At 71.5% G+C, this 112,804-nt stretch carries 102 protein-coding genes and 3 pseudogenes (1 of these 105 only partly in view); 69 read left to right on the forward strand and 36 right to left on the reverse strand.

What is annotated here, in order from left to right:
* Positions 1–137: 137 nt before the first annotated feature.
* Positions 138–1,217, reverse strand: coding sequence for a PAC2 family protein (locus ACFYY1_RS21270; protein ID WP_388587692.1), 1,080 nt, complete (start codon positions 1,215–1,217; stop codon positions 138–140).
* A gap of 256 nt (positions 1,218–1,473) precedes the next feature.
* Between ACFYY1_RS21270 and ACFYY1_RS21275 the strand changes: the two genes are divergently transcribed.
* The 5 genes from ACFYY1_RS21275 to ACFYY1_RS21295 all read left to right on the forward strand — a co-directional run bounded on the left by ACFYY1_RS21275 (position 1,474) and on the right by ACFYY1_RS21295 (position 7,345).
* The gene (locus tag ACFYY1_RS21275) at positions 1,474–2,829 is read left to right on the forward strand and encodes an enolase C-terminal domain-like protein (RefSeq protein WP_388587695.1); all 1,356 of its coding nucleotides are present in this window, start codon (positions 1,474–1,476) and stop codon (positions 2,827–2,829) included.
* Entirely contained in the window at positions 2,826–3,605 is a 780-nt protein-coding gene (locus tag ACFYY1_RS21280; RefSeq protein WP_388587697.1) for an SDR family NAD(P)-dependent oxidoreductase, read from the forward strand. Before ACFYY1_RS21275 ends, ACFYY1_RS21280 begins: the two co-directional genes overlap by 4 nt.
* A 127-nt stretch (positions 3,606–3,732) precedes the next feature.
* Positions 3,733–4,773: a sugar ABC transporter substrate-binding protein gene (locus ACFYY1_RS21285; RefSeq protein ID WP_388587700.1), complete on the forward strand. Its 1,041-nt coding sequence runs from the start codon at positions 3,733–3,735 to the stop codon at positions 4,771–4,773.
* A 2-nt stretch (positions 4,774–4,775) separates the two neighbouring features.
* Positions 4,776–6,296: a sugar ABC transporter ATP-binding protein gene (locus ACFYY1_RS21290; protein ID WP_388587701.1), complete on the forward strand. Its 1,521-nt coding sequence runs from the start codon at positions 4,776–4,778 to the stop codon at positions 6,294–6,296.
* Positions 6,293–7,345 carry an ABC transporter permease gene (locus ACFYY1_RS21295; protein ID WP_388587704.1) on the forward strand — a complete coding sequence of 351 codons (1,053 nt, stop codon included), beginning with the start codon at positions 6,293–6,295 and terminating at the stop codon, positions 7,343–7,345. The genes ACFYY1_RS21290 and ACFYY1_RS21295 overlap by 4 nt, the downstream gene beginning before the upstream one ends.
* Positions 7,346–7,447: 102 nt before the next feature.
* On the opposite strand, the gene ACFYY1_RS21300 is transcribed toward ACFYY1_RS21295, so the two are convergent.
* From ACFYY1_RS21300 to ACFYY1_RS21320, 5 genes are all read right to left on the reverse strand, one after another.
* On the reverse strand, positions 7,448–8,119 hold the full coding sequence (locus ACFYY1_RS21300) for a FadR/GntR family transcriptional regulator (RefSeq protein WP_388587706.1): 672 nt from the start codon (positions 8,117–8,119) through the stop codon (positions 7,448–7,450).
* A 242-nt stretch (positions 8,120–8,361) separates the two neighbouring features.
* A complete protein-coding gene (locus ACFYY1_RS21305; protein WP_388587709.1) occupies positions 8,362–9,972 on the reverse strand; it encodes an FAD-dependent oxidoreductase in 1,611 nt (536 codons plus the stop codon).
* 5 nt (positions 9,973–9,977) lie between these two features.
* A complete protein-coding gene (glpK, locus tag ACFYY1_RS21310) occupies positions 9,978–11,513 on the reverse strand; it encodes a glycerol kinase GlpK (protein ID WP_388587711.1) in 1,536 nt (511 codons plus the stop codon).
* A gap of 56 nt (positions 11,514–11,569) precedes the next feature.
* On the reverse strand, positions 11,570–12,361 hold the full coding sequence (locus ACFYY1_RS21315; protein ID WP_388587712.1) for an MIP/aquaporin family protein: 792 nt from the start codon (positions 12,359–12,361) through the stop codon (positions 11,570–11,572).
* A 235-nt stretch (positions 12,362–12,596) separates the two neighbouring features.
* Positions 12,597–13,361, reverse strand: coding sequence for an IclR family transcriptional regulator (locus tag ACFYY1_RS21320; protein ID WP_388587714.1), 765 nt, complete (start codon positions 13,359–13,361; stop codon positions 12,597–12,599).
* Between the two features lie 239 nt (positions 13,362–13,600).
* Here ACFYY1_RS21320 and metH point away from each other — a divergent pair, with 239 nt between their 5' ends.
* The 3 genes from metH (at position 13,601) to ACFYY1_RS21335 (ending at position 19,902) form a co-directional block, all read left to right on the forward strand.
* A complete protein-coding gene (gene metH / locus ACFYY1_RS21325) occupies positions 13,601–17,113 on the forward strand; it encodes a methionine synthase (RefSeq protein WP_388587717.1) in 3,513 nt (1,170 codons plus the stop codon).
* A gap of 120 nt (positions 17,114–17,233) precedes the next feature.
* Complete coding sequence (locus ACFYY1_RS21330; RefSeq protein WP_388587720.1) at positions 17,234–17,935, forward strand: HAD family hydrolase; 702 nt, start codon at positions 17,234–17,236, stop codon at positions 17,933–17,935.
* A gap of 365 nt (positions 17,936–18,300) precedes the next feature.
* Positions 18,301–19,902 carry an ABC transporter substrate-binding protein gene (locus ACFYY1_RS21335; RefSeq protein WP_388587721.1) on the forward strand — a complete coding sequence of 534 codons (1,602 nt, stop codon included), beginning with the start codon at positions 18,301–18,303 and terminating at the stop codon, positions 19,900–19,902.
* Positions 19,903–19,949: 47 nt separating this feature from the next.
* Here the strand turns inward: ACFYY1_RS21335 and ACFYY1_RS21340 are convergent, their stop codons facing one another.
* Together ACFYY1_RS21340 and ACFYY1_RS21345 are read right to left on the reverse strand one after the other, a co-directional pair.
* Entirely contained in the window at positions 19,950–20,621 is a 672-nt protein-coding gene (locus ACFYY1_RS21340) for a response regulator transcription factor (RefSeq protein WP_266736078.1), read from the reverse strand.
* Between the two features lie 10 nt (positions 20,622–20,631).
* Positions 20,632–21,477 (reverse strand): RecB family exonuclease, encoded by an 846-nt coding sequence (locus ACFYY1_RS21345; protein WP_388588103.1) that lies wholly within the window; start codon positions 21,475–21,477, stop codon positions 20,632–20,634.
* A 171-nt stretch (positions 21,478–21,648) separates the two neighbouring features.
* Here ACFYY1_RS21345 and ACFYY1_RS21350 point away from each other — a divergent pair, with 171 nt between their 5' ends.
* From ACFYY1_RS21350 to ACFYY1_RS21360, 3 genes are all read left to right on the forward strand, one after another.
* Entirely contained in the window at positions 21,649–22,899 is a 1,251-nt protein-coding gene (locus ACFYY1_RS21350; protein WP_388587724.1) for a site-2 protease family protein, read from the forward strand.
* A gap of 117 nt (positions 22,900–23,016) precedes the next feature.
* Positions 23,017–23,925, forward strand: coding sequence for a tRNA (adenine-N1)-methyltransferase (locus ACFYY1_RS21355; RefSeq protein WP_351252494.1), 909 nt, complete (start codon positions 23,017–23,019; stop codon positions 23,923–23,925).
* A 247-nt stretch (positions 23,926–24,172) separates the two neighbouring features.
* Positions 24,173–24,751 (forward strand): hypothetical protein, encoded by a 579-nt coding sequence (locus tag ACFYY1_RS21360; RefSeq protein WP_388587727.1) that lies wholly within the window; start codon positions 24,173–24,175, stop codon positions 24,749–24,751.
* Positions 24,752–24,825: 74 nt separating this feature from the next.
* Here ACFYY1_RS21360 and ACFYY1_RS21365 read toward each other — a convergent pair whose 3' ends face one another.
* Positions 24,826–25,137 carry a ferredoxin gene (locus ACFYY1_RS21365; RefSeq protein ID WP_266736069.1) on the reverse strand — a complete coding sequence of 104 codons (312 nt, stop codon included), beginning with the start codon at positions 25,135–25,137 and terminating at the stop codon, positions 24,826–24,828.
* A 241-nt stretch (positions 25,138–25,378) separates the two neighbouring features.
* On the opposite strand from ACFYY1_RS21365, the gene arc reads away from it, so the two are divergent.
* From arc to prcA, 6 genes and pseudogenes are all read left to right on the forward strand, one after another.
* Positions 25,379–27,145 (forward strand): proteasome ATPase, encoded by a 1,767-nt coding sequence (arc, locus tag ACFYY1_RS21370; protein WP_388587730.1) that lies wholly within the window; start codon positions 25,379–25,381, stop codon positions 27,143–27,145.
* Between the two features lie 234 nt (positions 27,146–27,379).
* Positions 27,380–28,891 carry a depupylase/deamidase Dop gene (dop, locus tag ACFYY1_RS21375; protein ID WP_388587733.1) on the forward strand — a complete coding sequence of 504 codons (1,512 nt, stop codon included), beginning with the start codon at positions 27,380–27,382 and terminating at the stop codon, positions 28,889–28,891.
* Positions 28,892–29,012: 121 nt separating this feature from the next.
* Entirely contained in the window at positions 29,013–29,231 is a 219-nt protein-coding gene (locus ACFYY1_RS21380; protein WP_124718707.1) for a ubiquitin-like protein Pup, read from the forward strand.
* Between the two features lie 101 nt (positions 29,232–29,332).
* Positions 29,333–29,523 (forward strand): annotated as a pseudogene (locus tag ACFYY1_RS21385) (endonuclease domain-containing protein); the annotation flags it as partial.
* The gene (gene prcB / locus ACFYY1_RS21390) at positions 29,475–30,320 is read left to right on the forward strand and encodes a proteasome subunit beta (RefSeq protein ID WP_388587735.1); all 846 of its coding nucleotides are present in this window, start codon (positions 29,475–29,477) and stop codon (positions 30,318–30,320) included. The pseudogene ACFYY1_RS21385 and the gene prcB, both read left to right, overlap by 49 nt.
* A 58-nt stretch (positions 30,321–30,378) precedes the next feature.
* Complete coding sequence (gene prcA, locus ACFYY1_RS21395; protein WP_388587737.1) at positions 30,379–31,191, forward strand: proteasome subunit alpha; 813 nt, start codon at positions 30,379–30,381, stop codon at positions 31,189–31,191.
* Positions 31,192–31,259: 68 nt separating this feature from the next.
* Here prcA and ACFYY1_RS21400 read toward each other — a convergent pair whose 3' ends face one another.
* Entirely contained in the window at positions 31,260–32,300 is a 1,041-nt protein-coding gene (locus ACFYY1_RS21400) for a LacI family DNA-binding transcriptional regulator (protein ID WP_388587740.1), read from the reverse strand.
* Positions 32,301–32,437: 137 nt separating this feature from the next.
* On the opposite strand from ACFYY1_RS21400, the gene ACFYY1_RS21405 reads away from it, so the two are divergent.
* The 12 genes from ACFYY1_RS21405 (at position 32,438) to ACFYY1_RS21460 (ending at position 44,583) form a co-directional block, all read left to right on the forward strand.
* Positions 32,438–33,697 carry an MFS transporter gene (locus ACFYY1_RS21405; RefSeq protein WP_388588106.1) on the forward strand — a complete coding sequence of 420 codons (1,260 nt, stop codon included), beginning with the start codon at positions 32,438–32,440 and terminating at the stop codon, positions 33,695–33,697.
* Between the two features lie 9 nt (positions 33,698–33,706).
* Positions 33,707–35,068, forward strand: coding sequence for a Pup--protein ligase (gene pafA / locus ACFYY1_RS21410; protein WP_388587743.1), 1,362 nt, complete (start codon positions 33,707–33,709; stop codon positions 35,066–35,068).
* A 126-nt stretch (positions 35,069–35,194) separates the two neighbouring features.
* Positions 35,195–36,148: an FKBP-type peptidyl-prolyl cis-trans isomerase gene (locus ACFYY1_RS21415; protein ID WP_388587746.1), complete on the forward strand. Its 954-nt coding sequence runs from the start codon at positions 35,195–35,197 to the stop codon at positions 36,146–36,148.
* A 46-nt stretch (positions 36,149–36,194) separates the two neighbouring features.
* Positions 36,195–36,569, forward strand: coding sequence for an FKBP-type peptidyl-prolyl cis-trans isomerase (locus tag ACFYY1_RS21420; RefSeq protein WP_124718714.1), 375 nt, complete (start codon positions 36,195–36,197; stop codon positions 36,567–36,569).
* Positions 36,570–36,682: 113 nt separating this feature from the next.
* Positions 36,683–37,636: a helix-turn-helix transcriptional regulator gene (locus tag ACFYY1_RS21425; protein WP_388587749.1), complete on the forward strand. Its 954-nt coding sequence runs from the start codon at positions 36,683–36,685 to the stop codon at positions 37,634–37,636.
* A 17-nt stretch (positions 37,637–37,653) separates the two neighbouring features.
* Entirely contained in the window at positions 37,654–38,610 is a 957-nt protein-coding gene (locus ACFYY1_RS21430; RefSeq protein ID WP_124718716.1) for a YafY family protein, read from the forward strand.
* A gap of 19 nt (positions 38,611–38,629) precedes the next feature.
* Entirely contained in the window at positions 38,630–38,944 is a 315-nt protein-coding gene (locus ACFYY1_RS21435; RefSeq protein ID WP_388587752.1) for a hypothetical protein, read from the forward strand.
* A gap of 19 nt (positions 38,945–38,963) precedes the next feature.
* Positions 38,964–39,161 carry a hypothetical protein gene (locus tag ACFYY1_RS21440; protein WP_388587754.1) on the forward strand — a complete coding sequence of 66 codons (198 nt, stop codon included), beginning with the start codon at positions 38,964–38,966 and terminating at the stop codon, positions 39,159–39,161.
* A 277-nt stretch (positions 39,162–39,438) separates the two neighbouring features.
* On the forward strand, positions 39,439–39,732 hold the full coding sequence (tatA, locus tag ACFYY1_RS21445; RefSeq protein WP_266736054.1) for a Sec-independent protein translocase subunit TatA: 294 nt from the start codon (positions 39,439–39,441) through the stop codon (positions 39,730–39,732).
* A 109-nt stretch (positions 39,733–39,841) separates the two neighbouring features.
* On the forward strand, positions 39,842–40,732 hold the full coding sequence (gene tatC / locus ACFYY1_RS21450; protein WP_388588109.1) for a twin-arginine translocase subunit TatC: 891 nt from the start codon (positions 39,842–39,844) through the stop codon (positions 40,730–40,732).
* 17 nt (positions 40,733–40,749) lie between these two features.
* Positions 40,750–41,646, forward strand: a complete 897-nt coding sequence (locus ACFYY1_RS21455; RefSeq protein WP_388587756.1) for a diacylglycerol kinase — start codon at positions 40,750–40,752, stop codon at positions 41,644–41,646.
* A gap of 102 nt (positions 41,647–41,748) precedes the next feature.
* On the forward strand, positions 41,749–44,583 hold the full coding sequence (locus tag ACFYY1_RS21460) for a DEAD/DEAH box helicase (RefSeq protein ID WP_388587759.1): 2,835 nt from the start codon (positions 41,749–41,751) through the stop codon (positions 44,581–44,583).
* A 403-nt stretch (positions 44,584–44,986) separates the two neighbouring features.
* Here ACFYY1_RS21460 and ACFYY1_RS21465 read toward each other — a convergent pair.
* Together ACFYY1_RS21465 and ACFYY1_RS21470 are read right to left on the reverse strand one after the other, a co-directional pair.
* Positions 44,987–46,252, reverse strand: a pseudogene (locus ACFYY1_RS21465) (allophanate hydrolase); the annotation flags it as partial.
* A gap of 30 nt (positions 46,253–46,282) precedes the next feature.
* Entirely contained in the window at positions 46,283–47,845 is a 1,563-nt protein-coding gene (locus ACFYY1_RS21470; RefSeq protein WP_388587761.1) for a PucR family transcriptional regulator, read from the reverse strand.
* A 100-nt stretch (positions 47,846–47,945) separates the two neighbouring features.
* On the opposite strand from ACFYY1_RS21470, the gene ACFYY1_RS21475 reads away from it, so the two are divergent.
* From ACFYY1_RS21475 to ACFYY1_RS21495, 5 genes are all read left to right on the forward strand, one after another.
* Positions 47,946–49,001, forward strand: a complete 1,056-nt coding sequence (locus ACFYY1_RS21475) for a DUF917 domain-containing protein (RefSeq protein WP_388587764.1) — start codon at positions 47,946–47,948, stop codon at positions 48,999–49,001.
* Positions 48,998–50,338, forward strand: a complete 1,341-nt coding sequence (locus tag ACFYY1_RS21480; protein WP_388587767.1) for a hydantoinase/oxoprolinase N-terminal domain-containing protein — start codon at positions 48,998–49,000, stop codon at positions 50,336–50,338. Before ACFYY1_RS21475 ends, ACFYY1_RS21480 begins: the two co-directional genes overlap by 4 nt.
* A gap of 93 nt (positions 50,339–50,431) precedes the next feature.
* Complete coding sequence (locus tag ACFYY1_RS21485) at positions 50,432–51,868, forward strand: purine-cytosine permease family protein (RefSeq protein ID WP_388587768.1); 1,437 nt, start codon at positions 50,432–50,434, stop codon at positions 51,866–51,868.
* Between the two features lie 50 nt (positions 51,869–51,918).
* The gene (locus tag ACFYY1_RS21490; protein ID WP_388587771.1) at positions 51,919–53,514 is read left to right on the forward strand and encodes a hydantoinase/oxoprolinase N-terminal domain-containing protein; all 1,596 of its coding nucleotides are present in this window, start codon (positions 51,919–51,921) and stop codon (positions 53,512–53,514) included.
* Complete coding sequence (locus tag ACFYY1_RS21495) at positions 53,507–54,580, forward strand: DUF917 domain-containing protein (protein ID WP_388587773.1); 1,074 nt, start codon at positions 53,507–53,509, stop codon at positions 54,578–54,580. The genes ACFYY1_RS21490 and ACFYY1_RS21495 overlap by 8 nt, the downstream gene beginning before the upstream one ends.
* Positions 54,581–54,685: 105 nt before the next feature.
* On the opposite strand, the gene ACFYY1_RS21500 is transcribed toward ACFYY1_RS21495, so the two are convergent.
* From ACFYY1_RS21500 to ACFYY1_RS21530, 7 genes are all read right to left on the reverse strand, one after another.
* Complete coding sequence (locus ACFYY1_RS21500; protein ID WP_388587775.1) at positions 54,686–55,129, reverse strand: SPW repeat protein; 444 nt, start codon at positions 55,127–55,129, stop codon at positions 54,686–54,688.
* A 120-nt stretch (positions 55,130–55,249) separates the two neighbouring features.
* Positions 55,250–56,230 (reverse strand): ADP-ribosylglycohydrolase family protein, encoded by a 981-nt coding sequence (locus ACFYY1_RS21505; RefSeq protein WP_388587776.1) that lies wholly within the window; start codon positions 56,228–56,230, stop codon positions 55,250–55,252.
* Between the two features lie 118 nt (positions 56,231–56,348).
* Positions 56,349–57,953, reverse strand: a complete 1,605-nt coding sequence (locus ACFYY1_RS21510) for a molybdopterin-dependent oxidoreductase (protein WP_388587778.1) — start codon at positions 57,951–57,953, stop codon at positions 56,349–56,351.
* Between the two features lie 95 nt (positions 57,954–58,048).
* Positions 58,049–59,410, reverse strand: coding sequence for a cryptochrome/photolyase family protein (locus ACFYY1_RS21515; protein WP_388587780.1), 1,362 nt, complete (start codon positions 59,408–59,410; stop codon positions 58,049–58,051).
* Between the two features lie 121 nt (positions 59,411–59,531).
* Positions 59,532–60,116 carry an ECF RNA polymerase sigma factor SigK gene (gene sigK / locus ACFYY1_RS21520; RefSeq protein WP_388587782.1) on the reverse strand — a complete coding sequence of 195 codons (585 nt, stop codon included), beginning with the start codon at positions 60,114–60,116 and terminating at the stop codon, positions 59,532–59,534.
* A 59-nt stretch (positions 60,117–60,175) separates the two neighbouring features.
* Positions 60,176–60,646, reverse strand: a complete 471-nt coding sequence (locus ACFYY1_RS21525) for an ABA4-like family protein (RefSeq protein WP_388587784.1) — start codon at positions 60,644–60,646, stop codon at positions 60,176–60,178.
* Positions 60,643–61,596, reverse strand: a complete 954-nt coding sequence (locus ACFYY1_RS21530; protein WP_388587786.1) for a hypothetical protein — start codon at positions 61,594–61,596, stop codon at positions 60,643–60,645. The genes ACFYY1_RS21525 and ACFYY1_RS21530 overlap by 4 nt, the downstream gene beginning before the upstream one ends.
* Before the next feature lie 171 nt (positions 61,597–61,767).
* Between ACFYY1_RS21530 and ACFYY1_RS21535 the strand changes: the two genes are divergently transcribed.
* Positions 61,768–62,559 carry a MerR family transcriptional regulator gene (locus ACFYY1_RS21535; protein WP_388587788.1) on the forward strand — a complete coding sequence of 264 codons (792 nt, stop codon included), beginning with the start codon at positions 61,768–61,770 and terminating at the stop codon, positions 62,557–62,559.
* A gap of 63 nt (positions 62,560–62,622) precedes the next feature.
* On the opposite strand, the gene ACFYY1_RS21540 is transcribed toward ACFYY1_RS21535, so the two are convergent.
* Positions 62,623–63,465 carry a siderophore-interacting protein gene (locus ACFYY1_RS21540; RefSeq protein ID WP_388587790.1) on the reverse strand — a complete coding sequence of 281 codons (843 nt, stop codon included), beginning with the start codon at positions 63,463–63,465 and terminating at the stop codon, positions 62,623–62,625.
* A gap of 46 nt (positions 63,466–63,511) precedes the next feature.
* Positions 63,512–64,420: a 5'-3' exonuclease H3TH domain-containing protein gene (locus ACFYY1_RS21545; protein WP_388588111.1), complete on the reverse strand. Its 909-nt coding sequence runs from the start codon at positions 64,418–64,420 to the stop codon at positions 63,512–63,514.
* Between the two features lie 408 nt (positions 64,421–64,828).
* On the opposite strand from ACFYY1_RS21545, the gene ACFYY1_RS21550 reads away from it, so the two are divergent.
* From ACFYY1_RS21550 to ACFYY1_RS21565, 4 genes are all read left to right on the forward strand, one after another.
* A complete protein-coding gene (locus ACFYY1_RS21550) occupies positions 64,829–65,902 on the forward strand; it encodes a glycine betaine/L-proline ABC transporter ATP-binding protein (RefSeq protein WP_388587792.1) in 1,074 nt (357 codons plus the stop codon).
* Positions 65,895–68,531: an ABC transporter permease/substrate binding protein gene (locus tag ACFYY1_RS21555; RefSeq protein ID WP_388587793.1), complete on the forward strand. Its 2,637-nt coding sequence runs from the start codon at positions 65,895–65,897 to the stop codon at positions 68,529–68,531. The genes ACFYY1_RS21550 and ACFYY1_RS21555 overlap by 8 nt, the downstream gene beginning before the upstream one ends.
* Before the next feature lie 170 nt (positions 68,532–68,701).
* The gene (locus ACFYY1_RS21560; RefSeq protein WP_388587795.1) at positions 68,702–69,247 is read left to right on the forward strand and encodes a helix-turn-helix domain-containing protein; all 546 of its coding nucleotides are present in this window, start codon (positions 68,702–68,704) and stop codon (positions 69,245–69,247) included.
* Between the two features lie 12 nt (positions 69,248–69,259).
* Complete coding sequence (locus ACFYY1_RS21565; RefSeq protein WP_388587797.1) at positions 69,260–69,967, forward strand: helical backbone metal receptor; 708 nt, start codon at positions 69,260–69,262, stop codon at positions 69,965–69,967.
* Here ACFYY1_RS21565 and ACFYY1_RS21570 read toward each other — a convergent pair.
* Positions 69,906–71,120: a TDT family transporter gene (locus ACFYY1_RS21570; RefSeq protein WP_388587800.1), complete on the reverse strand. Its 1,215-nt coding sequence runs from the start codon at positions 71,118–71,120 to the stop codon at positions 69,906–69,908. The genes ACFYY1_RS21565 and ACFYY1_RS21570 overlap by 62 nt on opposite strands.
* 70 nt (positions 71,121–71,190) lie before the next feature.
* Between ACFYY1_RS21570 and ACFYY1_RS21575 the strand changes: the two genes are divergently transcribed.
* The gene (locus ACFYY1_RS21575; protein ID WP_388587803.1) at positions 71,191–72,114 is read left to right on the forward strand and encodes a LysR family transcriptional regulator; all 924 of its coding nucleotides are present in this window, start codon (positions 71,191–71,193) and stop codon (positions 72,112–72,114) included.
* An 85-nt stretch (positions 72,115–72,199) separates the two neighbouring features.
* A pseudogene (locus ACFYY1_RS21580) lies at positions 72,200–73,155 on the forward strand (phosphotransferase).
* A 96-nt stretch (positions 73,156–73,251) separates the two neighbouring features.
* Here the strand turns inward: ACFYY1_RS21580 and ACFYY1_RS21585 are convergent.
* Entirely contained in the window at positions 73,252–73,947 is a 696-nt protein-coding gene (locus ACFYY1_RS21585) for a FadR/GntR family transcriptional regulator (protein WP_388588113.1), read from the reverse strand.
* Positions 73,948–74,123: 176 nt separating this feature from the next.
* Between ACFYY1_RS21585 and ACFYY1_RS21590 the strand changes: the two genes are divergently transcribed.
* Positions 74,124–75,098 (forward strand): DUF2510 domain-containing protein, encoded by a 975-nt coding sequence (locus tag ACFYY1_RS21590; RefSeq protein WP_388587805.1) that lies wholly within the window; start codon positions 74,124–74,126, stop codon positions 75,096–75,098.
* A 24-nt stretch (positions 75,099–75,122) separates the two neighbouring features.
* On the opposite strand, the gene ACFYY1_RS21595 is transcribed toward ACFYY1_RS21590, so the two are convergent.
* The gene (locus ACFYY1_RS21595; RefSeq protein ID WP_388587807.1) at positions 75,123–76,325 is read right to left on the reverse strand and encodes an amino acid deaminase/aldolase; all 1,203 of its coding nucleotides are present in this window, start codon (positions 76,323–76,325) and stop codon (positions 75,123–75,125) included.
* A gap of 508 nt (positions 76,326–76,833) precedes the next feature.
* On the opposite strand from ACFYY1_RS21595, the gene ACFYY1_RS21600 reads away from it, so the two are divergent.
* The 3 genes from ACFYY1_RS21600 (at position 76,834) to ACFYY1_RS21610 (ending at position 79,768) form a co-directional block, all read left to right on the forward strand.
* Positions 76,834–77,772: a hypothetical protein gene (locus ACFYY1_RS21600; protein ID WP_388587810.1), complete on the forward strand. Its 939-nt coding sequence runs from the start codon at positions 76,834–76,836 to the stop codon at positions 77,770–77,772.
* Positions 77,769–78,965 (forward strand): type VII secretion-associated serine protease mycosin, encoded by a 1,197-nt coding sequence (gene mycP / locus ACFYY1_RS21605; RefSeq protein WP_388587812.1) that lies wholly within the window; start codon positions 77,769–77,771, stop codon positions 78,963–78,965. Before ACFYY1_RS21600 ends, mycP begins: the two co-directional genes overlap by 4 nt.
* 74 nt (positions 78,966–79,039) lie before the next feature.
* Entirely contained in the window at positions 79,040–79,768 is a 729-nt protein-coding gene (locus ACFYY1_RS21610) for an SseB family protein (RefSeq protein WP_388587815.1), read from the forward strand.
* Between the two features lie 81 nt (positions 79,769–79,849).
* On the opposite strand, the gene ACFYY1_RS21615 is transcribed toward ACFYY1_RS21610, so the two are convergent.
* On the reverse strand, positions 79,850–80,212 hold the full coding sequence (locus ACFYY1_RS21615) for a DUF1844 domain-containing protein (RefSeq protein ID WP_388587818.1): 363 nt from the start codon (positions 80,210–80,212) through the stop codon (positions 79,850–79,852).
* Between the two features lie 346 nt (positions 80,213–80,558).
* Here ACFYY1_RS21615 and infC point away from each other — a divergent pair, with 346 nt between their 5' ends.
* From infC to ACFYY1_RS21660, 9 genes are all read left to right on the forward strand, one after another.
* Positions 80,559–81,257: a translation initiation factor IF-3 gene (gene infC, locus ACFYY1_RS21620; RefSeq protein ID WP_266736011.1), complete on the forward strand. Its 699-nt coding sequence runs from the start codon at positions 80,559–80,561 to the stop codon at positions 81,255–81,257.
* 120 nt (positions 81,258–81,377) lie between these two features.
* Positions 81,378–81,572, forward strand: coding sequence for a 50S ribosomal protein L35 (rpmI, locus tag ACFYY1_RS21625; protein ID WP_072484441.1), 195 nt, complete (start codon positions 81,378–81,380; stop codon positions 81,570–81,572).
* Positions 81,573–81,685: 113 nt separating this feature from the next.
* Complete coding sequence (rplT, locus tag ACFYY1_RS21630; protein WP_072484442.1) at positions 81,686–82,069, forward strand: 50S ribosomal protein L20; 384 nt, start codon at positions 81,686–81,688, stop codon at positions 82,067–82,069.
* A 121-nt stretch (positions 82,070–82,190) separates the two neighbouring features.
* Positions 82,191–83,021 carry an RNA methyltransferase gene (locus ACFYY1_RS21635; protein ID WP_266736009.1) on the forward strand — a complete coding sequence of 277 codons (831 nt, stop codon included), beginning with the start codon at positions 82,191–82,193 and terminating at the stop codon, positions 83,019–83,021.
* 89 nt (positions 83,022–83,110) lie between these two features.
* Positions 83,111–84,271, forward strand: coding sequence for an ATP-binding protein (locus ACFYY1_RS21640; RefSeq protein ID WP_388587821.1), 1,161 nt, complete (start codon positions 83,111–83,113; stop codon positions 84,269–84,271).
* Positions 84,272–84,417: 146 nt separating this feature from the next.
* The gene (gene pheS / locus ACFYY1_RS21645) at positions 84,418–85,545 is read left to right on the forward strand and encodes a phenylalanine--tRNA ligase subunit alpha (protein ID WP_388587824.1); all 1,128 of its coding nucleotides are present in this window, start codon (positions 84,418–84,420) and stop codon (positions 85,543–85,545) included.
* Positions 85,545–88,055: a phenylalanine--tRNA ligase subunit beta gene (gene pheT, locus ACFYY1_RS21650; protein WP_388587826.1), complete on the forward strand. Its 2,511-nt coding sequence runs from the start codon at positions 85,545–85,547 to the stop codon at positions 88,053–88,055. The genes pheS and pheT overlap by 1 nt, the downstream gene beginning before the upstream one ends.
* A gap of 424 nt (positions 88,056–88,479) precedes the next feature.
* On the forward strand, positions 88,480–89,829 hold the full coding sequence (locus tag ACFYY1_RS21655) for a transcriptional regulator (RefSeq protein ID WP_388587827.1): 1,350 nt from the start codon (positions 88,480–88,482) through the stop codon (positions 89,827–89,829).
* Positions 89,830–89,928: 99 nt separating this feature from the next.
* Complete coding sequence (locus tag ACFYY1_RS21660) at positions 89,929–90,459, forward strand: NUDIX domain-containing protein (protein WP_388587830.1); 531 nt, start codon at positions 89,929–89,931, stop codon at positions 90,457–90,459.
* Positions 90,460–90,571: 112 nt separating this feature from the next.
* Here ACFYY1_RS21660 and ACFYY1_RS21665 read toward each other — a convergent pair whose 3' ends face one another.
* Positions 90,572–91,432 carry a 3-hydroxybutyryl-CoA dehydrogenase gene (locus tag ACFYY1_RS21665; protein WP_072484448.1) on the reverse strand — a complete coding sequence of 287 codons (861 nt, stop codon included), beginning with the start codon at positions 91,430–91,432 and terminating at the stop codon, positions 90,572–90,574.
* 226 nt (positions 91,433–91,658) lie between these two features.
* On the opposite strand from ACFYY1_RS21665, the gene ACFYY1_RS21670 reads away from it, so the two are divergent.
* Positions 91,659–92,912 carry a glycoside hydrolase family 10 protein gene (locus tag ACFYY1_RS21670; RefSeq protein WP_388588116.1) on the forward strand — a complete coding sequence of 418 codons (1,254 nt, stop codon included), beginning with the start codon at positions 91,659–91,661 and terminating at the stop codon, positions 92,910–92,912.
* Between the two features lie 118 nt (positions 92,913–93,030).
* Here ACFYY1_RS21670 and ACFYY1_RS21675 read toward each other — a convergent pair whose 3' ends face one another.
* Together ACFYY1_RS21675 and ACFYY1_RS21680 are read right to left on the reverse strand one after the other, a co-directional pair.
* A complete protein-coding gene (locus ACFYY1_RS21675; RefSeq protein ID WP_388587833.1) occupies positions 93,031–93,231 on the reverse strand; it encodes a DUF1918 domain-containing protein in 201 nt (66 codons plus the stop codon).
* Positions 93,232–93,318: 87 nt separating this feature from the next.
* Positions 93,319–93,480: a hypothetical protein gene (locus tag ACFYY1_RS21680; protein ID WP_388587835.1), complete on the reverse strand. Its 162-nt coding sequence runs from the start codon at positions 93,478–93,480 to the stop codon at positions 93,319–93,321.
* Between the two features lie 123 nt (positions 93,481–93,603).
* Here ACFYY1_RS21680 and ACFYY1_RS21685 point away from each other — a divergent pair, with 123 nt between their 5' ends.
* A complete protein-coding gene (locus tag ACFYY1_RS21685) occupies positions 93,604–94,179 on the forward strand; it encodes a histidine phosphatase family protein (RefSeq protein ID WP_388587838.1) in 576 nt (191 codons plus the stop codon).
* Between the two features lie 231 nt (positions 94,180–94,410).
* Here ACFYY1_RS21685 and ACFYY1_RS21690 read toward each other — a convergent pair whose 3' ends face one another.
* The 3 genes from ACFYY1_RS21690 to ACFYY1_RS21700 all read right to left on the reverse strand — a co-directional run bounded on the left by ACFYY1_RS21690 (position 94,411) and on the right by ACFYY1_RS21700 (position 96,367).
* Positions 94,411–95,154: a Clp protease N-terminal domain-containing protein gene (locus ACFYY1_RS21690; protein WP_388587840.1), complete on the reverse strand. Its 744-nt coding sequence runs from the start codon at positions 95,152–95,154 to the stop codon at positions 94,411–94,413.
* A 32-nt stretch (positions 95,155–95,186) separates the two neighbouring features.
* The gene (locus tag ACFYY1_RS21695) at positions 95,187–95,759 is read right to left on the reverse strand and encodes a hypothetical protein (RefSeq protein ID WP_388587842.1); all 573 of its coding nucleotides are present in this window, start codon (positions 95,757–95,759) and stop codon (positions 95,187–95,189) included.
* 110 nt (positions 95,760–95,869) lie between these two features.
* A complete protein-coding gene (locus ACFYY1_RS21700; protein WP_388587844.1) occupies positions 95,870–96,367 on the reverse strand; it encodes a peptidylprolyl isomerase in 498 nt (165 codons plus the stop codon).
* A gap of 223 nt (positions 96,368–96,590) precedes the next feature.
* On the opposite strand from ACFYY1_RS21700, the gene argC reads away from it, so the two are divergent.
* From argC to ACFYY1_RS21725, 5 genes are read left to right on the forward strand one after another with little or no spacing between them, the layout of a single operon-like run.
* Positions 96,591–97,619 (forward strand): N-acetyl-gamma-glutamyl-phosphate reductase, encoded by a 1,029-nt coding sequence (gene argC, locus ACFYY1_RS21705; RefSeq protein WP_388587846.1) that lies wholly within the window; start codon positions 96,591–96,593, stop codon positions 97,617–97,619.
* Entirely contained in the window at positions 97,616–98,770 is a 1,155-nt protein-coding gene (gene argJ / locus ACFYY1_RS21710; RefSeq protein WP_388587849.1) for a bifunctional glutamate N-acetyltransferase/amino-acid acetyltransferase ArgJ, read from the forward strand. The genes argC and argJ overlap by 4 nt, the downstream gene beginning before the upstream one ends.
* Positions 98,767–99,669 carry an acetylglutamate kinase gene (argB, locus tag ACFYY1_RS21715; RefSeq protein WP_388587852.1) on the forward strand — a complete coding sequence of 301 codons (903 nt, stop codon included), beginning with the start codon at positions 98,767–98,769 and terminating at the stop codon, positions 99,667–99,669. The genes argJ and argB overlap by 4 nt, the downstream gene beginning before the upstream one ends.
* A complete protein-coding gene (locus ACFYY1_RS21720; protein WP_388587855.1) occupies positions 99,666–100,862 on the forward strand; it encodes an acetylornithine transaminase in 1,197 nt (398 codons plus the stop codon). The genes argB and ACFYY1_RS21720 overlap by 4 nt, the downstream gene beginning before the upstream one ends.
* Before the next feature lie 10 nt (positions 100,863–100,872).
* Positions 100,873–101,409, forward strand: coding sequence for an arginine repressor (locus ACFYY1_RS21725; protein WP_266735980.1), 537 nt, complete (start codon positions 100,873–100,875; stop codon positions 101,407–101,409).
* A 24-nt stretch (positions 101,410–101,433) separates the two neighbouring features.
* Here ACFYY1_RS21725 and ACFYY1_RS21730 read toward each other — a convergent pair whose 3' ends face one another.
* Both ACFYY1_RS21730 and ACFYY1_RS21735 read right to left on the reverse strand, forming a co-directional pair.
* Positions 101,434–102,135 carry a L,D-transpeptidase gene (locus ACFYY1_RS21730; protein WP_388587857.1) on the reverse strand — a complete coding sequence of 234 codons (702 nt, stop codon included), beginning with the start codon at positions 102,133–102,135 and terminating at the stop codon, positions 101,434–101,436.
* Between the two features lie 55 nt (positions 102,136–102,190).
* Positions 102,191–102,790 carry a pyridoxamine 5'-phosphate oxidase family protein gene (locus ACFYY1_RS21735; RefSeq protein WP_388587860.1) on the reverse strand — a complete coding sequence of 200 codons (600 nt, stop codon included), beginning with the start codon at positions 102,788–102,790 and terminating at the stop codon, positions 102,191–102,193.
* 264 nt (positions 102,791–103,054) lie between these two features.
* Between ACFYY1_RS21735 and argH the strand changes: the two genes are divergently transcribed.
* The 5 genes from argH (at position 103,055) to ACFYY1_RS21760 (ending at position 108,735) form a co-directional block, all read left to right on the forward strand.
* Positions 103,055–104,488 carry an argininosuccinate lyase gene (gene argH / locus ACFYY1_RS21740; protein ID WP_388587862.1) on the forward strand — a complete coding sequence of 478 codons (1,434 nt, stop codon included), beginning with the start codon at positions 103,055–103,057 and terminating at the stop codon, positions 104,486–104,488.
* 136 nt (positions 104,489–104,624) lie between these two features.
* Complete coding sequence (locus ACFYY1_RS21745) at positions 104,625–105,596, forward strand: aldo/keto reductase (RefSeq protein WP_388587864.1); 972 nt, start codon at positions 104,625–104,627, stop codon at positions 105,594–105,596.
* A 97-nt stretch (positions 105,597–105,693) separates the two neighbouring features.
* Positions 105,694–106,608 carry a sigma-70 family RNA polymerase sigma factor gene (locus tag ACFYY1_RS21750; protein WP_388587867.1) on the forward strand — a complete coding sequence of 305 codons (915 nt, stop codon included), beginning with the start codon at positions 105,694–105,696 and terminating at the stop codon, positions 106,606–106,608.
* A gap of 34 nt (positions 106,609–106,642) precedes the next feature.
* Positions 106,643–107,194, forward strand: coding sequence for a TetR/AcrR family transcriptional regulator (locus tag ACFYY1_RS21755; RefSeq protein ID WP_388587870.1), 552 nt, complete (start codon positions 106,643–106,645; stop codon positions 107,192–107,194).
* On the forward strand, positions 107,191–108,735 hold the full coding sequence (locus ACFYY1_RS21760; protein ID WP_388587873.1) for an MFS transporter: 1,545 nt from the start codon (positions 107,191–107,193) through the stop codon (positions 108,733–108,735). The genes ACFYY1_RS21755 and ACFYY1_RS21760 overlap by 4 nt, the downstream gene beginning before the upstream one ends.
* Before the next feature lie 102 nt (positions 108,736–108,837).
* Here ACFYY1_RS21760 and ACFYY1_RS21765 read toward each other — a convergent pair whose 3' ends face one another.
* Positions 108,838–109,509 (reverse strand): 1-acyl-sn-glycerol-3-phosphate acyltransferase, encoded by a 672-nt coding sequence (locus ACFYY1_RS21765; protein WP_124718788.1) that lies wholly within the window; start codon positions 109,507–109,509, stop codon positions 108,838–108,840.
* A gap of 235 nt (positions 109,510–109,744) precedes the next feature.
* Between ACFYY1_RS21765 and ACFYY1_RS21770 the strand changes: the two genes are divergently transcribed.
* The 3 genes from ACFYY1_RS21770 (at position 109,745) to ACFYY1_RS21780 (ending at position 112,124) form a co-directional block, all read left to right on the forward strand.
* Positions 109,745–110,923: a glycerophosphodiester phosphodiesterase gene (locus tag ACFYY1_RS21770; protein ID WP_388587876.1), complete on the forward strand. Its 1,179-nt coding sequence runs from the start codon at positions 109,745–109,747 to the stop codon at positions 110,921–110,923.
* Positions 110,924–111,017: 94 nt separating this feature from the next.
* Positions 111,018–111,584, forward strand: coding sequence for a sigma-70 family RNA polymerase sigma factor (locus ACFYY1_RS21775; protein WP_388587878.1), 567 nt, complete (start codon positions 111,018–111,020; stop codon positions 111,582–111,584).
* Between the two features lie 36 nt (positions 111,585–111,620).
* The gene (locus tag ACFYY1_RS21780) at positions 111,621–112,124 is read left to right on the forward strand and encodes a GNAT family N-acetyltransferase (protein WP_388587881.1); all 504 of its coding nucleotides are present in this window, start codon (positions 111,621–111,623) and stop codon (positions 112,122–112,124) included.
* A gap of 4 nt (positions 112,125–112,128) precedes the next feature.
* On the opposite strand, the gene ACFYY1_RS21785 is transcribed toward ACFYY1_RS21780, so the two are convergent.
* Together ACFYY1_RS21785 and ACFYY1_RS21790 are read right to left on the reverse strand one after the other, a co-directional pair.
* Positions 112,129–112,566, reverse strand: coding sequence for a hypothetical protein (locus ACFYY1_RS21785; protein ID WP_388587884.1), 438 nt, complete (start codon positions 112,564–112,566; stop codon positions 112,129–112,131).
* Positions 112,567–112,568: 2 nt separating this feature from the next.
* Positions 112,569–112,804: the 3' portion of a hypothetical protein gene (locus tag ACFYY1_RS21790; RefSeq protein WP_388587887.1), read on the reverse strand. 124 nt of this gene lie beyond the right edge of the window; the window shows 236 of its 360 coding nt (coding positions 125–360); its start codon lies beyond the right edge, outside the window; the stop codon is at positions 112,569–112,571.

Below are 112,804 nucleotides of genomic sequence, written 5' to 3' on the forward strand. Positions count from 1 at the left end.
TTTATGGGTTCCAATAGGTCAAAAATAGGTTTCACCAGGGGTTCTGGGGCGGGCACCTTTGGCCTTTTTAGATATTAAGCCGAAAAGAAGGTTAGGGGGGGGGGGGCGTCCGCCCGCCCGGCGCTCCACCGGTCCCGTCAGTCCTCCGGGGAGTCCCCCGGCGGACCCTGCAGACCCTGCGGTCCGTCGCCGTCCCCGTCGACGCTCCCGTCGCCCTCGCGGCCGGGCCCGTCCGCGGGCGGTGCGCCGGGTCCCGTGTCGCCCCCGGCCTCGGGGCGGACCGGCTTCGGCGGCCGGGTGCGGCCGCCGGTGGTGTCGCGCAGGTACGAGGTGTCGCCGCTCTCCGTCGCGTGCCCGCCCGGTGCCTGACCCGGACCGATGTCCCTGCGGCGCAGATAGCGCTCGAACTCCCGGGCGATGGCCTCGCCGCTCGCCTCGGGCAGCTCGGCGGTGTCCCGGGCCTCCTCCAGCGTCTGCACGTACTCGGCCACTTCGCTGTCCTCGGCGGCCAGTTGGTCGACGCCGAGCTGCCAGGCACGCGCGTCCTCGGGCAGCTCGCCCAGCGGGATGCGCAGACCGATGAGGTCCTCCAGGCGGTTCAGCAGTGCGAGCGTGGCCTTCGGGTTGGGCGGCTGCGACACGTAGTGCGGCACCGCCGCCCACAGGCTCACCGCGGGCACGCCCGCGTGCGTGCAGGCTTCCTGGAGGATGCCGACGATGCCCGTCGGCCCCTCGTACTTGGTCTCCTCCAGGTCCATGGTCCGTGCCAGGTCCGGATCGGAGGTGACCCCGCTGACCGGCACCGGCCGGGTGTGCGGGGTGTCGCCGAGCAGGGCGCCCAGGATCACCACCATCTCCACTCCCAGCTCATGGGCGAAACCCAGGATCTCGTTGCAGAACGAGCGCCAGCGCATGGATGGTTCGATACCGCGGACCAGGACGAGATCGCGGGGCCTGTCCCCGCCGACGCGGACCACGGAGAGCCGGGTGGTGGGCCAGGTGATCTTGCGTACCCCGTTGTCCAGCCAGAGCGTCGGCCGGTTGACCTGGAAGTCGTAGTAGTCCTCGGCGTCCAGCGCCGCGAACACCTCGCCCTTCCACTCCCGGTCCAGGTGCGCGACCGCCGTGGAGGCGGCGTCCCCTGCGTCGTTCCATCCCTCGAACGCGGCCACCATGACCGGGTCGATCAGCTCGGGAACCCCCTCGAGCTCGATCACCCAGGCCTCCTTCCGAAGTTCCCTTGTGTACCCATCAACCTTACGGCTTCCGGCCACTTGCGCCGCAGCCTGAGCGCACAGCCGGGCGAACCCGGCCCGCACGGGCGTATCACCGGTCGAATCAGGGCATCAGACCCGGGATACATCCGAGCTGTGATGGGTAGATTTCGTTCAGGCGCTGGACGGTGGGGTCTTCATGGCGCTATACATCGGATGACCAGAACAGAGGTCCGATGTTATTCCCCTGGGGGCGCACATGAGTCAGACCGTCACGGATTTCGAGGTCCACGACATCCGTTTTCCGACCTCGGAACAACTGGACGGCTCGGACGCCATGAACCCCGATCCCGACTACTCGGCTGCCTACGTCGTACTGCGCACCGATGTCCGGGGCCGCACGGGCGGACCGGACGGCGGCAGCGGCGGCATCGAGGGACATGGCTTCTGTTTCACCATCGGGCGTGGCAACGAGGTGATGGCTGCCGCCATCGACACGCTGCGCCCCTATCTGGTGGGGCGCCCGGCGCCCCGCACCGCGGCCGATCTCGCCGCACTGCACCGCGAGCTCACCCACGACTCGCAACTGCGCTGGCTCGGCCCGGAGAAGGGCGTGATGCACATGGCGGCCGGCGCGGTCGTCAACGCCGCCTGGGACCTGGCCGCCAAGCTCGCGGGCAGGCCGGTCTGGGAGTTCCTCGCCGGGATGACGCCCGAGGAGCTCGTCTCCCTCGTCGACTTCCGCTACCTCACCGACGCCCTCACCCCGGACGAGGCCCTGGAGATCCTGCGGGCCGCCGAACCCGGCCGGGCCGAGCGCGCCGAGCGGCTGCGCGCCGAGGGGTACCCGGCGTACACCACCTCGCCCGGCTGGCTGGGCTACAGCGACGACAAGCTGGTCGGGCTCGCGAAGGAGGCCGTCGCCGACGGTTTTACCCAGATCAAGCTGAAGGTCGGCGGCAGCCTGAGCGACGACGTCCGCAGGCTCGCCCTGGCCCGCGAGGCCGTCGGGCCGGACATCCGGATCGCCGTCGACGCCAACCAGCGCTGGGACGTCCAGGACGCGGTCGAGTGGATGACCGCGCTCGCGCCGTACGACCCGCACTGGATCGAGGAACCGACCAGCCCCGACGACATCCTCGGCCACGCCGCCGTCCGCGCGGGCCAGCCGGTCAAGGTCGCCACCGGCGAACACGTCGCCAACCGGGTCGTGTTCAAGCAGCTGCTCCAGGCCGGGGCCGTCGACTTCGTCCAGATCGACGCGGCCCGCGTCGCGGGCGTCAACGAGAACCTGGCGATCCTGCTGCTCGCCGCCAAGTACGGCGTGCCGGTCTGCCCGCACGCGGGCGGGGTAGGACTCTGCGAGCTGGTGCAGCACCTCTCGATGTTCGACTACGTGGCGGTCTCGGGAAGTCGGGACAACCGCGTGATCGAGTACGTCGACCATCTCCACGAACACTTCGCCGATCCCACCGTGATCGAGTCGGGCCGCTACACCGCGCCGAGCGCCCCGGGCTTCTCCGCCCGGATGCTCCCCGAGTCGATCGACGCACACCGCTATCCGGAGGGCTCCGTATGGCAGTCCCGCCGCACCACCGAGGAGGCCGGCCGATGACCGCGAGAGACGACTTCGAAGGAATGGGAGCCCTGGTCACGGGCGGCGCCTCCGGCATCGGGGCCGCCGTCGCGACCATGCTGCTGGCGCGCGGCGCCCGGGTGGCCGTACTGGACCGGGAGACCGCGGGCGCCCCCGCGGGCGCCCTCGCCGTCAAGGCCGACGTCACCGACGACGACGCGGTGCGCGAGGCGGTCGACCGGGCCGCCGCCGAACTGGGCGCGCTGCACACCGTCGTCTCCAACGCCGGCATCGGATCCATCGGCACCGTCGAGGACAACGCCGACGAGGAGTGGACCCGGGTCCTGGACATCAACGTCCTCGGCATGGTCCGCACCGCCCGGCACGCCCTGCCCCACCTGCGGCGCGCGGCGGCCGACCGCCCCGGCGCCGTCTCGATCACCCAGACCTGCTCCATCGCGGCGACCGCCGGGCTGCCGCAGCGCGCCCTGTACAGCGCGAGCAAGGGGGCGGTGCTCTCGCTGACCCTGGCGATGGCCGCCGACCACGTCCGCGAGGGCATCCGGGTCAACTGCGTCAACCCCGGTACGGCGGACACCCCGTGGATCGGCCGGCTCCTCGGTCAGGCCGACGACCCGGCCGCCGAGCGGGCCGCGCTCAACGCCCGCCAGCCGCTGGGACGGCTGGTGTCGGCGGACGAGGTGGCCGCCGCGATCGTCTACCTCGCGAGCCCCGCCGCCGCCTCGGTCACCGGCACGGCGCTGGCCGTCGACGGTGGCATGCAGGGGCTGCGCCTGCGCCCCGCCGAGAGCTGACCGGGGGAGCGCGGCCCGAGCCGCGTCACGGGCCGCGCCCCTCACGCACGATGCACCACCGCGCACGATGCACCTCCGCTTTGCCGACAGAGCTCCGAGCCGGTACTCACAAAGGAACGGGACACCAATGAGAGTGCGTACGACGAGTGCGGCGGCCTGCGCCGTACTGCTGGCAGTCACCGCCCTCGCGGGCTGCAACCGCGAGTCGACCGCCGACGGCACGGGCGGCGGGAAGGTCGGGATCGATCTGCCGCGCAGCGACAGCGACTTCTGGAACTCGTACCAGAACTACGTGGAGAAGGGCGTCGAGGCGGGGGAGGTCAAGGCGCTGCCGCTGACCAACTCGCAGAACGACATCGGCAAGCTGGTCGCCAACGTCCAGACCTTCACCGACCAGGGCGCCAAGGCCGTGGTGATGGCACCGCAGGACACCGGCGCGATCGCCGAGTCGCTCAACACGCTGAACGAGAAGAAGATCCCGGTCGTCAGCGTCGACACCCGCCCCGACAAGGGCGACGTCTACATGGTGGTGCGCGCCGACAACAAGGCGTACGGGACCAACGCCTGCAAGTACCTCGGCGAGCAGCTGAAGGGCAAGGGCAAGGTCGTCGAGTTCCAGGGCGACCTCTCCTCGATCAACGGCCGTGACCGGTCCGAGGCGTTCAAGGCCTGCATGGACAAGGACTTCCCCGGCATCAAGGTCTTCGAGCTGGCCACCGACTGGAAGGGCGACGTCGCCTCCGCCAAGCTCCAGGCCACCCTGGCCGCCAACCCCGACATCAACGGCATCTACATGCAGGCCGGCGGGGTCTTCCTGCAGCCCACCCTCGCCCTGCTGGAGCAGAAGAAGCTGCTGAAGCCGGCCGGTACGCCGGGGCACATCACGATCATCTCCAACGACGGCATCCCCGAGGAGTTCGACGCCATCAAGGCCGGGAAGATCGACGCGACGATCTCCCAGCCCGCCGACCTGTACGCGAAGTACGCGCTGTACTACGCCAAGGCGGCCCTGGACGGCAAGACCTTCAAGGAAGGCCCCACCGACCACGACTCCCACATCATCAAGATCCCGAACGGCTTCGAGGACCAGCTCCCCGCGCCGCTGGTGACCAAGGACAACGTCGACGACCCGAAGCTGTGGGCCAATCAGCTGGAGAAGAAGAGCTAGCCATGGACCAGGCACCACCTGCCGTACAGGCGGAAGGCGTTGTCAAACGCTTCGGGCCCACCGTGGCGCTCGACGGGGTCCGGCTCACCGTGCAGCCGGGTGAGTCGCACGCCCTGGTCGGGCGCAACGGCGCCGGCAAGTCGACCCTGGTCAGTGTCCTGACCGGACTCCACAAGGCGGACGCGGGCACGGTCGCCTTCGGCGGGGAGCCCGCGCCCGCCTTCGGGGACACCGGGGCCTGGCAGTCGAAGATCGCCTGCGTCTACCAGAAGTCCATGGTCGTCCCGGACCTGACCGTCGCGGAGAACCTCTTCCTCAACCGCTTCGACGACAAGGCCCGCTGGATCAGCTGGGGCAGGCTCCGCAGCCGCGCGCAGCGGCTGCTGGCCGAGTACGGCGTCGAGGTCGACCCCGGCACCCGGGCGCGTGATCTCGCCGTCGAGCAGCGGCAGTTCGTGGAGATCGCCAGGGCGCTGTCCTTCGGTGCCCGGCTGATCGTCCTGGACGAGCCGACCGCCCAGCTCGACGCCCGGGGCATCGGGAGGCTCTTCGACAAGCTGCGGGAACTGCAGAGCCAGGGAGTGGCGTTCCTCTTCATCTCCCACCACCTCCAGGAGGTGTACGAGCTGTGCACGGCGGTCACCGTCTACCGTGACGCCCGCCATGTGCTGACCGCCCCGGTCGCCGACATCGCCAAGGCGGAGCTGGTGGCGGCGATGACCGGCGAGCAGTCCGCCGGTGCCACCGCCTGGCACGCGGGCGGCAGCGGGGCCGCGGTACGGGACGGGTCGGCCGACCCCGTGCTGCGTACCGAAGGGCTCACCGTCCAGGGCCAGTTCGAACCACTGGACCTGGAAGTCCGCCCCGGCGAGGTGCTCGGCCTGGCCGGATCGGCGGCGAGCGGCAACACGGCCCTGGGCGAGACCCTGGCCGGCATGCGCAAGGCGGGCGGCGGCACCGTCCGGGTGCACGGCAGGGCAGTGCGCTCCGGCAGCGTGCCGCACGCGCTGGACGCCGGGATCGGTTACATCCCCGAGGACCGGCACGACCAGGGCCTCGTCCTGGAGCGCAGCGTCGCCGAGAACGCCACGCTCACGGTCACCGACCAGCTCGGCCCGTGGGGGACCGTACTGCCCTCCCGTACCAGGGAGTTCGCGCGCTCGATGATCGCCTCGCTGGACATCAAGACACAGGGACCCGAGCAGCCCGTCTCCGGACTCTCCGGCGGCAACCAGCAGAAGGTGGTGGTGGCCAGGGCGCTGGCCCGCGAACCCAGCGTGCTGGTGGCGGTGCGGCCCACCGCGGGCGTGGACATCAAGTCCAAGGACTCGCTGCTCGGAGTCGTGCGGCGGGTCGCCGACGAGGGGAACGCCGCGGTGATCATCTCGGACGAGCTGGACGATCTGCGGGTCTGCGACCGGGTGCTCGCCCTGTTCCACGGACGCGTGGTCGCGACATTCGCAAGCGGGTGGAACGACGGGGAGCTCGTCGCCGCCATGGAAGGTGTGGGGGAGAGGGAATGACCGGCACGGTACGGCCCCTGACGGCCGACGGCATCGACAGCGGGCCGAAGGGCTCCCCGACCGGCGAAAGGCCGCTGGACCGGCTCAGGCTGATCAGGTGGAGCGACTTCTCGCTGGTCCCCGTGATCCTGGTGCTGATGGTGATCGGGTTCATCGTCTCGCCGGTGTTCCTGACCTCCGAGAACCTGATCAGCGTCGTCCAGCAGTCCTCCGAGCTGAGCCTGCTGGTGCTGGGCCAGGCGCTGATCCTGATCTGCGGGCGGATGGACCTGTCGCTGGAGTCGACGATCGGCATCGCGCCGGTCGTCGCGATGTGGCTGGTGCTGCCCGCCGAGGGCGGCCGCTTCGCGGGCCTGGGGCTGCTGCCCACCTGGTCGGCGATCCCGCTCTGCCTGCTGGTGGGCCTGGTCATCGGCGCGGTCAACGGCTTCCTGATGCTGAAGCTGAGGGTCAACGGCTTCATCGCCACGCTCGGCATGCTCACCATGCTGCGCGGCCTGCACATCGGCATCACCGAGGGCAAGTCCATCACCGATGTCCCGGAGTCCTTCCGCTACCTCGGCAAGAGCGAGTGGCTCGGCGCACCGGCCGCCGTCTGGATCTGCCTCGCGCTGTTCGCCGTCGGCGGCGCCGCGCTGGCCTGGCTGCGCCACGGACGCTCGCTGTACGCCATCGGCGGCAACCCGGAAGCGGCGCGTGCCGCGGGCATCCGGGTGGACCGGGTCACCTGGATCGTGCTGGCCGTCGGCGGCCTGCTGGCGGCCTTCGCGGGCATCCTCTACACCGGTCACTACGGATCGGTCGCGGCGACCCAGGGCAACGGCTGGATCTTCCAGGTGTTCGCCGCCGCGGTCATCGGCGGCATCAGCCTCAAGGGCGGCCGCGGCACGCTGTTCGGGGCGCTGACCGGTGTGCTGACGCTCCAGCTGGTGGTCAATGTGATGACCCTCGGCGGTGTGCCGGCGCTGTGGAACCAGTTCCTCAACGGCGCGATCATCATCGTCGCCCTGGTCATCTCCCGCTTCGCGAGCGGCGAGAAGCAGGACTGAGCATGCTCGGCCCCGCGGGCGTTCGAGTCGCGGGGTCCGGGGCGGAACCCCGGTCACGGGAAGGGGGCGGGTCGGGGAATTCCCCCACCCGCCCCTCCTCTGTCACAGCGACGAACGCAACCACTGCTCCACGCTCGCCACATGCACCGTCGCCCAGGCCCGCGCGGCCTCCGCGTCCCGGTCCCGCAGCGCCGACACGATCGCCCGGTGCTCGTGGAGCGTCCGGGTGACCGCGTCCTCCTGCGTCAGCCCGCGCCAGACCCGGGCCCGCGTCGTCGGCCCCGACAGCCCGTCGAGCAGCGAGCAGAGCACCGAGTTCCCGGACGACTGCACGATGCCCCGGTGGAACTCCAGATCACTGGCGACCAGCTCCTCCACCGAGGGCTGCGCCCCCAGTGCGTCCAACTGCGCGCTGAGCGCGTCGAGTCGGGCCTCGCTGATCCGGGTGGCGGCCATCGCCGTCGCGGCGGGCTCCAGGATCCTGCGGACCGCGAGGAACTCCAGCACCGTGTCGTCGCGGTGGAAGTCCACCACGAAGCTCAGCGCCTCCAGGAGCAGCTGCGGATCGAGGCTGGTCACATAGGTGCCGTCGCCCTGGCGCACATCGAGAATGCGGATCAGCGAGAGAGCCCGCACCGCCTCCCGGAGCGAGTTGCGGGAGAGCCCGAGCTCCGCCGCGAGTTCGCTCTCCTTGGGGAGCCGGTCGCCGGGGCGCAGCGCGCCCGAGACGATCATTCCCTTGATCTTCTCGATCGCCTCGTCGGTGACAGCCATGACGGTCCTCCTGGATCCGAACTGGAATCAGAACCGGAAGCAGAACTCGAATCAGAACTGGGTTCAGACATCCGATGTATTCCTTCATTATGCGGGTCGAAGGAAGCGGATGAACCAGGTCTGCCGCAGGTCGTCCAGGGTGCGGGCGGCGCGTCGGCCGCCGTGCCGTTCCGGACACACGGGAAGGGGCGGCCTCCCCGCGGGAGCCGCCCCTTCCCTGGGTACCTGTACGCCCGTCCCCGTCAGCCCCGGTCGCCGAGCATCGACTCGACGCCGGTCCGGATCTCGTCCGTCGCCAGGCCCCGGATCGTCAGCGTGGTGCGGCGGCGCAGTACGTCGTCCGCCGTCTCGGCCCACTCGTGGTCACGGGCGTAGGCGACCTGCGCCCAGATCTCCGGCGCGTCCGGGTGGATGCGCTCGGCCAGCGCCGGGTTCTCGTTCGCCATCCGGGCGATGTCGAAGGAGAGCGAACCGTAGTGCGTGGCCAGGTGCCGCGCGGTGTCGGCCGCCATCCGCGGACCAGGTGTGCCGCCGTCGATCAGCAGCCGGTGCGCCACCGCGTTCGGGTTGGCGATGCCGGGCAGCGGGAGCTTCTTCGGAAGGTGCGAGATCGGCTCCATGTCCTCCGCGAGCGGGTGCCCGGGGAGCGCGGCCAGCTTGTTCATCACCGTACGGCCGATGTGGCGGAACGTCGTCCACTTGCCGCCCGCGACCGACAGCATCCCGCCGCGCCCCTCCGTCACGACCGTCTCGCGCTTGGCCTTGGACGTGTCGCCGGGGCCGCCCGGCAGCACCCGCAGACCGGCGAAGGAGTACGTGATCAGATCACGCGAGAGCTGCTGGTCCCGGATGGAGAACGCCGCCTCGTCGAGGATCTGCGCGGTGTCCTTCTCGTTGACGGCGACGTCCGCGGGATCGCCCTCGTACGCCTCGTCCGTCGTGCCGAGCAGCAGCATGTCCTCCCACGGCAGGGCGAACGTGATGCGGTACTTGTCGATCGGGGTGGCCAGCGCGGCCTTCCACGGGCGGGTGCGCTTCAGGACGAGGTGCGCGCCCTTGGACAGGCGTATGGAAGGTGCCGCGTCCGGGTTCTCCATCCTGCGCAGGTGGTCGACCCACGGCCCGGTGGCGTTCAGCACGAGCCGGGCGTTGACGCCGAACTCCGTGCCGTCCAGGCGGTCTTCGAGCTCGGCGCCGGTCACCCGGCCCCTGGTGAACCGCAGCCCGGTCACCGCCGCGTGGTTGAGCACGACCGCACCCGCGTCGACGGCCGCGCGCACCGTCATCAGCGCCATCCGGGCGTCGTTCATCTGGTCGTCGCCGTAGACCGCGACGGCCTTCAGGTTGTCCGTACGCAGCTCGGGCACGTCGCGCCGGGCCCTGGCCGGGCTGATCACGTGCCCGACGCCGTCACCGAACGCGGAGAGCGCCGAGTAGGCGAACACCCCCGCGCCGAGCTTGGCCGCGCCGTGCGGGCCGCCCTTGTAGACCGGCAGGTAGAAGGTGAGCGGATTGGCCAGGTGGGGGGCCACCTGGCGGGAGACCGCACGGCGCTCGAAGTGGTTCTCCGCGACCAGCTTCACCGCGCCGGTCTGCAGGTAGCGCAGACCGCCGTGGAGCAGCTTGGAGGAGGCGGAGGAGGTGGCGCCGGCGAAGTCACCGGCGTCCACCAGGGCCACCCGCAGCCCGGACTGCGCGGCGTGCCAGGCGGTGGAGATGCCCAGGATGCCGCCACCGATCACCAGGAGGTCGTACGCAGCCTTGGACAGCTGCTCCCGGGTTTCGGCACGGCTCGGGAGGGAGCCGGAGGCCGGGTGGGTCCCGAGGGCCGGGACGCTCTGCAGGGTGGTCATGTCGATTACTCCTCGGCAGTGTCTTCGTCGAGCCAGCCCATGGAGCGTTCTACGGCCTTGAGCCAGCTCTTGTACTCGCGGTCGCGGGTGTCCGCGTCCATGCGGGGGGTCCACTCGGCGGCCCGGCGCCAGTTGGCGCGCAGCGCGTCGGTGTCCGGCCAGAAGCCGACGGCGAGACCGGCGGCGTAGGCGGCGCCGAGGCAGGTCGTCTCGGCGACCATGGGCCGCACCACGGGTGCGTCCAGGAAGTCGGCGAGCGTCTGCATCAGCAGGTTGTTGGAGGTCATGCCGCCGTCGACCTTCAGGGCGGTCAGCTCGACCCCCGAGTCCTTGGTCATGGCGTCGGTGATCTCGCGGGTCTGCCAGGCGGTGGCCTCCAGGACGGCACGGGCGATGTGCGCCTTGGTGACGTACCTGGTCAGACCGGCGATGACGCCGCGGGCGTCGGAGCGCCAGTACGGGGCGAACAGACCGGAGAACGCGGGCACGAAGTACGCGCCACCGTTGTCCTCGACCGAGGAGGCCAGGGTCTCGATCTCGGCCGCGGACTTGATCAGGCCCATCTGGTCGCGCATCCACTGCACCAGCGAACCGGTGACGGCGATGGAGCCCTCCAGGGCGTAGACCGGCTTCTGGTCGCCGATCCGGTACCCCACGGTCGTCAGCAGCCCGTTGTACGAGTTGACGGGCGTCTCGCCGGTGTTCATCAGCATGAAGGTGCCGGTGCCGTACGTGGACTTGGCCTCGCCCTCGGAGAAGCAGGTCTGGCCGAAGAGGGCCGCCTGCTGGTCACCGAGCGCGGACGCCACCGGGACACCGTCGAGCACGCCGCCCTTGGCGTTGCCGTACACCTCGGCGGAGGAACGGATCTCGGGGAGCACCGCGGCCGGGATCTCCATCGACTGGAGGATCCGCTCGTCCCACTGCATCTCGTGCAGGTTCATCAGGAGGGTGCGCGAGGCGTTGGTGACATCGGTGACGTGGACGCCGCCGTCGGTGCCGCCGGTCAGGTTCCAGATGACCCAGGAGTCCATGGTGCCGAAGAGGATGTCGCCGCGCTCGGCGCGCTCGCGCAGCCCCTCGACGTTGTCGAGCAGCCAGCGGACCTTGGGGCCGGCGAAGTACGAGGCGAGCGGCAGCCCGGTCTCGCGGCGGAAACGGTCCTGCCCGACGTTGCGGCCGAGCTCCTTGCAGAGCGCGTCCGTCCGGGTGTCCTGCCAGACGAGGGCGTTGTGGACCGGCTCACCGGTGTTCTTGTCCCAGAGCAGCGTGGTCTCGCGCTGGTTGGTGATGCCGATCGCCTTCACGTCGGCGGCGGTGATGCCCGCCTTGACGATGGCGCCGGCCACGACCTCCTGGACGTTCTCCCAGATCTCGGTCGCGTCGTGCTCGACCCAGCCCGGCTTCGGGAAGATCTGTTCGTGCTCCTTCTGGTCGACGGAGACGATCCGGCCGTCCTTGTCGAAGACGATGCAGCGGCTGGAGGTGGTGCCCTGGTCGATGGCCGCGATGAACGGGCCGGTGGTGTGTGCGTCGGTCACGGTGTGCTCCCGGAAGTCTGTGTGGTCGTGAGGGTTACGGCTCTGGGCGCCACGGCTCAGGCGAAGGCGACGTTGTAGAGCCCGCCCGCGATCGCGCCGCCGATCAGCGGTCCGGCGACCGGGATCCACGCGTAGCCCCAGTCGGAACCGCCCTTGTTCGGCAACGGCAGCAGCGCGTGCACGATACGCGGACCGAGGTCGCGAACCGGGTTGATCGCGTAGCCCGTCGGGCCGCCGAGCGAGAGACCGATACCGACGACCACCAGAGCGGTGACCAGCGCGCCGAGCGTGCCCAGACCGTTGCCCTCGTTGTTCAGGCCCTGGGTGAGGATCGCCAGGACGAGCACGACGGTGGCGATGATCTCCGTGACCAGGTTCTGCACGGCGTGCCGGATCTCGGGGCCGGTGGAGAAGATGCCCAGGACCGGTCCGGCCTTCGGGGCGGCCGCCTTGTCGACCATGCCCTCTTCACCCGTATGGGCGGCCAGGATCTCCGGATCCGTCAGGTGCGCCCGGAACTGCCCGTAGTACGTCAGCCAGACCAGCACCGCGCCGATCATCGCGCCGAACAGCTGGGAGACGAGGTACAGCGGGACGTCGCTCCACTCGGTGCCGCCCTCGATCGCGAGACCGATCGTGACCGCCGGGTTGAGGTGCGCGCCGGAAACGCCACCGGCCAGATACGCGCCGGTCAGCACGGCGAAACCCCACCCGAAGGTGATGGCGAGCCAGCCGGCGTTCTGCGCCTTGGAGCGCTTGAGAGTGACGGCGGCACAGACACCACCGCCGAGCAGGATGAGCACGGCGGTACCTATGGTCTCGCCGATGAAGATGTCGGAGCTGGACACCCGCGACTCCTTTGTCCTTCGTCCAGGGAAGCCGAACCCCGGGTCCCTCCGGTGGTCCGCGCCCTCGTGGGAGGGCGTTTTCCGGCCCTTGGCGCTGTCACACCCTAACGCTGTTTCCGTTTGGTGTTCGACAATGCCGACCGGTGAACGGCAATGCTTCCCCCAGGTGAATCGGGCGTCAAGGGTTGTGTGGCCTATAACTCGATCGTTACCGGGTGGCGCGGCGCAGCGGTGCTCAGAAGCGCCCGGCGCCCAGGTCCCTGGAGACCGCGCGGGCGCAGTCGCGCACCGCGGCGATCAGCTCGGGGCGCAGCTCCCCGTCCGCGCACACCCGCTCCACCGCACCGGTCACGGCGACCGCGCCGACCGGCATCCGCCGCCGGTCGTGGATCGGGGCGGCCACCGCGGCCACGCCCTCCCAGGTCTCCTCCACGTCGGCCGCCCAGCCACGCGCCCGGATCAGGTCGAGCATCGCCTCGAACTCCTCCGGATCGGTGACGGTGCGCGGCGTGAAGGGCTGCCGCTCGGTCTCCATGGCCTCGGTGTGCGCCACCGGGTCGTACGCCGAGAGCACCTTGCCCAGGGCCGTGGAGTGCAGCGGCTGCATGGCCCCGACCTCCAGGACCTGCCGGCTGTCGTCGGGGCGGAACACGTGGTGGACGATGAGGACGCCCTGCTGGTGCAGCACGCCCAGATGGGCGCTCTCGCCGCTGGAGCGGGCCAGGTCGTCCGTCCAGACCAGCGCGCGGGCCCGCAGCTCGTGGACGTCCAGATAGCTGTTGCCCAGGCGCAGCAGCTCGGCGCCCAGCTGATAGCGGCCGGACGCGGCGTCCTGCTCGACGAAGCCCTCGTGCTGGAGCGTGCGCAGGATGCCGTGTGCGGTGCCCTTGGCCAGGCCCAGTGAAGAGGCGATGTCGGAGAGCCCCAGCCGACGCTCGCCACCTGCCAGCAGACGCAGCATCGCCGCCGCCCGCTCCAGCGACTGGATGTTCTTGGCCATCGCGCCGTACTCCTCCACCTCGGTTCGACAATGCTGAACACTATCGGTCGATGCCGACCCCCGCTCGATCGTGCGGCAAAACCGCGACATCGCTGCGAACCGGACATCCCCCCGCACAGCATGCAGTCCGCTCCGTGGGACGGAGTGACGGCCCCGGGCGTCGCACGGCTACGCTGGCCTGGTGCGCCTTCCACCGAAGACGCAAAGCCGACAGCCGTCGCATCCCAGGGAGTACATCCATGGCCTCGTCGCCGACCCCTTCCGCCGACAGCCGGAACCGAGCCGCAGCCCTCCGCGAGGCGCTCGCCACCCGCGTGGTGGTGGCCGACGGTGCCATGGGCACCATGCTCCAGGCGCAGGACCCGACCCTTGAGGACTTCCAGAACCTCGAAGGGTGCAACGAGATCCTGAACGTCACGCGCCCGGACATCGTGCGTTCGGTGCACGAGGAGTACTTCGCCGCCGGCGTCGACTGCGTCGAGACGAACACCTTCGGCGCGAACCTGGCGGCCCTGGGCGAGTACGACATTCCCGAGCGGGTCTTCGAGCTCTCGGAGTCCGGCGCGCGGATCGCCCGCGAGGTCGCCGACGAGTTCACCGCCTCCACCAGGCAGCAGCGGTGGGTGCTCGGCTCGATGGGCCCGGGTACGAAGCTGCCGACGCTGGGCCACGCCCCGTACGCCAGGCTCCGCGACGCCTACCAGCAGAACGCCGAGGGCCTGATCGCCGGCGGCGCCGACGCGCTGCTGGTCGAGACGACCCAGGACCTGCTCCAGACCAAGGCCTCCGTCATCGGCGCCCGGCGCGCCCTGGAGGCCACCGGGGCCGACCTCCCCGTGATCTGCTCCGTCACCGTCGAGACGACCGGCACCATGCTGCTCGGCTCCGAGATCGGCGCGGCGCTCACCGCCCTGGAACCGCTCGGCATCGACCTCATCGGCCTGAACTGCGCCACCGGCCCCGCCGAGATGAGCGAGCACCTGCGCTACCTCGCCCGGCACTCCCGCATCCCGCTGTCCTGCATGCCCAACGCCGGTCTCCCCGTGCTCGGCAAGGACGGCGCGCACTACCCGCTGTCCCCGTCCGAGCTCGCCGACGCCCAGGAGACCTTCGTCCGGGAGTACGGCCTCTCGCTGGTCGGCGGCTGCTGCGGCACGACCCCGGAGCACCTGCGCCAGGTCGTCGAGCGGGTCCGCGGCGTGGCCGTCACCCCCCGCGACCCGCGCCCCGAGCCGGGCGCCGCCTCCCTCTACCAGACCGTCCCGTTCCGCCAGGACACCTCGTACCTCGCGATCGGTGAGCGTACGAACGCCAACGGGTCGAAGAAGTTCCGCGAGGCCATGCTCGAAGCCCGCTGGGACGACTGCGTGGAGATGGCCCGCGACCAGATCCGCGAGGGCGCGCACATGCTCGACCTCTGCGTCGACTACGTGGGCCGCGACGGTGTGGCGGACATGGAGGAGCTGGCCGGCCGTTTCGCGACCGCGTCCACCCTCCCGGTCGTGCTGGACTCGACGGAGCTGCCCGTGCTGCGGGCCGGTCTGGAGAAGCTGGGCGGGCGCGCCGTTCTGAACTCGGTGAACTACGAGGACGGCGACGGTCCGGAGTCCCGGTTCGCCAAGGTCACGGCGCTGGCCGTGGAGCACGGTGCCGCGCTGATCGCGCTGACGATCGACGAGGAGGGCCAGGCCCGCACCGTCGAGCACAAGGTCGCCGTCGCCGAGCGGCTGATCGCGGACCTGACCGGCAACTGGGGCATCCAGGAGTCGGACATCCTCATCGACACCCTGACCTTCACCATCTGTACCGGTCAGGAGGAGTCGCGGGGTGACGGCATCGCCACGATCGGGGCGATCCGCGAGCTGAAGAAGCGCCACCCCGACGTGCAGACCACCCTGGGCCTGTCGAACATCTCCTTCGGCCTCAACCCGGCCGCCAGGGTCGTGCTGAACTCGGTCTTCCTGGACGAGTGCGTCAAGGCCGGCCTCGATTCCGCGATCGTGCACGCCTCGAAGATCCTGCCGATCGCGCGCCTGGAGGAGGAGCAGGTCAAGGTCGCCCTCGACCTGATCCACGACCGCCGCGCCGAGGGATACGACCCGCTCCAGAAGCTCATGGAGCTGTTCGAGGGCGTCAGCACGAAGTCGATGAAGGCCGGCAAGGCCGAGGAACTCCTCGCCCTGCCGCTCGAAGAGCGACTCCAGCGCCGCATCATCGACGGCGAGAAGAACGGCCTGGAGGCCGACCTCGACGAGGCGCTCACCACCACGCCCGCTCTGGACATCGTGAACAACACCCTCCTGGAGGGCATGAAGGTCGTCGGTGAGCTGTTCGGTTCCGGGCAGATGCAGCTGCCGTTCGTCCTGCAGTCCGCCGAGGTGATGAAGACCGCGGTGGCCTATCTCGAACCGCACATGGAGAAGTCGGACGCCGAGGGCAAGGGCACCATCGTCCTGGCCACGGTCCGCGGCGACGTCCATGACATCGGGAAGAACCTCGTCGACATCATCCTGTCCAACAACGGCTACAACGTCGTCAACCTCGGCATCAAGCAGCCCGTCTCCGCGATCCTGGAGGCGGCCGAGGAACACCGCGCCGACGTCATCGGCATGTCCGGCCTCCTGGTCAAGTCGACCGTGATCATGAAGGAGAACCTCCAGGAGCTGAACCAGCGCAAGCTGGCCGCCGACTTCCCCGTGATCCTCGGCGGTGCGGCCCTGACCCGCGCCTATGTCGAGCAGGACCTCCACGAGATCTACGAGGGCGAGGTCCGCTACGCCCGCGACGCGTTCGAGGGGCTGCGGCTGATGGACGCGCTGATCGCGGTCAAGCGCGGGGTCCCGGGCGCGGTCCTGCCCGAGCTCAAGCAGCGCCGGGTGCCCAAGCGGGACACCGCGGTCCTGGAGGTCGACGAGCCGCAGGAGGGCGTGCGCTCCGACGTCGCGGTCGACAACCCGGTCCCGGCCCCGCCGTTCTGGGGAACCCGGGTCGTCAAGGGCATCCAGCTCAAGGAGTACGCCTCCTGGCTCGACGAGGGCGCCCTCTTCAAGGGCCAGTGGGGGCTCAAGCAGGCCCGTACCGGCGACGGCCCCACGTACGAGGAGCTGGTGGAGACCGAGGGCCGCCCGCACCTGCGCGGCTGGCTCGACAAGCTCCACACCGAGAACCTCCTGGAAGCCGCCGTCGTCCACGGCTACTTCCCGTGCGTGTCCAAGGGCGACGACCTGATCCTGCTCCACGAGGACGGCTCGGAGCGGACCCGCTTCACCTTCCCCCGCCAGCGCCGCGGCCGCCGCCTGTGCCTCGCGGACTTCTTCCGCCCCGAGGAATCCGGCGAGACCGACGTCATCGGCCTCCAGGTCGTCACCGTCGGTTCGAAGATCGGCGCCGAGACCGCGAAGCTCTTCGAGGCCAACTCCTACCGCGACTACCTCGAACTCCACGGCCTGTCCGTCCAGCTCGCCGAGGCTCTCGCCGAGTACTGGCACGCCCGGGTCCGCGCCGAGCTGGGCTTCGGCGGCGAGGACCCGGCCGACGTCGAGGACATGTTCGCGCTGAAGTACCGGGGCGCGCGCTTCTCCCTCGGGTACGGGGCCTGCCCCGACCTGGAGGACCGCGCGAAGATCGCCGAGCTGCTCCAGCCCGAGCGGATCGGGGTGCATCTCTCGGAGGAGTTCCAGCTGCATCCGGAGCAGTCCACCGACGCGATCGTCATCCACCACCCGGAGGCGAAGTACTTCAACGCGCGGTAAGACGCCGTTCAACGCGCGGTAGCACGACAAGTCGTACACTTGTCGGCCCAGTGCAGGCCGGTCGCCCTTCCCACGGGAAATGGCGGCCGGCCTTCTCGTCCCTCACGGAAGGTGTGCCGGATGACCAGCACCGTCCCCGCGTCCCTGACCCGCACGGCCGAAGGCGCCGCGCTCCAGGCCGTCCTCCTCGACATGGACGGCACCCTCGTCGACACCGAGGGGTTCTGGTGGGACGTGGAGGTGGAGGTCTTCGCGGAGCTCGGGCACCAGCTCGACGAAGCCTGGCGGGACGTGGTGGTCGGCGGGCCGATGACCCGCAGTGCCGGCTACCTCATGGACGTCACCGGTGCGGACATCACCCTCGACGAGCTGACCGTGCTGCTCAACGACCGCTTCGAGGAGCGCATCGGCCGCGGTGTGCCGCTGATGCCCGGTGCGGCCCGGCTGCTGGCCGAACTGGTCAGGCACGACATTCCCACGGCCCTGGTCTCCGCCTCGCACCGGCGGATCATCGACCGGGTACTGGAGTCGGTGGGCCGTCACCACTTCGCCCTCACCGTCGCGGGCGACGAGGTCTCCCGCACGAAGCCGCACCCGGAGCCGTATCTCTTCGCCGCTTCCGGTTTCGGCGCGGATCCCGAGTACTGCGCGGTCATCGAGGACACCGCGACCGGTGTCGCGGCCGCCGAGGCGGCGGGCTGCCGGGTGGTCGTCGTGCCGTCCGTCGCCCCCATCGCCCCCGCGTCCGGCCGGGTGGTCGTACGTTCGCTCGAAGAAGTCGACCTCGCTTTTCTCCGGGGCCTGGTCACGGGAAAGCGTTGATCCGCATACCGAGAGTATTTCTGTGAATGAATAGAAAAGCTCTCGGCGGAGGATGGTGCATTTTCTGTCGTGCGCGCGTGGGCAAGCCGGTGATCGAATAGGGGATTCGAACGGCCCCGGGCGTGAGCTTTCTCACCCGAAAAGCGATCCGGCGGCATTTCAAGATCCCCCGTCACGTCCGTTTTGTGGCACCCGGATGTACCGGTTCGCCCAAGTATCTGTGGAACATTCCTGGTGCAGGGAAATGGCTCGCCATTAATTCCCGGCACCATCGGATTACGCACCGGAAGTTCTCCGGTCCGGCATTGCCGGTGACGCCTACTAATGTCGCTTTCTCCATGCCCGGATGAGGGAGAGCGTCCAAGATGAACCGCAAGACTCTGGTGCTGCCGGCCGTCGTCGGCCTGCTCGCGCCCGTACTCGCCGCCTGCGGCGCGTCGGGTGACGGGGGCGATGACAAGGACGCCGTCGTCGTCGGCGCCACGGACCAGCTCGTCGCCTCCAAGGACAACCCCGCACCGCTCGATCCCGCCATCGGCTACGAGGCCGGCGTATGGAACGTGCTCCGGCAGACCGTGCAGACCCTGATGCACGTTCCGCGCGGCGGCGGACTGCCGGTGCCCGAAGCGGCCGAGAGCTGTGCCTTCACGGACACCCAGAACGAGAGCTACCGCTGCAAGCTGCGCAGCGGCCTGGAGTTCGCCGACGGCAGGCCGGTCACCGCCGACGACGTGAAGTACTCCGTGGACCGGGTCATCGGCATCCACGCGGCCAACGGGCCGGTCGCCCTGCTCGACAACATCGACACGGTCGAGACGAGGGACGAACGGGAGGTCGTCTTCCACCTGCGCACACCCGACGCCACGTTCCCGTACAAGCTCGCCACCCCCGTCGCCGGAATCGTGCCGCGGAGCGCGTACCCGGCGAAGTCCGCGCGGACCGGGTTCCAGGTGGACGGCTCCGGCCCGTACACCATGAAGGCGGAAGTCAGGCACAACAAGGCCGTGAAGATCCACTTCACCAGGAACCCCCGCTACAAGGGGGACCTGAAGGTGCGCAACGACGAGGTCGAGCTGGACCTCTTCCCCGACGCGGCCGCGATGGGGAAGGCGTTCGACAGCAAGAAGATCGACATGATGGCCCGCACCATGACGCCCGCACAGGCCCAGGAGCTGCTGGAGAAGCCCGAGAGCGGCGTCAAGCTCACCGAGATGCCCGGCCTCGCCATCCGCTACCTCGGCTTCGACACCAAGGACCCGGCCGTCAAGGACAAGGCGGTCCGTCAGGCCATGGCCCAGGTCGTCGACCGGGGTGAGATCGCGGGCAAGGTGTACGGCACCACGGCCGAGCCGCTGTACTCGCTGATCCCCTCCAGCATCGCCGGGCACACCAACTCGTTCTACAACAAGTACGGCGAGCCCAGCACCGCGAAGGCCGCGGCCATCCTGCGCTCGGCGGACATCCACACTCCGGTGAAGCTCACCCTGCACTACACCACCGACCACTTCGGCGTCGGCACCGCCGCCGAATTCCAGGCCCTGAAGAAGCAGTTCAACGACACCGGGCTGTTCGACGTCGATGTCGAGGGCACCCCCTGGGAGAAATTCCGTCCCGCCCAGGTCCGCGGCGACTACGCCGTCTACGGCATGGGCTGGTTCCCCGACTTCCCGGACCCCGACAACTTCACCGCGCCGTTCCTCGACCGGAACAACTTCCTCAACTCGCCCTACCAGTCGGCCCTGGCGCAGAAGACGCTCATCCCGCAGTCCCGCCGCGAGACCGACCGCAGCGCCGCGGCCAAGACCTTCCAGCAGCTCCAGGACGTCGTCGCCACCGACGTACCCGTACTGCCGATCTGGCAGGGCAAGCAGTACGTCGCCTCCCGCGAGGGCCTCACCGGCGTCGAATGGGCGGTCAACGCCTCCGCCGACCTCCAGCTGTGGGAGCTGGCAGAAGACCCGCGCTGAGCCAGGAGGTGCCCCGGGCCCGTCCGGCCGGGGCACCACCGCTCAGGTCACTGGGCGCCGGGGCGGACCAGGCCGCTTTCGTACGCGTACACCGCGGCCTGCACGCGGTCGCGCAGCCCGAGCTTGGTCAGCACATGGCCGACATGCGTCTTGACCGTCGTCTCGCTGACGAACAGATCCGCGGCGATCTCCGCGTTCGACAGACCGCGGGCCACCAGCTTCAGCACCTCGACCTCGCGGTCGGTCAGTGTGTGCAGGGTGTCGGGCAACGGCTCCTCGCCGGACGGCAGATGGTCCGCGTACTTGTCGAGGAGCCTGCGGGTGATGCTCGGGGCGAGCATCGCCTCGCCCGCCGCGACCACCCGGATGGCCTGCACCAGCTCATTGGCCGGGGCGTCCTTCAGCAGGAAGCCGCTGGCACCGGCGCGCAGCGCCTCCACCACGTACTCGTCGAGATCGAAGGTGGTCAGCACCAGCACCTTCGCCGGGCCGTCGCGGCCCGGTCCGGTGATCTGGCGGGTCGCCTCGACGCCGTCCATCCGCGGCATCCGGATGTCCATCAGCACCACATCGGGCTGCAACGCCCGCACCTGGTCGAGAGCCTGGAGACCGTCACCGGCCTCACCCACCACCGCGAGATCGCCCTCCGCCTCCAGGATCATCCGGAAGCCGGTGCGCAGCAGGGGCTGGTCGTCGACCAGTAGGACGCGGATAGCCACAGGGTCTCCTTCAGGGTCCTTCGGGGGCCACAGGCCGGCCGGCCTCAGCACGGACCGGATCCATTCTGCCCTGCACATCCTGCTCCGCCTCGGCCGGGCGGGCCGTCAACGGATAGACCGGGGGAGTGCCACCGAATTCGGGACAGACCGACCGGTGGTCGCACCAGCCGCAGAGCTTCGTCGGCCGGGGCCGCCACTCACCCGTCTCCGTGGCCAGCCGGATCGCGTCCCACAGCGCCAGCAGCTTGCGCTCCACCCGCTCCAGGTCCGCCACCACCGGGTCGTACGTCAGGATGTCCCCGCTGCCGAGGTAGACCAGCTGGAGCCGGCGCGGCACCACACCCTTCAGCCGCCAGATCACCAGGGCGTAGAACTTCATCTGGAAGAGCGCGCCCTCCGCGTACTCCGGGCGCGGCGCCTTCCCCGTCTTGTAGTCGACGATCCGGACCTCGCCCGTCGGCGCCACGTCGATCCGGTCGATCACCCCGCGCAGCCGCAGCCCCGACGCCAGCTCCGTCTCGACGAACAGCTCCCGCTCGGCGGGCTCCAGACGCGTCGGATCCTCCAGCGAGAACCACCGCTCCACCAGGCTCTCCGCCTCCGAGAGCCAGCGCGCCAGCCGCTCGCCCCCGGCATCCTCGGCGAACAGCTCCGACAGCTCCGGCCTGGACTCCAGCAGCCGGTCCCACTGGGCGGGGATCAGCGCCGTGGCCCGGCCCGCCGTGCGCTCCACCGCGGGGTTGTCGAACAGCCGCTCCAGCACCGCATGGACCAGCGTGCCCCGGGTAGCCGCCTCGCTGGGCTTCTCCGGCAGCTTGTCGATGACCCGGAAGCGGTACAGCAGCGGACACTGCATGAAATCGCTCGCCCGCGACGGAGACAGGGACGAAGGCGGCTGAGCGGGCCGCGGCAGGGAGGTCATGTCGAAGACCCTACGGCCCGCCACTGACAGCGGGCGGCATACCATCGACCACACAGCCTCGAACACTGCATGATCGTGCCGTAGGGCACCGACCGGAGGGACCCCGTGGACGAGAGCGGCGACAGCGGGCGGCCGCAGCCCGGTGCAGGGGGAGCAACCCCCGGACCCGGCCCCGACAAGGGCGAACCGCAGCGCCCCGAAGAGCCCGGAGGCGGCCTTCTCATGGGCCGCCCCTTCGGCGTGCCGGTGTACGTCGCGCCCAGCTGGTTCCTCGTGGCCGCGCTGATCACCTGGGTCTTCGGCGGTCAGCTCGAACGGGTGCTGCCCGAGCTCGGCTCGGCGCGCTACCTGGTCTCCCTCTTCTTCGCGATCGCCTTCTACGCCTCCGTGCTCGTCCACGAACTCGCCCACACCGTCGTGGCACTGCGCTACAAGCTGCCGGTGCGCCGCATCCAGCTCCAGTTCTTCGGCGGCGTCTCCGAGATCGAGAAGGAGTCCGAGACCCCGGGCCGCGAATTCCTGCTGGCCTTCGTCGGACCGCTGCTCTCCCTGGTTCTCGCGGGCCTCTTCTACATCGGGATGATGTTCGTCGAGCCCGGCACCGTGCCCGGTGTCCTGCTCGCCGGCCTGATGATCTCCAACCTCCTGGTGGCCGCCTTCAACCTCCTGCCGGGACTGCCGCTGGACGGCGGACGCATGCTGCGCGCCGTCGTCTGGAAGGTCACCGGAAAGCCGATGAGCGGCACCGTCGCCGCGGCCTGGGTCGGCCGCGCCCTCGCCGTCATCACCCTGATCGGCCTGCCGCTGCTCACCCACACCGGGACCTTCGGCAACGATCCCGGCGACCTCAGCGGCATGGACACCATCACCGACGCGCTGCTCGCCGCCATCCTCGCCGCGATCATCTGGACCGGGGCGGGCAACAGCCTGCGCATGGCCCGCCTGCGCGAACACCTCCCCGAACTGCGCGCCCGCACCCTCACCCGGCGCGCCGTCCCGGTGGAGTCCGCCACCCCGCTCTCCGAGGCCCTGCGCCGGGCCAACGAGGCGGGCGCCCGCGCCCTGGTCGTCGTCGACGGCCACGGCGAACCGAAGGGCATCGTCCGGGAGACGGCCATCGTGGGCGTGCCGGAGCACCGCCGCCCCTGGGTCGCCGTCAGCGGTCTCGCCCAGGACCTCACCGAAGGCATGAAGGTCTCCGCCGAGCTGTCCGGCGAAGCCCTCCTGGACCGGCTCAAGGCCAGCCCGGCCACCGAGTACCTCGTCCTGGAGGAGACCGGAGAGATCTACGGCGTCCTCTCCACCGCAGACGTCGAACGCGCGTTCGTCGCCGCTCTGGCCAGGCCCGCCGCCTGACCGCCAGGGCCTCTCGTGTGGATCATGCCGGGCTCGCGGGGTGATCCGAACGAAAGACCCTGACCCCCGCCCCGGGCTCGCGGTCGGAGCCCGGGGAATCACCGGTACGCTGGTCACATGTCTGAACCGACCGGTGCCGCCCGCCGACGCGGGCCCTTCAAGGTCGGGGACCAGGTCCAGCTCACCGATCCCAAGGGACGCCACTACACCTTCACGCTCGAAGCCGGAAAGAACTTCCACACCCACAAGGGTTCTTTCCCGCACGACGAGCTGATCGGTGCTCCCGAGGGCAGTGTTGTCCGAACCACGGGAAACGTCGCCTATCTCGCGCTGCGCCCCCTGCTCCCCGACTACGTCCTGTCCATGCCCCGCGGCGCCGCCGTGGTCTACCCCAAGGACGCGGGGCAGATCCTGGCCTTCGCCGACATCTTCCCCGGCGCCCGCGTCGTGGAGGCCGGCGTCGGCTCCGGCTCGCTCTCCACCTTCCTGCTGCGCGCCATCGGCGACCAGGGCATGCTGCACTCCTACGAGCGCCGCGAGGACTTCGCCGAGATCGCCCAGCAGAACGTGGAGCGCTACTTCGGCGAACCGCACCCGGCCTGGCAGCTCACCGTCGGCGACCTCCAGGACAACCTCTCGGACACCGACGTCGACCGTGTCGTCCTCGACATGCTCGCCCCCTGGGAGTGCCTGGAGGCCGTCTCCAAGGCGCTGGTGCCCGGCGGCATCCTCTGCGCGTACGTCGCCACCACCACCCAGCTCGCGCGGACCGTCGAGTCCATCCGTGAGATCGGCTGCTTCGCCGAGCCGCAGCCCTGGGAATCGATGATCCGCAACTGGCACGTCGAGGGCCTGGCCGTCCGCCCGGACCACCGCATGATCGGCCACACCGGCTTCCTCGTCACCGCCCGCCGCCTGGCCGACGGTGTGGAGGCCCCGCTGCGCCGCCGCCGCCCCGCCAAGGGCGCCTACGGCGAGGACTACGACGGTCCCGGCAGCCAGAGCGGCGGCTCCTCCCGCGGCTGACCCGCGCAACGCACCGGCGCCGCCGTCGAGTTCCCGGACCGACCCGGGAACTCGACGGCGGCGCCCTTTCGTTGCCGGTACGAGGACTCCGTCCTCGCACGCCCCGTAATCAGTGCCGACCCCACCGTTCCGCTGCTCTGTGAGGTGTGGCACGATGCTGGCCACCCCATGCCGCCGCGGCAGTCCCACCGGTGGCGCCGCCCACCCGGGCGTCCTCGATCCACAGGAACCACAGGAGACATCCCGCGTGCAGCCCTCCGAGCTCCCGGACCTCGCGCACACCGACACCAAGCCGATGCACTGGCTCGCCACGGCGGCTGCCATGGCCGCCGTGGTCGCGGCCGCCGGCCTGCTCCAGCCGGACCCCACGGCCTCGGCCTCCACCCCCCACCGCACCACGGCACAGCACGGCACCACGGCCGTCACCGCCCCCGACCCGGCACGGGCGGACTTCCCCCTGGAATGCGGCGGACTGGAGAACACCGTGGCCAAGCAGGCCACCGGCGACCTCGACGGTGACGGCCGCCCCGAGACCGTCGCGGTGGTCCACTGCGCGGCCGGCTCCGGCACCCCGCCCAGCGGCGTCTACGTCCTCACGCACGGAAGCGGGGCCGCACCGCGGGTCGTGGCGACCCTGGTGGACCCCGCCCAGGCGATGAGCATCGGCGATTTCGCGGTGCGTGACGGAATCATTTCGGCCACCCTGCTCGGCTACTCCTCCGACGAGGTGGCGCGCTGCTGCCCCGACCAGCAGGAGCGGGTCACCTGGCAGTGGAAGGGCGGCGCGTTCGTCCGCGCCACCCAGGACGCCCCGGGCAACGCCTGACCGGTCACCGCGCGTGACCGGCTCACCGGATGTGACCGGTCACCGCGAGTGACCGGAGGCCCGCGACCGCCGGGTCAGGCGGCCTCGGGGCCGTACACCTCGACGCTGTCCGAGACGCGACGGACGTGGATGCAGTCCCCCGGGCACTCCTTGGCCGAATCGACCACGTCCTGGAGGAGCGGCAGCGGAACGGGCGTCGTCGCGCCCGGGTCCTGCAGCAGCTCGTCGTCGGCGCTCTTCACATAGGCCAGCCCGTCGATGTCCAGCTCGAACACCTCGGGTGCGTACTGGACACAGATACCGTCGCCCGTGCAGAGGTCCTGGTCGATCCAGACTTCCAGGTCCTGCGCGTCGCCACCGATGGGAGCGTCCTGCTGCACGGTCATTTCTCCTGCCGTTCCCTGCGTATCCGAACCAAAAGAAGCCAGCCCTGACGGGTGTTGAACGGTTCGACGATACAACCGGCCGCTTTCGGATGTTGAAGGGTGGGTATTCCCCTGACACGAGGGGGAACGCAACGGTGAAGATCGGACACGCCCCGCAGTCTTTGTGATCTAGGGGTTTCAATCATCACCCACCCAGGTAGGGTCAGGAAGCGTCCAGCTCCCCTTGGAGGAGGTGAGGACCGTGGCAGCCCACGACGACGACATCAACCGCGGCATCCGGCCCGGGCGGGGGTCCGAAGACCCAGCCGGCCAGGTCGCCTATCTTGAGCAGGAAATCGCCGTCCTGCGACGTAAGCTCGCCGACTCTCCGCGCCATACGAGGATTCTCGAAGAGCGGATCGTCGAGTTGCAGACCAACCTCGCAGGCGTATCCGCACAGAATGAGCGGCTCGCCAACACACTGCGCGAGGCCCGCGACCAGATCGTGGCCCTCAAGGAAGAAGTCGACCGGCTCGCACAGCCGCCGGCCGGTTTCGGTGTGTTCCTGCAGGGAAATGAGGACGGCACCTGCGACATCTTCACCGGAGGCCGGAAACTCCGGGTGAACGTCAGCCCCAGTGTCGAGCTCGACGACCTCCGGCGCGGCCAGGAAGTCATGCTCAACGAAGCGCTCAACGTGGTCGACGCCATGGAATTCGAGCGGACCGGGGACATCGTCACCCTCAAGGAGATCCTTGAGGACGGCGAGCGGGCCCTGGTCATCGGGCACACCGACGAGGAACGGGTGGTGCGGCTCGCCGAGCCGCTGCTGGACATCACCATCCGCCCCGGCGACGCCCTCCTGCTCGAACCCAGGTCCGGCTACGTCTACGAAGTGGTCCCCAAGAGCGAGGTCGAAGAACTCGTCCTCGAAGAGGTACCGGACATCGACTACGACAAGATCGGCGGCCTGGGCGACCAGATCGAACTGATCCGGGACGCGGTCGAACTTCCCTACCTCCACCCCGACCTCTTCAAGGAACACGAACTGCGTCCGCCGAAGGGCATCCTGCTCTACGGTCCCCCCGGCTGCGGCAAGACACTCATCGCCAAGGCCGTCGCCAACTCCCTTGCCAAGAAGGTCGCCGAGGTCACCGGCCAGCCGGCGGGCAAGAGCTACTTCCTCAACATCAAGGGTCCGGAGCTCCTCAACAAGTACGTCGGCGAGACCGAGCGGCACATCCGCCTCGTCTTCCAGCGTGCCCGTGAGAAGGCGAGCGAGGGCACCCCCGTCATCGTCTTCTTCGACGAGATGGAGTCGCTCTTCCGCACCCGCGGATCCGGTGTCAGCTCGGACGTGGAGAACACCATCGTCCCCCAGCTGCTCGCCGAGATCGACGGAGTCGAGGGCCTGGAGAACGTCATCGTCATCGGCGCCTCCAACCGCGAGGACATGATCGACCCCGCGATCCTGCGACCCGGCCGCCTCGATGTGAAGATCAAGATCGAGCGCCCGGACGCGGAGGCCGCGAAGGACATCTTCGCGAAGTACCTCACGCCTTCGCTGCCACTGCACGCCGACGACCTCGCGGAGCACACCGGCTCCAAGGAATCCGCCGCGCACGCCATGATCCAGTCGGTCGTCGAGCGGATGTACACCGAGTCCGAGGAGAACCGCTTCCTCGAGGTCACGTACGCCAACGGCGACAAGGAAGTCCTGTACTTCAAGGACTTCAACTCCGGCGCGATGATCCAGAACATCGTCGACCGGGCCAAGAAGATGGCCATCAAGGCCTTCCTCGACCAGGGCCAGAAGGGCCTTCGCGTCTCCCATCTCCTCCAGGCGTGCGTGGACGAGTTCAAGGAGAACGAGGACCTGCCGAACACCACCAACCCGGACGACTGGGCCAGGATCTCCGGCAAGAAGGGTGAGCGGATCGTCTTCATCCGCACGCTCGTCACTGGAAAGCAGGGCGCGGACACCGGTCGCTCCATCGACACGGTGGCGAACACCGGTCAGTACCTGTAGAACGCAGTCAGGCTGCGGATGCCCGGCCGGGCGTCCGCAGCCGGTTGCTTTCGGTCCCGATCGCGCGACACCGCAGCAATGACGTAATTGATCTCCCCACCAGCACAGAGGCGCTCTAGGCTCTTGCGTACCGCCCGGTCGCGCAGTGCGCGGACGGGCAGTGCACGCGCACCGACAAGCAGCGGTACTTGAGCGCCGCCCCTCAAGGGAGCGCCGCCGGGCAAGGAGGGCCGCATGACCGTACGGCGAGTAATGGGCATCGAGACGGAGTACGGGATCTCCGTCCCCGGCCACCCCAACGCCAATGCCATGCTCACCTCGTCCCAGATCGTCAACGCCTACGCAGCGGCGATGCACCGGGCGCGCCGCGCCCGCTGGGACTTCGAGGAGGAGAATCCGCTGCGGGACGCGCGAGGTTTCGACCTCGCCCGCGAGACCGCGGACTCCAGCCAGCTCACCGACGAGGACATCGGCCTCGCCAATGTCATCCTCACCAACGGGGCCCGCCTCTACGTCGACCACGCGCACCCGGAGTACAGCTCCCCGGAAGTCACCAATCCGCGGGACGCGGTCCTCTGGGACAAGGCCGGCGAACGCATCATGGCCGAGGCCGCCGAGCGCGCGGCCCAGCTTCCCGGCGCCCAGCCGATCCACCTCTACAAGAACAACACCGACAACAAGGGCGCCTCGTACGGCACGCACGAGAACTACCTGATGAAGCGGGAGACCCCGTTCTCCGACATCGTGCGCCATCTGACCCCGTTCTTCGTCTCCCGCCAGGTGGTCACCGGGGCGGGGCGTGTGGGAATCGGCCAGGACGGCCACGAGCACGGATTCCAGATCAGCCAGCGCGCCGATTACTTCGAGGTCGAGGTCGGGCTGGAGACCACGCTCAAGCGCCCCATCATCAACACCCGCGACGAACCCCATTCCGACGCCGAGAAGTACCGCCGGCTCCATGTGATCATCGGGGACGCGAACCTCTCGGAGATCTCCACCTATCTCAAGCTCGGCACCACCGCCCTGATCCTCTCCATGATCGAGGACGGCTTCATCAACGTCGATCTCGCGGTCGACCAGCCGGTGCGCACCCTGCACCACGTCTCCCACGACCCGACCCTGAAGCACCTCATCACGCTGCGCAGCGGCCGTACCCTCACCGCGGTGCAACTGCAGATGGAGTACTTCGAGCTGGGCCGCAAGTACGTCGAGGAGCGGTACGGGGCGGATGCCGACGAGCAGACCAAGGACGTCCTGATCCGCTGGGAGGACACCCTCAACCGGCTGGAGAACGACCCGATGAGCCTGTCGGGCGAGCTCGACTGGATCGCCAAGCGGGAGCTCATGGAGGGCTACCGCCGCCGCGACAGCCTGGACTGGGACGCGGCGCGTCTGCACCTGGTGGATCTCCAGTACGCCGATGTGCGGGCCGAGAAGGGCCTCTACAACCGTCTGGCGGCCCGCGGGAAGATGAAGCGGCTGCTGGACGAGAACGAGGTCCAGCAGGCCCGTACGAGGCCACCGGAGGACACCAGGGCCTATTTCCGCGGCCGCTGCCTGGAGCAGTACGCCGACGACGTGGCGGCGGCCTCCTGGGACTCGGTCATCTTCGACCTGCCCGGTCATGACTCCCTGCAACGGGTACCCACCCTGGAGCCGCTGCGCGGTACCCGCGATCACGTCAAGGAGCTGCTGGACCGCTGCCGCACGGCGGAGGAGCTGGTCCAGGTCCTGTCGGGCGGCTGAAAGGGCCGGGATCGGGGAATCATCGGGATGACCCCCGGACGTTGAGGGAAAGTACCGGGCCGATGTCGGAGCCCGTGGGTAGGGTCTGATCAAGTGCTTCGAACCGAGCGGGGTGAGCTAGATGGCGACCAAGGACACCGGCGGCGGACAGCAGAAGGCGACGCGTTCCACCGAGGAGGTCGAGGAGCAGGCGCAGGACGCGCAGGTCTCCGAGGACCTCAAGGACCGCCAGGAGAAGCTGAGCGACGACGTCGACTCGGTTCTGGACGAGATCGATGACGTGCTCGAAGAGAACGCCGAGGATTTCGTGCGTTCCTTCGTGCAAAAGGGTGGACAGTAGTTCACGGATGTGAACGCGGGGGAGTGGAGAGCGGTGCGCGCGGTACGGGCCGGTCCGGCCCGTACCGCGCGGGCGCAGACGGCACCGTGAGCCGTGCAGCTGCCCCCGCGGTTCATGTGGATCACCGCCACGGGACGGGTAGGGTCCGTGGCGTAACCGCATCAACTGCAACTCGGCCATCGGCAAGTTGGGAGACGATCCTGACGCCTTGCTCAGGGCCGTCGCTTACCTGGAGGGAAACGCGTGGAAGCCAACACTCGTAGCACCGGGCGTCTACCAGCTGCCTTCCTGACGCCGGGATCCTCTTCGTTCATGGATTTCCTGTCCGACCACTCGCCCGGGATGCTCCCCGGCAACCGGAACCTGCCGGCCCTCCAGGGGGCCATCGAGGCGCCGCACGGGACCACGATCGTCGCGGTGACGTTCGCCGGCGGTGTGGTGCTGGCCGGTGACCGGCGCGCGACCATGGGCAATGTGATCGCCCAGCGCGACATCGAGAAGGTCTTCCCGGCCGACGAGTATTCGGCGGTGGGCATCGCCGGCACGGCCGGACTGGCCGTGGAGATGGTCAAGCTCTTCCAGCTGGAGCTGGAGCACTTCGAGAAGGTCGAGGGCGCCCAGCTCTCCCTGGAGGGCAAGGCGAACCGGCTCTCCACGATGATCCGCAGCAATCTGGGGATGGCCATGCAGGGCCTCGCCGTCGTGCCGCTCTTCGCCGGGTTCGACATCGACCGCGAGAAGGGCCGGATCTTCTCGTACGACGTCACCGGAGGCCGTTCCGAGGAGCACGGGTACGCGGCCACCGGCTCCGGGTCGGTCTTCGCCCGGAGCTCGATGAAGAAGCTCTACCACGGGGAGCTGACCGAGCAGGAGGCCCTCACCCTGGTCGTACAGGCGCTGTACGACGCCGCGGACGACGACTCGGCGACCGGCGGCCCCGATGTGGCCCGGCGGATCTACCCGATCGTCACCGTCATCACCGACGAAGGCTTCCGGAGGCTGGACGAGGCGGAGTCCTCCGGGATCGCGCGCTCGGTCCTGGAGCGCCGGCTGGAGCAGCCCGACGGCCCGCGCGCCGCGCTGCTCTGATCTCCGTTCCGCTGCTTCTCCGATGCTCTCGTCACTGACAGAAAGGGACGGATAACCGGTGTCGACGCCGTTCTATGTCTCACCTCAGCAGGCCATGGCCGACCGGGCGGAATACGCCCGGAAGGGCATCGCCCGTGGTCGCAGCCTGGTTGTGCTGCAGTATGCCGACGGCATTGTGTTCGTCGGCGAGAACCCGTCCCGCGCGCTGCACAAGTTCAGCGAGATCTACGACCGGATCGGCTTCGCCGCCGCCGGCAAGTACAACGAGTACGAGAATCTCCGTATCGGCGGCGTGCGCTACGCCGATCTGCGCGGATACACCTACGACCGTGACGATGTGACGGCCCGTGGGCTGGCCAACGTGTACGCGCAGACGCTGGGCACCATTTTCTCCAGTGCGGCCGAGAAGCCGTACGAGGTGGAACTGGTGGTCGCCGAAGTGGGCACCGAACCGGAGGGCGACCAGATCTACCGGCTGCCGCACGACGGCTCGATCGTCGACGAGCACGGCTCGGTGGCGGTCGGCGGCAACGCCGAGCAGATCAGCACCTTCCTGGACCAGCGGCACCGCGACGGGATGACACTCGCCGAGGCGCTCAAGTTGGCGGTGCAGGCGCTGTCGCGCGATCCCAACGGCAGCGAGCGGGAGATCCCCGCCGAGCGGCTGGAGGTCGCGGTGCTGGACCGTACGCGGCCCCAGCAGCGGAAGTTCAAGCGGATCGTCGGCAGGCAGCTGGCGCGGCTGCTGGAGGCGGACGGCGGCTCCGCGCCGACGGACGCCCCGTCCGACACCGAGGAGGGCGAGGACACCGGGTCCGCCGCCGCTCCCGACACATCGAAGCCCACCGACTCCGGTGGTGACGTGGAGTAGTCCGTCGAAGGACGGTCCACCGCTGTGACCGTGCCCCGGTCCGCCGCTCCCGGCGGGCCGGGGCACCGTCATGCCCGCGGGGCGTCCGGGGGCGGGGGCGCCGAGGAGCCGCGGGCCACCAGCTGCACCGGGAGGCTGCCGGTCTCGGCCGGCCGGTCGTCCAGGACCGCCAGCAGGGCGGCCATGCCGCGCTCCCCGACCTGCTCGGCGGGCAGCCGCACGGTGGTGAGCTCCGGCTCGACGGCCGTGGCCAGGGCCAGATCGTCGAACCCGGTGACGGACAGGTCGTCGGGCACCCGGAGGCCCAGTCTGCGGGCGGCCTTGCAGGCACCCGCGGCGAGGATGTCGTCGTCGCAGACGAGGGCGGTGGGCCGGGGCCCCGGGGCGGCGAGCGCGTGCTCCGCCGCGACGCGGCCCGCGTGGACGTCGAGCGCCGCCGTGACGGTCCGCACCGAGGTGCCGGGCACCGCCCGCAGGGCCTCCTGGAGCGCCCGGCCGCGTACCGCGAAGGTCCAGGAGCCGACCGACGACGCCAGGTGGACGAAGCGGCGGTGGCCGAGGGCGAGGAGGTGCTCCGCGACCTGCCGCATGCCGTCGGCGATGTCCAGGTTGACGCGGGCCGCGACACCGGCGTCCGCCGGATCGCTGTCGAGCATGACCAGCGGCAGTCCCGCGCCGCGCAGCGCGTCGAGCGCCCCGGCGGCCATGGAGGAGGCGATCACGCCGTCCAGGGAGGCGCTCGCCGAGGCGAAGGGGTCCCGGGCCGGGCCGGTGCCTTCGGGGGACGGGTAGAGGACGACGCCGAAGCCGTGCTCGGCGGCGACCTCGGCGGCGCCGGTGTAGACGCGGGCGAAGAACTCGTTGGTGAGCGCGGGGACGACCAGCAGCGCCGTCCTGGTGCGGCCCAGGCGCAGGTTGCGGGCGGCGAGGTTGGGCCGGTAGCCGAGTTCGTGGGCGGTGCGGCGCACGCGCTCGGCGGTGGCCTCGGAGACCCTGCCCGGCCATTTGCCGCCGAGCACGAGGGAGACGGTGGCCTGCGAGACGCCTGCGGCCCGCGCGACGTCGCGGCTGGTGGGCCGGGTCGGGGCGGGCTGTGGTGCGCTGGTCACTCGGGCCTCCGGGCCGGTCGGGGCAGGCGCCGTGAGGTGGACCTGCGGACTGGGCACATGGTACGTATGAGCCTCGACGTTATACGTAAAACCTCTGGGTGCCGTCAGAGCGCCCGAGGGAGAGGGGCGACAAGGACATGGCCGCGGGATATCTGGACATCCTCCGGGCGCGGCATGCCGCCCGTCTGCTGGCGGGAACCCTGGTGGGGCGACTGCCGAACGGCACCGCCCACATCGCGATCGTGCTCTTCACCAGGGCCGAGGGCGGCAGCTACACCCTCGCCGGGGCGCTCGCGGCCGTGTACGGACTGTCCACCGCGGTCGGGCAGCCGCTGCTGGGCCGCGCCGTGGACCTCTACGGCCAGCCGCGCGTCCAGCTCCCGGCCGCAGTGGTGTCGGCGCTGGGCATGGCCCTGCTGGCCCTGGTGGGCCTGGAATCGCTGCCGCTGGCCTACGGGGCGGTCGTGGTGGCCGGGGTCTTCACGCCGCCGCTGGAGGGCGGTCTGCGGGCCCTGTGGCCGAGCGTGCTGGGCGGCGAGGACCGGGTGCACCGGGCGTACGCCATGGACGCCGTCGCCCAGGAGGTCATGTTCACCGTGGGGCCGCTGCTGGTGACGGTGCTGGTCTCGCTGTGGTCGCCCGCCGCCGCCCTGCTCGTCATCAACGCGGTGGGCGTCCTGGGGGCGCTCTCCGTCGTCCTGTCCGAGCCCTCCCGGGCCTGGCGTTCCGCGCCCCGCGAGGCGCACTGGCTGGGCGCGCTGCGCTCGCCGGGGCTGCTGGCGCTGCTCGGGTCGTTCTTCTTCGTCGGACTCGCGCTGGGCTCGATCACGGTGGCCGGTGTGGCCTACGCCGACGACCACGGCCGGGAGTCGGTGTACGGCTGGCTGATGGCCGCGCTCGGGCTGGGCGCGCTGATCGGCGGCGCGGTCTACGGGGCACGGCAGTGGGCCGGGGCGCCGGAGCGCCGGCTGCGGGTCATCGTCGCGCTGCTGGCGCTGGGCTATCTGCCGCTGATGCTGACCCCGGGAGTGGTTGCCATGACCGCACTGGCGGCACTGGCCGGAGTCTTTCTGGCACCGGCGATCGCCTGCTCCTTCATCGTGGTCGACCGGCACGCGCCGCGGGGCACCGTGACCGAGGCGTTCTCCTGGCTGGTGACGACCTTCGGGGTGGGCGCGGCGGCGGGAACGGCCGTGGCGGGCCCGGCCGTCGAGCTGGGCGGCACCTCGTGGAGCTTCGCGGTGGCGGGGGCCGGTGGGGTGGCGGCGCTGCTCGTCCTGCTGGCGACGGGAAGGGTCCTCGCAGTTCCCGGGCGTACGGCCGTTTCCGCACGGGCATCGGAAAATGATCGAAACGGTGCTGTCGAACCCGGTTTCAGCTCAGGCCATCAGGCGTAATGTTCAGTCATGGACCGCCGCATTTTCGGGCTGGAGAACGAGTACGGCGTCACGTGCACGTTCAGGGGACAGCGCCGACTGTCCCCTGATGAAGTGGCGCGCTACCTCTTCCGCCGTGTTGTGTCATGGGGCCGCAGCAGCAATGTCTTTCTGCGGAACGGCGCCCGCCTCTACCTCGACGTGGGATCGCATCCGGAATATGCAACCCCCGAATGCGACAACCTGACCGAGCTGGTCACCCACGACAAGGCCGGCGAGCGCATTCTCGAAGGCCTGCTCGTCGACGCCGAACGCCGCCTGCACGAGGAGGGAATCGCGGGCGACGTCTATCTCTTCAAGAACAACACCGACTCGGCGGGAAACTCCTACGGATGCCATGAGAACTACCTCGTGGCACGGCACGGAGAATTCTCCCGGCTCGCGGACATCCTCATTCCCTTCCTCGTCACGAGGCAGCTGATCTGCGGCGCGGGCAAGGTGCTGCAGACCCCCAGGGGCGCGGTCTACTGCGTCAGCCAGCGTGCCGAGCACATCTGGGAGGGCGTCAGTTCCGCGACCACGCGTTCCCGCCCGATCATCAATACGCGTGACGAACCGCACGCCGACGCGGAGCGGTACCGCCGCCTCCACGTCATCGTCGGTGACTCCAACATGTCCGAGACGACCATGCTGCTCAAGGTCGGCGCGACCGATCTGGTGCTCCGCATGATCGAAGCGGGCACGGTGATGCGGGATCTGACGCTGGAGAACCCGATCCGGGCGATCCGCGAGGTCAGCCACGACACCACCGGACAGCGCAAGGTGCGCCTGGCCAGTGGCCGCGAGGCGTCCGCCATCGAGGTGCAGCGCGAGTACTACGAGAAGGCCGTCGACTTCGTCGACCGCCGTGGCATCCGCACCGGAACCGTCGCCCAGGTCCTGGAGCTCTGGGGCCGCACGCTCGACGCGATCGAGGCCGAGGACCTCGACCGGATCGAGACCGAGATCGACTGGGTGATGAAGTACAAGCTCATCGACCGGTACCGGGCCAAGCACAACATGACCATGTCGCATCCGCGGGTCGCCCAGATAGACCTCGCGTACCACGACATCCACCGCCGTCGCGGCCTGTACTACCTGCTGGAGCGCAAGGGACAGGCCGCCCGTGTCTGCAACGACCTGAAGATCTTCGAGGGCAAGTCCGTGCCCCCGCAGACCACCAGGGCGCGGCTGCGCGGCGACTTCATCCGCCGGGCGCAGGAGCAGCGGCGGGACTTCACCGTCGACTGGGTCCACCTCAAGCTCAACGACCAGGCGCAGCGCACCGTGTTGTGCAAGGACCCGTTCCGCTCGGTCGACGACCGGGTGGAGAAATTGATCGCGGGTATGTGAGCCGGCACGGCACGATCCCGGCCACCGGCGCGACGCGGGCCCCGTACGTTCCTCGTACGGGGCCCTGCGCACGCCCTAGAGTGTCGGGGACTCATCCAACTGTGCCGTCTGAGATCTGAGGAACAAGTGCGCCGACTTGCCGGCCTTCTCGTCGTCCCCCTGTTGCTGCTGACAGCGGGCTGCGGTGACGAAAAGGGCTCCGATTCCGATTCCGTTTCTGCTTCCGCCGCGACGAAGGACGGGTTCCCCGCGATCACCGCGGGCGCGAAATTCGGTGAGAAGCCGACCCTGGCCAAGGGCACGGGGAACCCGCCCAAGGAGCTGAAGACCAGGGTCGTCAGCCAGGGCGACGGCGCCACGCTCAAGAACGGTGACGCGATCCAGGTCAACTACCTCGGTCAGTCCTGGGATTCCGACAAGCCGTTCGACAACAGCTTCGACCGCAAGCAGCCGTTCGACCTGACCCTCGGTGCCGGCATGGTCATCCAGGGCTGGGACAAGGGCCTCCTCGGCCAGAAGGTCGGCAGCAGGGTCCAGCTGGTCATCCCGCCGGACCTCGCGTACGGCGACCAGGGCCAGGGCGACATCAAGCCCAAGGCCACGCTCGTCTTCGTCGTCGACGTCCTGAAGGCGACGCAGATCCCTGCCTCGGCCAAGGGCACCGAGGTCGCCCAGGACAACATCGACCTCCCGAAGGTCGGCACCAACACGGACGGCAAGGCCCCCAAGGTCACCATCCCGACCAAGACCGACCCGCCGACGAAGCTCGTCTCCAACTACATCCTGGAGTCCAAGGGCGAGGTCGTGAAGGACACCGACAGCGTCGTCGTGAACTACGTCGGACTGACGTGGAAGGACGGCAAGACCTTCGACAGCACCTACGCGGCGGGCAAGACGCAGACCTTCCCGCTCGCCCAGGTGACCCTGAAGGGGCTGAAGAACGGTCTGGTCGGCAAGAAGATCGGCAGCCGGGTGCTGCTCGTCATCCCGCCGGACCAGGGCTTCGGTGACAAGGCGCAGCAGACCATCCCCGCCAAGTCCACGCTGGTCTTCGCCGTGGATCTCCTGACGAAGATGTAAGACTGTCCCGGTTGTCCAGCAGTACATCAGTAAGAGGAGCAAGTCAGTGAGCATCGAGAAGCCCGAGATCGACTTCCCGGGTGGCGAGCCGCCGGCCGACCTGGAGATCAAGGACATCTGGGAGGGCGACGGTCCGGTGGCCGAGAAGGGCGCCACCGTCTCCGTCCACTACGTGGGCGTGGCCTTCTCCACCGGCGAGGAGTTCGACGCCTCCTGGAACCGCGGCACCCCGCTGCAGTTCCAGCTCGGCGCCGGCCAGGTCATCGCCGGCTGGGACCAGGGTGTCCAGGGCATGAAGGTCGGCGGCCGTCGCCAGCTGACCATCCCCGCGCACCTCGCGTACGGCGACCGCGGCGCCGGTGGCGGCCGCATCGCGCCCGGCGAGACGCTGATCTTCGTCTGCGACCTGGTCGCCGTCTGATCCGCATCCGTGCGATACGAGGGCCCGTGCCGCCAGGCACGGGCCCTCGCTTTTGTCCCGACAGCGCGTAGCGGTACGGTCGAGCGTCGTAGAGCGAAACAGAAAGGGCATCGATGGCGATTGCCAAGGCCGAGCGGCTGATGAACCTGGCGCTGTGTCTGCTGGGGACCCGCCGCCCGCTCAGCAAGCGCGAGCTGCGCGGCTCCATCGAGGCCTATCTGGAGGCGGGCTCCGACGACGCCTTCAACCGGATGTTCGAGCGCGACAAGGACGATCTGCGCGAGCTCGGTCTGATCATCGAGACCGTGGAGAACCTGGACGGCGAGACGGGATACCTCGCCCGCCGTGACAGCAACCGGCTGCCCCCGATCACGCTCGACGCCGAGGAGGCCGCGGCGCTCGGACTGGCCGCCAAGGTCTGGCAGCAGGCACGGCTGGCCGGTGCGGCCAGCGGTGCGCTCCAGAAGCTGCGGGCCGCCGGCATGCCCGAGGCCGAGGACGCGTACGAGGTGCACAGCGCCCTCGAACCGCGCATCCCCGTCCACGAGGCGGCGTTCGAGCCGCTGATGCTGGCCTGCCGCGACCGCCGCCCGGTCACCTTCGACTACCGCAAGGGCAACGCCGCCACGCCGGAACAGCGCCAGGTCGAGCCGTGGACCCTGGAGTGCTGGCGCGGACACTGGTACCTGGCCGGCTGGGACCGGGACCGCGGTGCCGAGCGGGTGTTCCGGCTCTCCCGGATCACCGGCCGGGTCCGCTCCCGGGCCGGGGCGTTCACCAGCGAGGTGCCCGACGTCGTGACCGTACGCGAGACGGTCGAGAGCTGGGCGGGGGAGACGGCGACCCGGACCGCGCTGATCAGGCTGCGCACCGGGGCCGGCTACCCGCTGCGCTCGCGCGCCGTGTCGGTCCGGGAACTCGGGAACGGGTGGGACGAGTTGGAGATTCCGTACGGACACGGTCTGGACGCCTGGCTCGTCGAGTTCGGCCCGGACGTCGTCGTACAGGAACCCGCCGATCTGCGGGCCGATGTGGTGGACCGGCTGCGCGCCGTGGCCAAGGACTGAGAGAGGGACGGCAACCCATGGCCACGAACGCGATCGACCAGACCCGCCGGATGCTCTCCCTGGTGACGTATCTGCGCGAGCGCCCCGGCGCCCATGTCCAGGACGTCGCCCGCGCCTTCGGGATCACCGAGGACGAACTGATCTCGGACCTCGACGTGCTGCCCATGTGCGGGACGAGCTTCCGCGGCGGGGACCTGCTGGACATCGACACCGACGGCGACCGCATCTGGTGGCACAACCCGGACGACGTCGCCGAGCCGCTGCGGCTCGCCGCCGACGAGGCGACGGCCCTGCTGGTCGCCGCCCGTGCCGTGGCGACGCTGCCGGGGCTGCGCGAGAGCGACCGCCAGGCGCTGCTGCGGGCCACCGCGAAGCTGGAGACCGCGGCCGGCGAGGTGGGGGCGGCGAGCTCGCGGCTCTCGGTCACCTTCGAGTCCGAGGGCGGCGTCTTCGCCGATGTCGACCGGGCGATCTCCGAGCGGCGCCGACTCTGGCTGCGCTACTACTCGCCCGCGCGCGACGAGCTCACCGAGCGCGAGGTGGACCCGATCCGGCTGTTCGCCGTGGGGCACACGTACATGGAGGCCTGGTGCAGGTCGTCCGAGGACCGGCGTACGTTCCGGCTGGACCGGGTCGCCGAGATCCGGCTGCTGGACGAGCCCGCCGCACCGCCCGAGCTGGAACTGCGGGACCTGTCCGAGGGGCTGGTCCAGCCGGCCGCCGAGGACCCGGAAGTCGTCGTCGAGGTGGGCCCCGGCGGGCGCTGGGTCGCCGAGTACTACCCGCACGACAGCGCACAGGAGCTGCCCGACGGCGGGCTGCGGATCACCCTGCGCACCCCCGACCCGGCCTCGCTGCGCAGGCTCGCGCTGCGGCTGGGCGGCGAAGGCCGCATCGTCTCCCCGCCGGAGCTGGCACGCAGCGCGCAGCAGGCGGCCCGGGCGGCGCTCGCCGCGTACGACGAACCGGCCTGAGCGGAAACCTGAGGGAGATATGAGCAATATGTCTGTCGTGTCAGGTGGTCCTGCGGTGTCAGGCGTTCCGACCGTGGTGGTGCCCGAGTCCGTACGGTTCAAGGCCGCCTGCCCGGACTGCCGCGAACGGTTCGAACTGGCCGCGGGCGCCATCCGCCTCGCGGTGGGTGCGAGCCGCCGGACGACGTTCTACTCCTTCACCTGCCCGCAGTGCGACGCGGCCGTCCGCAAGCCCGCGGGGGAGCGGATAGTCGAACTCCTCACCAGGGGCGGGGTGCGGACGCTGCGTCTGCACACCGGCCTCCAGGCCCTTTCCACGCCGTCGGCCCCCTAGACCCATCGAGGCTCAGCCCATGTTCTGGCCCATGCTCGCCATCGCCCTGGGGTTCCTCGGGATCGCCGTTCTCGGCGTGCTGGCCGTCAAGGTCTTCATCGAGGTCCAGCGGCTCGGGCGTCAGGTGGCGCGCACCACCCAGCGCATCAACCGGGCCGCGGAGGACCTCGAAAGGGCGGCGACCGACCTCGCCGCCACCGGTGAGGCGCTGCGCTAAGGGCTGTCCCGTGGCCGTACCGCCTCCGCTGCCCCGATCCGACCTGTGAGCAGGGCGGATGGATCGGGGCGGGCGCGGCCTCCAGTTTCCCGGTTTCGAGGGGTACGCTGCTGAAGGCGGCCCGGAGAGCGAGGCGTGGGCCGTAATCGCAAGGATGCGTGGGTATTGCCTTGCGTTTACTCCTGCGGGATACGATCGCTGACAGTACGAAGGTCGGACGTCCGTCCGAGGTTCGATCCGCCCCACCCCTGCTGCCTCGGTGAGAAGGTACACACATATGTTCGGAAGGCTCGGCGCTCCCGAGATCATCCTGATCCTCGTCGTCATTGTTCTGCTGTTCGGCGCGAAGAAGCTTCCTGACATGGCTCGCTCGCTCGGCAAGTCGGCCCGCATCCTCAAGAGCGAGGCCAAGGCCATGAAGTCCGAGGGCAGCCCTTCGGCGACCCCGGCCGAGCCGGCCGCCAACGACGCCGCCCAGGACCAGACCGCCCAGCGCACCATCAAGGCGGCCCCCGGCGACGTGAGCAGCTCGCGTCCGGTCGCGGAGCCGACCGACTCGACCAAGCGCTGACGACAACCGGGCCGACGCAGGCGCCCTGAATGTGAGGGCCTGCTGCACGAGATGAGGACGTGGGTTGCTCAAGTCTGCCCGCAAGCAGGAGACGGACCCAGAGGGCCGCATGCCCTTGGTGGAGCACCTGCGTGAGCTGCGTAACCGGCTGGCGAAGGGCATGCTGGCCATCGTCGTCGTGACGATCGCCGCAGCCTTCTACAGCCAGGCGCTGATGGAGTTCCTCTCTGCTCCCGTGCCCCGTTGCGAGAAGGGACTGGGCGAGACGACCGGGGGCGCGTGCGCCGTCATCGCGTACACCGACCTCCTCTCCCCCTTCACGACGACGGTGAAGGTCAGCCTCATGGCCGGCGTCATAATCGCCAGCCCGGTCTGGCTGTACCAGCTCTGGGCGTTCGTGGCGCCCGGGCTCCACAAGCACGAGCGGAAGTACACGTACGCCTTCGTGGCGGCCGCAGTGCCGCTGTTCCTCGGTGGTGCCGCGCTCGCCTACACGATCCTGCCGATCAGCATGCGCGTCCTGTTGGGCATCACGCCCGACGGGTCGGCGAACATCCTCCCGATGGACAAGATCCTCGACTTCACGGTCCGGATGGTGCTCATCTTCGGAGCGGCTTTCGAGCTGCCGCTGCTCCTGATCATGATGAACCTGACGGGGATAGTGACCGGTCGGCGCATGCTCGGCTGGTGGCGCGGTGTGGTCATGGGGGTGTTCGTCTTCGGGGCGGTGGCGACTCCCACCACCGACCCCGTGGGGATGATCGCGCTCGCGGGTCCGATCGTGGTCCTGTACTTCCTGGCGGTCGCCTTCTCCCTGCTGAACGACAGGCGGCGACGCCGCGCGAATCCCGACGCCGAACTGGACGACGACGAGGCGTCGAAGCTGGATCTCACCCCCGAGGACGTCGGTGAGATCGAATCGGTCTCCTCCAGCCGCTCGTTGCCCGCACAGGCGAGTTCGGACCGGGACCGGGTGAACGGTTACGACGACATCACCTGACCTTGTAGGGTCCCCGGGTGACCAGCGAGATCACTCTTTTCGTCAATCCCACCGCAGGACGCGGCCGGGGCGCGCACGCCGCGCAGCCGGCCGCTTCCGCGTTGCGGGACGCCGGATTCTCCGTGCGCACGGTTCTCGGTGAGGACGCCGACGACGCCCTGCGGCGGGCCCGTGAGGCCGTCGCGGGCGGGACCGGGGCGCTGATTGCCGTGGGCGGGGACGGCATGATGTCCCTCGCCCTGCAGGCCGTCGCGGGGACGATGACCCCGCTCGGGGTCGTCGCGGTCGGCACCGGCAACGACTTCGCCCGCGCGCTCGGGCTGCCGATACGGGATCCGGCCGCCGCCGGGCGGCTGGCCGCAGAGGCGCTCAAGGGCGGCGGCGTCCGCGAGATCGACCTCGGACGGGTCGGTGAGCGGTGGTTCGGTTCGGTGCTCGCCTCCGGCTTCGACTCCCGGGTCAACGACCGCGGGAACCGCATGCGATGGGTCGGCGGACGGTTCAAGTACGACCTCGCGATCCTCGCCGAACTCGCCGCGTTCAAGCCCATCGCGTACCGCGTCAGACTGGACGACGGACCGGTCAGGGAGATCGAGGCGACGCTCATCGCGGTCGGCAACGGGTCCACGTACGGCGGGGGCATGCGGATCTGCGCGGACGCGGAGATGGACGACGGGCTGTTCGACGTGACCGTCGTCGGGGACTGCAGCCGTACCACCCTGCTCAAGGTGTTCCCCCGGGTCTACAAGGGAACGCATCTCAGCCACCCCAAGGTCAGCGTGCACCGGGTTTCCTCGATCGAGCTGGTCGCAGCGGGTGTCACCGCGTACGCGGACGGTGAACCGCTCGGGGCCCTGCCGCTCACCGCGCGCTGCGTGCCCGGTGCGGTGCGGGTGCTGAGCGCTGTCCCGTGATCCCTGGCGGGCGTGCGACGACAGCCCCCGGCGCCGGGTTCTTCCGGCGGGATTTAAAGATCGAGCCTGGTGTCGGAGGTGGCGGGTAGGCTCGAAAGCACGATGACAGAGGACCTCTCACCAGCTGAGCGATACCAGGCTTCTCGGATCCGCGCCGCCGAGCAGGCCACCGCACTCGCGCCCTTCCGCGAGTTGTACGAATTCGATCTGGACCCCTACCAGATCGAGGCCTGTGAGGCCCTGGAGGCGGGCAAGGGAGTGCTCGTCGCCGCCCCGACCGGCTCGGGCAAGACGATCGTCGGCGAGTTCGCCGTGCACCTCGCCCTCGAACAGGGCCGCAAGTGCTTCTACACCACGCCCATCAAGGCCCTGTCCAACCAGAAGTACGCCGATCTGGTCAAGCGCTACGGGGCGGAGAAGGTCGGCCTGCTGACCGGCGACAACAGCGTCAACGCCGATGCCCCGGTGGTCGTCATGACCACCGAGGTGCTGCGGAACATGCTGTACGCGGGTTCGCAGGCGCTGCGGGGCCTCGGGTACGTGGTGATGGACGAGGTGCACTACCTCTCCGACCGCTTCCGGGGTGCCGTCTGGGAGGAAGTGATCATTCACCTCCCGGATTCCGTGACCCTGGTGTCCCTGTCGGCGACCGTGTCCAACGCCGAGGAGTTCGGCGACTGGCTGGACACCGTCCGCGGTGACACCGAGGTGATCGTCTCCGAGAGCCGGCCCGTGCCGCTCTGGCAGCACGTCCTGGCCGGCCGCCGGATGTACGACCTCTTCGAGGAGGAGACCGACCACGGCGGCCGCGGCGCCGGACGCCGCGAGGTCAACCCCGACCTCGTCCGGCTCGCCCGGATGGAGAACCAGCGGGGTTACAACCCGCGTGAGCGCCGTCGCGGCAAGATGGTCCGCGAGGCGGACCGGGAACGCGAGCGGCGCCAGCGCAGCCGGATCTGGACCCCGGCCAGGCCCGAGGTCATCGACCGGCTGGACGCCGAAGGGCTGCTCCCCGCCATCACGTTCATCTTCAGCCGGGCCGGCTGCGAGGCCGCCGTGCAGCAGTGCCTGCACGCCGGACTGCGGCTCAACGACGAGGAGAAGCGGCGCCTGGTCCGCGAGATCGTCGAGGAGCGGACCGCCTCCATCCCCGGCGAGGACCTCCACGTCCTGGGCTACTACGAGTGGCTCGAAGGGCTTGAGCGGGGTATCGCCGCGCATCACGCGGGCATGCTGCCGACGTTCAAGGAAGTCGTCGAGGAGCTGTTCGTCCGCGGGCTCGTCAAGGCCGTCTTCGCCACGGAGACGCTCGCCCTCGGCATCAACATGCCCGCACGCTCGGTGGTGTTGGAGAAGCTCGTCAAGTGGAACGGCGAGCAGCACGCCGACATCACTCCCGGCGAGTACACCCAGCTGACCGGGCGGGCCGGGCGGCGCGGCATCGACGTCGAGGGCCATGCGGTGGTGCTGTGGCAGCGCGGCATGGACCCGGGGGCGCTGGCCGGACTCGCGGGTACGCGTACGTATCCGCTGCGGTCCAGCTTCCGGCCCTCGTACAACATGGCCGTCAACCTGGTGCAGCAGTTCGGGCGGCATCGTTCGCGCGAGCTGCTGGAGACCTCCTTCGCGCAGTTCCAGGCGGACCGGTCGGTGGTCGGCATCTCCCGGCAGGTCCAGAAGAACGAAGAGGGGCTGGAGGGCTACCGGGAGGGCATGACCTGCCACCTCGGTGACTTCGAGGAGTACGCGCGGCTGCGCCGCGACCTCAAGGACCGGGAGACGGAGCTGGCCAAGCAGGGCGCGACGCAGCGGCGGGCCGAGGCGGCGGCGTCCCTGGAACGGCTCAAGCCCGGCGATGTCATCCATGTGCCCACCGGCAAGTTCGCCGGGCTGGCGCTGGTGCTCGATCCGGGGCTGCCCGCCGGGCGGACCAATGGGCACGGCCATCGCGGGCTCGAATACCACGACGGACCAAGGCCGTTGGTGCTCACGGCCGAGCGCCAGGTCAAGCGGCTCGCCTCGATCGACTTCCCGGTTCCGGTGGAGGCACTGGAGCGGATGCGGGTGCCGAAGTCGTTCAATCCGCGCTCCCCGCAGTCGCGCCGTGATCTGGCCTCCGCGCTGCGGACCAAGGCCGGGCACATAGTTCCGGAGCGGCACCGTAGGAGCCGGTCCGTCGCGGCCGACGACCGGGCGATCGCCCGCTACCGGGCGGAGCTGCGCGCGCACCCCTGCCACGGGTGCGACGAGCGCGAGGATCACGCGCGTTGGGCCGAGCGGTATCACCGGCTGCAGCGCGACACGAGGCAGCTGGAGCGGCGGATCGAGGGGCGGACGAACACGATCGCCCGCACCTTCGACCGGATCGTCGCGCTGCTCACCGAGCTCGACTACCTGCGGGGCAACGAGGTCACGGAGCACGGGCGCCGGCTCGCGCGGCTCTACGGCGAGCTCGATCTGCTGGCGAGCGAGTGCCTGCGCGCGGGTGTGTGGGAAGGGCTGAACCCCGCCGAACTCGCGGCCTGCGTCTCGGCGTTGGTGTACGAGGCGCGGCAGGCGGACGACGCGGTGGCACCGAAGCTGCCGTCGGGGCCCGCGAAGACCGCGATGGGCGAGATGGTCCGGATCTGGGGCCGGCTCGACGCCCTGGAAGAGGACTTCAAGATCAACCAGGCGGAGGGGGTCGGGCAGCGCGAACCCGACCTCGGCTTCGCCTGGGCGGTCTACATGTGGGCGTCGGGGCGGACACTGGACGAGGTGCTGGGCGAGGCGGAGATGCCGGCCGGGGACTTCGTGCGGTGGTGCAAGCAGGTGATCGACGTGCTGGGGCAGATCGCGGCCGCGGCACCGCGGGACGGAAGCTCCGTGGCCCGGAACGCGCACAAGGCGGTGGACGCGGTGCTGCGGGGGGTCGTGGCGTACAGCTCCGTGGGGTGAGGTGTCCACGGGGGCGGTCGGCGTCGGGGGTCGCGTGCGGGGCGGGGGTGCGTCCGGCCCCGCAGGGGCTGTTCCCCTGCCCGCCCCCTTCCTGTATCCGGGGGCTCTGCCCCCGGACCCCGTTCCTCGAACGCCGGAGGGGCTGTACATGTCGGCCACCGCCGGGAGGCACCGGGACCCCGTGTTCTCGGGGGCCTTCCGTTCGTGCTGCGGAGAAGGGGAGAAGGGGAGAACCCGTCGTGGGAAGCGCTGACATGGGAACGGTCAGCGGCAACACGAGCGGACCACACTCGACGGAGCTCGATGTGGTCACGGGTGACCAGCCGCAGCTGAGGGCACATCCACCCACTGGAACAGGTGTGTCGGTGAGCGGTCATCCGGTTCCGGGGAGCAACGGGCGGGCGGGTTCGGCGAGTTCGGCGATGCGGGCCAGGCGTTCGTCGGTGTGTGCCGGGCCGATCAGCATCACGCCGTACGGCAGCCCGTCCACTTCACCGGCGGGCATCGCCACCGCGCACTGGTCGAACAGGTTGGTGGAGCCGGTGAACCGGGCGAGGCGTGCGTTGACGGCCCGCGGGTCAGCCATGGCCTCGGCGAGCGTGGGGTGTTCCGGCACGGTGGGCAGCAGGAGGGCGTCCGCGTCGCCGAGCGCGGCCGTCGCGGCGGCGCGGAGGCCGGCCAGCCGGGCCCGGTCGGCGAAGAGCCGGTGTGCCGGGATGTCGCGGGCCGCGGTGATGATCCCCGCCACCGTGGGGTCGAGGCCGGGCGCGGTGGGCTCGCCGTCGATGAACGCGCCGACCGCGGCATAGCGCTCGGCGACGAACGCGGAGTCGTACAGCATCGCGGCCGCCTCGGTGAACGGCTTCGGATCGACCGGCCGGAGCACCGCGCCCGCCGCCCGCAGCCGGGCGGCCGTCGACTCGTACGCCGCCACCCAGTTCGGGGCGGCCTCCAGTCGCCCGGCGGGCGGGACCGCGATCCGCCAGGGGCCCGGGACACGGGAGCGGTCGGGGTGCGGGGCGGGGGTGGCCATCAGGGCCATCGCCCCTTCGGCCTCGGGGAGCGTACGGGCGAAGACGGTGACGCAGTCCAGGCTCGCGCACGCGGGGACCACGCCGTCGGCCGGTACGAGACCTCGGGTCGGCTTCAGCCCGAAGACGCCGTTGAACGCTGCGGGGACACGGCCGGAGCCCGCGGTGTCGGTGCCCAGCGCGAGATCCACGATGCCCAGGGACACCGCGACCGCCGAACCGGAGCTGGAGCCGCCGCCGATCCGGTCGGGATCGTACGCGCAGGCCACCGCGCCGTACGGGGAACAGGTGCCGGTCAGGCCCGTGGCGAACTGGTCCATGTTGGTCGTGCCGATCACCAGGGCACCGGCGGCGCGCAGCCGGGCCACCGCCGGGGCGTCGGAGCCCGGATCGTACGCGTACGAGGGGCAGCCCGCGGTGGTGGGGAGGCCGGCCACGTCGATGTTTCCCTTGACGGCCAGCAGGCGGCCCGCCAGGGGGAGGCGCTCGCCCGAAGCCAGGCGGGCGTCGAGCCGTGCGGCCTCCGCCTCCACGTCGTGCCGGGGGCGCAGACCGATCCAGAGCTCGGGGCGCTCCACCGCGTCGATACGGGCGTGGGCGTCGCGGACGCGGTCGAGGACGGGGGAGGTTGTCGCCATGGTCGGTCCTCGGGTCGTTCTTGTCCTGCCTCATTGCGTCGTCGGGCCGTCGGGGAGGGAGCCGGCGGTCGTGGCCGGCTCCGCCGGGTGGGCGGACAGGCCCGCGCGGCAGGCCAGTTGGAGCGCGAGGCGGACATCCGGCTCGTTCAGGTCGGCGCCCGTCAGCTGGACGACCTTGCGGATGCGGGCGCCCACCGCGTTCCGGTGCAGATGGAGCGCGTCGGCGGCGCGGGCGGGCGAGTTGTTGTGGTCCAGATACCCCTGGAGCGTGCGCAGCAGTGGCTCGGCGCGTTCCGGGCCCAGGGCCAGCACCGGGGCGAGGAGCTCGCTGACCGCCTCGCGCGCCGTGTCGGAGGCGTACCACTCCAGCAGCATCCGGTCCAGGCCCACCGCGTCGTGCGCCGCCACCGCGGGCCCCGTACCGCGCGGCACGGCGGCACGGGCCTCCCGGGCGGAGGTACGGATGCCCAGCGGGCCCCGGTGCGGCGAGCCCACGCCGCACCGCAGACCGGCTTCCGGCCGCAGTCCGGTCAGCCGGTCCACCACCCGGCGGGCGCGGGCCACGGTGGCGCGGCGCCCGTTCGTCCCCGGGTCCGCGGGCCAGGTGCTGAGCAGGACGAGGGCGTCGTCGACCAGCGCGGCGTTCCACTGGACGGAGTCGGCGGACTGCGGGGACGAGACGGACGGGGCGGTGGTGGTGCCGGGGAGGGCCGCAGGCCCGTCCCAGGTCCGCAGCAGGGTCAGCGCCTGGGACATGACCGCGTCCAGGGCCTTCGGCCGGTCCGAGGCGTCCAGGCCGCCCGCCTCGACCCGCAGCGCGATGTGCCAGCCGTCCACCGGCAGGGCGAGCGCCCGGCCCCGGGCGGCCAGCCGGGCGGCCTGGTCCTGCGGGGCCACCAGCAGTTCGGCGAGCAGCCGGCCCCGGGAGCGCACCGGGACGTCACCGTGCCCGCCGCCCGCCGCGGCGAGCGCCGCCAGCGCGAGGACCGAACGCACCGCCGTACCCGCGTGACCCGGGCGGGCCGGGGCCGCCAGCCGGATCTCGCCGTCCGGGCCCGCGGCCCCCGCGCCCTCCTCGCCCGGACCCGCGGCGCGCAGCTCCACGGGCACGCCCAGGGCGCGGCCGGCCGCCGCGGCCACCCGGTCGGGGTCGCCCGCGACCGCCGTCACCTCCCGCGCCGCGGCCGCGACCCGGGCCAGCGCGTCCGCCGCGGACCCGGCCACCGCCCGCTCCACGGCCACCACGAGGGCCGCGAGGTCCCCCTCGGCGTACAGCACCGCGACCCGGCCCCGCTCGGCGAGCGCCCGTGCCGTGGCCGTCACCTCGGCGGGCAGCCCGTGCGGGGCCTCGGTCACGCCGGTCAGGACCAGCGCGGCGGCCCCCGCCGCGGCCGCGTCCCGCACCGCCACGTCGAGCAGGTGCCCCGGCACCGGGGCCAGCAGCACGGCGACCGTCCCGGCGGGGATGGCGGCGAGCCGGTCCGGGCGTGGCTCCAGCCGTACCCCCGTGACCTCCACCGCGTCGAGCGGGCCCACCAGCGGGCGGACCGCTTCGAGTCCGGGGGAGGAGAGGAGTTCCAGGATGTTCACCATCCCTCCAGTGTGCTGCCGATGTGCCACGAGCACACCCGGCCGCCGCATCACGGGCTCATGGCCCATGGGGGGCGCGATCCGTCTCCGTACGCTGGAACGCATGCACGTGGACGCCGGAGCACTCGCCGACTTCGCGCGGGGTTGTGCCGTCCTGGGATCAGGGGGCGGCGGACCCGCCGATGTGACCCTTCCCGTCGCCGGACAGGCGATCGAGGAGTGCGGTCCGGTGCCCGTCGTCGACCCGGCGGCGCTCCCCGCCGACGCGCTCGTCATGCCGGTGGGGCTGGTGGGATCGCCCGCCGTCGCCGCCGAACGGATCGGCGGCCGGGACGAGCCCGCACGGCTGCGGGACCGCTTCGAGGCGCTGCACGGCGCCCCGGTCGCCGCGGTGATGAGCAGCGAGATCGGCGGCCTCAACGGCTGCGTCGCCGTCGCCTGGGCGGCCCGGCTGGGGCTGCCGCTGCTCGACGCCGACTCGATGGGCCGGGCCTTTCCCCGGATGGACCAGAACGTCCTGGAGCTGGCCGGGCTGCGCCCGGGACCGGCCGTCCTCGCCGACGAGCACGGTCACACCGTCGTGGTCGACGACGTGGACGGCGCGCATCTGGAACAGTTCGCCCGCGCCGCCGTCGTCGCCTTCGGCGGGCGTGCCGCATCCACCGACTACCCGCTCACCGCCGGGCAGGCGGCCCGGCACGCCGTCCTCGGATCGGTCACCCGCGCCCTGGCGCTGGGCCGCGGCGAAGGACCGGCCCCGCTGCTGACCGGCAAGGTCTCCTCCGTCCGGAGGTACGCCACCGAGGGTGCCGACAGCGACGACGCCACGGGGGTCCTGCTGGAGGGCGGCGGCCCCGACGCGGGCAGGCTGGTGCTCGTCGAGGCCCGCAGCGAATTCGTCGCGGCCCTGGAGGACGGCACCCCGCTCGCCGTCGTACCGGACGTCATCGCCCTGGTCGACGTGACGACCGGCTGGGCCGTCCCGGTCGAGGAGGTCCGCTACGGGCTGCGCGTCCACCTCGTCACGCTCCCCTCGGACCCCGCCTGGTACACCCCCGAGGGCCTGCGGCTCGCCGGGCCGTCGGCCTTCGGCCTGGCCGGCCTCGCGGACGCCGCGGGCGTCGCCGTCGGGCGCCGGGGTCCGGGAGGCACCTCATGATCCTCGGGGTGGATGTCGGGGCCACCAATACCGACGCCGTGCTCCTCGACGGCGACCGGGCGGTGCGGGCCGTGAAGGTGCCCTCGGTGGCCGGGGACGCCGTCGGGTCGCTCGCCGCCGCCGTCCGCGCGCTCCCCGCCGAGCTGCGCGGCCGGGCCACCCAGCTCGCCGTGGGCCTGCGGGTCGCCGCCCGCGCGGTCAGGGAGCGGCAGGGGCTCGCCCGGGTCGGCGTGCTGCGGGTCGGTGGCGCGGCCGCCGACGCCGTGCGGCCGCTGTTCGGCTGGCCCGAGGCGCTGCGCGACGCCGTGTGCGCCGGCACCGCGAACGTGCGGGGCGGTGGTGGTCTCTCGCCCCGTGACACCACGCCGCTCGACCGGGACGCGGTCGCCCGGTTCGGCGCCTCGCTGGCCGGACGCGCCGAGGCCTTCGCCGTCACCGCCGTGTTCTCGCCCGTCGACGGGGGCCAGGAGCGGGAGGCCGCCGAGATCCTGCGCGCCGAGACGGGCCCCGACACGACCGTCCTGCTCTCCAGCGACGTCGGCACCCTCGACCTGCTGGCCCGCGAGAACGCCACGGTCCTCGACGCGGCCCTGTCCGTGCTCGTGGCCAGGGTCGCCGACGAACTGACCGCCACGCTGCCCCGGCTCGGCCTCGCCCCCGGCGCCGCCGTCCTCGTCACCCGCAGCGACGGCACGCTGATGAGCCTGGAGTACCTGAGGCGTCAGCCCGGACTCAGCCTGGGCAGCGGACCCGCCTGCACCATCCGCGGCGCCGGACTCCTCGCCGGGCTCCAGGACGCCGTGGTCGCCGACATCGGTGAACGCCGCGCCCGGGTCGGGGCGCTGACCGGCGGCTACCCCCAGGAGGCCGGCCCCGGTGAACGCATCGGCGGTGTCCCGGTCAGCGTGCGCTTCCCCGACCTGATCACCGTGCGCGCCGACGCCCACCGCGAACTCGCCGAGGCCGCCGACCGGATGCGCCCCGCCGCCGGACTCCTCCCGCTGATCCTGGTCGGCGGCGGTGCGGGCGGCGTACCCGCGAAGGTGCTGGCCGGGTTCGACGTCGTACGGCCCGGACACGGCGGTGTCGCCGGGGCGTTCGGCGCGGCGGCCAGCCCGGTCGGCGGCCAGTACGACCGGATCGTCCGCCGGGGCCCCGGCCGACGGCTCGACGCCGTACGGGACGAAGTACGCGACCTGGCCCGGGCCGGCGCCGTACGGGCCGGGGCCGATCCCAGGCGCGTACGCACCCACGCGGAACCGGACCTTCCGGTGCCGTACCTGCCCGGGGCGGTGCTCCTGCGCGCCCGTGCCGTAGGACCGCCCCTCCCGCTCTGAACCCCCGCTCCCCGCCCCAGCGCAGCAGGCCGGTGCCGTGCTGCTGCGCCCTCCTGCCCGCCCGCTCACCCGCTCACCCGAGGACCCGTCCCCATGACCCAGCAGTTCGATGTGCACCAAGAGCCATCCACGCAGACAACGGCGCAGACTCCGCAGACGCAGCAGGACGAGGACTACCCGCTGGAGCGGGTGCCGCGCGCGGCCCGCTACTCCTGGTTCAACGTCGCCGTGCAGCGCTTCGGCCAGCTCTCCGACCTGACGCAGTTCCTGCTCGGTGCCGCGCTCGGCGCCGGACTCTCCTTCTGGGGCGCCTTCTGGGCGTTCACGCTCGGCTCGGTGATCCTGGAGATCGTCTGCATATTCGTCGGCATCGCCGGCATGCGGGAGGGGCTGTCCACCTCGATGCTGGTCCGCTGGACCGGCTTCGGCCGTTACGGCTCCACGCTCATCGGACTCGTCATCGCGGTCAGCCTGTTCGGCTGGTTCGGTGTGCAGACGGCGGTGTTCGCGGCCGGGCTGCACTCCATCGTGCCCGCGCTGCCGGTCTGGGCCTGGTGCCTGATCTGCGGGCTCGGCGTCACCGCGCTCGTCCTGCGCGGCTTCCGCGCCATGGGGTGGACCGCCTTCGTCACCGTTCCCGCCTTCCTCGGCCTCGCGGGCTGGGCGATGATGGTCGAGTTCTCCCGGCACGATGTCGGCGACCTGGTGGCCTCGGCACCGTTCGGCGCCCACATGTCCATCGCCACCGGCGCGACCATCGTCGCCGGCTCGTACATCGTCGGCGCGGTCACCACCCCCGACATGACCCGCTTCAACCGCAACACCGGCGACGTCGTCAAGCAGACGGTCGTGGGCATCAGCCTCGGCGAGTACGTGCTGGGCCTGGGCGGAGTGCTGCTCGCCTACGCGGTGAAGTCCTCCGACCTGATCGCGATCATCACGTCCTCCTCCGGTGTCATCGGTGTCATCGTCCTGGTCTCCGCCACCGTGAAGATCAACAACTGGAACCTGTACTCCTCATCGCTCGGCCTGATCGGCGCGGTCGAGGCGCTCTTCAAGGTCCGGCTCAACCGGGTCGGCACGACCGTCACGATCGGTGTCCTCGGCAGCCTCGCCGCGGCCGCCGGAATCCTGGACCGGTTCACCGACTTCCTCACGGTGCTCGGCGTCCTCACCCCGCCGGTCGCCGGAATCATGGTCGCCGAGTACTTCGTGGTGAAGAAGTGGCGCCCGCAGCTGGACGCCTCGCGCGCCGCCGGCCGGCTGCCCGAGACCGAACCCAGCTGGGTGCCGGCGACCATCGCCCTGTGGGCCGCCGCCTCCCTGTTCGGCTGGCTCGGCGACCACTACCAGTGGTGGGGCATCCCGGCGCTCAACTCCCTGCTGCTGGCCGGGCTCGGCTATGTCGTCCTCGGCAAGCTCGGCCTGGTGCGCGGCGCCCGCGACCTGCCGTTCGAACAGCCCGCACGTCCCGCGGCGGCGATCGAGGCGGAATCGGGCACGGCCTGGTCGTCCACGGCCACCGCCTGACCCGTACGCCCGCTCCCACACCCCCACCCCCTACGAAAGACAGACACACCATGCGCATCGGAATCGACGTCGGAGGCACCAACACCGACGCCGCCCTTCTGGGGGACGACGACCGGATCATCGCCACCGCGAAGACCCCGACCACGTCCGACATCACCTCCGGCGTGACCGCGGCGATCCGGGCCCTGGACCCGCCGATGGAATCGGTCACCGCCGTGATGATCGGTACGACCCACTTCCTCAACGCGCTGATCGAGGGCGCCCGGCTCGCCCCTGTCGCCGCGGTACGCCTCGGCCTGCCCGCCACCGCCGCCCTGCCGCCGATGACCGACTGGCCGGAGCGCCAGCGGGCAGCCGTCGGCGGGCACGGCTATCTCTGCCACGGCGGGCGGGAGTTCGACGGACGGCCGCTGTCGCCGCTCGACCCCGAGGAGCTGAAGCGGACCGCCGCCGACATCGCCGCGCGCGGACTGACCTCGGTGGCCGTCTCGTCGGTGTTCTCCCCGGTCGCCGAGGAGGACGAGCGCCGGGCCGCCGAGATCCTGGCCGCCGAACTGGGCCCCGGCGTGCATTTCTCGCTCTCGCACGAGCTCGGCCGGGTCGGGCTGCTGGCCCGCGAGAACGCCACGATCATCAACGCGGCCCTGCGCGATCTGGCGACCGTGATCGTGGAGTCGTTCGCCAAGTCGCTCGCCGAGGTGTCGCTGACCGCCCCGTTCTTCCTGTCGCAGAACGACGGCACGCTGATGGACGTGGACTTCGCCCGCGCCTACCCGGTGGCCACCTTCGCCTCCGGGCCCACCAACTCGATGCGCGGCGCCGCCTTCCTGTCCGGCCTCGGGGACTGCGCGGTCGTCGACGTCGGCGGCACCACCGCGGACGTCGGCATCCTGGCCGGCGGCTTCCCGCGCGAGGCGGCGGGCGAGAGCGAGGCCGCGGGCATCCGGACCAACTTCCGTATCCCCGACGTCCTCTCGCTCGGCATCGGCGGCGGCTCCCTGGTGTCGCCCGACGGCGAGACCGGTCCCCGCTCGGTCGGGTTCCGGCTCACCGAGGAGGCGCTGGTCTTCGGCGGCGACACCCTGACGGCCACCGATCTCGCGGTCGCCGCGGGCCGCGCCGACATCGGTGACCGCTCCCGGGTCGCCCACCTGGACCCGGAGTTCACCGCCCGCGCGCTCGACCGGATCGCGGAGCGGCTGGCGGAGACCGTCGACCGGATGCGTACCTCGGCGGGGGCGCTGCCGGTCGTCGCGGTCGGCGGCGGCAGCGTGCTGGTGCCCGCGGCCCTGCCCGGCTTCGACGACGTGCGCCGCCCCGGCCACTTCGACGTGGCCAACGCGGTGGGCGCCGCCATCGCCCAGGTCGGCGGAGAGGTGGACCGGGTCTTCCAGGTCCCCGAGGGGCGCCGGGACGCGGTGCTCGCCGAGGCCCGCGAGGAGGCGGTGGGCCGGGCCGAGAGCGCGGGCGCCAGGCCCGGCACGGTCCGCGTCGTCGACGTGGAGGAGGTCCCGCTGGCCTATCTGCCGGGCGGCGCGACCAGGATCCGCGTCAAGGCGGTCGGCGACCTCGACCTGAACGGCATCGGCACCACCCACGCCCCGGCCGGGGCGCGCGACATCCATGGAGCAGCGTCACATGCGTGAGATCAACCTCGACAACCTGGACGACATCGCGCGCGGCGCGGGCATCCTCGGCACCGGTGGGGGCGGCGACCCGTACATCGGCAAGCTGCTGGCCCGCGAGGCCATCCGCAAGTACGGTCCGGTGCGGCTCGTCGCCTTCGACGAGGTGCCGGACGACGCGACGGTGGTCCCCGTCTCCGGGATGGGGGCACCGACGGTGCTGCTGGAACGCGTACCCGCCGGGGGCGAGGAAGTGGCCGCGCTGCGCGCCCTGGAGAAGCACATCGGCCGGGCCGCCACCCACATCGCACCGATCGAGGTCGGCGGCGTCAACTCCATGCTGCCCATCGCCTGCGCCGCCGAGGCCGGGCTGCCGCTGGTCGACGGCGACGCCATGGGCCGCGCCTTCCCCGAGGCGCAGATGGTGCTGCCCGGCCTGATCGGGGTGGCCAACACCCCGATGGCGCTCGCCGACGACAAGGGCAACAGCATCATCGTCGACGCGGTCTCCAACCACGCCGCCGAGCGCATCGCGCGGGCGGTCTGCGTGGAGCTGGGCTGCCAGATCTCCAGCGCCGACACCGTGATGCGCGGCGACCAGCTCGCCGACGGGCTCGTCCCCGCCACGCTCACGCTCGCCGAGCGGCTGGGCGCGGCGGTGCGCGAGGCGCGGGCGGCGCACACCGACCCGGTGCTCGCGGCCCGGACCCTGCTGTCCGGCACCCACCTGCTGACCGGCAAGGTGGTCGACGTCAGCCGCCGCACCGAGGGCGGCTTCGCCCGGGGCAGCGCCCGGATCGAAGGCATCGGCGACGACGCGGGCCGGGTGCTCGAACTCGGCTTCCAGAACGAGCATCTGCTGGCCACCCGCGACGGCGGGACGGTCGCCACCACGCCCGACCTGATCTGCGTGCTGGACACCGACACCGGCGATCCGGTGACCACGGAGGGACTGCGCTACGGCCTGCGCGTCAGCGTCCTCGCGGCGCCCTGCGACCCGCGCTGGACCACCCCGGGCGGACTGGCGCTCGCCGGGCCGCGGTACTTCGGGTACGACGTGGACTACCTGCCGTTCCGGGAGAGCTGACCCACGGGCCGGTCCACCGCCCCGGGGCCGGTCCGCACCGGCGCCCGGCCGGTCCGCACGGAGCGGGCCGGCCGGGCGTTCCCTTCCGCCGGACGATCCCTTGTCTCAGACCGCCCGCTTGCCGCTCTTCATGGACACGGTGACGCAGGCCAGGCCCAGCAGAATGGTCAGGCCGCCGATGATGACGTTGTTGAGGACGATGCCGAGGTCGGGGCTGCTGCCGACGATCCACGTCGCGAGGATCGTCCAGATCCCCATCGCGCAGATGGCCCAGCTCAGGCCGTACATGCGTTCCGGCATCACGGTGAACCCGAGGCCCAGCGCGGCGATCGCGAGACCCATGATCAGGTTGTGCGTCGCGAGGGTGGGCTGACTTGCCGTGAAGTGCAGCACCCACGGCGAGATGGCGCAGTAGAGACCGACGAGGAACACCGGTGCGTCCACCAGGGCCACATCGCGGCCACCGAGCATGCGGGCATAACGATCGCGCATTTCGGAGACATCGGGGTGACTGGCCATGTCACGGCCGGTGTGCGAGATGTTTGACATGGGGTTCGTCTCCTTCGCTCCTGGCAGACCGTCGACCGCCGCAGCGACCGACCGCGCCACCTGTACGCGTTGAGCGGCCTGCTATGCCATTCTGCGCTTATACCGCCCTTATGTGTACATTCAGGACTCGCGGAAATCCGTGGGAACCGCACGAGGTGACGTACTGTCCAGCCGCCCGGCCAGCGCCACCAGACCGGGCGTCCGCAGCACCCGGTCCCCGTACCCCGGCAGCGGTACGTGCAGCGGCTCCGTCCAGCGCGGGGGGATCGCGCCGAAGCCGTACACCGCACCCGCGAGAGCGCCGGTCACGGCGGCGACCGTGTCGGTGTCCCCGCCCACGTCCACGGCGGTGGCCACGGCGTTCTCGTACGAATCCGTGGTGCGCAGCGCCCACAGCGCGGTGCCCAGGCACGGCCAGACCGCACCGTTGAACTCCGTCGCCGCCTCCGGGTGCCAGCCGACCGCGAGGACGGTGGCCCAGCGCTCGCGGTGATCCTCGTGCACGCTCTCCAGGGCGTCCGGCACGGCGGAGAGCGGATCGCCGCCGTCCAGCGCCACCCGGATCAGCTCGTGGAGCACGGCGGTGCCCTCCCAGGCGGCCCGGTCGCCGTGGGTCAGGGCGGCGATCCGGCGGGCGGCGTCCATGCTGGCCGCACGGCCCCGGGCCGCGAAGTACACGGCGGAGGTGGCCGCCCGCATCAGCGAACCGTTGCCCGCCGCACGTCCGCTCACCTGGAAGTGCAGCGCCGCCGCGAGGTCCCACGCCTCACCGCTCGTCAGGACCTCCTCGGTCTGGAGCCCGATGTCCTTCGGGTCGCCCGCCGCCCACCTGCAGAACCGGCCGAACATGTCGGGAAGGTCCAGGCCGCCGCGTTCCAGCAGGGACTCCGCGACCAGCACGGCCATCTGCGTGTCGTCCGTGGCCTCGCCGGGGTCCCAGCCGCCGCCCCCGCACATCGTGCCGACGCCGTCGGGGAAGCGCGCCGTGTACCCACCGGCGGGCCCGAACTCGAAGGGCGCACCCAGCGCGTCACCCACCGCCGATCCGACGACGGCACCCGCCACCCGGTCCTGCCGGTCCACCATGCCCGGACGTCTCATCCGGTCAGCGTACGGAGCGCGAACTCCTGCTGTACGGCGTACGGGTGTGCCCGGCTGTGCGTCGCGGGGATCGCGCCGGAGCCGTACGACGGTCGGCGGCCTCCTGACGTACCCGGGCTCAGGACACGTCGACGACCACCGAGTGCCAGCCGGTCGCACCGTCGGGCACCGGGCCCGTACGGATGCCGGTCTGGGTGGCGCCGGTTCCGTCGGTGGCGCGGACCTCCAGGGTGTGACGGCCGGGTGCGGCGGGCCAGTCCCACGCCCACTGGCGCCAGGTGTCGCGGGTGTCGGCGGCGGCCAGGCGGGCCGTGTGCCACTGTCCGCCGTCCACCCGGACCTCGACCCGGGAGATGCCGCGGTGCTGGGCCCAGGCGACCCCGGCCACCGGCACGAGGCCGGCCGTCGGGGAGGCGGAAGGGCGAGGGGTGTCGATCCGGGACTCGGTCTTGACCGGTGCCTGCTGGGCCCAGTCGCGGCGGACCCAGTAGGCGTCGTAGGCGGCGAACGTGGTCAGCTCGATGTCCTCGATCCACTTGCAGGCCGACACGTATCCGTACAGGCCGGGGACGATCATCCGGACCGGGAAGCCGTGCTCGAAGGGCAGCGGCTCACCGTTCATGCCGAAGGCGAGCAACGCGTCTCGCCCGTCCATGACCGTCTCGACCGGTGTGCCGATCGTCATGCCGTCGACGGAACGCGCCACGATCTGATCGGCGGGTCCGCCCGCCGACGGGGCGCGTACCCCCGCCTCGCGCAGGAGATCGGCCAGTCGCACGCCGAGCCACCTGGCGTTGCCGACCAGGGGTCCGCCGACCTCGTTGGACACGCAGGCCAGGGTGATGTCGCGGGCGACGACCTCCCTGCGCAGCAGGTCGTGGAGGCCGACGGCGACGGGCCGCGCCACGCCCAGGCCGTGGATCCTCAGCCGCCAGGCTCCGGCATCGACGCGCGGCACGACCAGCGCCGTGTCCACCCGGTAGAAGTCCTCGTTCGGGGTGATGAACGGGCTCAGCCCCCGGATCCTCAGATCGGCTCCGGGCGGCACCGCCGGGGCGGCGGACCGCGGGGTGGGGAGGACCAGGTCATGGCGGGAGGCGGAGGCCCCGGCCTGGACGGAGGAGGTGAGCCGCCGGCCCAGGAGTCCCGCGCCGGCGGAGACCGCCGCCGTGGCGGTCGCCGCGACCACGAAACCGCGACGGTCGAAGCCGCCGTCCGCGGGAGCGGGACCGTGCGCCGGTAGGAGCCGTCCGACCAGGAGATGCAGCACCCCCGCCGCCACCGCGGCACCCACCACCGACGGCAGCGCATCGGCCGGCACGCCCTCCGGACGCCCTGCCGCCGCCACCGCCCCGACCAGCCCGAAGACCAGGACGGCGGTCGACCCCAGCCGCCGGTGCCGCAGCGCCAGTACCCCGATCGCCATGGCGAAGAGCGCCAGGAGGACCAGGATCCCGAGCCGGAGCGCCAGCTTGTCGGCGGTGCCGAAGTTCCGTACGGCGAAGTCCCGCACGGCCGGGGGAGTCCGGTCGACCACCGCACCTCCCACCGCCGTGACCGGGCCCGCCTCGGGACGTACGAGGGCAGCGGCCAGTTCGGCGACCGCCAGGGCGCAGAACCCGGCGATCAGACCGCTGAGCGCGGCGAGGGCGGTGCGCGTGCCGCCCGGTCGCGGGGGCCGGACGGTTCCGGTGGGTGGTGTGTCGTCCCGGTCTTCAGTCACGACCGGGATTCGTCGCCCGGCGCCGGGCGGATTGGTCCCTCGCCCGATCGGCCGCGGGCCGTCACAGACCGCGGGCCGTCACAGACCGCGGGTCGTCACAGACCGCGGGCCCGTTCGAACCGGGCGCGTGCCTCGGCCAGGCCGACGAGCGGATCCGGGTAGTCGATCGCGGCCCGGCGCGGACCGGTGAGTTTCCACGGCTCATGGATCTCGCCGTCCGCCAGTTCCGCGAGCTCCGGCACCCAGCGGCGCACATAGGCGCCGCGCGGATCGAACCGCTTGCCCTGGACCACCGGATTCAGGACCCGGTTGGGCCGGGTGTCGGTGCCGGTGCCCGCCATCCACTGCCAGTTGAGCTGATTGTTCGCCACATCGCCGTCGACCAGCAGGTCCAGGAAGTGCCGGGCGCCCACCCGCCAGTCGGCGTACAGCGTCTTGGTGAGGAAGCCGGCCACGAGCATCCGGCCCCGGTTGTGCATCCAGCCCTCGTACGCCAGCTGCCGCATCGCCGCGTCGACCAGCGGATAGCCGGTGCGCCCCGAGCGCCAGGCCTCGATCTCGTCCTCGTCGCACCGCCAGCGGTCGTGCCGGGTGCGGTAGTCCTCCCGTGCGGCGTCCGGCCGTGCGGCGAGCACCTGGTGGTGGAAGTCCCGCCACGCCAGCTGCCGTACGAACGCGTCGGCGCCCGGTCCGCCCCGCTGCCTCGCCCGGTTGATCACTTCGGCCGCCGAGAGGGAGCCGAAGTGGAGGTGGGGGGAGAGCCTGGACGTCGCGTCGCCGGCCAGATCGTCGTGGCCGCTCTCGTAGCCGGCCAGCGGGCCGTGCAGCCAGGACGACAGCAGCCGACGGCCGGCCGACTCGCCGCCCACGGCGAGCCCGGGGGAGACGCCCGCCACCTCCGCGCGCTCCGGCAACGCTCCCGGCTCCACTCCGTCCGGCAGCCGCAGCGCGCGTGGCGCGGCCAGTGTTCCCCGTACCCCCGCCTCCTGCCAACGGCGCAGGTACGGCGTGAACACCGCGTAGTGATCACGGCCCGCCGGGACGAGCCGGCCGGGCGCGACCGCGGTGACCACCGCGTCGTGGACGTGCACGGTGCAGCCGACCGCCGCCAGGGCCGTACGGAGCCCGCTCTCGCGGTGCGTCGCGTACGCGCTCACCCCGCCGGCGACGTGCAGGCTCCGCGCCCCGGTCTGCACGGCCACGGCACGGGCCACGGCCACCACGTCGCCGTCCCGGACCACGAGCCGTCCGCCGCGGTGGCGCAGCGCCGAGTCGAGATCGGTGAGGCAGTCGGCGAGGAAGGCCCGCCGGTTCGGTGCGTCGAAGCCGGTCCGGTGGATGCCCCGGTCGCGCACGAACAGCGGGACGACGGCATCCGCCTCCTGCGCAGCGGCCCGCAGCACCGGGTTGTCGTGCACCCGCAGGTCGGAGGTGAACAGTGCGACGGAGACGGTCATGGATTGTGCCCTTTCCGGTCATGGAGGTGTGCCCTTCCGAGGGCGGCCCGTTGTCGGCCCGCCACCGGCAGGTGTCGGCCCGGTGTCGGCCGGTGCCGGCCCGACTTCGGCCCGGTGTCGGTCATTCGCTCGTCCCGAGGCAGTCGCGCAGCCGGGCCAGTCCGTCGCGCAGCCGGGTCTTGACCGTCCCGAGCGGCACGGAGAGCAGCTCCGACACCTCGCGGTGGGTCAACCCCCGGTAGTAGGCGAGGGTCACGGACTGACGCTGCACCTCGGAGAGCCGCCCCACGCAGCGACGTACCTCTTCGTGCTCCAGCCGGGCCTCCACCTGCTCGGTGACCTGGTCGTAGGCAGGCGTACGGTCCAGCAGCGCCGCCGCGCGCTCACGGGCCGCCGACGCCTCGGCCGAGCGCACCCGGTCCACGGCCCGGCGGTGGGCGAGGGTCAGCACCCAGGTCATCGCGCTGCCGCGGGCGGGCCGGAAGCGGCCGGCCGACCGCCACACCTCCACCAGGACCTCCTGTGCGACCTCCTCCGACTGGCACGGATCGCGCAGCACGTTCCGTACCAGCCCGAGGACGGGCCCGCTCACCACGGCGTACACAGCGACGAAGGCCTCCTCGTCGCCCCGGGCCACCAGCCCCAGCAGCTCCTGGAGGTCGGGTCCCGCCGACGGCGCTCCGCCGGTGTGCGTGACTTCCTTCACGAGGGCTTCCTCCCTGGTCGCGCGTCAGCTGCCTCGACGAGGACCGGACTGAATCGGGCCTACGACAGCGTCGTACCACCGACCCGGTCCGGAACCGCGTTCCCGGGCCGGGTCCTCGGCTTCAGCACCGCCCTCATCGCGAGGAAGACCAGCAACCCGAACGGCGACAGCAGGATCGTCAGCACCAGCAACGGCCCCATCACCAGCGGCGAGATCCCCAGCCGCCGCCCCTCCAGGTACATCCACTGGCCCAGCAGCAGATCCCAGGCGATCACCTGCGCCCAGATCGCCCCGGCCCCGTTCGCCAGCGCCATCAGGTCGCGGAAGGTGTCGATGTCGGGGCTGCGCACCGCGTCCCAGAGTTCGGGAAAGACGGGCACGGCCATGATCAGGTAGACCGCCAGCACCGGCAGGACGGTGAGCGGCGAGGCGGCGACGCGCGCCGTGGGGTGCCAGTTGGGCGCCAGGATCATGAGCAGCCAGAACGGAGCTGCCAGGAAGAACGAGATCTCGAAGAGCGCACCGGTCATGACGCGAACTCCTTCTGGACGGAAGCGGATTCGGAGCCGGTGCCGGCGTCGGCACCGGGGCTCGTGCCTGTTCTCTGCCCTGCGGGAGTCGGCCTCAGCGCCCCCGCCGCGCCGATGGCGCTCGCGACCACGATCAGCGCGGCGGCACCGAGCGTCGCGCCGTCGGGATGGATCAGCGGCTGGCCGCGCAGCGCCTGCCAGGTGACCAGCGCGACGACCGCCGCGTACGCCCCCGAGGCAACCAGCACCAGCCGCAGCCGGACCTGCGGGTCGCGCAGCCGCGGGAAGCGCGGGGCCAGGGCGACCAGCGCGAGCAGGAGGAGCGGCAGCAGCTGGAGCGCGTGCATTCCTATGAAGTGCGGGATGCGCAGATCGCCGCCGGTCGTGGACCAGCCGGTCAGCGGCATCGACGGGCCGCCGTCCGGTACGCCCACGGAGTGCGCGCCGATCACATCGGCGGTGTCCAGGTTCCCGGCCGCCCGCTGCTCGGGGGTGGGCTGGGTCATCAGGAAACCGAATCCGGCGCCCACCAGGGCGAGCAGTACGCCCGAGCGGATCGCCCAGGCGGAGGCGCGGTCGGCGATCCGGGCGCGCAGCAGCAGGATCGCGATGACCAGGGTGCTGGTCCACAGGACGACGACGGTGACGGCCATCGCGTTGAACAGCGACTCGTCGAAGGGTGTGGCGTGGTTGAAGTGGCTCCGCTTCCCGCGGATCACCTGCCCGGTGATGATCGCCATCTCGGCCAGGCTGGACAGCGCGACCACGGTCCCGGCCCACCAGCCGACCCGTCGGCCACGGGTCACCAGCGTCAGCATCCAGGCGAGGGCGAGCGCGTACACGACGAACGAGACCGCGAACTTGAACGGTTTGAACCATATCGCCGCGCCTGCCAGGACCCGGTCGTCGGCTATGAGGCCGATGCCCGAGACGACCGTCATGACGGCCATCGCCGCGGCGAAGAAGACTAACGGGCGATGCCAGGAACGCCAGGAGGACATGAGAACCCCTCGGAGATTATGGATAGTGGCACTTCCCGCTATCCGATAGTGGAACTATCTATGATGGGTCGGGGGATTGGCAAGCGCGGAAGTCGGCAAGCGCGGAAGGAAGAACACGCGGTGCGCATCGGCGAGTTGAGCAGCAGGTCCGGGGTCCCGGTACCGACGATCAAGTTCTATGTACGGGAAGGGCTGTTGCCGGCGGGGCAGTTGACCAGCCCGAACCAGGCGAGTTACGACTCCGGGCACGAGCGCAGGCTGCGGCTGATCCGCGCGCTGCTGGATGTCGGAGGGCTCTCGCTGGCCGCCATCGGCGACGTGCTGCGGGTCATGGAGGACCCGGCGCAGCCGGTGCACAAGGTGCTGAACGCCGCGGCGAAGCGCCTCGGTCCGCTGCAGGAGGACGAGGCGGGGCCCGAACTGGAGGACGCCCGCGACGAGGTGGCGGAGCTGGTGGAGCGGCGGGGCTGGCGGGTCGAGCCGCACGGTCCGGCGGGCGAGTCGCTGGCCGGGGTGATCGTCGCGCTGCGGCGGGCCGGGCACGGAGGCTTCGTCGAGCTGCTCGACGACTACGCCGCCGCCGCCGAACCGGTCGCGCGGGCCGACCTCGACTACGTCGGGCGGCGGGTGGCGCGCGAGGACCTGGTGGAGAGCGTGGTGGTGGGCACGGTGCTGGGTGAGGCGATGTTCAGCGCGTTGCGGCGGCTCGCGCATGTGGACGCGTCCGCGCGCGCCTACGACGGGGACGGCGGGGCGCGCGGTCGGGGCGGCCCGGCCCGCGAGGGTGCGGAAGGCGTGGAGGGCGGCCCGGCCGACGGCGGTGGGGAAGGCGCGGAGGGCGGCCCGGCCCGCGAGGGTGCGGAAGGCGTGGGGGGCGCGCAGGGCGCGGAGGTGCCGGGCGCCGGTGGGTGAGCCGGGGGCCCGGACGTGGGTGTGCCCCGGCCGGGGGCCGGGGCACACCCACGCGATCCGGTGTTACGCGGCGGCTTCCTCCTCGCGCTCCACCTGCGCGTTCCACTCGCGCTTGACCGAGCGCCAGGCGTCGTCGTTCTGGCCGAGCCGCCAGTAGCCCGAGATCGACAGCCGGGAGAGCGGGATCTCGCGCTCCAGGCGCAGATGGCGGCGGATCTGCTTCACGAAGCCCGCCTCGCCGTGGACGAACGCCTGGACCTCGCCCGCGGGGAAGTCGAGCCCCTTCACCGCGGCGGTCAGCGCCTCGCCGACCGGGCGCTCCCCGCGGTGCAGCCAGGTCACCCCGACACCGTCCGGCGTCACGATCTTCTGCTCCTCGGCGGCGTCCGCCACCTCGATGAACGCGTGCACCACCGCACCCGCCGGCATCCGCTCCAGGGCCGCCGCGACGGCCGGCAGCGCGCTCTCGTCGCCCGCCAGCAGGTGCCAGTCCGCCGAGGCGTCCGGGCCGTAGCCGCCGCCCGGCCCGAGGAAGGTCACCTGGTCGCCCGGGGCCGCCCGCAGCGCCCAGGGCCCGGCGAGGCCCTCGTCGCCGTGGACCACGAAGTCGATCGCCAGCTCACGGGTGGCCGGATCCCAGGAGCGCACCGTGTACGTACGGGTCGTGGGCCACAGCTCGCGCGGCTGCTCCTCGCGGATGCGGGCCATGTCGAAGGGGTGCGCGTAGTCGGCGCCCTCGGGGGCGAAACAGAGTTTGACGTAGTGGTCGGTGAACCCGGCGAGCTCGAAGCCGGCGAGGCCCTCGCCGCCGAGCACCACGCGCACCATGTGCGGGGTGATCCGCTCGGTGCGCAGCACCTCGGCCCCCTGTGCCCGGGGTGCCTGCCGCGCCGGTCGTTCTGCCACGAGGTTCTCCCTGCTTCGATTGCTTAGGCTTACCTAAGCTAACACCTCAGCCCTGGAGAGTGGAGAGCAGGCGCTGCACCGCTCCGCCCAGTCCCCACCGCTTGGCGAGGGCTTCCAGGGCGGCGGGATCACGCGGCCCGGCGGGCAGCGCCGGATCGAATTCCGGCAGCGGTACGTCACCGGCGACCCGGACCACCTTCGGCGCGACGGCCACGTAGTCCCGCGCCGCGTCGAGCCGCTTGCGCTGCGACGGCGTCAGCCCGGCCTTCGGGTCGTCGACGGCGGCCATGATCCCGGCCAGGTCGCCGAAGGCGTCCAGCAGCTTCGCCGCGGTCTTCTCGCCGATGCCCGGGACCCCCGGCAGCCCGTCGCTGGGGTCGCCGCGCAGCAGGGCGAGGTCCACGTAGCCGGAGCCGTCCACGCCGTACTTCTCCCGCAGCCACGCCTCGTCGGTCAGCTGGAGGGAGCCGACGCCCTTCAGCGGGTAGAGCACCCGGACTCCGCGTGCGTCGTCGACCAACTGGTAGAGGTCCCGGTCGCCGGTGACGATGTCCACGGGGCCGGTCGCCCGGCCGGTGAGCGTGCCGATCACATCGTCCGCCTCGTAGTCCGCGACGCCGACGCGGGCGATGCCGAGCGCGTCGAGCACGTCCTCGATGACCGGGACCTGCGGGGCCAGCGTGTCGGGGGTCTCCTCCTCGTCGGGCAGCCCCTCGGCGGTCTCCACCGCGACCCGGTGCGCCTTGTACGTCGGGATCAGCTCGACCCGCCAGTGGGGCCGCCAGTCCGCGTCCATGCAGGCGACCAGGTCGTCCGGCCGGTGGTCCTGCACCAGGCGCCCGATGAAGTCGAGCAGCCCGCGCACGGCGTTGACCGGTGTCCCGTCCGGGGCGCGCACCGAGTCGGGGACCCCGAAGTAGGCGCGGTAGTAGAGGGAAGCGGTGTCGAGGAGCATCAGGCGTCGCGTCACACCCCGATGATGCCGCACCCCACTGACACCGGCCGCCCCGGACGCCGGCCGCCCCGGACGCCGGCCGCCCCGGACGCCGGACGCCGGGCGCAGGGGACTCCAGGGGGCTCCAGGTGGCTCAGGGGTGAAGGGACGGGCAACGGCAGTCATCGCTCAGGTGTGACCTGGGTCACTCTTGTGTTTGCTTTGTGTAAGCGGGGGCAGGCGCGCAGCCGGAGCGGAACACGTACTGGTTTCAACCAGTGCACGTGTCATGCGGGCCGAACCCGCGCCGCTCCACGGTCTGCCGGAGGGGGTGGCAGACCGTTTTTCGGTTCAACCCGCGAGGTGTATGTGTCAAGGCTGCAAGCTGAACGCTTGTACAAGGTGTTCGGCAGACGACCCGATCAAGCCGTGCAGAAGCTCGAAGGCGGCGCCGACCGCGACGAGCTGCGCGCCGACGGAACGACCGCAGCGGTGATCGACGCCTCGTTCACCGTCGAGCCGGGACAGATCTTCGTCGTGATGGGTCTGTCCGGGTCCGGGAAGTCCACGTTGCTGCGCATGCTCAACGGACTTCTGGAGCCCACTGCCGGACGTGTGCTGTTCGACGGCCAGGACCTGACCGCCCTGAGCCCCGCCGAGCTGCGCCACGTCCGGTCCACCAAGATCAGCATGGTGTTCCAGCACTTCGCGCTCTTCCCGCACCGCAGTGTGCTGGAGAACGCCGCGTACGGCCTGGAAGTGCAGGGCGTACCCCGCGCCGAGCGCGAGAAGCGCGCCGCCGACGCGCTGGAGCTGACCGGCCTGGCCGGCTGGGAGAAGTCCTGGCCCGACGAGCTGTCCGGCGGCATGCAGCAGCGCGTCGGCCTGGCCCGCGCCCTGGCCACCGACGCCGACCTGCTGCTGATGGACGAGTCCTTCAGCGCGCTCGACCCGCTGATCCGCCGCGACATGCAGGACCAGCTGCTCGAACTGCAGAAGCGGCTGAAGAAGACCATCGTCTTCATCACCCACGACCTCAACGAGGCCATGCGCCTCGGCGACCGCATCGCCGTGATGCGCGACGGGAAGATCGTCCAGCTCGGCACCGCCGAGGACATCCTCGTCACCCCGGCCAACGACTACGTCGCCTCCTTCACCCAGGACGTCGACCGGACCCGGGTGCTGACCGCGGGCGCCATCATGGCCGAACCGCACACCGTCATGGGCACCAGCACGGACGACGGCAAGGAGCTGCGCACCGCCGCCGACGTGCTCGCGGCCGCCCCGGCCACCGTCACCGAGTCCACGCCGATCATCGAGCTCTTCACGCCCTGCTCGCAGAGCGGGGTCGCCGTCGCCGTGACCGACGCCGAGGGCAAGCTCGTCGGCGTCGTCCCGCGCGCCCGGCTGCTCGCCGTCCTCGGCGAGCCGATGACCCCCGCCGAGGCCCCGAAGGACATCCGGACCGCCACGCCCCTCACGAAGAAGGTGGCCAGTGTTTAGGCTCCCTCTCGGTGACTGGGTCGACTCCGCCGTCGACTGGCTCCAGACCCATCTCGCCTGGCTGTTCGACGCGATCAGCTCCATAGTCAGCAACATGTTCGACGGCATAGCCGCCGTACTCTCCGCCCCCGCCCCGCTGCTCTTCGCGGGCATCGTCGCCGTCATCGCCTGGTGGCTGCGCGGCCTGCTCGCCGGTGTGCTCGCCTTCGTGGGCTTCGCCGTCATCGACTCCGTCGAGCTGTGGGACGAGGCGATGGACACCCTCACCCTGGTGCTCGTCGCCACCATCATCGCGCTGGTGCTGGCCGTACCGCTGGGCATCTGGGCGTCCCGCTCCAAGACCGTCAGCGCGGTGACCCGGCCGGTCCTGGACTTCATGCAGACCATGCCCGCCATGGTCTACCTGATCCCCGGCGTCATCTTCTTCGGCGTCGGCGTGGTGCCCGGCATCATCGCCACCATCATCTTCTCGCTGCCCCCGGGCGTCCGGATGACCGAACTCGGCATCCGCCAGGTCGACGGCGAGCTCGTCGAGGCGGCCGAGGCGTTCGGTACGACCAGGCGCAACACCCTGCTGCGGGTCCAGCTGCCGCTCGCCCTGCCCACGATCATGGCGGGCATCAACCAGGTCATCATGCTGGGCCTGTCCATGGTGGTCATCGCCGGCATGGTCGGCGGCGGCGGCCTCGGCGGCGCCGTCTACCGCGCCATCGGCAACGTGGACGTCGGCCTCGGCTTCGAGGCGGGCATCTCCATCGTCATCGTGGCGATGTACCTGGACCGGATGACCGGCGCGCTCGGCCGCGAGGTCTCCCCGCTCGCCCGCCGCGCGCTCGCCAAGGCGCAGGCGATGGCCGGCGGCTTCAAGATCTGGAACCACCGCCCGCAGCCCGTCGTCGCGGTCTCCGGCGTCGTCGTCCTCGCGCTCGTCGCGGGCGCCCTGGGCGTCTTCGGCTCCTCCGGCACGGACAAGTCCAAGAGCACCGCCGGCGGTGCGGACATCGGCGCGGGCAAGAAGATCAGCATGGGCTACATCCCGTGGGACGAGGGCATCGCCTCCACCTTCCTCTGGAAGGAGATGCTGGAACGGCGCGGCTTCGAGGTCGACGTCAAGCAGTACGAGGCCGGCGCGCTCTACACTGGTATGGCCAACGGCCAGATCGACTTCGAGACCGACTCCTGGCTCCCGGTCACCCACGCCAGCTACTGGAAGAAGTACCAGGACCGCCTGGAGGACATGGGCTCCTGGTACGGCCCCACCTCGCTGGAGCTGGCCGTCCCCTCGTACATGAAGGACGTCGAGTCCCTCGACGACCTCAAGGGCAAGGGCTCGCAGTTCAAGGACCGGATCGTCGGCATCGAGCCGAGCGCCGGTGAGATGGGCCTGCTCAAGGACAAGATCCTGCCGGGCTACGGCCTGGACAAGGAGTACAAGGTCGTCGACGGGTCCACGCCGTCGATGCTGGCCGAGCTGAAGCGCGCGTACGCCAAGAAGGAACCGATCGTCGTTCCGCTCTGGTCGCCGCACTGGGCCTACAACCAGTTCGAGCTCACCAAGCTCAAGGACCCCAAGAACCTCTGGGGCAAGGGCGACGGCATCCACACCCTGGCCCGCAAGGGCTTCTCCGCCGACAACCCCGAGGTCGGCAGCTGGCTCAAGAACTTCAAGATGAGCGAGGACCAGCTCACCGGCCTCGAAGCAGAGATCCAGAAGGCCGGCGCCGGCAAGGAGCAGGAGGCGGTCCGCACCTGGCTGAAGGCCAACCCGGGCGTCGCCGACAAGTGGACCCCGGTCGCCGAGGGCGGCACGGCCAAGGGCGCGAACGGCAAGGACGAGCGCGACCGCGCCGTCGAGATGGCCTGGTTCCCCTGGGAGGAGGACATCGCCGCCACGTACCTGTGGAAGGCCGTCCTGGAGGAGCGCGGCTACAAGATCAACCTCAAGCAGTTCGAGGTCGGCCCGATGTACACCGCGATGTCGCGCGGCCAGATCGACGTGCAGTTCGACGGCTGGCTGCCGTACACCCAGAAGAACTACTGGGAGAAGTACGGCTCGCAGCTGAGCGACCTCGGCTCGTGGTACGGCCCGACGTCCATCGAGGTCGCGGTGCCCTCGTACGTGAAGGACGTCGAGTCCCTCGCCGACCTCAAGGGCAAGAGCGCGCGGTTCAAGGGCCGGATCATCGGCATCGAGCCGGGCACCGCCACGATGGAGAACCTCAAGACGAACGTGCTGCCGGCCTACGGCCTGGACAAGGAGTACAAGGTCGTCGACTCCTCGACGCCCGGCATGCTCGCCGAGCTGAAGCGCGCGTACGCCAAGAAGGAGCCCGTCGCGGTGCTGCTCTGGACCCCGCACTGGGCGTACAGCGAGTACGGCATGACCAAGCTGAAGGACCCCGAGAAGGCCTTCGGCAACGGTGACCGGCTGCACACCATCGCGTCCAAGGACTTCCCGAAGAACTACCCGCAGCTGACGAAGTGGTTCAAGGACTTCAAGCTGAGCGAGGACCAGCTCGCCGGCCTGGAGAACCAGATCCAGAAGCACGGCGCGGGGCACGAGGAAGAGGCCGTGAAGGCCTGGATGGCGAAGAACCCGGGCATCGCGGACAAGATGGCCCCGCAGTAGGACCTCCCGAGGACTCCCGCGGGTTCCGAAGGACCGGAAAGGGTGGGCACCGCCGTCGGCGGGCCCGCCCTTTCGGCGTTCTCGGACGTTCATCATCCGGCCGACCTTGCGCAACCGTATGCGTAATGTGCTGGCAGCCGGAAGGATGGCGAGTCGGGAGGGAGCCGGACATGGACGAGAAGGAAGCACTCCGCGTGGGCGCCGCGGTCCGCCGAAGGCGCAGGACCCTGGGGCTCACGCTGGCCGCGGTCGCCGGCCGCAGTGGTCTGTCCGTGCCGTTCCTCAGCCAGATCGAGAACGAGCGGGCCCGGCCCAGCGCCCGGTCCCTGGACCGGGTCGCCGAAGCCCTGGAGACCACCACGGCACGGCTGCGCGCCGCCGCGGACTCGGCACGCGCCGTCGACGTCGTACGGGCGGCCGAGGGCGAGGGCGTACGCAGGGTGGTGCGCGGACGCCACCAGCTCAGCGCCCTGGAGTTCACCGGGGAACTCGACCTCGGGCGCGAGTTCCAGCACCGCAACGACGAGGTGATGTACGTGGTGCGGGGCGCCGCCGAGGTGGAGGCCGAGGGGCAGGCCTACCGGCTGGAGGAGGGCGACACCCTCTTCCTGTCCGGCGGGGTGCGGCACCGCTGGCGGGCCACCGTGCCCGGCACGAGACTGCTGGTCGTCGCGGTCGCCGAGCACATCGACGCCACCTACGACCCGCGCCGCTGAGAGGGGCCCGTCGTGCGCGTCGTCTCCCTGGTCCCCTCGCTCACCGAGGCCGTCGCCGTCACGGCGCCCGGTCTGCTGGTCGGCGCCACCGACTGGTGCACCCACCCGGCCGGGCTGGCCGCGGCCCGGATCGGCGGCACCAAGAACCCCGATGTTCCGGCCATTCTCGCGCTCCGGCCCGATCTGGTCGTCGCCAACGAGGAGGAGAACCGCGAGCCCGACCTCGCGGCGCTCCGGGCCGCCGGGACCGAGGTGCTCGTCACGGAGATCCGTACCCTCGACCAGGCCTTCGAGGAACTGGACCGGGTCCTGGTCGCCGCCTGCGGGCTGCCCAGGCCGCGCTGGCTGGACGAGGCCGAGGCGGCCTGGGCGGCGCTGCCGCCACCCCGTGCGCCCCGCCGGGCGGTCATCCCGATCTGGCGCAGGCCCTGGATGGTGCTGGGCCGTGACACCTTCGCCGGGGACGTGCTGGCCCGGATCGGCGTCGAGAACGTGTACGCCGGCCACGCCGAGCGTTATCCCCGTGTCCCGCTCGACGTGCTCGGCGCGGCGGGCGCCGATCTGGTGGTCCTGCCCGACGAGCCGTACCGCTTCACCGCCGACGACGGGCCCGAGGCCTTCCCCGCACTGCCCGCCGCACTCGTCGACGGGCGGTACCTCACGTGGTACGGGCCTTCACTGGTGCGGGCGCCTGCGGTGCTGCGAGCAGCGCTCCGCTGAACAGCCCGCGCAGCGTCCGCACCCCGGCCACCGCCCAGGCCGCCACCAGCAGGACGTACAGCGCGACGGCCAGCCAGGTGCACGCGGTGAGCCCGGTGTGCCGGGCCAGACCGGCGGCGCCCGTGACACACGTACCGACGGGGAAGGTGAAGCCCCACCACGTCATGCCGAAGGTCATGCCGTTGCGAACGGCCCGCACCACCATCGAGGCGGCCAGCGCCAGCCACAGCAGCGCGAACCCCATCACCGGCACCCCGTAGAGCACGGCGAACACCCCGAGCCCCGAGGCGTACGGTTCCCCGATCGCACCCTGTGCCACATCGGCGAGCTGATTGACCGCGGTCGTCGACTGGCCCAGCGGGCCGAGGACCAGGAACAGCGTCGGCGTCAGCGCGAGCGGCAGCGGCCCCTGGTGGACGAGCCGGGCGAAGATCAGCGGCAGCATCACCAGCGTGGCCAGCAGACTCAGACCGAACATCGCGTAGCAGGCCAGCAGCATCGCCTCCCGCCACTGCCCGGCCGGCAGCTCCGGCACCAGCAGCGGACCGAGAGCCGCGGAGACCATCGGCGCCACCACCGGCAACAGCCACACCGGTGACGCGTTGCCGGGCTCGATCCGGTGGCGCACGACCATCAGGTACGGGATCGCGACCGCGGCGGCCAGCCCGATCAGCGTGCCGGCCGAGTACAGCACCACGTCCAGGGCGAGCGCAGCCTGGTGCCCGATCACATCCTGTCCGACGACCATCGTCGAACCGCCGACCGCGAGCAGGGCCATCGAGAGACAGCCGTAGAACGGGGCCACGGCCGGGTCGAGCAGATGGCTGCGGGCCTGGTCGCGGTGGGCGATCCAGTGCCCCGTCCGGGCCGCGAGCACCGCGGCGAGCGCGACGACCGCGAGCATCCACACCACCGTGCAGGCGGCCCGCAGCCCCGGCACGTCCACCGGCAGTGCGACCCCCGCGCTCGCGACGATCGAGGTGCCCATCACGGCCGCGTACCAGTTGGGACCGAGGTACCGCAGGGCGGGCAGCCGCTCGGCGGCCGGAAGCGGGGTCGAGGACCGCTGAGCCTGCCGGGCCTGCTGCGTCTGCTGTGCCTGCCGTGTCTGCTGCGTCTGTCGCGTCTGCTGGGTCTGCGGAAAGGTGGCCATGCCACGATTTTCGCGGCGGGGTCCCGGCCCCACCAGGGAGTCCGTCTCTATGAGGTCATAAGGTGGCTTTATGGCCGGTGAAGCGCATGTCCCCCTCTCCCACCGCATCCCCGACCTCGGAGCGCTGGAACTCCTGCTCGCCGTGGCCCGGCACGGCAGCCTGGGGCGCGCGGCCCGTGACATCGGCGTCACGCAGCCCGCCGCCAGCAGCCGGATCCGGTCCATGGAACGCCAGCTCGGCGTGGCCCTGCTGGACCGCTCACCGCGCGGCTCCCGGCTCACCGACGCGGGCGCGCTGGTCACCGACTGGGCGCGCCGGATCATCGAGGCGGCCGAGGCGTTCGACGCGGGCGCGCAGGCGCTGCGCGACCGGCGCGACTCCAGGCTGCGGGTGGCCGCGTCCATGACCATCGCCGAATACCTGCTGCCCGGCTGGCTGATAGCGCTGCGCGCCGAACGGCCGGACACGGCGGTCTCGCTGCTGGCCGGAAACTCGGCGGCGGTGGCGGGCCGGCTCCTGGCCGGTGAGGCCGACCTCGGATTCGTGGAGGGCCTCTCCGTACCGGAAGAGCTCGACGGCACGGTCATCGCCCACGACCGCCTCGTCGTCGTGGTCGCCCCGTCCCATGCCTGGGCCCGCCGCCCGGCCCCTCTCACCCCGCAGGAACTGGCCGCGACCCCGCTGATCCTGCGCGAGCACGGCTCCGGCACCCGCCAGGTCCTGGACGCGGCCCTCGCCGTGCACGGCGGCCTCGCCCAGCCGCTGCTCGAACTCTCCTCCACGACCGCGGTGAAGGGGGCGGCGGAGAGCGGCGCCGGGCCGTGCGTCCTGAGCGAACTGGCGCTCGGCGAGGAACTGTCCTCGCGCCGGCTGGTCAAGGTCCCGGTCGCCGGAGTACGCCTGCGGCGCCAGCTGCGCGCGGTCTGGCCCGCGGGCCACCGCCCCACGGGCCCGGCCCGCGACCTGCTGTCACTGACGGGACGGGACGCCTAGGCCCCGGCCCCTGGTCCCTCACGCTGCGGCGAAACGCCGGTGAAAGCGCTGGCGGGCGTCCCGCTCGGTGACGAAGAATGCGCGGATGAACGTGATCGCTCCACCCGCCACCGGTGTCCGGCACCACTGGGCCGACCTCCCCTCGCCCGTCCGTGACGCCGTAGAGGACATCCTCGGCGGCCGGGTCGTCGAGGCGCGCAGCCAGAGCGGCGGGTTCTCGCCGGGGGTCGCCGCCCGCGTCCGGCTCGCGGACGGCCGGCGCGCCTTCGTCAAGGCGGTGAGCGCCGAGACGAACGCCGCCAGCCCGGACCTGCACCGCGCCGAGGCCCGCCACACCGCGGCGCTCCCGCCCGTCATCCCGCGCCCCGGCTGCTCGGTTCGTACGACGACGGCACCCGGGTCGCCCTCGTCCTCCAGGACATCGACGGCCGCCAGCCCCGCGTCCCCTGGGACGCCGCCGAGCTGGACCGGGTCCTGACGGCGGTCGGCGAACTGGGCGCGGCCCTGACCCCCTCACCGGTCGACGCCCCCGCGGTGGCCGACCGCAACGCCAGGATGTTCAGCGGCTGGCGCACCCTGCTGGCCGACGGGGACACCGGCCGCCTCGACCCGTGGGCGGCGCGCAACCTCGCCCTGCTCGCGGAACTGGAGTCGGGCTGGGCGGAACCGGCCACCGGGGACAGCCTCGCCCACAGCGACCTGCGGGCCGACAACATCCTGCTCACCGACGACCGGGTGGTCTTCGTCGACTGGCCGCACGCGCTGCGCGCCGCCCCCTGGTTCGACCTGCTGACGATGCTGCCGTGCGTGGCGGCACAGGGCGGCCCCGACCCGGAGGCCGTCTTCACCGCCCACCCGCTGGGCCGGGACGCCGACCCGGCGGGAGTGACGGCGGTACTCGCCGCGCTGAGCGGCTACTTCGTGGCGGGGTCCCTGAAACCGGCCCCGCCGGGTCTCCCGACGCTACGGGCCTTCCAGGGGGCCCAGGGCGCGGCGGCACTGCGATGGCTGCGCGGCAGGATCGGGAACGTCGCTGCTTGAGACGGCCCCACGGCCGTACAGCCGCAATGGTGAAGGCGGAAACCTTTACGCCCTGCCCGGGGCCGCAGTGGACGAAGGACGCCAAGTCCTTCCCGCTCAGGTCAAGAACCCGCGCAACAGCGCGGCCGTACCCGCGCAGTGTTCGCGCATCACCGCGCGCGCGGCCTCCCCGTCCCCGTCGAGGACCGCCTCGACGAGGCTGGTGTGCTGGTGCTGCGAATGCTCCAGGTTGCGCACCAGCAGCGGTATGCAGTCCAGCAGGTCGTTCAGGGTGGCCCGGACGGCCGCGTACTGCGTGGTCAGCGAGGCGGACCCGGAGAGTTCGGCCAGGGTCAGATGGAGCAGGGTGTCGCGCCTGCGGTAGTCGTGCAGCGGGGCCTCGTGAGTCGCCGTCAGGGCGGCGCGCAGCCGCTCCGCACCCTCGTCGTCGAGCCCCTGCGCGGCGCACAGCTCGGCCGCCCCGGCCTCCAGCACCTCGCGGAAGCGCAGCACGTCCTCGATGTCGACGGACGCGATCCTGCGGCGCAACTCGTCCTCGCCGGGGCTGCCGATGGGCCGCAGCACGAACGTACCGCCGTACCGGCCGCGCCTGCTCTCCACCAGACCCTGGTCCTGAAGGACCTTCAGCACCTCGCGCAGGGTGACCCGGCTGATCCCCAGCAACTCGGCGAGATCGCGCTCGGCCGGCAGCCGGCCGCCGCCCGGCACCAGCCCGAGCCTGATCACCTGGAGGATCTGCTCCAGCGCCTCCTCGAAGCCGTTCCCCGCCCGGACGGGCCGCAGGACCGGCATCAGACGGTCGACGAACTCGCTTTCCCCGGCCACGCCCCGCTCCCCTTTCAGGCCGACGGCCGGCCAGTAATGGTTTGTCCCCACACCTTAAACTTCACAGCTTGAGTCCTCGGCTGAAGTGGGACAGTCCGACAATCGACGGGTCGGTGCCGGTGGCCGAACCCTAAGGTGTGGGGATGAGCAACGCGACACCGCCCGGCTGGTATCCGGACGCCGCGGCAGCGGGCACCGACCGCTGGTGGGACGGTACGGCGTGGACCGCGCACACCCGCCCGACCGCCGCGCCGCAGGCGTTCGGCCCGCCCGAGCCGGTCGTCACGCCCGCGCCGCAGGCGTTCGGCCCGCCCGAGCCGGTCGCCACGGTACCCGGCAACGGCTCCGCCGCATCCGGTCGCAGCAGCAACCGGGTCGTCGCGCTCGCCGTGGCCGGGCTGGTCGTCGTGGGCGCCGCGGTCACCGGCGCCGTCCTGCTCGGCAGGGACGACGACGGTACGCGGCCCGCAGCCGGGCCGAGCGCCTCCGCACCGTCGTCCACCGCCGCCACGGCCACCCCGTCGCCCAGCGGCTCACCGGCCGAGGACGACCCGAAGATCCTCGTCGACCAGCTCAACGGCATCACCCTGCCGATCCCCGACGGCTGGGAGAAGCCCTCCAGGACCGTCGACCAGGTCCTCACCATGCGTACCGTCGACTCCTACGACTGTCCCGGCAGCTCCTCCGACTTCTGCTACCACGGCACGGTCACCAGCCGCGTCGCGAGCGCCACCGACATCACCTCCGCCGAGGAGCTCGCCGAGCAGGACATCGCCACCGCCGCCGACGGCGCCTACGAGAAGAACATCGTCGGCAACCGGATCCACGGCGGCATCACCTCCCACAAGGTGCTCGACTCAGGGTCCGTGAGCGTCGCCGGACGGGCCGGCTACCAGCTGCGCTGGCGGGTCGACACGGCCAAGGGGCCCGGTGGTTACGTGCAGTCGCTCGTCTTCCCGTCCCCGACCGGCAGCGAGTCGCTGGTGATCGTGCGCTACGCCTTCGACGCGGGCCCCGACGGACCGCCGCTCCGGCTCATGGACACCATCACCAAGGGGATCCGGCCGATCGGCGACAGCGCGACGAGCGGCGGCGCGGGCAGCTCGATCGAGCACTGAGCTGCCGTCGGACGGCCTTCCTGCTCAGAGGAACGTGCGGCCCTCGCCCCGGTACGTCGGCACCGTCGCGGTCACCCGGTCGCCCTCGATCAGCTGCAACGCGTCGAAGCGCTCGCACAGTTCACCGGCCTTCGCGTGCCGGAACCACACCTTGTCGCCGATCAGCAGATCGTCGGCCGGGGCGCCGAGCAGCGGGGTCTGCACCTCGCCGGGCCCCTCCTGCGGGTCGTAGCGCAGCCCCTCCGGCAGATGCGGGACGGGCAGCCGGTCCGGGCCCGCCGGGCCGGACGCCGGATAGCCGCCGCCGAGGACCGTCACCACCCCCACACCGGGCCGGCGCACCACGGGCTGGGCGAACAGTGCCGCCGGACGGGCCGTGAACGACGTGTAGTTGTCGAACAGCCTCGGTACGTAGAGCCCGGAACCGGCCGCGATCTCGGTCACCGCTCGCTCGGCCGCGGTGTGCTGCACACTGCCCGTGCCGCCGCCGTTCACGAACTCCAGGTCCGGCGCCACCGCCCGTACCGCGCGCACCACCTCGGCCCGCCGGACGGCCAGCTCCCTGCGGCCCGCGGCCTGCATCAGCCGGACCGCCCGGGAGCGCAGCGGCCTGCCCGCGACGGAGTCCCCGACCCCGGCGATATGGCCCTCGTACGCCATCAGGCCCACCAGCCGGAACCCCGGCCGCCGCGCCACCGAGCGTGCCAGCTCCGCCAGTTGGGCGGGGGAGCGCAGCGGCGAACGCAGGGCGCCGATCCTGACCCGGCTGCCGAGCAGCTGGAGCGAGGTGTCCAGCTCCAGACAGACCCGGATCTCCTCGTGCCCGCCTGCCCGCGCCGCGTCGATCAGCTCCAACTGCGCGTGGTCGTCGACCATCAGCGTCACCGCGGCGGCCAGTTTCGGATCGGCGGCCAGCTCGGCGATGGCGGCCCGGTCGGCCGACGGATAGGCCAGCAGTACGTCCTCGAAGCCGGCCCGCGCCAGCCACAGCGATTCCGCCAGCGTGAACGACATGATCCCGGCGAAGCCGGGCCGCGCGAGCACCCGCTCCAACAGGGTCCGGCAGCGCACCGACTTGCTCGCCACCCGGATCGGCTTCCCGGCCGCCCGGCGGACGAGATCGTCGGCATTGGCGTCGAACGCTTCGAGATCGACTATGGCGATCGGGGCGTCCAGATGGGCGGTGGCCCGGTTGTAACGGGTCCGGTCAGCGGTACGGGCAGTCATGGCCGCAGCTTGCCAGACCTCCGTACTGCTGGGTAGGGGGATGAACTGCGCAGATCGTCCCGGGCGGGGAGCCGCCCGCTCCCACCGGGGCCGTCCCACCCCGTAGAGTGACGGCACGCGGCAACCAACGGGCCTGCCTGTGAAGTCGATCCGCGCGCGGTACGGAACGGGACCAGGGGGGCGGATGAGTACCGAGGCGCAGCGCGCTCCTGTCCCGCCCCGCCCCACGAACCCACCCCCCGCGCCCCCGGCGCAGACCCCCGCGACGCCCCCCGCGGGCGCGCCCGCCCCGACGGGCCGGAGCACACCTGCGCCCGCCGCCGCGGTCCCGCCCGTGGAGACCACGGCCCGGCTGAGGCCGGTGCCCCCGGCCCCCGCGCCTGCCACCCCGCCGGGTACGGTCCCTCCGCCCGCGCCCGTCCCGCCCGTTGCAGCTCCGCCCGCGCCCGTCCCGCCCGTCGCAGCCGCGCCCGTCACCGCTCCGCCGCGCCCCGAGCAGCCGCCCGCCGTGACCCGACGGCGGCCCGTCGGCGCCGTGGACCTCACCCCGCGCCCGGGAGCGGTTCCGCCACCGGGCGGGCCGGCCCCCGCCCACCAGCAGCCGCACCTGCAACCGCATCCGCAGCCGTTCCGCCTGCCCCCTCCCGAGACACCCGCCGAGACCACCACCCGGCTGCGCCCGATCCGTACCCGGCACCCCGCCAGGACCGCGACCGCCGCTGCCTGTGTCGTGCTCGGGCTCGGACTGATCGGCGGCGCGGCCACCGGTGCCTGGCTCACCAGCGACTCCTCGGCCGACGCCACCGCCCGCAGCGCCTACACCGTGGGCCGCTCCGCCTGGCACAACGTCCCCGTGGACACCCTCTTTCCCCGCACCCTGACCGGTGACGGAGCGGGCCCCGGCGGCGCCGACCGGGTCTGGACCCGGATCGCCGTGGCCCCGGACAGCGGCTGCCGGGAGGCCCTGGACCCGCTGCTGGCCCGGACCCTCGGCCCGGTCGGCTGCGAGCGCATGCTCCGCGCCACCTACACCGACGCCACCGCCAGCAGCGTCACCACGGTCGGGGTGGTCTTCACCGAGGGCGACGAGGCGGCGATGAAGGCGCTGAGCGCCCGCTTCACCGGCCAGAACCTCGGCCGGCGCACCGACCTGATGCCCCGCACCTACCCGGTCGAGGGGACCGTCGCCGCCGGATTCGGCGACCGGCAGCGCGCCAGCTGGACCGTCCACGTACTGACCGAGGTGCCCGTCGTCGTGTTCGCCGTGTCCGGCTTCGCCGACGGCCGCACCGTCACCGACCCGCAGCCCGTCGACAGCGCCATGACCGCGGACGCCACGACGGCCGCTGCCCAGGCCGGGCTCGGCCACGAGGCCAAGGGCATCGCCGACCGGATCGAGCGTGGGCTGCGCAGGACCGTCACCGACCTCACGGAGAAACCGGAATGAGCCGCCGCACCCGCCGCCACCGCGCCCTGGGCGCGGTCTGCGCCGCCACCGCGTTCGCGCTCCTGCCCGCCGTACCGGCCAGGGCCGATGCCATCCGGGACCAGCAGTGGGGTCTCCAGGCCCTCCACACCGACCAGGCCTGGCGGACCACCAAGGGCAAGGGAATCACCGTCGCCGTCGTCGACACCGGGGTCGACGGCAACCTGCCCGATCTGTCCGGCCAGGTACTGCCCGGCAAGGACATGATCGGCTTCGGCGCGGGCCGCGGCGATCGCTCCTGGGCCCGCCACGGCACCGCGATGGCAGGCATCATCGCAGGTCGCGGTCATGGAACGGGGCGCAGCGACGGGGTGCTCGGCATTGCGCCCGAAGCGAAGATCCTCCCGGTCCGGGTGATCCTCGAAGCCTCCGACCCGGCCCGCGCCAAGGCCCGGAAGACACGCGGCACGGCCCTCGCCGACGGCATCCGCTGGGCCGCCGACCACGGCGCCGACGTCATCAACCTCTCGCTCGGCGACGACAGCAAGTCCGCGCACCCCGACGCGGGCGAGGACGCCGCCATCCAGTACGCGCTGAAGAAGGGGGCCGTCGTCGTCGCCTCCGCGGGCAACGGCGGCGAGAAGGGCGACCACATCTCGTACCCCGCCGCCTACCCCGGCGTGATCGCGGTCGCCGCCGTCGACCGGTACGGCACCCATGCCGCGTTCTCCACCCGCCGCTGGTACGCCACCGTCAGCGCACCCGGCGTCGACATCGTCGTCGCCGCACCCGACGGGCAGTACTACGTGGAGTGGGGCACCTCCGCCGCCTCCGCGTTCGTCTCCGGCGCGGTCGCGCTGGTCCGCGCCGCGCACCCGGGGCTGACGCCCGCCCAGATCAAGAAGCTCCTCGCGGACACGGCCCGCGGCGCCCCGGCGTCCGGCCGGGACGACGCCCGGGGGTACGGCATCGTCGACCCCGCCGCGGCGATCGAGGCCGGCGCCGGGCTCCGCCCCGCCGGACTGCGCGCCGACTCCACCGGGACCGGCTACCGCAAGCGCTACTTCGGCTCCGGTCCCACCCCCGAGCAGCACGAGAGCGGCGCCGCGGGCTGGTTCGCGGCCGGCGCGGGCGGCCTCGGAGCGGTTCTGCTGGCCCTGGCGGTGGTGCTCTGGCGCGGCAGGGGCCGGGGCTTCGGCGCCGTACGCGGCTGACCGTCCGGCCCGTACGGACGGGACGGTACGGACCTGTCGGCGGGGCGGCACTGCCCAGGCACTAGGCTCGCCCCGTGGCGCAGAAGAACATTCCGGACCCCGGATACTCCGACGACGACGGCACGGCCGACCCGGCACTGGCCTCGGCCCTGGCCGCCTGGGCCGAGGACCGCAAGGCCGTCGGCCCGGTACTCGAAGCCCTCAAGGGCGCCCGGCTCCTCGTCCCGGTCGTCGCCGTGCTCGGGGAGGTGGAGGAGGACGAGAACGGGCTGCGTCGCGAGAAGACCAGCGACATGGCCGTCCCCACCCTCCAGGCCGGGGACCGCCGGGCCCTGCCCGCCTTCACCTCGACCGACACACTGGCCCGCTGGGATCCGCAGGCACGCCCCGTCGCCGTACCCCTGCACCAGGCGCTCCAGGCCGCCGCGCACGAGAAGGCGGACACGGTCGTCCTCGATCTCGCCGGCCCGGTCGCGTTCGAGCTGACCGGCTCCGCGCTGCTCGCCCTCGCCGAGGGCCGCACCAGCGCCGACCCGCTCGACGACCCCGCCGTCACCTCGGCGGTGCGCGACGCGGTCGCCGCCGAACCCTCGGTGCTCCGCGCCCACCTCGGGCCCGGCCGGGCCGACGGCACCCTCGCCCTGGTCCTCGCGCCCGGCACCGACCCCGCCGAAGCGGCCCGCCGGGTCGCGGAGGTGCTGGCGGCCGACGAGGTCCTGCGCGCCCGCCTGGTGCGCGGCCTGGACCTGGCGCTGCTGCCGGCCGACGCCGTCGCACCGGGCGAGCCGCTCTTCACGCGCTGATCGCACCGCGACGCAGTCGAGTCCCCTGCCCGCCGGGCAGGGGACTCGACTGCGTCGCAGGAGCAGGAACGGGGAGGGGGCTCAGCCGAAGACGGGGCCGGTGTACTTCTCGCCGGGGCCGTGGCCGGGCTCGTCCGGTACGAGCGAGGCCTCGCGGAACGCGAGCTGCAGCGACTTCAGGCCGTCCCGCAGCGGGGCCGCGTGGAAGGAGCTGATCTCGGTGGTGCTGGCGTCCAGCAGCCCGGCCAGCGCGTGCACCAGCTTGCGGGCCTCGTCGAGGTCCTTGTGCTCGTCGCCGTCCTCGGTCAGCCCGAGCTTCACGGCGGCGGCGCTCATCAGATTGACCGCGACCGTCACGATCACCTCGACCGCGGGCACCTCCGCGATGTCGCGGGTCATCTCGTCGAAGCCGGGGGAATCACTGGTGGGGGTCGCGTCACTCATGCGCCATACGATAGGCCCACGCCGCTGCCGCCCCGTCCGCGGGAGCGGCTGAGGAGACAGCGAGTTAGCGCAGCGGTGGCCGAACTGCTAGCCTGGTGTCACATGACCGGCTGGGTAGCTATGTACCCGGCCCACAAGTGGAGGCTCCGATCTCCCACCTGACCGCCCTTCGGGACGGCGGGTCATCCGGTCAGGCGGTGACCATCGTTCCGTACGGACGATGGGACCGCCCGATGCGCCCCGCGGTTGACCGCGGTGGTTCCGGTTGTTCCAGGAGCCCCGCCTGTGTCCCGTCCGGGGCATTTTTATTGCACTGGTGCGGTTGGTCTCACGAAACAGACGTTACGTGGCTGTCCGCCAGGCGGCCGCGTGGTGCTACCGAGGAGGATCCATCAGCGCCGAGCCCCGCATCAACGACCGGATTCGCGTTCCCGAGGTGCGACTTGTCGGTCCCAGCGGCGAGCAGGTCGGGATTGTTCCGCTTGCCAAGGCCCTGGAACTCGCACAGGAGTACGACCTCGACCTGGTCGAGGTGGCGGCGACCGCCCGTCCGCCCGTGTGCAAGCTCATGGACTACGGGAAGTTCAAGTACGAGTCGGCCATGAAGGCCCGTGAGGCGCGCAAGAACCAGGCGCACACGGTCATCAAGGAGATGAAGCTCCGGCCGAAGATCGACCCGCACGACTATGACACCAAGAAGGGTCACGTCGTCCGGTTCCTCAAGCAGGGCGACAAGGTCAAGATCACGATCATGTTCCGTGGTCGTGAGCAGTCCCGCCCCGAGCTGGGCTTCCGACTGCTCCAGCGTCTGGCTTCGGACGTGGAGGAACTCGGCTTCATCGAGTCCAACCCGAAGCAGGACGGCCGGAACATGATCATGGTTCTGGGCCCGCACAAGAAGAAGACCGAAGCCATGGCCGAGGCCCGCGAGGCCCAGGCCGCCCGCAAGGCGGGGCGTCAGGGTTCCACCCCCGACGCCGAGGCCGCGGGAGAGGCTGCCGAAGCGCAGCCCGAGGCTCCGGCCGAGACACCTTCCGAGGCCTGACCTCAGGGGCCGCCATCCAGGCGGCCCCGGGTCTCCCCGGAATTCCCACCAAGATCTGACGCCCCTGCTGCCCGGTGCCCGCACCGCGAGGGGCGCCACTGACGAGGAGAGAACGGCGCGATGCCGAAGAACAAGACGCACAGCGGTGCCAGCAAGCGCTTCAAGATCACCGGCTCCGGCAAGGTGCTCCGTGAGCGCGCAGGCAAGCGCCACCTTCTTGAGCACAAGTCGTCCAAGAAGACCCGCTCGCTGACCGGCACGGTCGTAGTGGCTCCGTCCGACGCCAAGAAGATCAAGAAGCTTCTCGGCAAGTGAGTCCGCGGCCCGCGGTGAATCCGCGGGCGGCGTATTCGAGACCGGGACCAATTCGTTTCCGGGCTGGGTGAGTCGACACCACGAACACCAGCCCCGCTACAAGGAGTTAAAAAGTGGCACGCGTCAAGCGGGCAGTAAACGCTCACAAGAAGCGCCGGGCAATCCTTGAGCAGGCCAGCGGCTACCGCGGCCAGCGCTCCCGCCTGTACCGCAAGGCGAAGGAGCAGGTCACCCACTCCCTCGTCTACAACTACAACGACCGCAAGAAGCGCAAGGGCGACTTCCGTCAGCTGTGGATCCAGCGCATCAACGCCGCTGCCCGCCAGAACGGCATGACGTACAACCGCCTCATCCAGGGTCTGAAGGCCGCCAACATCGAGGTGGACCGCAAGATCCTGGCCGAGCTCGCGGTCAACGACAGCAACGCGTTCGCCGCCCTCGTCGAGGTTGCCCAGAAGGCCCTCCCGAGCGACGTCAACGCCCCGAAGGCCGCCTGATCCAGGTCGCACTGTCTTCCGTTCCGGACCCGCAGGCGCTCGCCGTCTGCGGGTCCGGTGCGTTGCACGACGCATTCCGTACGTCCGCCACCTCCGTACGCAGAGAGGCTCGCCGCCGACCATGGGCACCCCCGAACTGATCTCCCCGCGATCGCCGCGCGTCACCGCCGCCCGGCGGCTGGCCAAGCGCAACTTCCGCGGCAAGGAGCGCAGGTTCATCGCCGAGGGGCCGCAGGCCGTGCGCGAGGCCGCCGAGCACCGCGGCAGCGACGGCGAGCCGACCCTGATCGAGCTGTTCGCCACCGTCGAGGCGGCCGAGCGGTACGCCGACATCGTCGCCGCCGCCCACGCGGCCGGCGCCCGGGTGCACCTCGCCGACGGCGACGTGCTCGCCGACGTCTCGCAGACCGTCACCCCGCAGGGCCTGATCGGCGTCTGCCGCTTCCTCGACTCCCCGTTCGACGCGATCCTGGCCGCGAAGCCGAAACTGGTCGCCGTCCTCGCCCACGTACGCGATCCCGGGAACGCCGGGACGGTGCTGCGCTGCGCCGACGCGGCGGGCGCCGACGCCGTCGTGCTCACCGACGCCTCGGTGGACCTGTATAACCCCAAGTCCGTCCGGGCCTCGGTCGGTTCGCTCTTCCACCTGCCGGTCGCCGTCGGCGTCCCGGTCGAGCAGGCCGTGCAGGGGCTGCGGGCGGCGGGCGTACGCATCCTCGCCGCCGACGGCGCGGGCGACGACGACCTCGACGACGAGCTCGACGCGGGCACCATGGGCGGGCCGACCGCCTGGGTCTTCGGCAACGAGGCCTGGGGTCTGCCGGAGGAGACCCGGGCACTGGCCGACGCGGTCGTGCGGGTGCCCATCCACGGCAAGGCGGAGAGCCTCAACCTGGCGACGGCGGCGGCCGTCTGCCTGTACGCCTCCGCGAGGGCCCAGCGCCCGCGGTGACGACGCAGGGTGTCGCCGCGTCACCGACGACTAGTAGGGTGGCGAACTCGGGGGCCCACTGCACCGGTTCGAGAGGTGGGGTACGGGATATGGCTGTCGGCATGAGCACGCCGCGCGAGACACACGCCGCCGTCGTGCGCGCCGAATCCGCCGACGAGGCGGACGACGCGGCCGAGAGTCCCGAGCCCGCGGCCGCCGGCCTGGGAATCGATCCCGACGACCTGCCCGACGGCCTGGTCGTCGCCGACGGGACCGGCCGGATCATCTGCTTCAACGCCGCGGCCGCCCGGATCACCGCGATGCCCCGGGCCGCCGCCCTCGGCCGCTCCCTGGAGCACGTACTGCCGCTGGAGGACCTCAAGGGCCGCCGCTGGTGGGCCCTGACCGACCCCTACGGCGGGCTCGTCACCCGGGTCGGCCAGCCCGAACGCAATCTGCTGCTGCCCGGCGGCCGGGAGGTCCTGGTCTCCGCCCGCTACGTGCGCGAGCACCCGACCGGACCGGTGCGCCGGGTGGTGGTCTCGCTGCGCGGCACCGAGGCCCGCCGCCGCAACGAACGCAGCCACGCCGAGCTGATCGCCACGGTCGCCCATGAGCTGCGCTCCCCGCTGACCTCCGTCAAGGGCTTCACCGCGACCCTCCTCGCCAAGTGGGAGCGGTTCACCGACGACCAGAAGCGGCTGATGCTGGAGACGGTCGACGCCGACGCGGGCCGCGTCACCCGGCTCATCGCCGAACTGCTCGACATCTCCCGGATCGACTCCGGACGCCTGGAGCTGCGCCGCCAGCCGGTGGACCTCTCCCTCGCCGTCGAACGCCACGTCCAGGCCCTCACCGCGACCGGCCAGACCCCCGACCGCTTCCTCGTCCGCACCTGCCAGCCGCTGCCCGCGGTCTGGGCCGACCCGGACAAGGTCGACCAGGTGCTCGGCAACCTGCTGGAAAACGCGGTGCGCCACGGCGAGGGAACCGTCACCATTGAAGTCGCACCCGCACCCGCGAAGAGCGACGAGAAGGGAACGGCGGTCACCGTGAGCGACGAAGGCCCCGGCATCCCCGAGGAGTCGATGGGCCGTGTCTTCACCCGCTTCTGGCGGGGGAGCAAGCGCGGCGGCACGGGCCTGGGCCTCTACATCGTCAAGGGCATCGTCGAGGCGCACGGCGGCACGATCACGGTCGGCCGCGGCCCCGGCGGCGGCGCGGAATTCCGATTTATCCTGCCCGTGAGCACGCCGGCCTACCTGGTCTGAGCGGGCCCACGGGCCTCCCACACATCCTGTGGCCCTTAGACTCGACCTTTGGCACCTTTGCGTCCTCCAGTCGTCGATCGGGGCCATGGGGGTCCGGGGCCTTCCCCGGTAAGCGCAGTATCAGCCAATCGGAAGCACGGGAAGAGATGTCGGCACCGAACAAGTCGTACGACCCAGTCGAGGTCGAGGCACTGAAACCGGAAGAGATCGAGCGCATGCGGGACGAGGCGTTCGCCGCCTTCGCCGCCGCCGGTGACCTCGACGCGCTCGCCCAGGCGAAGACCGCGCACACCGGGGGTACCTCACCGCTGTCGCTCGCCAACCGCGAGATCGGCGCACTGCCGCCGCAGGCCAAGGCCGAGGCGGGCAAGCGCGTGGGCCAGGCCCGCGGCGCCGTCTCCAAGGCCCTCGCCGCCCGCCAGGCGGAGCTGGAGGCCGAGCGGGACGCCCGCGTGCTGGTCGAGGAGGCGGTGGACGTCACGCTGCCCTACGACCGCACCCCGGCCGGCGCCCGCCACCCGCTGACGACCATCATGGACCGCGTCGCGGACGTCTTCGTGGCCATGGGCTACGAGGTCGCCGAGGGCCCCGAGGTCGAGGCGGAGTGGTTCAACTTCGACGCCCTGAACTTCGTGCCCGACCACCCGGCCCGGCAGATGCAGGACACCTTCTTCGTCCAGGGCCCCGACGGCGCCAGGAACGACGAGTCCGGGGTCGTGCTGCGCACCCACACCTCGCCGGTCCAGGCCCGCTCCCTGCTCGACCGGGAACCGCCGGTCTACGTCGTCTGCCCCGGCCGCGTCTACCGCACCGACGAGCTCGACGCGACGCACACCCCGGTCTTCCACCAGATCGAGCTGCTGGCCGTCGACGAGGGCCTCACCATGGCCGACCTCAAGGGCACCCTCGACCACATGGTCCAGGCGCTCTTCGGCCCGGACATGAAGACCCGGCTGCGGCCCAACTTCTTCCCGTTCACCGAGCCGTCCGCCGAGATGGACATGGTCTGCTACGTCTGCCGCGGCGCGTCCGTCGGCAACCCGGACCGCCCCTGCCGCACCTGCGGCAGCGAGGGCTGGATCGAGCTCGGCGGCTGCGGCATGGTCAACCCCAAGGTGCTCATCGCCTGCGGCGTCGACCCCGACAAGTACAGCGGATTCGCCTTCGGGTTCGGTATCGAACGGATGCTGATGTTCCGCCACAACGTAGAAGACATGCGAGACATGGTCGAGGGTGACGTCCGTTTCACCCGGCCGTTCGGGATGGAGATCTGATGCGCGTCCCGCTTTCCTGGCTGCGGGAGTACGTCGACCTGCCGGCGACGGAGACCGGCCGTGACGTACAGGCCAAGCTCGTCGCCGTGGGTCTGGAGGTCGAGACCGTCGAGCAGATCGGCGCCGGCCTCAAGGGCCCGCTGGTCGTCGGACAGGTACTGACCATCGAGGAGCTGGAGGGCTTCAAGAAGCCCATCCGCTTCTGCACGGTCGACGTCGGCAGCGCCAACGGCACCGGCGAGCCGCAGGAGATCGTCTGCGGCGCCCGTAACTTCTCCGTCGGCGACAAGGTCGTCGTGGTCCTCCCGGGCGCCGTGCTGCCCGGTGACTTCGCGATCGCCGCCCGCAAGACGTACGGCAAGACCTCGCACGGCATGATCTGCTCCACCGACGAGCTGGGCATGGGCGACGACGGCACGCACGGCATCATCGTGCTGCCGCCGGAGCACGAGGTGGGCACCGACGCGATCGAGCTGCTCCAGCTCGTCGACGAGGTCCTGGACATCGCCGTCACGCCCGACCGCGGCTACTGCCTCTCCATGCGCGGCGTCGCCCGCGAGACCGCCATCGCGTACGGGCTGCCGCTGCGCGACCCGGCGCTCCTGGACGTGCCCGCGCCGAACGCGTACGGCTACCCGGTCAAGGTCGCCGACCCGATCGGCTGCGACAAGTTCACCGCGCGCACCGTGGTCGGTCTCCAGCCCGAGGCCCGCTCCCCGATCTGGCTGCAGCGCCGCCTGCAGAAGGCCGGGATGCGCCCGATCTCGCTCGCCGTCGACATCACCAACTACGTGATGCTCGAACTCGGCCAGCCGCTGCACGCCTACGACCGCACCCGTGTCGACGGGCCGATCGGGGTGCGCCGCGCCCAGCAGGGCGAGAAGCTCACCACCCTCGACGGCACGGTCCGCGTCCTGGACGCCGAGGACCTGGTCATCACGGACAACCGCGGGCCGATCGGCCTCGCGGGCGTCATGGGCGGTGCCAACACCGAGATCGCGGACGTCGACGGCGAGCACCACAGCGCCGAGGTCGTCATCGAGGCCGCGCACTTCGACGCGATCTCGATCGCCCGGACCGCGCGCCGCCACAAGCTGTCCTCCGAGGCGTCCAAGCGCTTCGAGCGCGGATCCGACCCGCAGGCCGCCGCGGCCGCCGCACAGCGCACCGTCGACCTGCTGGTGCTGCTCGCCGGCGGCACCGCCGAGGCCGGGGTCACCGAGGTCAGCGCACCGTCGGCGCCCCGCACCATCGCGATGCCCGCGAACCACCCCGACCGGGTGGCCGGCGTCGAGTACGGCCGCGAGACCGTCGTGCGCCGCCTCCAGGAGGTCGGCTGCGACGTCTACGGGCAGGACGAGCTGATCGTCACCGTGCCGTCCTGGCGCCCCGACCTCAGCGAGCCGAACGACCTCGCCGAGGAGGTCATCCGCCTGGAGGGGTACGAGAACCTCCCGTCCACCCTCCCGACCCCGCCGTCCGGCCGCGGGCTCACCGACCGCCAGCGGCTGTACCGCAGGGTCGGCCGGGCGCTCGCCGGCGCCGGCTACGTCGAGGCGCTGAACTACCCGTTCATCGGCGAGGCCGCGCTCGACCAGCTCGGGCTCGACGCCGAGGACGCCCGCCGCCGCACCGTCAAGCTCGTCAACCCGCTCTCCGACGAGGAGCCGGCGCTGCGCACCACGCTGCTGCCGGGCCTGCTCGGCGCACTGCGGCGCAACGACGGCCGCGGCAGCCACGACCTCGCGCTCTTCGAGACCGGCCTGGTCTTCCGGCCGACCGGCAACGAGACCAAGGCCGTCCGGCTGCCCGTCGACCGCCGTCCCACCGCCGAGGAGATCGCCGGGCTCGACGCCTCGCTGCCGCGTCAGCCGCGCCGCGCCGCGGTCGTCCTCGCGGGCGCCCGTGAGCAGGCCGGCTGGTGGGGCAAGGGCCGCCCGGCCGACTGGGCGGACGCCATCGAGGCCGCCCGCACCATCGCCCACGAGGCCGGTGTCGAGGTGACCGTGCGCAGTGACCGGCACGCGCCGTGGCACCCGGGCCGCTGCGCCGCGCTGTACGTCACGGTGAACGGCGAGGAGACCCTGTTCGGTCACGCCGGTGAGCTGCACCCGCGGGTCGTCAAGGACCTCCACCTGCCCGAGCGGACCTGCGCCATGGAGGTCGAGCTCGACGTCCTGGAGCAGGCCGTCGACGGCGCGCTCCAGGCGCCCCGGATCTCCACCTTCCCGGTGGCGACCCAGGACGTCGCGCTGATCGTCGCGGAGAACGTCCCGGCCGCCGACGTGGAGCGGGCGCTGCACGAGGGCGCGGGCGAACTGCTCGAATCGGTGCGGCTGTTCGACGTCTTCACCGGTGAGCAGATCGGTGCGGGCCGCAAGTCGCTCGCGTACGCGCTGCGCTTCCGCGCGGCGGACCGCACGCTGACCGTGGACGAGGCCTCGGCCGCGCGCGACGCGGCGGTGGCCCTGGCCGCCGAGCGGACGGGCGCGGTGCTGCGCGGCGCGTAGCGGTCGCCCGTACAAAAGGCGAGGAGGGGCGCATCCGGTGACCGGATGCGCCCCTCCTGCCATGCTCGCCGAACGGCGTGGACCGCACGCGGGCCCCGGCACGGCCCGGGGGAACCCGGCTCCGTGCCGATCCCGCAGCCACCCTCCGATCCGTGGGCAGTGGGCCGTGCGGTCCGGCGCCGTCCGCGCTGCCACGGAGTGTCGGGCAGGTCGGCAGAGCGGACGGCGCGGTTGCGGGTCGTCGTACTGTACGAGGGGGAGCAGACGACCCGTCCGCCTCTTGCGAGACGACTGATTCAACCCATCCGCGGACCGGTGCAACAGGGTGCGCAGCGGGACGGTTCGGGCATTGCGTTCACACCCCGTGTGAATCGTGCTCCACTGGTGCGACACGCCTCGGCGTGCCGAACCACCGGAGGGGCGCATGGGGGCAACGGAGCCCAACATTCTGCTGGCTGCCCTGATCGAGGAGGCGGGCGTCTCCCGGGCGGGCCTCGCCGCGCACGTCAACCGGGCCGGCCGCCCGCGCGGACTGCGCCTGCGGTACGAACACACCGCGGTGGCCCGCTGGTTGAAGGGTCAGCGCCCGCGCGGCCAGGTGCCCGACCTGATCTGCGAAGTGCTCGGCAAGCGGCTGAGCAGGCCCGTCTCGCTGGACGACATCGGGATGGCGGCCCCGGGGACCGGCTCGCCCGTGCCCGGTTCCTCGCTCACCGGCTTCGTCGAGCGGACCACCGCGCTGTGGCGCTCCGACGAGGCACAGCGCCCGCACGCCCTCGCCCCGGCCGCCGTCACGGGCACCACGGCGGTGATGCCGGTCTGGGAGTGGGAGAACCCGCCGGAGGACACCGACGTCTCGCGCGACGGGCCGACCCGGGTCTCCATGGCCGACATAGAGACCCTGCGTGCGGCCCGTACCCACTACGAACTGATGTACCGCCGGGCAGGCGGAATCGCGACCCGTTCCCGCATCGTCGGTTTCCTCAACGCCGAGACCGCCCCGCTGCTGCGCGGCGGTTACAGCGACGCGCTGGGCCGCCGGCTGTACCGGGCGGCGGCCGGCCTGGTGGCGGTCGCGGGGATCTGCGCGTACGACTCGGACGCGCACGGGCTCGCCCAGCGCTACTTCCACCAGGCGCTGCGGCTGGCCAAGGCGAGCGGGGACCGGGGGCTCGGCGGCTATGTGATCGCCCTGCTGGTCAACCAGTCGCTCCACCTCGCCGACTACCGGCAGTCCGTGGCCTTCGCCCAGGCGGCGCTGCGGGCCGCCACCGGACACATCAGCCCGGCGCTCGCCGCCGACCTGTACGCGATGCAGGCCAAGGCGTACGCCTGGCTCGGCGACGCGAGCGGGGCCCGGGAGTGCATCCGGCGGGCCGAGTCGGAGGCCGGGCACATCCGGCCGGGCCAGGAACCGGACGAGACGGGGTACGTCCAGCCGGGTCTGGTCGATGTGCAGGTGGCCGAGGCGCTGCTCGGCATCGGGGATCTGCCGGGCGCCCGGGAGCACGCGGCCAAGGCGGTGCGGATCCCGGCGCACGACCGGGGCCGGGTGCACCGGCTGGCCATGCTGAGCCATATCGAGCTGCGCCAGGGCGAGGCGGACCGGGCGGCGGCCACCGCCGTGGAGATGGCGGAGCAGGCCGGGGGCATGGAGTCGCAGCGGCTGCGCGACCGGCTGCGCGCCGTGCGCGAGGACCTGGTCGCGAGCGGCTGCGCCGACGCGGGGCGGGCCGCCGAACTGATCGACGGGGCGTTGCGCGTACCGCTGTGAGCGCGGGGGACGGCTCGTACTCACGGGGACCGGTACGTTCCGTTCCGGTGCCGCTCCTGCTGCGATGTTGTCACCTACTTGTCGAAAGGTGGCAGAACCGTGCAATGGGCGAACCTGAACGAACAAACTGTGTATGAAAATCGTTGGTTCCGGGTCAATCTGGCAGACGTGGTCATCCCCGACGGCCGCCATCTCGACCACTTCGTCATCCGGCTGCGCCCCGTCGCGGCGGCCACCGTCGTCAATGAGGCCGATGAGGTGCTGCTGCTCTGGCGGCACCGGTTCATCACGGACAGCTGGGGCTGGGAGCTCGCCGCGGGTGTGGTCGAGGACGGCGAGGACATCGCGGCCGCCGCCGCCCGCGAGATGGAGGAGGAGACCGGCTGGCGCCCCGGGCCGCTGCGCCCGCTGCTGACCGTGGAACCGTCGAACGGCCTCACCGACGCCCGGCACCACCTCTACTGGTCCGAGGAGGCCTGCTGGACCGGTCCGCCCAGCGACGCCTTCGAGTCCTCGCGCCGCGAGTGGGTACCGCTCAAGCTGGTGCCCGACCTGATCGGCCGGGGCGACGTCCCGGCCGCCGGAATGGCCGCCGGGCTGATGATGCTTCGCCACTTACGGCTGGGGTGAGGCGCCGCACACCGGCGCGGTGCTGGGGCACCGTGCGGCGCGGCCACGCACGAGCGCGTACGGGGCCGGCCGGGGATCGCCCGGACCGGCCCCGTACGGGCACGACGAAGGATCAGGAGTACGGGTAGAAGCCCGAGCCCGTCTTGCGGCCGAGCCTGCCCGCGTCCACCATGCGCTGGAGCAGCGGCGGAGCGGCGTACAGCGGCTCCTTGAACTCCGCGTACATCGAGTCGGCGACCGAGGCCACCGTGTCGAGACCGATCAGATCGGAGAGCTTGAGCGGGCCCATGGGGTGGGCGCAGCCGAGCTCCATGCCGTTGTCGATGTCCTCACGGCTGGCGATCCCCGACTCGAACATCCGGATCGCGGAGAGCAGATACGGGATCAGCAGCGCGTTGACCACGAAGCCGGAGCGGTCCTGGGCACGGATCGGGTGCTTGCCGAGCACGTCCTGCACCAGGGCCTCGGAGCGCTTCACCGTCTCGTCGGACGTCGTCAGCGCCGGGATCAGCTCGACGAGCTTCTGCACCGGGGCCGGGTTGAAGAAGTGGATGCCGATGACCTGGTCCGGGCGGGAGGTCGCCACGGCCAGCTTCACCAGCGGGATGGAGGAGGTGTTCGAGGCGAGGATCGCGTCCTGCCGGGTCACCACCTGGTCGAGCACCTGGAAGATCTCGGTCTTGACCTGCTCGTTCTCCACGACGGCCTCGATGACCAGGTCGCGGTCGGCGAACTCGCCGAGGTCCGTGGTGAAGCTCAGCCGGGCGAGCGTCTCGTCGCGCTCCTCGGCTGTGATCTTGCCGCGCTCGGCGGCCTTCGAGAGGGAGTTGTGCAGCCGGGTGCGGCCGATCTCCAACGCCTCTCCGGTGGTCTCGGCCACCATGACCTCAAGACCGCTGCGCGCGCACACCTCCGCGATACCCGCGCCCATCTGGCCACAGCCCACCACTCCGACGCGTGCAATGTCGGCCATAGAGTCCGTCACCTCGTGCCTTTCGCTGTTCTGCGTGTCGCAGGTTCCCGTCTGATTCCGGTGCCCGCCCCGACCCCACGACGTTACTCCGCGACCTGCGGGTCATCGTGGGCCGGGGCGGGCATGCTCTGCGTTACGCCTGGATACAAGGGGCGATCGACGTTGACGACGAGCACAGAGAGACGGCAGGTGCAGCGAAATGCGGCAAATGGCCCGAAGAAGCTTTGTGGCGGGGGCGGCCGGGGTGGTCGCGGGGGTGGTGAGCACCGTCACCATGGCCGGTGACGCCGTCGCGGTTCCGCCCCGGCGGACCGGCGGAGTGCCGGAGCGTTCCGGCCACCGCCATGTCGTCCGGCGCGAACTGCGTGGCATGTGGGTCGCCACCGTCGCCAATCTCGACTGGCCCTCGAAGCCCGGCCTGACGGCGGCCGCGCAGGAGGCCGAGCTGATCGCGTACCTCGACGAGGCCGTCGAACGGCGGCTGAACACCGTCATCCTCCAGGTCCGGCCGACCGCCGACGCGCTGTGGCCCTCGCCCTACGAGCCGTGGGCCCAGTACCTCACCGGCGTCCAGGGCAAGGACCCCGGCTGGGACCCGCTGGGCACCGCCGTCCGCGAGGCGCACCGCCGCGGCCTGGAACTGCACGCCTGGTTCAACCCGTACCGGGTCGCCAACCACACCGACCCGTCCCGGCTGGCCGCCACCCACCCGGCCCGGCTGCACCCCGACTGGGTCCTGCCGTACGGCGGGAAGCTCTACTACAACCCGGGGATCCCGGAGGTCCGCCGCTTCGTCCAGGACGCGATGCTCGACGCGGTCCGCCGCTACGACATCGACGCCGTGCACTGGGACGACTACTTCTATCCGTACCCCGTGGCCGGGCAGGTCTTCGACGACGACGCCACGTACGCCCGGTACGGCGCGGGTTTCCCGGACAAGGCCGCCTGGCGGCGCGACAACACCGACAAGCTGGTGCGCGAGACCGCCGAGCGGATCAAGAAGATCAAGAAGAACGTCCAGTTCGGGATCAGCCCGTTCGGGGTGTGGCGCAACGCCGCGACCGATGCGCTCGGCTCCGACACCAAGGCGGGGGTGCAGACCTACGACGATCTGTACGCCGACACCCGCGGCTGGGTCAAAAAGGGCTGGATCGACTACATCTGCCCGCAGATCTACTGGAACATCGGCTTCGCCGCCGCCGACTACGCCAAGCTGGTGCCCTGGTGGAGCGAGGCGGTGCGCGGCACGGAAGTCGACCTGTTCGTGGGGGAGGCGCTGTACAAGGCCGGTGACCCGGCCCAGCCCGCCGCCTGGCAGGACCCGGCTGAACTGTCCCGGCACATCGACTTCGCCGCCGGGTACGACCAGGTGCGCGGCCACGTCTACTTCTCCGGGAAGGAAGTGGTCCGGGACCGGATCGGGGCCATGGACCGGGTGGTCGCCGACCACTACCGCAACAGGGCGCGCCCACCCCGCTGACCGAAGGGCGGAGTGGACGCGATGGGTGATCGGGGCGGGCCGCCCGGGAACGGGCCGGCCCGCCCCCGGCCCGGGGGCGAAGAGCAGTGCCGAACGCCGGAGGCCGCTACGGGGTCTCCTAGCCCTGCTTCCGGGTTTCGGTGTGCTGTACGACGCTGTCGGGACCGGGTGAAATCAGGTGTTCGTGTCCGTCCTCGAAGCGGACGCGGAACGGGGGAGTGCCCCCGGCCCCGAGCACTTCGACGATTTCTGCGACCTTGTCGTGCTGCCCCACGGTCCTGCCGTGTATCAGCAGCCGGTCGCCCGTGTGTGCCTCCATCGGGACTGACCTCCTCACGGGTGGCGGTCCATGTGGACAAGTCTATGGCCGAAAGCCGACTTCGCCCGGTGGGGGAGTACCGACCGCTCACCGCGCACGCCGCTCGCGCCCCGCCCGCTGCGTCGCCGCGATGCAGACGAGCACCGCGACCGCGGCCACCGGCGCCGCCGGGACCGTCTTGCCGAGCAGGAGGACCGACCCTTCCGGGGGCGGCCGCCGGCCCTGACCAAGGTGGCCCGCGCGCCCCATGAGAAGAGCGGTTCCAGCCAATCGGGGACGGGTGCCGCGGGATCCGCCTCGCCCCGGGCCGGGCCGGGCGGACTTGTGGAGGCCCTCTTGACCGGAAGAGTGTTCGGATCCACGATCGCCGCCATGACTTCCAGAGTCTCGTTGGTCGCCGCGGCGCGCAGCTCCACCCTGCTCGCCGAGCGCTTCGACGACGACCGGCCGCTCGACCACGCCGGTCTGTACGAGATACAGCTCGCCGCGCCCGCCCTCATGCCGCTGGGCGCCGCCGAGCTGCGCTACTGCTCGCCGACGCCGCGCAGCCGCGCCACCGGCGACGTGCTCGGCTTCGCCCCGCTCGTCCAGCCGGCCCTGCGCGACTGCGACATGGGCCGCTGGCGGGGCTGCACCCTCGCCGATGTCACGGCGTGCGAGCCCGCGGCGGTCGACGCCTGGCTCGCGGACCCGCGCTCCGCCCCGCACGGCGGCGAACCGCTGCTCGCGTTCATCTCGCGGATAGGGGGCTGGCTGGACACCCGGCCCGTGTGCGACGGCGCCATCGTCGCCGTCGCCGAACCGGCGGTCGTCCGGGCCGCACTCGTGTACGCGCTCAAGGCGCCGCCGTCGACGTACTGGAACGTGGACGTCGGGCCGCTGTCCACCGTCACCCTCACCGGCATGCCGGGCCGCTGGAGCCTCAGGCTCGAAGCGGGAGTCCGCTGACGCCCGCCGCGACGGCCGGCATGTCGCGGTCCGCGCCCGCTCCGGGAGCGGAAGCCCCTGGTCGACGTACGGTCCACGACCGGGGGCCACCCGCTCCATGTGCCCTTTCCACGCCGGCCGGGGCAGCCATGGCCTCGCCGCCCCGGCCGCCGCGCACTGGCCGGAATTCGCCGGGGCGGACGCGGAGGCCGCGCGCCGACCGCCGTCACCCGGCGGCCGGCGCCGCCCCGCTCAGTCGTTCTCCTTGGGGGTGGTGAGCAGGGCGAGGGCCTCGGCGATGGCGGCCTCGGCGGCCGCCTTGTCGATGCCGAGACCCGTCAGCACTCCCGAACCGTCCTCCTGTTCCAGCAGCGCGAGCAGGACGTGCTCGGTGCCGATGTAGTTGTGGCCCATCCGAAGGGCCTCCCGGAACGTCAGTTCCAGCGCCTTGCGGGCCCCGGCGTCGTACGGGATCAGCTCCGGCAGCTCGCCGGTCGCGGCCGGTGGCAGTGCCTCCGTGGCGGCCCGGCGGACGTCCTCCAGGGAGATGTCCTGGGCCTTGACGAACGCGGCGGCCAGTCCTTCCGGCTCACTGAGCAGCCCCAGGACCAGGTGTGTGGTGCCCACCTCGTCGTTGTGCGCCGTGCGGGCCTCGTTCTGCGCGGCCATCACGACGTTCTTGGCCCGTGGGGTGAAGCGGCTGAACCCCTGACTGGGGTCGAGATCGGACACCTCGCCGGGGTCCTTGGCCACGAACCGCTTCTGGGCGGCCTGCCTGGTCACCCCCATGCTCTTGCCGATGTCGGTCCAGGAGGCGCCGGAGCGCCGGGCCTGGTCCACGAAGTGTCCGATCAGATGGTCGGCCACGTCACCGAGGTGGTCCGCGGCGATCACCGCGTCCGAGAGCTGGTCGAGGGCGTCGGTATGGACCTTCTTGATGGCCTCGATCAGGTCGTCGAGGCGCACGGGATGCGTCGGGCGTACGGGATTCACCATGTGTCAACCTTAGGTTGACAGTCCTGGGGGTGTCAACCATCGGTTGACAGTGAGGTCGGTGGGGTGATGCGCCACGGAACCGGCGGGGCGTCATGTCGGCGGGGTGCCATCGTTCGGTTGCAGAAGACGCATGCGTCCCAGTACGCCGGCGCGCACAGCAGGCGGTGCCGTACGCACGAGGCCATCGCGGCCTCCTCCGGGCCGGGGAAGGGGAACGTGCCGCTCTGCCGCTCGGTGCCGACCGGGTCGAACGCCTCGACCATCTCCCGGTACTGCCGCAGATACTCCCGGGCGAAAGGCGGCTCGTAGCCCAGTTCGTCCCAGCGGTGCCCGCGCAGCGCCAGATCGATCACGCGCAGGACGAAGTCCTTCGCGGCGGCCCGCTCGTCGGCGGAGCCGCCCCAGTCGATCTCCTCCAGGTCGAATCCCACCACCCCGCGCCCCACGGCGCCCTGGTCCTGCAGGGTGAGCAGGGTGGCGAAGCGGTACTCCCAGACGCTCTCGGCGAGATCGGACACGGCCAGCAGGAGTACGTCGACGAAGACGTCCGTGCCCCCGTTGGACAGGGACAGGCTGTGGCCCCTGCCGTGGAATGTGTTCCCCATCCCGGCACCGTACCGAGAGGGCGGGGGCCGCCCGGCCGCCGGTACGACGGAGCGCGCCGCCCGGCGGGACTGCCGGGCGGCGCGCTCGATCCAGCGGTTGTGGGTGCGGGTCAGAGAACGCCGCTGTCCGCGATGGTGATCTTCGCCTGCGGGCGGCCGCTCTGCGTGCCGAGGGCCTCGATCTTCTTGACCAGGTCCATGCCGGCCTCGTCGTCGACCTCGCCGAAGACCACGTGCTTGCCGTCCAGCCACGACGTCACGATCGTCGTGATGAAGAACTGCGAGCCGTTGGAGTCGGGGCCGCTGTTGGCCATGGACAGCTGGCCCGGCTTGGTGTGCGACAGCTTGAAGTTCTCGTCCGGGAACTTGGCGCCGTAGATGCTCTTGCCGCCGGTGCCGTTGCCGGCGGTGAAGTCGCCGCCCTGGAGCATGAACTCGGGGATGATGCGGTGGAACGAGGACCCCTTGTAACCGAAGCCCTTCTCGCCGGTCGCCAGCGCGCGGAAGTTCTCCGCCGTCTTGGGAACGATGTCGTCGAACAGCTTGAACGTGATCCGCCCGGCGGGCTCGTCGTTGATGGTGATGTCGAAGTAAACCTTGCTCGTCATGGAACCATCCTGACATCGACCCCTTCGGCGCCGACGGGCGGGCACGGTCACAGCCCGGTCCGGGGGCGAGTGGCGCGGTGGTGCGGTGATCGACACGGTCCGCGGGTGACGGAGCACACTGACAGCGTGGCCGGTGACGGACGGCCGGGGGTGCCGGCCTGATGAAAGCTTTGCATAAAAGTGCAGGACTGCGTATAGTCATGCCATCGACGAGGAGGTTTCGATGGTGGTACGTGCGGCAGTGGCAGGAGCGAGCGGATACGCCGGCGGGGAGCTGCTCCGTCTCCTGCTGGTTCACCCCCAGGTCGAGATCGGGGCGCTCACCGCCAACTCCAACGCGGGGCAGAAGCTCGGCGCGCTCCAACCGCACCTGCGGCCGCTCGCCGACCGGGTGCTCCAGCCGACCACCCCCGAGGTCCTCGCCGGGCACGACGTCGTCTTCCTCGCCCTCCCGCACGGGCAGTCGGCCGCCGTCGCCGAGCAGCTCGGCGACGAGGTGCTGGTCGTCGACATGGGGGCCGACTTCCGGCTCAAGGACGCGGCGGACTGGGAGAAGTTCTACGGTTCCCCGCACGCCGGCACCTGGCCCTACGGCCTGCCCGAACTGCCGGGCGGGCGTGCCGCGCTCGCCGGTTCCAAGCGGATCGCGGTGCCCGGCTGCTACCCGACCGCCGTCTCGCTCGCGCTCTTCCCGGCGTACGCGGCCCAGCTGGCCGAACCCGAGGCCGTGATCGTCGCCGCGTCCGGCACCTCCGGGGCGGGCAAGGCGGCCAAGCCGCATCTGCTCGGCTCCGAGGTGATGGGCAACATGTCCCCGTACGGCGTCGGCGGCGCCCACCGGCACACCCCCGAGATGATCCAGAACCTCAGCGCGGCGGCCGGTGAACCGGTCACGGTCTCCTTCACGCCGACCCTGGCACCGATGCCCCGCGGCATCCTCGCCACCTGCAGCGCGAAGGCGAAGCCCGGGGTGAGCGCCGAGTCCGTCCGTGCCGTGTACGAGAAGGCGTTCGCCGACGAACCCTTCGTCGAGCTGCTCCCCGAGGGGCAGTGGCCGGCCACGGCGTCCGTCTACGGTTCCAACGCCGTACAGATCCAGGTCGCCCACGACGAGGCGGCGGGCCGGATCATCGTGATCAGCGCCATCGACAACCTCGCCAAGGGCACCGCCGGCGGTGCCTTGCAGAGCATGAACATCGCCCTCGGACTTCCCGAGGACACAGGTCTTTCCACGATCGGAGTCGCACCGTGAGCGTCACGGCAGCACAGGGGTTCTCCGCGGCGGGCATCGCCGCGGGAATCAAGGAGAGCGGTAACCCGGACCTGGCCCTCGTGGTCAACCACGGTCCGCGTCGCGCCGCCGCGGGCGTCTTCACCTCCAACCGCGTCAAGGCCGCCCCCGTCCTCTGGTCGGAGCAGGTGCTCAAGGGCGGCGAGGTCACCGCCGTCGTCCTCAACTCCGGTGGCGCCAACGCCTGTACGGGCCCCAAGGGCTTCCAGGACACCCATGCCACCGCCGAGAAGGCCGCCGAGGTGCTACCCGGCCACAACGCCGGTGAGATCGCGGTCGCCTCGACCGGGCTGATCGGCACGCTGCTCCCGATGGACAAGCTGCTGCCCGGCATCGAGCAGGCCGCCGCCGCCCTCAGCGAGCACGGCGGGGAGAAGGCCGCCATCGCGATCAAGACCACCGACACCGTCCACAAGACCGCCGTCGCGGGCGGCGAGGGCTGGACCGTCGGCGGGATGGCCAAGGGCGCGGGCATGCTCGCCCCGGGCCTCGCCACCATGCTGGTCGTGCTCACCACCGACGCCGACGTGGACGCCGCCGGACTCGACTCCGCGCTGCGCGCCGCCACCCGCACCACCTTCGACCGGGTCGACTCCGACGGCTGCATGTCGACCAACGACACCGTGCTGCTGCTGGCCTCCGGGGCGAGCGGGATCACCCCGGAGCAGGGCGAGTTCGCCGAGGCCGTACGGACCGTCTGCGCGGACCTGGCCCGCCAGCTCATCGGTGACGCCGAAGGCGCCTCCAAGGACATCCGGATCGAGGTCGTCAACGCCGCGACCGAGGACGACGCCGTCGAGGTGGGCCGCTCCATCGCCCGTAACAACCTCCTCAAGTGCGCCATCCACGGCGAGGACCCCAACTGGGGCCGGGTGCTCTCCGCGATCGGCACGACGAAGGCCGCCTTCGAGCCCGACCAGCTGAACGTCGCCATCAACGGCGTCTGGGTCTGCAAGAACGGCGGCGTAGGCGAGGACCGCGACCTGGTCGACATGCGCTACCGGGAGGTCGAGATCACCGCCGACCTCGCCGCCGGCACCGAGTCCGCCGTCATCTGGGCCAACGACCTCACCGCGGACTACGTCCACGAGAACAGCGCGTACAGCTCATGAGCGCGGCGCGGAAACACACCGCACTCCCGAAGGCGCAGATCCTCATCGAGGCACTGCCCTGGCTGACCCGGCACAACGGCAAGACCGTCGTCATCAAGTTCGGCGGCAACGCCATGATCGACGACGAGCTGAAGGCGGCCTTCGCCCAGGACGTGGTCTTTCTGCGCCAGGCCGGCCTCAAGCCCGTCGTCGTGCACGGCGGCGGCCCGCAGATCAGCGCCCAGCTCGACAAGCAGGGCCTGGTCAGCGAGTTCAAGGCGGGGCTGCGCGTCACCACGCCCGAGGCGATGGACGTCGTACGGATGGTGCTGGCCGGCCAGGTGCAGCGCGAACTCGTCGGCCTGCTCAACCAGCACGGCCCGCTCGCCGTCGGCCTGACCGGCGAGGACGCCCACACCATCACCGCCATCCAGCACCGGCCCGTCATCGACGGCGAGAGCGTCGACATCGGCCGGGTCGGCGAGATCACCGCCATCGACACCGGGGCGATCCAGGCGCTGCTGGACGACGGCCGGATCCCGGTCATCTCCTCCATCGCCCGCTCCGCCGACGACAACCACGTCTACAACGTCAACGCCGACACCGCCGCCGCGGCACTCGCCGCCGCCCTGGACGCCGAGACGCTGATGGTCCTCACCGATGTCGAGGGCCTCTACGAGGACTGGCCCAACAGCGACGACGTGATCAGCCGGCTCACCGCGGCCGAGCTGGAGAAACTGCTGCCGGAGCTCTCCAGCGGCATGGTGCCGAAGATGCAGGGCTGCCTGTACGCCGTCCGCAACGGCGTCGAGACCGCCCGCGTGATCGACGGCCGGGTCCAGCACTCGATCCTGCTGGAGATCTTCACCGACGAAGGAATCGGCACGATGGTCGTGCCCGACGCGCAGGGGGAGTCATGAGCAACCAGGAACTCGCACAGCGCTGGAGCCACGCGCTGATGGACAACTACGGGACCCCGAAGCTGTCCCTGGTCCGCGGCGAGGGCGCCCGGGTGTGGGACGCCGACGGCACCGAGTACCTCGACTTCGTCGGCGGTATCGCGGTGAACGCGCTGGGCCACGCCCACCCCGCCGTTGTCGAGGCCGTCTCCACCCAGATCGCCTCCCTCGGCCATGTCTCCAACCTCTTCATCGCCGAGCCGCCCGTCGCCCTCGCCGAACGGCTGCTCCAGCTCTTCGGCCGGAGCGGCCGCGTCTACTTCTCCAACTCGGGCGCCGAGGCCAACGAGGCCGCCTTCAAGATCGGCCGGCTGACCGGGCGGACCCACATGGTCGCCACCGACGGCGGCTTCCACGGCCGGACCATGGGCGCGCTCGCACTGACCGGCCAGCCCGCGAAGCGCGACCCGTTCCTCCCGCTGCCCGGTGACGTCACGCATGTCCCGTACGGCGACGCGGAGGCCCTGAGGGCCGCCGTCACCACCGACACCGCGCTGGTGATCATCGAGCCGATCCAGGGCGAGAACGGTGTGGTCGTACCGCCCGCCGGGTATCTGGAGGCCGCCCGGGAGATCACCCGCGCCACCGGCACCCTGCTGGTGCTCGACGAGGTGCAGACCGGCATCGGCCGCTGCGGCCAGTGGTTCGAGCACCAGGCCCACCAGGGCGTCGAGCCCGATGTCGTCACCCTCGCCAAGGGCCTGGGCGGCGGACTGCCGATCGGCGCGACCGTGGCCTTCGGCCCGGCCGCCGAGCTGCTGAAGCCGGGCCAGCACGGCACGACGTTCGGCGGCAACCCGATCGCCTGCGCCGCCGGTCTCGCCGTTCTCGACACCCTGGCCGCCGACGGCGCCCTGGACCGGGTGAAGCGGCTCGGCGAGCGGATCCGGGACGGTGTGGAGGGCCTCGGCCACCCGCTGGTGTCCCACGTAAGGGGGTCCGGACTGCTGCTGGGTATCGTGCTCACCGAGCCGCTCGCGCCCCAGGTGCAGCAGGCGGCTCAGAGTGCCGGAATCCTGGTGAACGTACCCGCCCCCGACGTCCTGCGGCTCATGCCGCCGCTGATCATCGGTGACGCGGAAGTGGACGCGTTGCTCCAGGCGCTGTCCGGCGCTCTCGACGCGGCACAAGGGGACGGACGATCCGGAGAATGAGGCGACGACGATGACCGAGGCGCAGGAATCCGAGTACGGCGGGCCGTCCGTGCCGCAGACCCGCACCGCACGCCACCGCCGGATCGTGGACATCCTGAACCGGCAGCCGGTGCGCTCGCAGAGCCAGCTGGCCAAGCTCCTCGCCGACGACGGGCTGAGCGTCACCCAGGCGACGCTCTCCCGCGATCTGGACGAGCTGGGCGCGGTGAAGATCCGCAACACCGGTGGCGAGCTGATCTACGCGGTGCCGAGCGAGGGCGGATTCCGCACCCCGCAGGCGCCGTTGGGCGGGTCCGCGAAGGAGGAGCGGATGCGGCGGCTCTCCGCCGAACTGCTCATCTCCGCGGAGGCGTCGGCCAACCTCGTGGTGCTGCGCACCCCGCCGGGCGCGGCCCAGTTCCTCGCCTCGGCCATCGACCAGGCCGAACTGCACGACATCCTCGGCACCATCGCGGGCGACGACACCCTGATGCTGATCAGCCGCGACCCGTCGGGCGGCCAGGCGCTCGCCGACCATCTGCTGCGGCTGGCGCAGAACGAGCGCTGAGCGCACCGGTGTTGCCGGGCCGCGTCAGTAACCGGTGATCGCGGTCGGGCCCGTGCGGGTCCCGATCGCGATGTGCGGACGGCGGGCCGGGTTCACCCAGTCGAGGATCCGGTCCATCGCGGCCGCCGGTACGGAGACGCAACCGGCGGTCGCGCCACGCCCGTTGACGTGGAGGAAGATCCCCGCGCCGCGACCCCGTACCGGCCGTTCGTAGTTGAACCCGATGACGAGCGCACGGGCGTACTGCGTCGGGTACGCGACCAGGTGCTCCGCCTCGCCCGCCCGGCAGTCCGCGGGCCGTGGCTCCACCCAGCGGTTGTAGTCCCGCGCCGCGTTGTCCTGGCACCACCACGACCGGTCGTTGACCCGGCGGTAGGGATGAACGGTGCCGGCCGGGGCGGGCTCGATGCCGAAGGCGTACGGCAGGTCGTACAGGCCGGTGGGGGTGGTGTTCGTGCCCTGCTTGCGCGACGCCCCCTCGGTCAGGCCACCGGCGCCGAACCGGGCCGGTGCGGACCCGCCCTTCACCCAGGTGCCCCGGCGCAGGTTCCACCAGGTCACGGTGCCCGTGGTGGAGCCCGTGGCCGGGGCCTCGGCCGTGATCAGCTGGGTGCCGCCGCCGGTGTCGGCCATCCGGTGCGGGAGCGGGGGCGCGGCGGTGGGCCGGGCCGCGACGGAGCCCGCCAGCGCGAGCAGTACCGAGAAGGTCACCAGGGATCTGCGCATGCCCGGACGGTAGACCCTCCGGCGGGGCGCCACCCGCGGATCTGCTCCGTACGGCTCAATCGCGCCCCGCCGGGGGCATGGCGGGCAGCGGGAGCGGCAGCCCCGGGAGCCCGTCCATGCTCGTCGCGATGTGCTCCTTCTTCTCGAAGTAGGCGCCGAGCGAGGCATCGTCCTCGCGGGCGAAGCGCTTGGCGTGCAGCGGCCGGTCCTCGTCGTACGACATGAACGGCACCCCGTAGCCGCAGCTGTCCCGGATCAGTTCGGCCCGCACCACGATGACGGCGCGCAGCCCGTGGAGAGCCGGGTCCACGTCCGGGAAGCGGGTGAGCAGCGGGCCGAACCGGGGATCGTCCCGGAAGACCGGCTCACCGCGGCCGTGCACCCGCACGATGGTCGGCGGCCCCTGGAAGGCGCACCACATCAGCGTGATCCGGCCGTTCTCGCGGAGGTGGGCGACGGTCTCGGCATGGCTGCCCGCGAAGTCCAGATAGGCCACGGTCAGCTCGTCGATCACGGCGAACGAACCGCTGACGCCCTTGGGGGAGAGGTTGACCGTGCCCTCGCCGTCCAGGGGCGCCGTCGCCGTGAAGAAGATGTGCTGCTCCTCGATGAAGGTCCTGAGCCGTCCTTCGATGCGTTCATATGTTTTCCCCATGGCTGTCATTGTCGTCGCCGACTCCGGTGCGGAGGAGGTGATTTCAGCTCGTGGGACGCCCGGGTGGCCGGCGGGGCGACGAGGGAGGGGCGCATAGCTTTGACAAAACATACAGAGGTCTGCATAGTTATACCCATCAGTCGGGTGGCGCGGCGGCGAAGCGTGACCTCGCCCGATCCCCGGTAGTTACGTCACCGCCTCTCCGGCCCTCCGTGCGGGGAGGCGGTCGCACACCCATCACCCTGTTCTTCCGAGGAGCACGCAGTGAGCAACGGCAACGGCAACAGCGACGTACGCCTCTGGGGCGCCCGCTTCGCCGACGGTCCGGCCGAGGCACTGGCCAAGCTGTCCGCCTCCGTCCACTTCGACTGGCGGCTCGCGCCGTACGACATCGCCGGCTCCCGCGCCCACGCGCGCGTGCTGAACAAGGCGGGCCTGCTCACCGAGGACGAGCTGAGCCGCATGATCGCCGGTCTCGACCAGCTCGAAGCCGATGTGGCCGACGGCTCCTTCACCGGCACCATCGCCGACGAGGACGTCCACACCGCGCTGGAGCGCGGGCTGCTGGAGCGCCTCGGCCCCGACCTCGGCGGCAAGCTGCGGGCCGGCCGGTCCCGCAACGACCAGATCGCCACGCTCTTCCGGATGTACCTGCGCGACCACGCCCGGATCATCGGCGGCCTGATCGCCGAGCTCCAGGGCGCGCTGGTCGGCCTCGCCGAGGCGCACCCGGACGTCGCGATGCCCGGCCGTACGCATCTGCAGCACGCCCAGCCGGTGCTCTTCGCCCACCACGTCCTGGCCCACGCGCAGTCCCTGTCCCGGGACGCGGAGCGGCTGCGCCAGTGGGACGAGCGGACCGCCGTCTCGCCGTACGGCTCCGGCGCCCTGGCCGGGTCGTCCCTCGGGCTCGACCCGGAGGCGGTCGCCGCCGACCTCGGCTTCGAGCGCGGCTCCGTCGGCAACTCCATCGACGGAACGGCCTCCCGCGACTTCGTCGCCGAGTTCGCCTTCATCACCGCGATGATCGGTGTGAACCTCTCCCGGATCGCGGAGGAGGTCATCATCTGGAACACGAAGGAGTTCTCCTTCGTCACCCTGCACGACGCCTTCTCCACCGGCTCCTCGATCATGCCGCAGAAGAAGAACCCGGACATCGCCGAGCTGGCCCGCGGCAAGTCCGGCCGCCTGATCGGCAACCTGACCGGTCTGATGGCCACGCTCAAGGCCCTCCCGCTCGCGTACAACCGCGACCTCCAGGAGGACAAGGAGCCGGTCTTCGACTCCTGCGACCAGCTGGAGGTCCTGCTGCCCGCCTTCACCGGAATGATGGCCACGCTCACCGTGAACCGCGAGCGCATGGAGGAGCTGGCCCCGGCCGGCTTCTCGCTCGCCACCGACATCGCCGAGTGGCTGGTCAAGCAGGGCGTGCCGTTCCGCGTCGCCCACGAGGTCGCCGGTGAGTGCGTCAAGGAGTGTGAGCAGCACGGCATCGAGCTCGACGAGCTGACCGACGAGCAGTTCGCCAAGATCTCCGAGCACCTCACCCCCGAGGTCCGCACGGTCCTCGACGTGCCCGGCGCGCTCGCCTCCCGCAGCGGTCGCGGCGGTACGGCCCCGTCGGCCGTGGCCGTCCAGCTCGCCGAGGTGAAGGCCGACCTCGCCGTCCAGCAGACCTGGGCCACCGCGAAGAACTGACCGCCCCGAGGGCGGCAGCGGAAGGCGGGGAGCGAAGGCATCGGAAGGCGGGGAGCGCGCGTGCGCTCCCCGCCTTCCGGTTTCCGTGCGCTGGGTTACGTTGACGGGGAGCGCACCGACCGAGGAGGAGCCCACGATGCCTTTCGCCCGGCTGGCCACAGCGACGACTCCGACCGCCCACATCGGGCTCGGCCTGGCGGCGGTCGGCAGACCCGGCTACATCAATCTCCACCGCGACCGCGATCTGCCCGGCGACCGCAGCGTCGAGGCGCTGCGCGCACGCACCCACGAGCTGCTCGACGCCGCCTACGCCCAGGGCGTCCGCTACTTCGACGCGGCCCGCTCCTACGGCCGCTCGGAGGAGTTCCTGGCCCAGTGGCTCGCGGCCCACCCCGAGGTGGACGACGTCGTCATCGGCAGCAAGTGGGGCTACACCTACACGGCCGACTGGAGCGTCGACGCCGAGGCGCACGAGGTCAAGGACCACAGCCTCGCCACCTTCCTGCGCCAGCGGGCCGAGACCGACGCGCTGCTCGGCGACCGCCTCGACCTCTACCAGATCCACTCGGTCACCGCCGACAGCCCGGCCCTCACCGACAAGGAACTGCACGCCCGGCTGGCCGCGCTCGCCGCCGAGGGCGTCAGTGTCGGCCTCTCCACCAGCGGGCCCGCCCAGGCGGACGCGATCCGGGCCGCCCTCACCGTCACGGTGGACGGCGAGCCGCTCTTCCGTACGGTCCAGGCCACCTACAACGCCCTGGAGACCTCGGCCGGGACGGCGCTCGCCGAGGCCCATGCGGCCGGACTCACGGTGATCGTCAAGGAGGCCATGGCCAACGGACGGCTCGCCGGGACGGAGGCCCCCGCCGTGGTCCGGGAGATCGCCGCCGACGCCGGTCTCGGCAGCGACGCGGTCGCCCTGGCCCTGGTGCTGCACCAGTCCTGGGCCGGGGTGGTGCTCTCCGGCGCGGCGACCGTCGGCCAGCTCGCCGGCAACCTGCACGCGGCCGTCGTCGATCTCGACGAGGAGCGGCGAGCCCGGCTGGACGCGCTGGTGGAGGAGCCCGATGCGTACTGGCGGCACCGCGCCGGGCTGCGCTGGAGCTGACCGGGGCGGGCCCCGGGAATCGGCGCGGGCCGTCCGTCACATCGACGGGGTCGCGTCCGTCAGTGCTGTGACGGAACACGACGGAGGAAGAGTGGCTGTGGACGGACATGAGTTCCTGGCGGAGCGGTTCGAGGAGAACCGGGGCCGGCTGAAGGCCGTGGCCTACCGGATGCTCGGTTCGACGAGCGAGGCGGAGGACGCCGTCCAGGAGGCGTGGATCCGGCTCAGCCGTTCGGACGGCCGGGCGATCGAGAATCTGGGCGGCTGGCTGACGACGGTCGTCGGGCGGGTGTGCCTGGACCTGCTCCGTTCCCGCCGCTCCCGCCGTGAGGAGCCCTTCGGCACCGGGGCACCCGAGGAGCCCGCTCCCGGCCCGGACCTCGGCGACCGGCCGGGGACCGATCCCGAGCAGCAGGCGCTGATGGCCGACTCGGTGGGTCTCGCCATGCTCGTGGTGCTCGAAACGCTCGACCCCGCCGAGCGGCTCGCCTTCGTGCTGCACGACATGTTCGCCGTGCCGTTCGACGAGATCGCCGGCGTCGTGGACCGTACCCCGGCCGCGGCCCGGCAGCTAGCCAGCCGGGCGCGGCGCCGGGTGCAGGGCGCGGAGCCGGTGCCGGACCCGGACCTCGCCCGCAAGCGCGAGGTCGTCAACGCCTTTCTGGCCGCCGCCCGTGACGGTGAATTCGAGGCCCTCCTGGCCGTGCTCGATCCGGACGTGGTGGTGCGGTCCGACATCGGCGCCGGCCCTGCCGGTGCGCCGGGCCTGGTACGGGGTGCCGCGGCCGTGGCCCGTCAGGCGATGATGTTCGCGCCGTTCGCGCGGTCCTCGCAGCGGGCCCTGGTCGACGGGGAACCGGCCGTCATCGCGGCGCGCGAGGGCCACCGTTTCTCGGTCATGATCTTCACGGTGGTCCGGGGCAGGATCGTCGAGATGTCCGTGATCACCGATCCGGCCCGTCTCCCCGGCCTGGACCTGACGGTCCTCCCGGAGGCCACCCCTCCACATTGAGACGACCATGTCTCATATGGTCTATGATTGTCTCATGAGTCTTGATCGTGAACAGGTGCTGCGCAGCGCCGCCGCTCTGCTGACCCGCAAGTCGACCGCCACCATGGACGAGGTCGCCAAGGCCGCAGGCATCGGCCGCGCAACCCTGCACCGGCACTTCGCCGGACGGGACGCACTGGTCAAGGCGCTGGAGAACCTGGGCATCCAGGAGTTCGAAGCGGCTCTGGACGCCGCCGCCCTCGACGAGGGTCCCGCGCCGGAGGCGCTGCGCCGTCTGGTCGCGGCCGTCGAGCCGGGCGCCGGACTGCTCTCCTTCCTCGTCACCGAGAACCAGCTCTTCGAGGGCGCGGAGGTGAACGAGGGCTGGAGCCGCCTCGACGCCCGGGTCTCCGCCCTGTTCAGACGGGGCCAGGAGCGCGGCGAATTCCGCATCGACCTCACCCCCGCCTGGCTGACCGAGGCCCTCTACGGACTCATCTCCAGCGGCGCCTGGGCGGTTCAGGACGGCCGGGTGGCGAGCCAGGACTTCCAGTACATGATCGTCGAGTTGCTGCTCGGCGGTGCACGCCGGAGCGTGGAGCAATGAGCCGTATCGAACAGCGTGTGGCATCCCCGGACGAACTGCACCGTCCCGGGCGGTGGATCGCGCTGTCGGTGCTCGTCCTCGCGGTGCTGCTCGTGGCGATCGACGCCACCGTCCTGGGCCTCGCGACCCCGTTCCTCACCGAGGACCTCGAACCGACCGGCACCCAACTGCTGTGGATCGGCGACGTCTACTCCTTCGTCATCGCCGGCCTGCTGGTCTCGATGGGCAGCCTCGGCGACCGCATCGGCCGCAAGAAGCTGCTGCTGTGCGGTGCGGCGGCGTTCGGCGCGGTCTCCGTGCTCAACGCCTACGCGCACACCCCCGAGATGATGATCCTGGCGCGGGCGCTGCTCGGTGTCGCGGGCGCCACCCTGATGCCGTCCACGCTCGCCCTGATCCGGAACCTCTTCCACGACCCGCGCGAGCGCAGCCTCGCCATCGGGATCTGGGGAGCGATGGCCTCCGCCGGGGCGGCCGTGGGCCCGGTGGTCGGCGGACTGCTGCTGGAGCACTTCTGGTGGGGCTCGGTCTTCCTGATCAACCTGCCGGTCATGGCGGTCCTCGTGGTCGTCGGCGCGAAGATGATCCCCGAGTCCAGGAACCCGGCCCCGGGCCCCTGGGACCTGCCCAGTGTCGCGCTCTCCTTCGTCGGCATGATCGGCGTCGTGTACGCCATCAAGGAGCTGGCGGCGCACGGCCCGAGCACCGGGACCATCGCCGCGGGCATCGGTGGTGTGGCGGCACTCTGCTGGTTCGTACGCAGGCAGCTCACGCTCCCGGCGCCCCTGCTGGACATACGGCTCTTCCACCACCGGGGCTTCTCGGCAGCCGTCCTCGCCGACCTGCTGACCATCCTCGGCCTGTCCGGACTGGTCTTCTTCCTCTCCCAGTTCCTCCAACTGGTGCAGGGGCGCGGACCGCTGGAGGCCGGTCTCGCCGAACTGCCCGCGGCCGTCGGCGCGGTCGTCGCCGGTCTGATCGCGGGCAGGGCGGCCCGCCGCTTCTCGGTGCGGTCGGTGGTGAGCGGCGGCCTTGCGGCGATCGGCCTGGCCCTCGCCGCGGTCACTCTGATCCACAAGGAGACCTCCTACCCGCTGATCGGGGCGGTACTGCTCGTCGTCGGCGTGGGCGCGGGCTTCGCCTTCACCGTCACCTCCGACGTGATCCTCTCCAGCGTCCCCAAGGAGCAGGCGGGTTCCGCCGGCGCGGTCTCCGAGACGGCGTACGAACTCGGCGCCGCCCTCGGCATCGCCCTGCTCGGCTCCATCGTCACCGGCGTCTACCAGGAGTTCGACACCCCCGGAGGCGTCCCGTCGGGCCCCGCGGCGGCGGCCCACGAATCGCTCGGCGGAGCCGTCGAGGCGGCCCACGGGTTGCCGGCCCAGCAGGGGCAGGCGCTGGTTTCCGCGGCGCAGGAGTCGTTCGTCGAAGGGCTGGGCCTCGCCGCGGGTGTCGGCGCGGCGGTCCTGCTGGCGACGGCCGTGGCCGCCTGGTTCCTGTTGCGCGGTCAGAAGCTGGAGGACGGCATCGTGCACCAGTAGCCGCCCCGGCCCGGACCGGACACGCGGAAGGGCCCGTACCACCGGAGAACCGGGGGTACGGGCCCTTCCGCACGTCCTGCCGTCGGCGCTTCGCGCCTCAGCTCACGCGGCCTTGGCCTTCGTGGCGTACATGTCGACGTACTCCTGACCGGACAGCCGCATCACCTCGGCCATCACGGAGTCGGTCACCGCCCGCAGCACATACCGGTCGCGGTCCATGCCCTCGTACCGGGAGAACTCCATCGGCTCACCGAAACGGACCGTCACCTTGCCGGGACGCGGCAGGCCGGCCCCGCCGGGCTGGAGCTTGTCCGTGCCGATCATCGCGAACGGCACCACCGGCGCGCCCGTCATCAGCGTCAGCCGCGCGATGCCCGTACGGCCCCGGTACAGCCGGCCGTCGGGGGAGCGGGTGCCCTCGGGGTAGATGGCGAACGCCTTGCCCTCCTCCAGCACCCGACGGCCCGTCATCAGCGCCGCCACACCGCCGCGCCCGCCGTCCCGGTCCACCGGGATCATGCCGCAGCCGGTGAAGAACCAGGCCATCGCCCGGCCCTTGAGCCCCTTGCCCGTCACGTACTCGTCCTTGCCGATGTAGAACACCGGCCGGTCGCAGCAGATCGGCATGATCATCGAATCGATGAACGTCAGATGGTTGCCCGCGAGGATCACCGGACCGTCCCCGGGAATGTTCTCCACACCCTCCACCTGGGGGCGGAACATCAGGCGCAAGATCGGTCCGAGCACTGCCTTGATGAGTGCGTGTCGGGACAACGGTTCCTCCGGTGTAGTGGCCGGGGCCGGCCGAGGTGCGGGATCGTGACGGTCCATGCAGGTGAGGACGATACTCGCGGCCGCTCACAGAACGCACATCGGGTTCACGGAACGGATACGCGGTGTTGACATGAGTTTCCGCCATGTTCGTCCAGGGGCTGCCTCCTCGACGGTACTGCTGCTTACGCTCGGGCCCCGTCCGACAGGTGCCGGACATCACACGCGAGGAGCATTCATGACTGAGCGCGCGCAGACCGGTCCCGGTCGCAGAACCATGCTGGGAGCGGGAGCCGCCGTACTGGGCACCGCCGCCCTCGGACTGGCCGGCGGCCCGGCCGACGCCGCGGGCGGCACCGCGGGGAATGCCTCCGAACGGCACGGCGGCCACGGCTTCCGCCTCGACCTGCCGGTGCCCACCGTCATCGGACACCGCGGCACCAGCGGCTACCGGCCCGAGCACACCCTCGGCTCCTACCAGCTGGCCCTCGACATGGGCGCGCACATAGTCGAGCAGGACCTGGTGCCGACCCGCGACGGCCATCTCGTATGCCGCCACGAGAACGACATCACCGCAACCACCGATGTCGCCGACCACCCCGAGTTCGCGAGCCGCAAGACCACCAAGAAGGTCGACGGAGTCTCCCTCACCGGCTGGTTCACCGAGGACTTCACCCTCGCCGAACTCAAGACGCTGCGGGCCAAGGAGCGCATCCCCGGCACCCGTCAGAAGAACACGCTCTACGACGGCCGCTGGGAGATCCCCACCTTCGAGGAGGTGCTCCGCTGGGCCGATCGGGAGGGCCGCAGGCGCGGCAAGCCCGTCTGGCTGTACGTCGAGACCAAGCACCCCACCTACTTCCGGGGCCTCGGCCTCGGCCTGGAGGAGCCGCTCGCCCAGCTGCTGCGCCGCTACGACCGGCACCGTCAGAAGTCGCCGCTCATCCTCCAGTCCTTCGAACCGAGCAGCATCCAGCGGCTGGCCCGGCTCGTCGCGACCCCCCGCGTCGTCCTGCTCTCCGGCGCGGGCGAGCGCCCCTGGGACTTCGTGACGTCCGGTGATCCGCGCACCGTCGCGGACCTGGTGAAGCCCGAGGGGCTGAAGTGGATGGCCTCCTTCGCCCAGGGCATCGGCCCCACCCTGGACCTGGTCATCCCCAAGGACGCCTCGGGGCGGCTCACCGCACCGACCACCCTGGTGGAGGACGCGCACGCGCAGGGCCTGGTCCTGCACCCCTACACCATGCGCAACGAGAACAGCTTCCTGCCGGCCGACTTCCGGCGCGGCACGGACCCCACGGCCTACGGCGACGCGTTCGGCGCGTTCCAGGCGTACTTCGCGACGGGCATCGACGGAATCTTCTCCGACAACCCGGACACCGCCCTGCTCGCCGCCGCGGACCACGACGCGAAGTGACCACCGCGTCAGCACCCGGCCGGGGAGTGCCCCGGTCGGGTGGTGCGCGCCCGGCACGGCAACCGGCCGCCGCCGTGGGCGCGTCGGCCGGGGCATGACGCTTCTCGATCTTGTTCCGGCAGGGCCCGCCCCCGCCCCCGTGACCGTTGTCCATGCCCTGCACCCGCTGGTGAGCGCCGAGGCCGGGGCCGAGGCGGCCGCCTCGGCGACGGGTGCGGCGGTCGAACCGGCCGACCTCGAACAGGCCGTCTGGCTGCGGCTGCTGGAGCGGCTCGCGGGGGAGGGGCCACCGGCGGACCCGGCCCGCTGGGTGCGGGACGCGGTACGGGCGGAGGCCCGCAGGGCCCGCCGCAGCACCCGGCACGAACGCCCCTACCGCGACGAGACCGCCGCCGACCCGGCCGGCTGCCCCGAACGGCTCGCCCTCGGCGCCGACGAACGCCGGGCGCTGCACGCGGCGGTGGACCGGCTGCCCGGCAGGTGCGCGCGGCTGATGGCGGCGCTGCTCGCGCCCGGCGACCCCACCTACCGGGAAATCGCAGGGAAGTTGGGTATGTCACAGGGGAGTTTGGGTCCGATCCGTTCCCGTTGCCTTGGATGTCTGCGCAGAATGCTCGCGGCGGAGGTTGCTGCTCCTGAACTGCGGGGAAAGGAGCGTTAGACAACCGGTGGATCAGGTGGGCGGAGGCATGCGCGGATGGGCATGAGCGTGATCATCTCGGCGGCGACGGCGCAGGACGCCGAACAGATCTTGAAACTCCAGTACCTCTGCTTCCAGAGCGAGGCGGAGCTGTACGGGAACTACCGGATCGACCCGCTCGTCCAGACCCTCGACTCGTTGCACGCCGAGATCGCCACGAACCTGGTGTTCGTGGCGCGGCTGGGCGACGAGGTCGTGGGCTCGGTCCGGGCTGCCGTCGGCGAGGACGGGGCGGGGGAGATCGGCAGGCTCTGCGTCCACCCCCGGCTGCAGGGGCACGGTCTCGGTGCCCGGCTGCTGCGGGCGGTGGAGGCGGGACTCGCCGACGAGCGGTCGGCCACCCTGTTCCGGCTGCACACCGGCCACCGCAGCGAGGGAAATCTGCGGCTCTACCGGCGGGCGGGGTACGCCCGCGTGGGCAGCGAGACCAGCCCGGACGGCGTCCTGATGATCCTGCTGGAGAAGGACGCCACGAAACCCGCGTACGTCGCCAGCGCCTGAGCGTCTACGCCTGCCTGGCCCGGCGCAGCCACATCATCCCGGTGACCGGCAGGATCACCGGGATGAACAGGTACCCCATGCCGAAGTCGGACCAGACGGTGGCGTCCGCGAACGCCGAGGGCTCCACCATCGTCCAGGTCCCGACGACCAGCACGCCCAGCAGCTCCGCGGCGCAGCACACCAGCGCGGTCCTGCGCGCCTTCTCGCCCCCGCGCACCAGCGAGTACGTGATGAACCCGTACACCACCGCGGCGACGGCCGACAGCACATACGCGAGCGGTGCCCTGCCGAAGTCCAGGATCATCTGGACGATCGAGCGGGAGGCGGCCGCGACGGTGAACACCCCGTAGAACCAGACCAGTACCCGGCCGGGCCCCGTCCCGAGGTCGAAGGGCTGCTTCTCGCCGGTGGCCGCCGCGGGGGTGCGATCGGTGTCGGTCACGGTCAGTTTCCCCAGATGTCGTAGAGCCGGACTTCGAGGACGGCCAGCACGACCGCGCCCGCCGCCACCGTCACCGAACCCCACCGGGTCCGCTCGGTCAGCGAGAGGAAACCGGCCGCGGGGACCGCGAAGAAGGCCCCGATCAGATACGCGATGAAGATCGTCATGCCCTGCTCGGGCCGTTCGCCCCGGGACAGTTGCACGATGCCCACCACCAGCTGGGCCAGCGCCAGCAGCG

This window comes from Streptomyces sp. NPDC001890 (assembly GCF_042891445.1).
Classification (GTDB): domain Bacteria; phylum Actinomycetota; class Actinomycetes; order Streptomycetales; family Streptomycetaceae; genus Streptomyces.

Excerpts from the sequence above, each read along its gene's own strand:
- ACFYY1_RS21275 (WP_388587695.1), top strand. The coding sequence starts at position 1,474 with ATGAGTCAGACCGTCACGGATTTCGAGGTCCACGACATCCGTTTTCCG.
- ACFYY1_RS21280 (WP_388587697.1), top strand. The coding sequence starts at position 2,826 with ATGACCGCGAGAGACGACTTCGAAGGAATGGGAGCCCTGGTCACGGGC.
- ACFYY1_RS21285 (WP_388587700.1), top strand. The coding sequence starts at position 3,733 with ATGAGAGTGCGTACGACGAGTGCGGCGGCCTGCGCCGTACTGCTGGCA.
- ACFYY1_RS21290 (WP_388587701.1), top strand. The coding sequence starts at position 4,776 with ATGGACCAGGCACCACCTGCCGTACAGGCGGAAGGCGTTGTCAAACGC.
- ACFYY1_RS21295 (WP_388587704.1), top strand. The coding sequence starts at position 6,293 with ATGACCGGCACGGTACGGCCCCTGACGGCCGACGGCATCGACAGCGGG.
- ACFYY1_RS21300 (WP_388587706.1), bottom strand. The coding sequence starts at position 8,119 with ATGGCTGTCACCGACGAGGCGATCGAGAAGATCAAGGGAATGATCGTC.
- ACFYY1_RS21305 (WP_388587709.1), bottom strand. The coding sequence starts at position 9,972 with ATGACCACCCTGCAGAGCGTCCCGGCCCTCGGGACCCACCCGGCCTCC.
- ACFYY1_RS21320 (WP_388587714.1), bottom strand. The coding sequence starts at position 13,361 with ATGGCCAAGAACATCCAGTCGCTGGAGCGGGCGGCGGCGATGCTGCGT.
- metH (WP_388587717.1), top strand. The coding sequence starts at position 13,601 with ATGGCCTCGTCGCCGACCCCTTCCGCCGACAGCCGGAACCGAGCCGCA.
- ACFYY1_RS21330 (WP_388587720.1), top strand. The coding sequence starts at position 17,234 with ATGACCAGCACCGTCCCCGCGTCCCTGACCCGCACGGCCGAAGGCGCC.
- ACFYY1_RS21335 (WP_388587721.1), top strand. The coding sequence starts at position 18,301 with ATGAACCGCAAGACTCTGGTGCTGCCGGCCGTCGTCGGCCTGCTCGCG.
- ACFYY1_RS21345 (WP_388588103.1), bottom strand. The coding sequence starts at position 21,477 with ATGCAGTGTCCGCTGCTGTACCGCTTCCGGGTCATCGACAAGCTGCCG.
- ACFYY1_RS21355 (WP_351252494.1), top strand. The coding sequence starts at position 23,017 with ATGTCTGAACCGACCGGTGCCGCCCGCCGACGCGGGCCCTTCAAGGTC.
- ACFYY1_RS21365 (WP_266736069.1), bottom strand. The coding sequence starts at position 25,137 with ATGACCGTGCAGCAGGACGCTCCCATCGGTGGCGACGCGCAGGACCTG.
- dop (WP_388587733.1), top strand. The coding sequence starts at position 27,380 with ATGACCGTACGGCGAGTAATGGGCATCGAGACGGAGTACGGGATCTCC.
- ACFYY1_RS21380 (WP_124718707.1), top strand. The coding sequence starts at position 29,013 with ATGGCGACCAAGGACACCGGCGGCGGACAGCAGAAGGCGACGCGTTCC.
- ACFYY1_RS21405 (WP_388588106.1), top strand. The coding sequence starts at position 32,438 with ATGGCCGCGGGATATCTGGACATCCTCCGGGCGCGGCATGCCGCCCGT.
- pafA (WP_388587743.1), top strand. The coding sequence starts at position 33,707 with ATGGACCGCCGCATTTTCGGGCTGGAGAACGAGTACGGCGTCACGTGC.
- ACFYY1_RS21425 (WP_388587749.1), top strand. The coding sequence starts at position 36,683 with ATGGCGATTGCCAAGGCCGAGCGGCTGATGAACCTGGCGCTGTGTCTG.
- ACFYY1_RS21430 (WP_124718716.1), top strand. The coding sequence starts at position 37,654 with ATGGCCACGAACGCGATCGACCAGACCCGCCGGATGCTCTCCCTGGTG.
- ACFYY1_RS21435 (WP_388587752.1), top strand. The coding sequence starts at position 38,630 with ATGAGCAATATGTCTGTCGTGTCAGGTGGTCCTGCGGTGTCAGGCGTT.
- ACFYY1_RS21440 (WP_388587754.1), top strand. The coding sequence starts at position 38,964 with ATGTTCTGGCCCATGCTCGCCATCGCCCTGGGGTTCCTCGGGATCGCC.
- tatA (WP_266736054.1), top strand. The coding sequence starts at position 39,439 with ATGTTCGGAAGGCTCGGCGCTCCCGAGATCATCCTGATCCTCGTCGTC.
- tatC (WP_388588109.1), top strand. The coding sequence starts at position 39,842 with ATGCCCTTGGTGGAGCACCTGCGTGAGCTGCGTAACCGGCTGGCGAAG.
- ACFYY1_RS21460 (WP_388587759.1), top strand. The coding sequence starts at position 41,749 with ATGACAGAGGACCTCTCACCAGCTGAGCGATACCAGGCTTCTCGGATC.
- ACFYY1_RS21470 (WP_388587761.1), bottom strand. The coding sequence starts at position 47,845 with ATGGTGAACATCCTGGAACTCCTCTCCTCCCCCGGACTCGAAGCGGTC.
- ACFYY1_RS21475 (WP_388587764.1), top strand. The coding sequence starts at position 47,946 with ATGCACGTGGACGCCGGAGCACTCGCCGACTTCGCGCGGGGTTGTGCC.
- ACFYY1_RS21480 (WP_388587767.1), top strand. The coding sequence starts at position 48,998 with ATGATCCTCGGGGTGGATGTCGGGGCCACCAATACCGACGCCGTGCTC.
- ACFYY1_RS21485 (WP_388587768.1), top strand. The coding sequence starts at position 50,432 with ATGACCCAGCAGTTCGATGTGCACCAAGAGCCATCCACGCAGACAACG.
- ACFYY1_RS21490 (WP_388587771.1), top strand. The coding sequence starts at position 51,919 with ATGCGCATCGGAATCGACGTCGGAGGCACCAACACCGACGCCGCCCTT.
- ACFYY1_RS21495 (WP_388587773.1), top strand. The coding sequence starts at position 53,507 with ATGCGTGAGATCAACCTCGACAACCTGGACGACATCGCGCGCGGCGCG.
- ACFYY1_RS21500 (WP_388587775.1), bottom strand. The coding sequence starts at position 55,129 with ATGTCAAACATCTCGCACACCGGCCGTGACATGGCCAGTCACCCCGAT.
- ACFYY1_RS21505 (WP_388587776.1), bottom strand. The coding sequence starts at position 56,230 with ATGAGACGTCCGGGCATGGTGGACCGGCAGGACCGGGTGGCGGGTGCC.
- ACFYY1_RS21515 (WP_388587780.1), bottom strand. The coding sequence starts at position 59,410 with ATGACCGTCTCCGTCGCACTGTTCACCTCCGACCTGCGGGTGCACGAC.
- ACFYY1_RS21525 (WP_388587784.1), bottom strand. The coding sequence starts at position 60,646 with ATGACCGGTGCGCTCTTCGAGATCTCGTTCTTCCTGGCAGCTCCGTTC.
- ACFYY1_RS21530 (WP_388587786.1), bottom strand. The coding sequence starts at position 61,596 with ATGGCCGTCATGACGGTCGTCTCGGGCATCGGCCTCATAGCCGACGAC.
- ACFYY1_RS21545 (WP_388588111.1), bottom strand. The coding sequence starts at position 64,420 with ATGCTCCTCGACACCGCTTCCCTCTACTACCGCGCCTACTTCGGGGTC.
- ACFYY1_RS21560 (WP_388587795.1), top strand. The coding sequence starts at position 68,702 with ATGGACGAGAAGGAAGCACTCCGCGTGGGCGCCGCGGTCCGCCGAAGG.
- ACFYY1_RS21570 (WP_388587800.1), bottom strand. The coding sequence starts at position 71,120 with ATGGCCACCTTTCCGCAGACCCAGCAGACGCGACAGACGCAGCAGACA.
- ACFYY1_RS21575 (WP_388587803.1), top strand. The coding sequence starts at position 71,191 with ATGGCCGGTGAAGCGCATGTCCCCCTCTCCCACCGCATCCCCGACCTC.
- ACFYY1_RS21585 (WP_388588113.1), bottom strand. The coding sequence starts at position 73,947 with ATGCCGGTCCTGCGGCCCGTCCGGGCGGGGAACGGCTTCGAGGAGGCG.
- ACFYY1_RS21590 (WP_388587805.1), top strand. The coding sequence starts at position 74,124 with ATGAGCAACGCGACACCGCCCGGCTGGTATCCGGACGCCGCGGCAGCG.
- ACFYY1_RS21595 (WP_388587807.1), bottom strand. The coding sequence starts at position 76,325 with ATGACTGCCCGTACCGCTGACCGGACCCGTTACAACCGGGCCACCGCC.
- mycP (WP_388587812.1), top strand. The coding sequence starts at position 77,769 with ATGAGCCGCCGCACCCGCCGCCACCGCGCCCTGGGCGCGGTCTGCGCC.
- ACFYY1_RS21615 (WP_388587818.1), bottom strand. The coding sequence starts at position 80,212 with ATGAGTGACGCGACCCCCACCAGTGATTCCCCCGGCTTCGACGAGATG.
- rpmI (WP_072484441.1), top strand. The coding sequence starts at position 81,378 with ATGCCGAAGAACAAGACGCACAGCGGTGCCAGCAAGCGCTTCAAGATC.
- ACFYY1_RS21635 (WP_266736009.1), top strand. The coding sequence starts at position 82,191 with ATGGGCACCCCCGAACTGATCTCCCCGCGATCGCCGCGCGTCACCGCC.
- ACFYY1_RS21640 (WP_388587821.1), top strand. The coding sequence starts at position 83,111 with ATGGCTGTCGGCATGAGCACGCCGCGCGAGACACACGCCGCCGTCGTG.
- pheS (WP_388587824.1), top strand. The coding sequence starts at position 84,418 with ATGTCGGCACCGAACAAGTCGTACGACCCAGTCGAGGTCGAGGCACTG.
- pheT (WP_388587826.1), top strand. The coding sequence starts at position 85,545 with ATGCGCGTCCCGCTTTCCTGGCTGCGGGAGTACGTCGACCTGCCGGCG.
- ACFYY1_RS21655 (WP_388587827.1), top strand. The coding sequence starts at position 88,480 with ATGGGGGCAACGGAGCCCAACATTCTGCTGGCTGCCCTGATCGAGGAG.
- ACFYY1_RS21665 (WP_072484448.1), bottom strand. The coding sequence starts at position 91,432 with ATGGCCGACATTGCACGCGTCGGAGTGGTGGGCTGTGGCCAGATGGGC.
- ACFYY1_RS21675 (WP_388587833.1), bottom strand. The coding sequence starts at position 93,231 with ATGGAGGCACACACGGGCGACCGGCTGCTGATACACGGCAGGACCGTG.
- ACFYY1_RS21680 (WP_388587835.1), bottom strand. The coding sequence starts at position 93,480 with ATGGGGCGCGCGGGCCACCTTGGTCAGGGCCGGCGGCCGCCCCCGGAA.
- ACFYY1_RS21685 (WP_388587838.1), top strand. The coding sequence starts at position 93,604 with ATGACTTCCAGAGTCTCGTTGGTCGCCGCGGCGCGCAGCTCCACCCTG.
- ACFYY1_RS21690 (WP_388587840.1), bottom strand. The coding sequence starts at position 95,154 with ATGGTGAATCCCGTACGCCCGACGCATCCCGTGCGCCTCGACGACCTG.
- ACFYY1_RS21695 (WP_388587842.1), bottom strand. The coding sequence starts at position 95,759 with ATGGGGAACACATTCCACGGCAGGGGCCACAGCCTGTCCCTGTCCAAC.
- ACFYY1_RS21700 (WP_388587844.1), bottom strand. The coding sequence starts at position 96,367 with ATGACGAGCAAGGTTTACTTCGACATCACCATCAACGACGAGCCCGCC.
- argC (WP_388587846.1), top strand. The coding sequence starts at position 96,591 with ATGGTGGTACGTGCGGCAGTGGCAGGAGCGAGCGGATACGCCGGCGGG.
- argB (WP_388587852.1), top strand. The coding sequence starts at position 98,767 with ATGAGCGCGGCGCGGAAACACACCGCACTCCCGAAGGCGCAGATCCTC.
- ACFYY1_RS21720 (WP_388587855.1), top strand. The coding sequence starts at position 99,666 with ATGAGCAACCAGGAACTCGCACAGCGCTGGAGCCACGCGCTGATGGAC.
- ACFYY1_RS21725 (WP_266735980.1), top strand. The coding sequence starts at position 100,873 with ATGACCGAGGCGCAGGAATCCGAGTACGGCGGGCCGTCCGTGCCGCAG.
- ACFYY1_RS21730 (WP_388587857.1), bottom strand. The coding sequence starts at position 102,135 with ATGCGCAGATCCCTGGTGACCTTCTCGGTACTGCTCGCGCTGGCGGGC.
- ACFYY1_RS21735 (WP_388587860.1), bottom strand. The coding sequence starts at position 102,790 with ATGGGGAAAACATATGAACGCATCGAAGGACGGCTCAGGACCTTCATC.
- ACFYY1_RS21745 (WP_388587864.1), top strand. The coding sequence starts at position 104,625 with ATGCCTTTCGCCCGGCTGGCCACAGCGACGACTCCGACCGCCCACATC.
- ACFYY1_RS21755 (WP_388587870.1), top strand. The coding sequence starts at position 106,643 with ATGAGTCTTGATCGTGAACAGGTGCTGCGCAGCGCCGCCGCTCTGCTG.
- ACFYY1_RS21760 (WP_388587873.1), top strand. The coding sequence starts at position 107,191 with ATGAGCCGTATCGAACAGCGTGTGGCATCCCCGGACGAACTGCACCGT.
- ACFYY1_RS21770 (WP_388587876.1), top strand. The coding sequence starts at position 109,745 with ATGACTGAGCGCGCGCAGACCGGTCCCGGTCGCAGAACCATGCTGGGA.
- ACFYY1_RS21775 (WP_388587878.1), top strand. The coding sequence starts at position 111,018 with ATGACGCTTCTCGATCTTGTTCCGGCAGGGCCCGCCCCCGCCCCCGTG.
- ACFYY1_RS21780 (WP_388587881.1), top strand. The coding sequence starts at position 111,621 with ATGGGCATGAGCGTGATCATCTCGGCGGCGACGGCGCAGGACGCCGAA.